This window comes from Methylobacterium sp. AC832, from assembly GCF_979256025.1.
In genome coordinates this window covers 279,997-388,737 of sequence record NZ_CEEDMV010000003.1, presented here as the reverse complement: position 1 = coordinate 388,737, position 108,741 = coordinate 279,997, and the positions used below count along the sequence as shown (strand labels likewise).

General features: G+C 64.6%; 124 protein-coding genes and 1 tRNA gene (1 of these 125 only partly in view). 76 read left to right on the top strand and 49 right to left on the bottom strand.

Annotated features, from left to right (window positions below):
* A protein-coding gene (locus tag AC0IXR_RS13455) for a methyl-accepting chemotaxis protein (RefSeq protein ID WP_471761083.1) crosses the window boundary here: on the top strand, positions 1-1,022 show its 3' portion. 655 nt of this gene lie to the left of the window's left edge; the window shows 1,022 of its 1,677 coding nt (coding positions 656-1,677); its start codon lies off the left edge, out of view; its stop codon occupies positions 1,020-1,022.
* Between the two features lie 99 nt (positions 1,023-1,121).
* Here the strand turns inward: AC0IXR_RS13455 and AC0IXR_RS13450 are convergent, their stop codons facing one another.
* Both AC0IXR_RS13450 and AC0IXR_RS13445 read right to left on the bottom strand, forming a co-directional pair.
* The gene (locus tag AC0IXR_RS13450; RefSeq protein WP_471761082.1) at positions 1,122-1,496 is read right to left on the bottom strand and encodes a hypothetical protein; all 375 of its coding nucleotides are present in this window, start codon (positions 1,494-1,496) and stop codon (positions 1,122-1,124) included.
* Between the two features lie 90 nt (positions 1,497-1,586).
* A complete protein-coding gene (locus tag AC0IXR_RS13445; protein ID WP_471761081.1) occupies positions 1,587-3,209 on the bottom strand; it encodes an ABC-F family ATP-binding cassette domain-containing protein in 1,623 nt (540 codons plus the stop codon).
* 246 nt (positions 3,210-3,455) lie between these two features.
* Here AC0IXR_RS13445 and AC0IXR_RS13440 point away from each other — a divergent pair, with 246 nt between their 5' ends.
* From AC0IXR_RS13440 to AC0IXR_RS13430, 3 genes are all read left to right on the top strand, one after another.
* On the top strand, positions 3,456-3,956 hold the full coding sequence (locus tag AC0IXR_RS13440) for a peptide deformylase (protein ID WP_471761080.1): 501 nt from the start codon (positions 3,456-3,458) through the stop codon (positions 3,954-3,956).
* On the top strand, positions 3,953-4,381 hold the full coding sequence (locus tag AC0IXR_RS13435) for a hypothetical protein (RefSeq protein WP_246747972.1): 429 nt from the start codon (positions 3,953-3,955) through the stop codon (positions 4,379-4,381). Before AC0IXR_RS13440 ends, AC0IXR_RS13435 begins: the two co-directional genes overlap by 4 nt.
* A gap of 77 nt (positions 4,382-4,458) precedes the next feature.
* Positions 4,459-4,761 carry a hypothetical protein gene (locus AC0IXR_RS13430; protein ID WP_471761079.1) on the top strand — a complete coding sequence of 101 codons (303 nt, stop codon included), beginning with the start codon at positions 4,459-4,461 and terminating at the stop codon, positions 4,759-4,761.
* A 394-nt stretch (positions 4,762-5,155) separates the two neighbouring features.
* Here AC0IXR_RS13430 and AC0IXR_RS13425 read toward each other — a convergent pair whose 3' ends face one another.
* Positions 5,156-5,365 (bottom strand): hypothetical protein, encoded by a 210-nt coding sequence (locus tag AC0IXR_RS13425; protein WP_056433825.1) that lies wholly within the window; start codon positions 5,363-5,365, stop codon positions 5,156-5,158.
* A gap of 159 nt (positions 5,366-5,524) precedes the next feature.
* Entirely contained in the window at positions 5,525-5,818 is a 294-nt protein-coding gene (locus tag AC0IXR_RS13420; protein ID WP_461227144.1) for a hypothetical protein, read from the bottom strand.
* Between the two features lie 137 nt (positions 5,819-5,955).
* Here AC0IXR_RS13420 and AC0IXR_RS13415 point away from each other — a divergent pair, with 137 nt between their 5' ends.
* Positions 5,956-6,645: an MFS transporter gene (locus AC0IXR_RS13415; RefSeq protein WP_471761078.1), complete on the top strand. Its 690-nt coding sequence runs from the start codon at positions 5,956-5,958 to the stop codon at positions 6,643-6,645.
* Between the two features lie 69 nt (positions 6,646-6,714).
* Here AC0IXR_RS13415 and AC0IXR_RS13410 read toward each other — a convergent pair whose 3' ends face one another.
* The 21 genes from AC0IXR_RS13410 to AC0IXR_RS13310 form a co-directional block, all read right to left on the bottom strand.
* A complete protein-coding gene (locus tag AC0IXR_RS13410; protein ID WP_471761077.1) occupies positions 6,715-7,191 on the bottom strand; it encodes a DUF2934 domain-containing protein in 477 nt (158 codons plus the stop codon).
* 84 nt (positions 7,192-7,275) lie between these two features.
* Positions 7,276-7,536: a hypothetical protein gene (locus tag AC0IXR_RS13405; protein WP_056433811.1), complete on the bottom strand. Its 261-nt coding sequence runs from the start codon at positions 7,534-7,536 to the stop codon at positions 7,276-7,278.
* Between the two features lie 119 nt (positions 7,537-7,655).
* Complete coding sequence (locus AC0IXR_RS13400) at positions 7,656-8,063, bottom strand: hypothetical protein (RefSeq protein ID WP_018043878.1); 408 nt, start codon at positions 8,061-8,063, stop codon at positions 7,656-7,658.
* Positions 8,060-8,461, bottom strand: coding sequence for a hypothetical protein (locus tag AC0IXR_RS13395; RefSeq protein WP_471761075.1), 402 nt, complete (start codon positions 8,459-8,461; stop codon positions 8,060-8,062). Before AC0IXR_RS13395 ends, AC0IXR_RS13400 begins: the two co-directional genes overlap by 4 nt.
* A 552-nt stretch (positions 8,462-9,013) precedes the next feature.
* Complete coding sequence (locus tag AC0IXR_RS13390; protein WP_471761074.1) at positions 9,014-10,195, bottom strand: tyrosine-type recombinase/integrase; 1,182 nt, start codon at positions 10,193-10,195, stop codon at positions 9,014-9,016.
* A gap of 205 nt (positions 10,196-10,400) precedes the next feature.
* Complete coding sequence (locus tag AC0IXR_RS13385; RefSeq protein WP_471761072.1) at positions 10,401-10,691, bottom strand: hypothetical protein; 291 nt, start codon at positions 10,689-10,691, stop codon at positions 10,401-10,403.
* Positions 10,688-11,119: an ASCH domain-containing protein gene (locus AC0IXR_RS13380; RefSeq protein ID WP_471761299.1), complete on the bottom strand. Its 432-nt coding sequence runs from the start codon at positions 11,117-11,119 to the stop codon at positions 10,688-10,690. The genes AC0IXR_RS13385 and AC0IXR_RS13380 overlap by 4 nt, the downstream gene beginning before the upstream one ends.
* The gene (locus AC0IXR_RS13375) at positions 11,119-11,943 is read right to left on the bottom strand and encodes a helix-turn-helix domain-containing protein (RefSeq protein ID WP_471761071.1); all 825 of its coding nucleotides are present in this window, start codon (positions 11,941-11,943) and stop codon (positions 11,119-11,121) included. Before AC0IXR_RS13375 ends, AC0IXR_RS13380 begins: the two co-directional genes overlap by 1 nt.
* Positions 11,940-13,247: a helicase HerA domain-containing protein gene (locus AC0IXR_RS13370; RefSeq protein ID WP_471761069.1), complete on the bottom strand. Its 1,308-nt coding sequence runs from the start codon at positions 13,245-13,247 to the stop codon at positions 11,940-11,942. The genes AC0IXR_RS13375 and AC0IXR_RS13370 overlap by 4 nt, the downstream gene beginning before the upstream one ends.
* A complete protein-coding gene (locus AC0IXR_RS13365) occupies positions 13,247-13,639 on the bottom strand; it encodes a helix-turn-helix domain-containing protein (RefSeq protein ID WP_471761067.1) in 393 nt (130 codons plus the stop codon). Before AC0IXR_RS13365 ends, AC0IXR_RS13370 begins: the two co-directional genes overlap by 1 nt.
* Before the next feature lie 35 nt (positions 13,640-13,674).
* The gene (locus AC0IXR_RS13360; RefSeq protein WP_471761066.1) at positions 13,675-14,385 is read right to left on the bottom strand and encodes an exonuclease domain-containing protein; all 711 of its coding nucleotides are present in this window, start codon (positions 14,383-14,385) and stop codon (positions 13,675-13,677) included.
* A gap of 3 nt (positions 14,386-14,388) precedes the next feature.
* Positions 14,389-15,339, bottom strand: coding sequence for a recombinase RecT (locus AC0IXR_RS13355; protein ID WP_471761064.1), 951 nt, complete (start codon positions 15,337-15,339; stop codon positions 14,389-14,391).
* On the bottom strand, positions 15,336-16,280 hold the full coding sequence (locus tag AC0IXR_RS13350) for a YqaJ viral recombinase family nuclease (protein ID WP_471761062.1): 945 nt from the start codon (positions 16,278-16,280) through the stop codon (positions 15,336-15,338). Before AC0IXR_RS13350 ends, AC0IXR_RS13355 begins: the two co-directional genes overlap by 4 nt.
* Positions 16,281-16,285: 5 nt before the next feature.
* Entirely contained in the window at positions 16,286-17,569 is a 1,284-nt protein-coding gene (locus AC0IXR_RS13345; RefSeq protein ID WP_471761061.1) for an AAA family ATPase, read from the bottom strand.
* An 8-nt stretch (positions 17,570-17,577) separates the two neighbouring features.
* The gene (locus AC0IXR_RS13340; RefSeq protein WP_471761060.1) at positions 17,578-17,889 is read right to left on the bottom strand and encodes a hypothetical protein; all 312 of its coding nucleotides are present in this window, start codon (positions 17,887-17,889) and stop codon (positions 17,578-17,580) included.
* Positions 17,886-18,026, bottom strand: coding sequence for a hypothetical protein (locus AC0IXR_RS13335; protein ID WP_471761058.1), 141 nt, complete (start codon positions 18,024-18,026; stop codon positions 17,886-17,888). The genes AC0IXR_RS13340 and AC0IXR_RS13335 overlap by 4 nt, the downstream gene beginning before the upstream one ends.
* Positions 18,023-18,250: a hypothetical protein gene (locus AC0IXR_RS13330; RefSeq protein WP_056426526.1), complete on the bottom strand. Its 228-nt coding sequence runs from the start codon at positions 18,248-18,250 to the stop codon at positions 18,023-18,025. Before AC0IXR_RS13330 ends, AC0IXR_RS13335 begins: the two co-directional genes overlap by 4 nt.
* A gap of 48 nt (positions 18,251-18,298) precedes the next feature.
* On the bottom strand, positions 18,299-18,646 hold the full coding sequence (locus AC0IXR_RS13325) for a hypothetical protein (protein WP_471761056.1): 348 nt from the start codon (positions 18,644-18,646) through the stop codon (positions 18,299-18,301).
* A complete protein-coding gene (locus AC0IXR_RS13320; RefSeq protein WP_471761054.1) occupies positions 18,646-18,948 on the bottom strand; it encodes a hypothetical protein in 303 nt (100 codons plus the stop codon). Before AC0IXR_RS13320 ends, AC0IXR_RS13325 begins: the two co-directional genes overlap by 1 nt.
* Positions 18,948-19,310, bottom strand: a complete 363-nt coding sequence (locus AC0IXR_RS13315) for a hypothetical protein (RefSeq protein WP_471761053.1) — start codon at positions 19,308-19,310, stop codon at positions 18,948-18,950. Before AC0IXR_RS13315 ends, AC0IXR_RS13320 begins: the two co-directional genes overlap by 1 nt.
* A 458-nt stretch (positions 19,311-19,768) precedes the next feature.
* Entirely contained in the window at positions 19,769-20,374 is a 606-nt protein-coding gene (locus AC0IXR_RS13310) for a LexA family transcriptional regulator (protein ID WP_471761051.1), read from the bottom strand.
* Between the two features lie 76 nt (positions 20,375-20,450).
* Here AC0IXR_RS13310 and AC0IXR_RS13305 point away from each other — a divergent pair, with 76 nt between their 5' ends.
* The gene (locus AC0IXR_RS13305) at positions 20,451-20,687 is read left to right on the top strand and encodes a hypothetical protein (RefSeq protein WP_471761049.1); all 237 of its coding nucleotides are present in this window, start codon (positions 20,451-20,453) and stop codon (positions 20,685-20,687) included.
* On the opposite strand, the gene AC0IXR_RS13300 is transcribed toward AC0IXR_RS13305, so the two are convergent.
* Positions 20,654-20,971, bottom strand: a complete 318-nt coding sequence (locus AC0IXR_RS13300) for a hypothetical protein (protein WP_471761048.1) — start codon at positions 20,969-20,971, stop codon at positions 20,654-20,656. The two genes, AC0IXR_RS13305 and AC0IXR_RS13300, sit on opposite strands and share 34 nt — an antisense overlap.
* Here AC0IXR_RS13300 and AC0IXR_RS13295 point away from each other — a divergent pair.
* The 40 genes from AC0IXR_RS13295 to AC0IXR_RS13100 all read left to right on the top strand — a co-directional run bounded on the left by AC0IXR_RS13295 (position 20,970) and on the right by AC0IXR_RS13100 (position 57,032).
* Entirely contained in the window at positions 20,970-21,149 is a 180-nt protein-coding gene (locus AC0IXR_RS13295) for a hypothetical protein (RefSeq protein WP_471761047.1), read from the top strand. The genes AC0IXR_RS13300 and AC0IXR_RS13295 overlap by 2 nt on opposite strands.
* The gene (locus AC0IXR_RS13290) at positions 21,146-21,649 is read left to right on the top strand and encodes an HNH endonuclease (RefSeq protein ID WP_471761046.1); all 504 of its coding nucleotides are present in this window, start codon (positions 21,146-21,148) and stop codon (positions 21,647-21,649) included. The genes AC0IXR_RS13295 and AC0IXR_RS13290 overlap by 4 nt, the downstream gene beginning before the upstream one ends.
* Positions 21,650-21,911: 262 nt before the next feature.
* On the top strand, positions 21,912-22,403 hold the full coding sequence (locus AC0IXR_RS13285; RefSeq protein WP_471761044.1) for a hypothetical protein: 492 nt from the start codon (positions 21,912-21,914) through the stop codon (positions 22,401-22,403).
* A 2-nt stretch (positions 22,404-22,405) separates the two neighbouring features.
* Complete coding sequence (locus AC0IXR_RS13280; protein WP_471761042.1) at positions 22,406-22,777, top strand: Gp49 family protein; 372 nt, start codon at positions 22,406-22,408, stop codon at positions 22,775-22,777.
* Between the two features lie 70 nt (positions 22,778-22,847).
* Positions 22,848-23,447, top strand: coding sequence for a hypothetical protein (locus AC0IXR_RS13275; RefSeq protein WP_471761041.1), 600 nt, complete (start codon positions 22,848-22,850; stop codon positions 23,445-23,447).
* Positions 23,448-23,462: 15 nt separating this feature from the next.
* Positions 23,463-23,954, top strand: a complete 492-nt coding sequence (locus tag AC0IXR_RS13270; protein WP_471761039.1) for a RusA family crossover junction endodeoxyribonuclease — start codon at positions 23,463-23,465, stop codon at positions 23,952-23,954.
* Positions 23,954-24,127, top strand: a complete 174-nt coding sequence (locus AC0IXR_RS13265; protein ID WP_471761037.1) for a hypothetical protein — start codon at positions 23,954-23,956, stop codon at positions 24,125-24,127. The genes AC0IXR_RS13270 and AC0IXR_RS13265 overlap by 1 nt, the downstream gene beginning before the upstream one ends.
* Positions 24,124-24,804 (top strand): hypothetical protein, encoded by a 681-nt coding sequence (locus AC0IXR_RS13260; protein WP_471761036.1) that lies wholly within the window; start codon positions 24,124-24,126, stop codon positions 24,802-24,804. The genes AC0IXR_RS13265 and AC0IXR_RS13260 overlap by 4 nt, the downstream gene beginning before the upstream one ends.
* Positions 24,805-24,809: 5 nt before the next feature.
* Positions 24,810-25,082, top strand: a complete 273-nt coding sequence (locus tag AC0IXR_RS13255) for a hypothetical protein (protein WP_471761035.1) — start codon at positions 24,810-24,812, stop codon at positions 25,080-25,082.
* Positions 25,079-26,581: a replicative DNA helicase gene (locus AC0IXR_RS13250; RefSeq protein WP_471761033.1), complete on the top strand. Its 1,503-nt coding sequence runs from the start codon at positions 25,079-25,081 to the stop codon at positions 26,579-26,581. The genes AC0IXR_RS13255 and AC0IXR_RS13250 overlap by 4 nt, the downstream gene beginning before the upstream one ends.
* A 3-nt stretch (positions 26,582-26,584) precedes the next feature.
* On the top strand, positions 26,585-27,607 hold the full coding sequence (locus AC0IXR_RS13245) for a hypothetical protein (protein WP_471761031.1): 1,023 nt from the start codon (positions 26,585-26,587) through the stop codon (positions 27,605-27,607).
* Positions 27,608-27,614: 7 nt separating this feature from the next.
* Complete coding sequence (locus AC0IXR_RS13240; protein WP_471761030.1) at positions 27,615-27,941, top strand: hypothetical protein; 327 nt, start codon at positions 27,615-27,617, stop codon at positions 27,939-27,941.
* 127 nt (positions 27,942-28,068) lie between these two features.
* Positions 28,069-28,443 carry a response regulator gene (locus tag AC0IXR_RS13235; protein ID WP_471761028.1) on the top strand — a complete coding sequence of 125 codons (375 nt, stop codon included), beginning with the start codon at positions 28,069-28,071 and terminating at the stop codon, positions 28,441-28,443.
* 117 nt (positions 28,444-28,560) lie between these two features.
* Positions 28,561-29,319 (top strand): hypothetical protein, encoded by a 759-nt coding sequence (locus AC0IXR_RS13230; protein ID WP_471761027.1) that lies wholly within the window; start codon positions 28,561-28,563, stop codon positions 29,317-29,319.
* Positions 29,320-29,417: 98 nt separating this feature from the next.
* Positions 29,418-29,972: an LPD29 domain-containing protein gene (locus AC0IXR_RS13225; protein WP_471761025.1), complete on the top strand. Its 555-nt coding sequence runs from the start codon at positions 29,418-29,420 to the stop codon at positions 29,970-29,972.
* 44 nt (positions 29,973-30,016) lie between these two features.
* Positions 30,017-30,268 (top strand): helix-turn-helix domain-containing protein, encoded by a 252-nt coding sequence (locus AC0IXR_RS13220; protein WP_471761024.1) that lies wholly within the window; start codon positions 30,017-30,019, stop codon positions 30,266-30,268.
* Positions 30,269-30,303: 35 nt separating this feature from the next.
* Positions 30,304-31,068, top strand: a complete 765-nt coding sequence (locus tag AC0IXR_RS13215) for a hypothetical protein (protein ID WP_471761023.1) — start codon at positions 30,304-30,306, stop codon at positions 31,066-31,068.
* A gap of 437 nt (positions 31,069-31,505) precedes the next feature.
* Entirely contained in the window at positions 31,506-31,793 is a 288-nt protein-coding gene (locus AC0IXR_RS13210) for a hypothetical protein (protein ID WP_471761022.1), read from the top strand.
* Between the two features lie 95 nt (positions 31,794-31,888).
* Positions 31,889-32,749, top strand: coding sequence for a recombinase family protein (locus tag AC0IXR_RS13205; RefSeq protein WP_471761021.1), 861 nt, complete (start codon positions 31,889-31,891; stop codon positions 32,747-32,749).
* 15 nt (positions 32,750-32,764) lie between these two features.
* Positions 32,765-32,947, top strand: coding sequence for a hypothetical protein (locus AC0IXR_RS13200; protein ID WP_471761019.1), 183 nt, complete (start codon positions 32,765-32,767; stop codon positions 32,945-32,947).
* 29 nt (positions 32,948-32,976) lie between these two features.
* On the top strand, positions 32,977-33,177 hold the full coding sequence (locus AC0IXR_RS13195; RefSeq protein ID WP_471761017.1) for a hypothetical protein: 201 nt from the start codon (positions 32,977-32,979) through the stop codon (positions 33,175-33,177).
* On the top strand, positions 33,174-33,404 hold the full coding sequence (locus AC0IXR_RS13190) for a hypothetical protein (RefSeq protein WP_471761016.1): 231 nt from the start codon (positions 33,174-33,176) through the stop codon (positions 33,402-33,404). The genes AC0IXR_RS13195 and AC0IXR_RS13190 overlap by 4 nt, the downstream gene beginning before the upstream one ends.
* Positions 33,401-33,646 (top strand): hypothetical protein, encoded by a 246-nt coding sequence (locus AC0IXR_RS13185; RefSeq protein WP_471761015.1) that lies wholly within the window; start codon positions 33,401-33,403, stop codon positions 33,644-33,646. The genes AC0IXR_RS13190 and AC0IXR_RS13185 overlap by 4 nt, the downstream gene beginning before the upstream one ends.
* A 112-nt stretch (positions 33,647-33,758) precedes the next feature.
* Entirely contained in the window at positions 33,759-34,211 is a 453-nt protein-coding gene (locus AC0IXR_RS13180; protein ID WP_471761013.1) for a helix-turn-helix domain-containing transcriptional regulator, read from the top strand.
* Positions 34,208-34,411, top strand: a complete 204-nt coding sequence (locus AC0IXR_RS13175) for a hypothetical protein (RefSeq protein WP_471761012.1) — start codon at positions 34,208-34,210, stop codon at positions 34,409-34,411. Before AC0IXR_RS13180 ends, AC0IXR_RS13175 begins: the two co-directional genes overlap by 4 nt.
* Before the next feature lie 4 nt (positions 34,412-34,415).
* On the top strand, positions 34,416-35,102 hold the full coding sequence (locus AC0IXR_RS13170; RefSeq protein ID WP_471761011.1) for a terminase small subunit: 687 nt from the start codon (positions 34,416-34,418) through the stop codon (positions 35,100-35,102).
* A gap of 10 nt (positions 35,103-35,112) precedes the next feature.
* Positions 35,113-36,717, top strand: coding sequence for a hypothetical protein (locus tag AC0IXR_RS13165; protein ID WP_471761010.1), 1,605 nt, complete (start codon positions 35,113-35,115; stop codon positions 36,715-36,717).
* Positions 36,717-39,035: a portal protein gene (locus AC0IXR_RS13160; protein ID WP_471761009.1), complete on the top strand. Its 2,319-nt coding sequence runs from the start codon at positions 36,717-36,719 to the stop codon at positions 39,033-39,035. Before AC0IXR_RS13165 ends, AC0IXR_RS13160 begins: the two co-directional genes overlap by 1 nt.
* Positions 39,035-39,367: a hypothetical protein gene (locus tag AC0IXR_RS13155; RefSeq protein ID WP_471761008.1), complete on the top strand. Its 333-nt coding sequence runs from the start codon at positions 39,035-39,037 to the stop codon at positions 39,365-39,367. The genes AC0IXR_RS13160 and AC0IXR_RS13155 overlap by 1 nt, the downstream gene beginning before the upstream one ends.
* Before the next feature lie 32 nt (positions 39,368-39,399).
* Complete coding sequence (locus AC0IXR_RS13150; RefSeq protein WP_471761006.1) at positions 39,400-39,996, top strand: hypothetical protein; 597 nt, start codon at positions 39,400-39,402, stop codon at positions 39,994-39,996.
* Between the two features lie 245 nt (positions 39,997-40,241).
* Positions 40,242-41,102 (top strand): hypothetical protein, encoded by an 861-nt coding sequence (locus AC0IXR_RS13145; protein WP_471761004.1) that lies wholly within the window; start codon positions 40,242-40,244, stop codon positions 41,100-41,102.
* Positions 41,103-41,137: 35 nt separating this feature from the next.
* Positions 41,138-42,373, top strand: coding sequence for a P22 phage major capsid protein family protein (locus AC0IXR_RS13140; protein WP_471761003.1), 1,236 nt, complete (start codon positions 41,138-41,140; stop codon positions 42,371-42,373).
* Positions 42,374-42,472: 99 nt separating this feature from the next.
* Complete coding sequence (locus tag AC0IXR_RS13135) at positions 42,473-43,024, top strand: hypothetical protein (protein ID WP_471761002.1); 552 nt, start codon at positions 42,473-42,475, stop codon at positions 43,022-43,024.
* 1 nt (position 43,025) lies between these two features.
* On the top strand, positions 43,026-48,668 hold the full coding sequence (locus AC0IXR_RS13130) for a hypothetical protein (RefSeq protein WP_471761001.1): 5,643 nt from the start codon (positions 43,026-43,028) through the stop codon (positions 48,666-48,668).
* Positions 48,668-50,089 (top strand): hypothetical protein, encoded by a 1,422-nt coding sequence (locus tag AC0IXR_RS13125; RefSeq protein WP_471761000.1) that lies wholly within the window; start codon positions 48,668-48,670, stop codon positions 50,087-50,089. The genes AC0IXR_RS13130 and AC0IXR_RS13125 overlap by 1 nt, the downstream gene beginning before the upstream one ends.
* Positions 50,086-50,214, top strand: coding sequence for a hypothetical protein (locus AC0IXR_RS13120; RefSeq protein ID WP_471760999.1), 129 nt, complete (start codon positions 50,086-50,088; stop codon positions 50,212-50,214). Before AC0IXR_RS13125 ends, AC0IXR_RS13120 begins: the two co-directional genes overlap by 4 nt.
* 9 nt (positions 50,215-50,223) lie before the next feature.
* Positions 50,224-50,955, top strand: a complete 732-nt coding sequence (locus AC0IXR_RS13115; RefSeq protein WP_471760998.1) for a hypothetical protein — start codon at positions 50,224-50,226, stop codon at positions 50,953-50,955.
* An 8-nt stretch (positions 50,956-50,963) separates the two neighbouring features.
* On the top strand, positions 50,964-53,204 hold the full coding sequence (locus AC0IXR_RS13110) for a hypothetical protein (protein ID WP_471760997.1): 2,241 nt from the start codon (positions 50,964-50,966) through the stop codon (positions 53,202-53,204).
* Positions 53,201-56,440, top strand: a complete 3,240-nt coding sequence (locus AC0IXR_RS13105) for a hypothetical protein (protein ID WP_471760996.1) — start codon at positions 53,201-53,203, stop codon at positions 56,438-56,440. Before AC0IXR_RS13110 ends, AC0IXR_RS13105 begins: the two co-directional genes overlap by 4 nt.
* A gap of 274 nt (positions 56,441-56,714) precedes the next feature.
* The gene (locus AC0IXR_RS13100; RefSeq protein WP_471760995.1) at positions 56,715-57,032 is read left to right on the top strand and encodes a hypothetical protein; all 318 of its coding nucleotides are present in this window, start codon (positions 56,715-56,717) and stop codon (positions 57,030-57,032) included.
* On the opposite strand, the gene AC0IXR_RS13095 is transcribed toward AC0IXR_RS13100, so the two are convergent.
* Positions 57,004-57,576 carry a hypothetical protein gene (locus AC0IXR_RS13095; RefSeq protein ID WP_471760994.1) on the bottom strand — a complete coding sequence of 191 codons (573 nt, stop codon included), beginning with the start codon at positions 57,574-57,576 and terminating at the stop codon, positions 57,004-57,006. The two genes, AC0IXR_RS13100 and AC0IXR_RS13095, sit on opposite strands and share 29 nt — an antisense overlap.
* A 275-nt stretch (positions 57,577-57,851) precedes the next feature.
* Between AC0IXR_RS13095 and AC0IXR_RS13090 the strand changes: the two genes are divergently transcribed.
* The 8 genes from AC0IXR_RS13090 (at position 57,852) to AC0IXR_RS13055 (ending at position 65,038) form a co-directional block, all read left to right on the top strand.
* Positions 57,852-59,009, top strand: a complete 1,158-nt coding sequence (locus AC0IXR_RS13090; protein ID WP_471760993.1) for a hypothetical protein — start codon at positions 57,852-57,854, stop codon at positions 59,007-59,009.
* A gap of 10 nt (positions 59,010-59,019) precedes the next feature.
* Complete coding sequence (locus AC0IXR_RS13085; RefSeq protein ID WP_471760992.1) at positions 59,020-59,406, top strand: hypothetical protein; 387 nt, start codon at positions 59,020-59,022, stop codon at positions 59,404-59,406.
* 72 nt (positions 59,407-59,478) lie between these two features.
* Positions 59,479-62,127 (top strand): hypothetical protein, encoded by a 2,649-nt coding sequence (locus AC0IXR_RS13080; RefSeq protein ID WP_471760991.1) that lies wholly within the window; start codon positions 59,479-59,481, stop codon positions 62,125-62,127.
* A gap of 21 nt (positions 62,128-62,148) precedes the next feature.
* A complete protein-coding gene (locus AC0IXR_RS13075) occupies positions 62,149-62,979 on the top strand; it encodes a hypothetical protein (protein WP_471760990.1) in 831 nt (276 codons plus the stop codon).
* An 80-nt stretch (positions 62,980-63,059) separates the two neighbouring features.
* Positions 63,060-63,926 carry a glycoside hydrolase family 19 protein gene (locus AC0IXR_RS13070; protein WP_471760989.1) on the top strand — a complete coding sequence of 289 codons (867 nt, stop codon included), beginning with the start codon at positions 63,060-63,062 and terminating at the stop codon, positions 63,924-63,926.
* Entirely contained in the window at positions 63,926-64,183 is a 258-nt protein-coding gene (locus tag AC0IXR_RS13065) for a hypothetical protein (RefSeq protein WP_471760988.1), read from the top strand. The genes AC0IXR_RS13070 and AC0IXR_RS13065 overlap by 1 nt, the downstream gene beginning before the upstream one ends.
* Positions 64,183-64,593 carry a hypothetical protein gene (locus AC0IXR_RS13060; RefSeq protein WP_471760987.1) on the top strand — a complete coding sequence of 137 codons (411 nt, stop codon included), beginning with the start codon at positions 64,183-64,185 and terminating at the stop codon, positions 64,591-64,593. The genes AC0IXR_RS13065 and AC0IXR_RS13060 overlap by 1 nt, the downstream gene beginning before the upstream one ends.
* Positions 64,594-64,678: 85 nt before the next feature.
* Positions 64,679-65,038, top strand: a complete 360-nt coding sequence (locus AC0IXR_RS13055; RefSeq protein ID WP_471760986.1) for a hypothetical protein — start codon at positions 64,679-64,681, stop codon at positions 65,036-65,038.
* Positions 65,039-65,154: 116 nt separating this feature from the next.
* Here AC0IXR_RS13055 and AC0IXR_RS13050 read toward each other — a convergent pair whose 3' ends face one another.
* Together AC0IXR_RS13050 and AC0IXR_RS13045 are read right to left on the bottom strand one after the other, a co-directional pair.
* The gene (locus AC0IXR_RS13050; protein ID WP_471760985.1) at positions 65,155-65,985 is read right to left on the bottom strand and encodes a hypothetical protein; all 831 of its coding nucleotides are present in this window, start codon (positions 65,983-65,985) and stop codon (positions 65,155-65,157) included.
* A gap of 438 nt (positions 65,986-66,423) precedes the next feature.
* A complete protein-coding gene (locus AC0IXR_RS13045) occupies positions 66,424-66,675 on the bottom strand; it encodes a hypothetical protein (protein WP_471760984.1) in 252 nt (83 codons plus the stop codon).
* 181 nt (positions 66,676-66,856) lie between these two features.
* Here AC0IXR_RS13045 and AC0IXR_RS13040 point away from each other — a divergent pair.
* The 4 genes from AC0IXR_RS13040 to AC0IXR_RS13025 all read left to right on the top strand — a co-directional run bounded on the left by AC0IXR_RS13040 (position 66,857) and on the right by AC0IXR_RS13025 (position 70,472).
* Positions 66,857-66,932, top strand: a tRNA-Ile gene (locus AC0IXR_RS13040).
* A gap of 37 nt (positions 66,933-66,969) precedes the next feature.
* On the top strand, positions 66,970-68,781 hold the full coding sequence (locus AC0IXR_RS13035) for a DUF6538 domain-containing protein (protein WP_471760983.1): 1,812 nt from the start codon (positions 66,970-66,972) through the stop codon (positions 68,779-68,781).
* Positions 68,782-69,248: 467 nt separating this feature from the next.
* Positions 69,249-69,983: a Crp/Fnr family transcriptional regulator gene (locus AC0IXR_RS13030; protein ID WP_471760982.1), complete on the top strand. Its 735-nt coding sequence runs from the start codon at positions 69,249-69,251 to the stop codon at positions 69,981-69,983.
* A 288-nt stretch (positions 69,984-70,271) separates the two neighbouring features.
* Positions 70,272-70,472 (top strand): hypothetical protein, encoded by a 201-nt coding sequence (locus AC0IXR_RS13025; RefSeq protein ID WP_471760981.1) that lies wholly within the window; start codon positions 70,272-70,274, stop codon positions 70,470-70,472.
* 12 nt (positions 70,473-70,484) lie between these two features.
* On the opposite strand, the gene AC0IXR_RS13020 is transcribed toward AC0IXR_RS13025, so the two are convergent.
* Entirely contained in the window at positions 70,485-73,217 is a 2,733-nt protein-coding gene (locus tag AC0IXR_RS13020; protein ID WP_471760980.1) for a PAS domain-containing protein, read from the bottom strand.
* Positions 73,218-73,415: 198 nt separating this feature from the next.
* Between AC0IXR_RS13020 and AC0IXR_RS13015 the strand changes: the two genes are divergently transcribed.
* Positions 73,416-73,919 (top strand): DNA polymerase ligase N-terminal domain-containing protein, encoded by a 504-nt coding sequence (locus AC0IXR_RS13015; protein ID WP_471760979.1) that lies wholly within the window; start codon positions 73,416-73,418, stop codon positions 73,917-73,919.
* A 35-nt stretch (positions 73,920-73,954) separates the two neighbouring features.
* Here the strand turns inward: AC0IXR_RS13015 and AC0IXR_RS13010 are convergent, their stop codons facing one another.
* Complete coding sequence (locus AC0IXR_RS13010) at positions 73,955-74,458, bottom strand: SRPBCC family protein (RefSeq protein WP_471760978.1); 504 nt, start codon at positions 74,456-74,458, stop codon at positions 73,955-73,957.
* Between the two features lie 663 nt (positions 74,459-75,121).
* Between AC0IXR_RS13010 and AC0IXR_RS13005 the strand changes: the two genes are divergently transcribed.
* On the top strand, positions 75,122-75,355 hold the full coding sequence (locus AC0IXR_RS13005) for a hypothetical protein (protein ID WP_471760977.1): 234 nt from the start codon (positions 75,122-75,124) through the stop codon (positions 75,353-75,355).
* Between the two features lie 1,060 nt (positions 75,356-76,415).
* On the opposite strand, the gene AC0IXR_RS13000 is transcribed toward AC0IXR_RS13005, so the two are convergent.
* On the bottom strand, positions 76,416-77,195 hold the full coding sequence (locus AC0IXR_RS13000) for a class I SAM-dependent methyltransferase (protein WP_471761298.1): 780 nt from the start codon (positions 77,193-77,195) through the stop codon (positions 76,416-76,418).
* 87 nt (positions 77,196-77,282) lie between these two features.
* On the opposite strand from AC0IXR_RS13000, the gene AC0IXR_RS12995 reads away from it, so the two are divergent.
* Positions 77,283-77,738, top strand: a complete 456-nt coding sequence (locus AC0IXR_RS12995) for an Rrf2 family transcriptional regulator (protein ID WP_471760976.1) — start codon at positions 77,283-77,285, stop codon at positions 77,736-77,738.
* Positions 77,739-77,843: 105 nt separating this feature from the next.
* Here the strand turns inward: AC0IXR_RS12995 and AC0IXR_RS12990 are convergent, their stop codons facing one another.
* The 3 genes from AC0IXR_RS12990 to AC0IXR_RS12980 all read right to left on the bottom strand — a co-directional run bounded on the left by AC0IXR_RS12990 (position 77,844) and on the right by AC0IXR_RS12980 (position 80,850).
* Entirely contained in the window at positions 77,844-78,731 is an 888-nt protein-coding gene (locus tag AC0IXR_RS12990; RefSeq protein ID WP_471760975.1) for a Crp/Fnr family transcriptional regulator, read from the bottom strand.
* Between the two features lie 490 nt (positions 78,732-79,221).
* Positions 79,222-79,644 (bottom strand): VOC family protein, encoded by a 423-nt coding sequence (locus tag AC0IXR_RS12985; protein WP_471760974.1) that lies wholly within the window; start codon positions 79,642-79,644, stop codon positions 79,222-79,224.
* A 459-nt stretch (positions 79,645-80,103) separates the two neighbouring features.
* Positions 80,104-80,850, bottom strand: a complete 747-nt coding sequence (locus AC0IXR_RS12980; RefSeq protein WP_471760973.1) for an SDR family NAD(P)-dependent oxidoreductase — start codon at positions 80,848-80,850, stop codon at positions 80,104-80,106.
* 166 nt (positions 80,851-81,016) lie between these two features.
* Here AC0IXR_RS12980 and AC0IXR_RS12975 point away from each other — a divergent pair, with 166 nt between their 5' ends.
* Positions 81,017-81,616 carry a TetR/AcrR family transcriptional regulator gene (locus tag AC0IXR_RS12975; protein ID WP_471760972.1) on the top strand — a complete coding sequence of 200 codons (600 nt, stop codon included), beginning with the start codon at positions 81,017-81,019 and terminating at the stop codon, positions 81,614-81,616.
* Positions 81,617-81,633: 17 nt separating this feature from the next.
* Here AC0IXR_RS12975 and AC0IXR_RS12970 read toward each other — a convergent pair whose 3' ends face one another.
* From AC0IXR_RS12970 to AC0IXR_RS12960, 3 genes are all read right to left on the bottom strand, one after another.
* Positions 81,634-82,605 (bottom strand): saccharopine dehydrogenase family protein, encoded by a 972-nt coding sequence (locus AC0IXR_RS12970; protein WP_471761297.1) that lies wholly within the window; start codon positions 82,603-82,605, stop codon positions 81,634-81,636.
* A 79-nt stretch (positions 82,606-82,684) separates the two neighbouring features.
* Complete coding sequence (locus AC0IXR_RS12965; RefSeq protein WP_471760971.1) at positions 82,685-83,089, bottom strand: VOC family protein; 405 nt, start codon at positions 83,087-83,089, stop codon at positions 82,685-82,687.
* Positions 83,090-83,111: 22 nt separating this feature from the next.
* The gene (locus AC0IXR_RS12960) at positions 83,112-83,858 is read right to left on the bottom strand and encodes an SDR family NAD(P)-dependent oxidoreductase (RefSeq protein WP_471760970.1); all 747 of its coding nucleotides are present in this window, start codon (positions 83,856-83,858) and stop codon (positions 83,112-83,114) included.
* A 130-nt stretch (positions 83,859-83,988) separates the two neighbouring features.
* Here AC0IXR_RS12960 and AC0IXR_RS12955 point away from each other — a divergent pair, with 130 nt between their 5' ends.
* Complete coding sequence (locus AC0IXR_RS12955) at positions 83,989-84,888, top strand: AraC family transcriptional regulator (RefSeq protein ID WP_471761296.1); 900 nt, start codon at positions 83,989-83,991, stop codon at positions 84,886-84,888.
* A 172-nt stretch (positions 84,889-85,060) separates the two neighbouring features.
* On the opposite strand, the gene AC0IXR_RS12950 is transcribed toward AC0IXR_RS12955, so the two are convergent.
* The 6 genes from AC0IXR_RS12950 to AC0IXR_RS12925 all read right to left on the bottom strand — a co-directional run bounded on the left by AC0IXR_RS12950 (position 85,061) and on the right by AC0IXR_RS12925 (position 92,641).
* On the bottom strand, positions 85,061-86,677 hold the full coding sequence (locus AC0IXR_RS12950) for an FAD-dependent oxidoreductase (protein WP_471760969.1): 1,617 nt from the start codon (positions 86,675-86,677) through the stop codon (positions 85,061-85,063).
* 151 nt (positions 86,678-86,828) lie between these two features.
* Positions 86,829-87,833: an SLAC1 anion channel family protein gene (locus AC0IXR_RS12945; protein ID WP_471761295.1), complete on the bottom strand. Its 1,005-nt coding sequence runs from the start codon at positions 87,831-87,833 to the stop codon at positions 86,829-86,831.
* Between the two features lie 63 nt (positions 87,834-87,896).
* Complete coding sequence (locus tag AC0IXR_RS12940; RefSeq protein ID WP_471760968.1) at positions 87,897-90,143, bottom strand: xanthine dehydrogenase family protein molybdopterin-binding subunit; 2,247 nt, start codon at positions 90,141-90,143, stop codon at positions 87,897-87,899.
* A 14-nt stretch (positions 90,144-90,157) separates the two neighbouring features.
* Entirely contained in the window at positions 90,158-90,604 is a 447-nt protein-coding gene (locus tag AC0IXR_RS12935) for a (2Fe-2S)-binding protein (RefSeq protein ID WP_471760967.1), read from the bottom strand.
* Positions 90,605-90,708: 104 nt separating this feature from the next.
* Complete coding sequence (locus AC0IXR_RS12930) at positions 90,709-91,656, bottom strand: GlxA family transcriptional regulator (RefSeq protein WP_056453548.1); 948 nt, start codon at positions 91,654-91,656, stop codon at positions 90,709-90,711.
* Between the two features lie 190 nt (positions 91,657-91,846).
* Positions 91,847-92,641, bottom strand: a complete 795-nt coding sequence (locus tag AC0IXR_RS12925) for an SDR family NAD(P)-dependent oxidoreductase (RefSeq protein ID WP_471760966.1) — start codon at positions 92,639-92,641, stop codon at positions 91,847-91,849.
* A 119-nt stretch (positions 92,642-92,760) separates the two neighbouring features.
* Between AC0IXR_RS12925 and AC0IXR_RS12920 the strand changes: the two genes are divergently transcribed.
* The gene (locus AC0IXR_RS12920) at positions 92,761-93,735 is read left to right on the top strand and encodes a GlxA family transcriptional regulator (RefSeq protein ID WP_471761293.1); all 975 of its coding nucleotides are present in this window, start codon (positions 92,761-92,763) and stop codon (positions 93,733-93,735) included.
* A 118-nt stretch (positions 93,736-93,853) separates the two neighbouring features.
* On the opposite strand, the gene AC0IXR_RS12915 is transcribed toward AC0IXR_RS12920, so the two are convergent.
* Both AC0IXR_RS12915 and AC0IXR_RS12910 read right to left on the bottom strand, forming a co-directional pair.
* Complete coding sequence (locus AC0IXR_RS12915) at positions 93,854-94,036, bottom strand: hypothetical protein (RefSeq protein ID WP_471760965.1); 183 nt, start codon at positions 94,034-94,036, stop codon at positions 93,854-93,856.
* A 37-nt stretch (positions 94,037-94,073) separates the two neighbouring features.
* Complete coding sequence (locus AC0IXR_RS12910; protein WP_471760964.1) at positions 94,074-94,805, bottom strand: EthD domain-containing protein; 732 nt, start codon at positions 94,803-94,805, stop codon at positions 94,074-94,076.
* A 459-nt stretch (positions 94,806-95,264) separates the two neighbouring features.
* Between AC0IXR_RS12910 and AC0IXR_RS12905 the strand changes: the two genes are divergently transcribed.
* The gene (locus tag AC0IXR_RS12905) at positions 95,265-95,774 is read left to right on the top strand and encodes a DUF1993 domain-containing protein (RefSeq protein ID WP_471760963.1); all 510 of its coding nucleotides are present in this window, start codon (positions 95,265-95,267) and stop codon (positions 95,772-95,774) included.
* Here the strand turns inward: AC0IXR_RS12905 and AC0IXR_RS12900 are convergent.
* The gene (locus AC0IXR_RS12900; RefSeq protein WP_471761292.1) at positions 95,684-96,082 is read right to left on the bottom strand and encodes an SDR family oxidoreductase; all 399 of its coding nucleotides are present in this window, start codon (positions 96,080-96,082) and stop codon (positions 95,684-95,686) included. The two genes, AC0IXR_RS12905 and AC0IXR_RS12900, sit on opposite strands and share 91 nt — an antisense overlap.
* A gap of 796 nt (positions 96,083-96,878) precedes the next feature.
* Here AC0IXR_RS12900 and AC0IXR_RS12895 point away from each other — a divergent pair.
* From AC0IXR_RS12895 to AC0IXR_RS12845, 11 genes are all read left to right on the top strand, one after another.
* A complete protein-coding gene (locus AC0IXR_RS12895; protein WP_471760962.1) occupies positions 96,879-97,250 on the top strand; it encodes a DUF971 domain-containing protein in 372 nt (123 codons plus the stop codon).
* A gap of 67 nt (positions 97,251-97,317) precedes the next feature.
* Positions 97,318-99,060, top strand: a complete 1,743-nt coding sequence (locus AC0IXR_RS12890) for a fumarate reductase/succinate dehydrogenase flavoprotein subunit (RefSeq protein ID WP_471760961.1) — start codon at positions 97,318-97,320, stop codon at positions 99,058-99,060.
* A gap of 41 nt (positions 99,061-99,101) precedes the next feature.
* Entirely contained in the window at positions 99,102-99,335 is a 234-nt protein-coding gene (locus tag AC0IXR_RS12885) for a 4Fe-4S dicluster domain-containing protein (protein ID WP_017486815.1), read from the top strand.
* Between the two features lie 46 nt (positions 99,336-99,381).
* Complete coding sequence (locus tag AC0IXR_RS12880) at positions 99,382-100,347, top strand: HEAT repeat domain-containing protein (RefSeq protein ID WP_471760960.1); 966 nt, start codon at positions 99,382-99,384, stop codon at positions 100,345-100,347.
* 266 nt (positions 100,348-100,613) lie between these two features.
* A complete protein-coding gene (locus AC0IXR_RS12875) occupies positions 100,614-101,312 on the top strand; it encodes a Crp/Fnr family transcriptional regulator (RefSeq protein ID WP_471760959.1) in 699 nt (232 codons plus the stop codon).
* A 226-nt stretch (positions 101,313-101,538) separates the two neighbouring features.
* On the top strand, positions 101,539-102,903 hold the full coding sequence (locus AC0IXR_RS12870; protein WP_471761291.1) for an ABC transporter substrate-binding protein: 1,365 nt from the start codon (positions 101,539-101,541) through the stop codon (positions 102,901-102,903).
* 4 nt (positions 102,904-102,907) lie between these two features.
* A complete protein-coding gene (locus AC0IXR_RS12865; protein ID WP_471760958.1) occupies positions 102,908-103,816 on the top strand; it encodes an ABC transporter permease in 909 nt (302 codons plus the stop codon).
* 49 nt (positions 103,817-103,865) lie between these two features.
* Positions 103,866-104,726, top strand: coding sequence for an ABC transporter ATP-binding protein (locus AC0IXR_RS12860; RefSeq protein WP_056429554.1), 861 nt, complete (start codon positions 103,866-103,868; stop codon positions 104,724-104,726).
* A gap of 38 nt (positions 104,727-104,764) precedes the next feature.
* Positions 104,765-105,103 carry a ferredoxin FdxA gene (gene fdxA / locus AC0IXR_RS12855; RefSeq protein WP_471760957.1) on the top strand — a complete coding sequence of 113 codons (339 nt, stop codon included), beginning with the start codon at positions 104,765-104,767 and terminating at the stop codon, positions 105,101-105,103.
* A gap of 27 nt (positions 105,104-105,130) precedes the next feature.
* A complete protein-coding gene (locus AC0IXR_RS12850; protein WP_471760956.1) occupies positions 105,131-105,904 on the top strand; it encodes a ferredoxin--NADP reductase in 774 nt (257 codons plus the stop codon).
* Positions 105,905-106,110: 206 nt separating this feature from the next.
* Positions 106,111-107,127 carry a YeiH family protein gene (locus tag AC0IXR_RS12845; protein WP_471760955.1) on the top strand — a complete coding sequence of 339 codons (1,017 nt, stop codon included), beginning with the start codon at positions 106,111-106,113 and terminating at the stop codon, positions 107,125-107,127.
* A 57-nt stretch (positions 107,128-107,184) separates the two neighbouring features.
* Here the strand turns inward: AC0IXR_RS12845 and AC0IXR_RS12840 are convergent, their stop codons facing one another.
* Positions 107,185-107,547, bottom strand: a complete 363-nt coding sequence (locus AC0IXR_RS12840; protein ID WP_471760954.1) for a hypothetical protein — start codon at positions 107,545-107,547, stop codon at positions 107,185-107,187.
* Positions 107,548-107,604: 57 nt separating this feature from the next.
* The gene (locus tag AC0IXR_RS12835; protein WP_471761290.1) at positions 107,605-108,675 is read right to left on the bottom strand and encodes a YeiH family protein; all 1,071 of its coding nucleotides are present in this window, start codon (positions 108,673-108,675) and stop codon (positions 107,605-107,607) included.
* Positions 108,676-108,741 lie beyond the last annotated feature (66 nt).

The following is a 108,741-nucleotide window of genomic DNA, read 5'->3' as shown; positions in this document are numbered from 1 at the left end:
AGGCCATGCGTCACATCGCCGGCGGTGACGAGACGACCGCCGTTCCGTCCATGGGCCGCCGCGACGAGATCGGCGAGATGGCCCAGGCGGTGGAAGTGTTCCGGACCAACCTGATCCGCACGCGTCAGCTCGAAGGGGACACGGTCCTCGCCCGGGCTTCCGCCGAGGAGCAGCGCCGTGCTGGAATGCGCAAGATGGCCGAGGATTTCGAGACGGCCGTCGGCGGCATCATCGGCATGGTCTCCTCCTCCGCCACCGAGCTTCAGGCCACGGCGCAGGCCATGACGGTGACGGCGACGCAGACCGCGTCGCAATCCACCACCGTGGCCGCCGCAGCCGAGGAGGCCGCCGTCAACGTGAACACCGTCGCTGCCGCTGCCGAGGAACTCGGCACGTCCGTGCAGGAAATCGGCCGACAGGTCTCGAGCTCCGCCACTCTCGCACAATCCGCCGTCACGGAGGCCGACACCACGGCCGGCCTCGTGCAGGAACTCAGCGGTGCCGTGAGCCGGATCGGGGATGTCGTGAGCCTGATCTCGACCATCGCCAGCCAGACCAACCTGCTCGCCCTCAACGCCACCATCGAGGCCGCGCGCGCCGGTGAAGCGGGCCGGGGCTTCGCGGTGGTCGCCGCCGAGGTGAAGGAACTGGCCAACCAGACGGCCCGCGCCACGGAGGAGATCTCCCAGCAGATCGGCCACATCCAGGGCGCCACCGGTCAGGCGGTCTCGGCCATCGGTTCGATCACGATGCGGATCCGGGACATCAATGCCGTGGCGACTGCCATCGCGGCGGCGGTCGAGCAGCAGAGCGCGGCGACGCAGGAGATCGTGCGCAACGTCTCGCAGGCCTCGGCCGGTACCAACGAGGTGACGAGCAACATTGCCGGCGTGGCCAGTGCTGCCGAAGAGACCGGAGCCGCCGCGAGCCAAGTGCTCGGAGCCGCTGGCGAACTCTCTCAGCAATCCGAACATCTCACCGGAGAAGTGCACCGCTTCCTCGCCACGGTGCGGGCCGCCTGACCCGATTCCACCGCGTGGACCTACAAACGGGTCGGGCTCGCGGGAGCCTGGCCCGTTCTCATGTCGACCGTCCGGGTTCACCCCCGGAGGGCGAAACCCTCACCGTCCGTCGGTTACCCTCTGTCCCGTCTCGCCGTAGCCGAGCCTGGCTCCCTGGCGGTTGACGCTTCCGAAGCGCAGGACGGCCTGTTCGAGGTAGTCGATCGCATCGATAAGGGCATCCCGCGCGGCCCCGACCGCCTCCTCGCCGTCCTCGACCGGTGTCTCGGCGAAATTGACGGCGGCGATGAGAACCCGGTCGCGTTCCTCTTCGATCCGGCGGTCGCGCTCGACATGCCCACGCACGTCGGCATCGAAGGCCTCGATCACCGCCCAGGGCAATGCGTCCTTCGACGACGATCCGTCGAAGGCGCGGGCCTTGCGCCGGGCCTGTGCCGCCGCCGCCCTGACGATGTCAGCAAGTTTGGCATCCATGGTCGGTCTCCTGGGGTGATCGGGTTCGAGGCGCTTTCGTTACCGTGCATCCCCTCGCCCCGCCCGCGGTGAGAGGGGGAAACCAGCCGCTCAGCTCCTCAGCCCCGGTGCCTCCTGGCCGGTGCGCGCGACGTATTCGGTGTAGCCGCCGCCATATTGATGGATGCCGTCGGCGGTGAGTTCGAGGACGCGGTTCGACAGGGCGGCGAGGAAGTGCCGGTCGTGGCTCACGAACAGCATCGTGCCCTCGTAGTTCGCGAGCGCCGTGATGAGCATCTCCTTGGTGCCCATGTCGAGGTGGTTGGTCGGCTCGTCGAGGACGAGGAAGTTCGGCGGGTCGAACAGCATCTTGGCCATGACCAGCCGGGCCTTCTCGCCGCCCGAGAGCACGCGGCATCGCTTCTCGACATCGTCGCCGGAGAAGCCGAAGCAGCCGGCCAGCGCCCGCAGGCTCCCCTGGCCCGCCTGCGGGAACGAGCGCTCCAGGTCCTGGAACACGGTGAGCTCGCCGTCGAGGAGGTCCATGGCGTGCTGGGCGAAGTAGCCGAGCTTGACGCTTCCCCCCACGGCGATGCTGCCGTCGTCGGGCGGGGTCGAGCCGGTCACGAGCTTGAGCAGGGTGGATTTGCCGGCACCGTTGATACCCATCACGCACCAGCGCTCCCGGCGGCGGATCGAGAAGTCGAGTCCCTCGTAGATGGTGCGGCTGCCGTAGCGTTTGTGCACGTTCTTGATGATGACGACGTCGTCGCCGGAGCGCGGCGCCGGCTGGAACTCGAACGCCACCGATTGCCGGCGCTTGGGGGGCTCCACCCGCTCGATCTTGTCGAGCTTCTTCACCCGGCTCTGCACCTGTGCGGCGTGGGAGGCCCGCGCCTTGAAGCGCTCGATGAACTTGATCTCCTTGGCGAGCATCGCCTGCTGGCGCTCGAACTGCGCCTGCTGGTGCGTCTCGTTCAGGGCCCGCTGCTGCTCGTAGAAGCCGTAGTCGCCTGAATAGGTGGTGAGTGTGCCGCCGTCGATCTCGATCACCTTGGAGACGATGCGGTTCATGAACTCGCGGTCGTGCGAGGTCATCAGCAGGGCGCCCTCGTAGTTCTTGAGGAACGCCTCGAGCCAGATCAGGCTCTCGATGTCGAGATGGTTGGACGGCTCGTCGAGGAGCATCACGTCCGGGTTCATCAGGAGGATGCGGGCCAAAGCCACGCGCATCTTCCAGCCGCCCGAGAGCTTGCCGACGTCGCCGTCCATCATCTCCGGGGAGAAGCTCAGCCCCGCCAGCACCTCGTAGGCACGACCTTCGAGGGCGTAGCCGTCGAGCTCTTCGAACCGGGCCTGGACCTCGCCGTAGCGCTCCACGAGCGCATCCATCTCGTCCATCCGGTCGGGATCGGCGAGGCCGGCTTCGATCTGCTTCAGTTCTGTGGCGACCACGCTTACCGGGCCGGCCCCGTCCATCACGGCGGAGACGACGGAGCAGCCCGACATCTCGCCGACATCCTGGCTGAAATAGCCGATGGTGATGCCCCTGTCGGTGGCGACCTGACCCTCGTCGGGCTCCTCCTCGCCGGTGATCATCCGGAACAGGGTGGTCTTGCCGGCGCCGTTCGGCCCCACGAGGCCGACCTTCTCGCCCTTCTGGAGCGCGGCGGATGCCTCGATGAAGACGATCTGCCGTCCGTTCTGCTTGCCGATTTTCTCGAGGCGGATCATGCGCGCATCGTTGTCCTGAGATCTGTCCCGCGGCCTTACGGCATGGCGCGCGGAAGCGGAAGGCGGGGCACCACGGGCACGATCCGCGAGGCACGGCTTCGCTGTCGCGGATGGGTGCCCCGGCCGAACCCGAGCCCAGATGCCGCGAGGGCCTTGCTTGGACAGCGCCGGGCCGATCGCGTATCCACGCATCGCCTCATTCAAAGGGTATTTGCCGAAGCTTCTCTGCCGAAGGTCCCCTACCCCGTGCCGGTCCAGTCGCTGATCCTCTACCCCGATCCACGGCTGCGTCTGCGCGCCGAACCGGTAAGCGTGTTCGACGAGGACCTTCGCCGCGATGCCGCGGATCTCGTCGCCGCCCTCGCCCGGGTTTCGGCCATCGGCCTCGCCGGGCCACATGTGGGGTGGTTCGCCCGCGTAGTGGCTTTGCGGCTCGAGCCCGGTACGCCGGCGACGATCTACGTCAATCCGGAGATCGTCTTCGCCTCACCCGAGACGGAGCCTCAGACCGAGGGCAGCGTCTCGATGCCGGGCGTCTCCGACATCGTGGAGCGGGCGGCGCGGATACGCCTTCGCTATGCCGATCTCGACGGGGCCTGGCATGAAATCGAATCGGAGGGGTTCGAGGCGGCCTGCCTGCAGCACGAGATCGACCAGCTCGACGGCATTTTCTGGATTGAGCGCCTGTCGCGGCTTCGTCGGGACCGTGCGGTGAAGCGCTACGCGAAGGCGAGGCGCGCAGCATGAGGCGTGGATCCCGTTCCCGCCCACTGGCGGCCTTGTTCCTCGCAGCGATAGGGGCGGCGCGCGCCGAAGCGCAGCCGGCCAAAGCTCCGACGCCCCTGCCGTCGTCGGCGGCCCTGCCCTCCGCGCCGGCGATTGGCTGCCCGTCATTGGCCAATCTGCGTCTTCTCCTGCGCCAGTCGGAAGGTGACCTCAAGAAAGCGGCCGCGACCCTGGCCGATCCGAAGGCCGACCACCTGAGTTGCAATCTTCTCGGACGTGATACGGTCAATGCCATCACGGACCATGCCGCCCTCAACGGCAACGAGTACGACTGCGTTGGCATCACCGGAACCAGCATCTGTTCCTGGACCATCGCCGGAACGGTCGTCCCGGCCGATCCGGCGCGAGCGGTCAAAAAGGCGCCGCCCCCCAAATCCAAGCGCTGACGGCGCGGCATGGCGGCGGGCGATGCCGCAGCGCGCCCTATATCGCCTCCGGTAGAGCGAAGCCGGAGATCCACACCATGAAGCTGTCGCAACGCCGGGGAATCGCTCTCCTGTCGATCATGACGGGAGTGGGCATGGCGGGAACGACCCTGGCCGGCGCCGGCTCGATGTCGGCGAGCGAGGTGGTCGCCTGCGATACCTTGGTCAACCTGCGGGTCTTGATGGGGCAGGCTCGGGCCGATCTCGGCGACCATCCCGGCTGCCGCCGAATCGCCCGCGATCGTGTCGGCGCACCGGAACACCGCGCCATGATCGGCGGCGCTCCGTTCGAATGCCTCGCGGTGAGGGACGAGCCCTCCTGCCTCTGGATCAAACCATAGGGAGTCGTGCCGGAGGGAAGCGGATATTCGGCACCTAATACCGATGCGCTTTTCCGACGAACCGCCCTACCTTAGCCGCAACGAAGGGGGGTAAACTCATGGGTGAAACTACCGGATCATGCGGTGGAGAATCGGCTGGCCGTCGAGGACGCCGCATCGCCTGCATGGTCGCTGTGGGATTGTTGGGATTGGTCTCGCAGGCTCGAGCAGAGGCCCCGATCAAGAGCCCGCAGGATGCAGCCTGCCGTAACGAGGCGCGTGCGAAGGTGTTCGTCACGCCCGATCCGGGTGGGATTGGGCTCTACGCGGTCGGCCGGCAGATCTACATGACTTGCATGGCGCGTTCCCAGCCACGCTCCGCACGTCGGCGGCGATAGGCTACGTCTGCCGACGATCAGACGCTGCGCGGTGCGCCGATACGCGCCCGCAGGCGCAGGCGCAGGTTCTCGTTGGCCGTTGCATCCGCATCGACGGCGAACATCAGCCGCAGAAGCCGGCTGATCGGGGTCGTGCCGTCTTGAACTGCGGCCTCGACCTGGTCCTGGAGCGCCATCCGCTCATAAGGACGCTGAGAATCGAAGCTCGACTGGGCCTGATGCGCCATGGTCTGCGTTCCGTCGCTCGGGATCACTTTTCCCCGGGCGGTTCGCTACGCGAAGACGTCCGCCTCCGCCAGTCCCTTTCGCCGACTATTCATAGCCGGCGGCCGGTTCTGACGCATTTGTGTCATGTGTGGCTTGCAGAGCGGTTCCAGACTGGACCCTCAGCGCGGGACAATGTGGAGACCGTCATCGGGCAAGAGGTTGCGTGCCGGCCCGCCGGTCTGCTGGCCACGGCCCTGCTGATAATAGGGCAGTTCCGGCCGGCGGTCGTTATCGCTGCCGGAATCGTATTCCCAGGCCTGGTTCCACGGCGCCCGGCCACCCACCGTGATGCCACCGGTGGAGTCGATGTCCCGCACCACCGGACGATCCCGATAGGGACCGGAACCGGCCTCGGCGGCAAAGGGAGCCGCCATCATCGTCAGGGCGAGCAAGGCGGAAAAGGCGGTCTTCATCACAGGCCTCGGAAGCACTGGCCGGGATCCGGCGCGAATCGATCACGTGATCCTATAACAGCAAAGGTTGTCGCGACGTTCCGCCCATCCCATCGCTGCGCCATGGGAAGGGCGGACCAGAACGGAGAGGATCTCCATTGGTTCTGCCCGACCTGTCCCTACGCTCTCAGCATTTCCCCGACCCAGATGCCGCGCTCGACATGGTCCGTTTCATCAGGCGTTCGGGCATCAACACGGCCTACCATCTGGGAGCCTGGGCCTGTCACCTGCGTCATCCCGGCCTGCCGCTGCTCTTCGCCACCGGGTTCCTCGTTCTCGGCGTCTTCGTCGCGACCTTCAACGACCTGACGTTCCGGCTGAGTGCCCTGCCCTACGGCCTCAACCAGGTCCAGATCAGTCTGGTCTTCGCCGTGTTCCTGTTCGGGGTGATGTCATCCTCGACCGCAGGCTCCCTGGCGGACCGGTTCGGTCGTGGTCCTATCCTCGCCTCGGGGATCCTGATCATGCCGGTGGGCATCGCCCTCACGCTGCTGCCCTCGCTTCCCGGCATGATCGTCGGCGTTGCGGCGGTCACGGTCGGGTTCTTCGTGGCGCGTTCGGTGGCGAGCGGCTGGGTCGGTCGGATGGCGACCGAGTCCAAGGGCCATGCAGCGTCCCTGTACCTTCGCGCTGACTATCTCGGTTCGAGCTGCCTTGGTTCGGCCGGCGGATGGTTCTGGACAGCCCAGGCTTGGCCGGCTGTGGCAGTGTTCAACGTAGTCCCGCTCGCGCTCGCCATGGTGGCGGCCGCGCTTTGGTGGTGGAGCGAGCGACGGCGCGCCGCCTGAATCACAAGGTACAAAAAAGAAGCCCGACGCCCGGCGAGGGGCGGCGGGCTTGAGCGGAGCCGCTTGCCGTCAATGCACGGTCGCGGCGGATTCCATCGGCGCCACGGCGCGCGGCTTCGTGGCGCGGAGCGGCTTCGTCGCCGTGGAGCTCGATGCAGTCTTGGTCGCGGCAGTTTTGGTCGAGGCGGCCTTGGGCGCCTTGGGCGCGGCCGGTGTTTTGGCAGAAGCAGCCTTGGCCGAAGACGATTTGGCGCTGGCCGTCCTGGTCTGGCGCGGCGCGGTCTCGGACGCCTGGACCACGGCCTTCTCGGCGACGGCCTTGGCGGCGGTGCTCCGCGAGGCGCGGGGTTTCAGGGTCTTGGCCGGGCTCGGTGCCAGGCTGAGATCGGCGGTCACGGGCTGAACGTAGACCGGTGCGGAAAGGCTCGCCGCGCGCAACTCGGCCTCGGCCGTCAGCCAGTGATCCTCGGCGCGGCCGAACACTCGGCCCTCGCTTTCCCAAATGTCATAGGCGCGCTCGCGCACCAGCTGCTCGAAGGGATTCATTCGCGCTCTCCTCGTGGGTGGTGGCCCCGATGGAAGCGGAGGTTGGTTAATGCTCGGTTAATGTCGCCCCGCGGCCAGGGCGTCTCAGGCTTGCGAGAGGCGTCGCGCGTTGGCGCGGACCTTTCGGCGGTATCCCGTGACCACCTTCTGCGTGGAGACCCCGGTCGCGATCATCATGGCAGCCTCGCCGGCCGCCATGATCTTCTCGCTGACCATACGCTGAGCCTCGATCTGCGCGGCCGGACCGCCCAGGGAAAGCTTCGCGAGACGAAGGCCGATCACCTGCTGCGATTCCATCGCGAGCAGGGTCGCGTCCATGCCGAGCTTCCACCACGCACCGAACATGTCAGTCCTCTCCACGCCGATGGGCGCAATGGCCGCGCTTATGCCACGCGGCTCGCCATGGTCGAAACGGGCGGCTCTGTCGAACCGACGTCACGGATGCACGATTCCGTGAGCGCGTCTCAATCGAAGGAGCGCGACTTCGCAGAGGACCCGCCGAGGCTGATCTTCTTCGGGGCCGAACCGCCGCCGAGGCTGATCTTGCGGGGCGGCGGCGGGGCGGCGGGGTTCGGAGCCGCGGGCCGTGCGGATTTCATCTGCGCCTGGCCATGGACCACCGAGCCGATCTCGCCCGCGACACGCACGAGGTCGTCCCGCTCGCAGGCTCGGGCGACAGAGAGGCCGAGCTGATGCATGTGGCTCTTGCCGTAGAGATAGACGGCAAGCTTGGCGCGAGTGGTGGGGGGGATTTCGGCGAGGATCTCGGGCAGGTCCTCGGGCTCGGCACGGTAGACCGCTCCGAGCAGGTCGAGGGAGACCGGGCAGGCGGGATCCGGCTCGGCGCCGCTGGTGGGGTGCGACTGGGTCATGGAATACCTGTCTGGCTCGTGGATGTCTGGGCGAGTGTGTGGGCCGGAGCCGTGTCGGCGGCGGGCGGTGTCGTCTGCGTCCGGACGACGGCGTCCTCCGGGCGCGGTTGAGGATTGGGCCGCGCCGGCCGCTCCGGCTGCAGACAGCCGCTGCAGACGGAGGCGATCGCGATGCGGGCGCGGCGGTCGGCTCGCTCCCACACCGCTTCACGAGCGGCCCGGGCCCGTGCCACTTCCTCCGCCGATGGCATTCCCCCGCTGGCGCCGATCTCGGCCGGAGCGGCGTCGGGAGGCCTGATTCTCAGGAGGAGCGGTTCCTGGGCCAGAACGGGCGATCCTGCAAGGGCGCAGGCGAGAGATGAAGCGGCGAGCCGGCAAGCGAGGATCGTGCGGCCCATCGGCTCCTCAATCGGATCGGCAGACCCCTGGTCCGTCGGGGAACGATCGTCGGCCTAGGGTTAACATGACCTTAACGCGAAGACGACCTTGCCCCATGGGAGTCTCCATTCTCATCCAACACCGCTGTGCCCCGCCTTCGACCCCACAGCCCGAATCTCATCGCTGCGCATATGTCGGAGGGCCTGCCGGTCGCCGAGGGATGAATCTCGACCAGCGACGGTCGGCGTCTGGAGCTTCGCTGACAGGACGACAAAAGCCGATCCGGCTCTACACCACCCGTCAATATCTGAACCGTCCGGCATAAACAGGCTGCCCGGAACGGATACCGCACGCCTCGATCGCGCAATGACGGGAGAGGGCCAACCAGCGAAAATCCGTGATCTTCGGACTCCCCACGGCTGGACGAAGCCCCCTCTTTCCTTTTACGGGATAGGCGTGGGGCCTGTAGCTCAATGGTTAGAGCCGACCGCTCATAACGTCCGGCTTTGCTTAAAAAGCCAATGAAATCAACGACGGTCGGCTACGAATATACTGCAACGTTCGCGTTCGGTTCACGCTAATCTGTAGCGTTCCTGTAGCGCACCCGCTTTGCGCCCTGCCCCGCCCATCGCAGAGACGGCCTCGCCCATGTGGTCCGGGTGATGGTGAGCGTAGTGGCGGCGCAGGACCTCCTCACCCATCCCCGAGAAGCCTGCGGCCTCATAGGTCGGGACGCCGCACTGCATCATGTGCGTGATCGCCGAATGGCGCAGGGTATGCGGGCTCACGCCCTCGCCCAACCCGGCCAGCTCGACGGCATTCGCGAACCCGACCTTCACGCGTTCGATCGGCTTGCCGCGCCATTCCACGACGTAGCCCGAGGCGTCGGGGCCGGCGAGGCGCTGCCACCGGCGGAGATGCGCCAGGATACCCTTCGGCAGGCGGACGGGCGGCTGGCGCTTGTTCGTCGCCTGGGCGCCCTCGCGCAGCCGGTAGAAGATCCCGGCGTCCAGATCGAGATAGGAGCGGCCGGCGGCGGCATGCCAACTCGCCGTCAGTGCTGCCCCCGGTCGGCTTCCGGTCGTGTAGGCAAGCAGGACGAAGCGCGCGAGATGGCGCATCGTGTGGCGCCCCTTCGTGGTGTTGCCGGTCTTCCGCTTACCGTCGGCGTCGATGCGATCACCCTCCCGGGCACGCCACATCGTCCAGACCAAGTGTGCGATCTCGGAGCGCGAGAGCCAGCGCTCGCGGGCGTCCCCGCGCTTCGGGAGCGCCACCTTCACGATCTCGCGGTGGTAGCCTTCGCGGTGGTGATGACCGATGGCGGCCGACAGGTCCTGAAGATCCCGACGGGCACCGCCTGGTGATCCCCTCGACGCGGTATAGGCTCGGCAGGTCGCTCCCGTGACCTCGGCGAGCGAGCGATTCCCCCACCATTCATTCAGCCGCGCGATGCGGCGGGCGATCCGGGCGACGTCGGGGTGAGGCTTCACGACGTCGGCGGTGTAGATACTCAGGACGTCGGCGATCTTGATGGAAGAGAGACCACGTTCCGTGCGCGCCGGCCTGTGGGACGCGCGGAGGTAATCGGCGAGGGCTTGATGAGCCCCTGCAACATCGTCTGGAGCGCATCCTGTGGCGTGCACTTTGGCGCCGTCTCGGATGACCCATTTCGAGGGTCGGGTGACGCGGCCGGTGGCGTCGCAGCGATCGGGGACGAGGTAGAGTCGAGCGCCTTTGGCTGGACGTGGCATTGGCGTTTCATGTCCTCGATGGCGCGGAGCGTCGTCCAATCCTTCCCCGCAATTCGCATGATCGCAAGCCGACCGCGAGCAGCTTCTCGGCGCAGGCCGGAAACCGTCATGCCTCCGCTCGGGAAGGCGATCTCTGCCGCTGCGGCGAGCCGGAGCGGCGTGTGTTCGGTGATCCCGCTGGCGCGGGCGGCGCTTGGAAGCGTGCTCAATCCGCCCTCCCCTCTGCGATGCTCGGCACCCTCTTCACCCGGTATCCGGTGATCTGCTCGGCCCAAGCAATGGCACCTTCAAGCGTCGACCCTGGCCCACGCCGGACACTCTCGCCTTCCGGCGTGATCGCGTTGGCGTACCAGGGACCGTTGTCGGAAAATGCCTCCACGGTGGCGACGGCACCGCCGCCGACGTAGAGAGCGTCACGCATCGTGTGCCCTTCGGCTTGCGGCCAGGGGTGCCAGCCGTCAGGCTTCGGGTCAGTGTCCGCGCTCATGCCCGTCATGCTGCGGCTCCGATGTCGAGCGCGTCGGCCGGGGCGAGCGGCGTCCAACGGATCACCACGCCCTCGAACACAAGGACATTGCCCCCCTCGGGCGGATGCTCGCTCCACCAGAAAGCTGCCATGTCGGGGATGTCCCGGAAGCCATCCGCGCGCGCGAAATTGTCCATCGCGGCGCTGCTCACGAGATACCCGTCGCCGACCTGGATCAGTTCGGCTGCACCGCGCTTCGAGAAGACCAGCCGCACGGGCTGGATATCAATGCAGGGTACCCGCGCGATGAGCCGGCAATGCTTGGTCCGCATCCCGGTGTAGAGCTGCAGCTCCTCGCCCGGCCGCGCGTGGCGCTTCCGGTCGGCGCGGATCGTCTGCGCCTTGGTGCCTGCCAGGATCGGCGGGCCGAACTGCTTCTTGAAGCTGTAGGCGACCATCACGCGGCCTTCCCTGCGATCAGGTCGACGAAGGCGAACTTGTCGACCTTGCGGATGTCGATGCGGTCCAGGTTGTCGAGAACGAACCGGCGAAGGTCGGCAGGCTCGATGGCCCACACGTCGCCGCCCTGCTGGGACAACCGCTTCGACCCGCGGCGCCCAGCCTTGATGTCGCCGGCGATGCACCACGCCGTGATCGTCTTGTTGTCGACACCGAGGATGTCTGCAGCTGCTCGCGCCGAAAGCGTCTCGTGCGTCCGGCGGGAGATCTCCAACCGCTTAGCGCGGACAACGATGGCTGTGGCGGTGCGATGGAATCCGTGCTCGCGAAACATGCGAGCGGCCATCTCCGGGTTATGGAGCGGCACCTTCCGCATGAGCGCGTTCTCCGCCTCAGTCCACGGCGGCTCTTTCCGGTGAGGATTGGTCAGACCGAGCTTTGTCGCGCGCTTCGAGAGCCACCAGCGCGGCACGTCGAGCTCGAGCGCGAGGTTATCGACGGCGCCCCGACCTTTCAGGTTCGGCCAGGCCTGCTTGATCCGCTCGTCCATCTCGGGACCGTAGGCGTGCGTCTGACGCTCGGCCGTCATCTTCTCCGAACCGATGCCGAGGCGGCGTGCGGCTTGGTGGACCCCAGAGGCTGTCCGGCCGGGCAGGCGCATCAGGCAGCCGGCGACGCCGCCGGTCGGGTAGTGATCCCGAACGACCTGGTCCTCGGCGTCCGTCCAGAAGCGGGGGTGGCGCTTGCCGGGGACGTATGGGGTCGAAAGCCGAGGCTCGCTCGCTCGGCCCTTCTTGAAGGATACGGGGGTGAGCGTGTTCACTGGCGCAGCTCCTTCGCGAGGTTTCTCTCGACGCGGACGGCACGGCTGGCGCCCTCCCCGCTGAACTCGAGCACCCCCTGAACATCCAGGAGGGCCAGGCCGGCGGTGAGTTCGGCAGCCGGCACTTCCAGGAAGGCGGCGAGCTCGACGACGGTGGCGCCTTCCGGAGCGAGGGGCAGAAGCGCTCCCCATGCCTTGCCGGCGACAGCGAAGGCAGGATCCCGGATGAAGGCCCGAACAGCCCGAAGGCCCGGTGAGATCGCGGCGGCCGCGCGGGTTTCAGCATCGGCCGCCGAGACGCCGGCCAGGTGCTCGAGATCCAGGAGCCGAGCAGCTGCATTGGCATCGAGCGGTGCGGGCGCTGCGAGCGTCGGGGCGGCGCCACGGTGCTGCGTCTGCACTGGCCCGACATGCGTCACGGCTGGGCTGCGGGAGAACGCCGAACCGACCGCCACGAACTCGCCGGGCTTGAGCATAGGGAGCCGGTCGAAGGCTCGACGGGCATCCCATCCGATGGTCTCGGCCGCACGCCTGATGTCGAGATCCAGGGTGTTCAGGCCGATGAGGTAATTGTGGGCCTCGGAGATGACCGATTTCGACAGTCGGTTGAGGCGCTGGGTCGCCAGGATGCCGGCGAGCCCGCGCTTGCGGCCTCGGCTCATAAGGTCCGTAACGGCTGCGATCGAAGCATTGCGCACCGACGCCGGCGCCGACGAGTGACCGCCGAACGGCGCGAATAGGTGCGCCTCGTCGACGGCGACGATCGTCGAGTTCCAGTGCTCCGGCGGGCTGTCGATCAACGCACCGAACAGCGCCGCGATTGCGATCATCTGGCCCTCGCGATCGAGGTCCGAGAAGTCGACGAGGATCGAGAGACGGTGCTCCCTGACCTTATGCGCCAGGGTGGCGAGTGCCGCCGCATCGAGGCGGTGCGCTTCCACGCGAAGATGCCCGTAGGCCTCCGCGAGGCTGCTGAACTCGCCCTCCGGATCGATGACGACCTGCTGAACCTTCCCGGCGGTCTGCTCCAGCAACCGGCGCAGCGTCCATGACTTGCCGGAGCCGGACGCGCCCTGAACGAGGAGACGCCCCTCGATGAGGGCCTGCAAGTCGATGCCGACGTTACCGCCGGAGTCGGCGGTGCCGAGGACGATGTCACCGGTAGGCATCGGGGGTAGCGCAGGGATGGCGATCTTCGCCGCCGGCGCGACTAGGCGCAAGGCAGCTTCCTCTCCACGGCGATCCGCCAGGATCTTGCGGGCATGCATTTCGGCATGGGTTCGGGGTTCGTGGGCGGTCAACATCACGCGTTGCCCTCAACCGGGCCGACGCTCATCCGCACGGCGGTGCGCACGATGGCGAGGACGTTCCTGCGCAGTTCGGCATCCTGGATCGACGCGTAGGCGTGGAGCAGATCCACGGCCCCGGTCTCGGCGAGGAAGCCGAACACCTCGCTCTGGCCCTCTGTCTCGTCCTCGCCGAACAAGGCCGAGACCGGCACCTCCAGGACCTGGGCGACCTGCTGCAGGCGACCGCCGCTGACCCGGTTCGCGCCCTTCTCGTATTTCTGGACCTGCTGGAACGTGACGCCGATGGCCTGGCCGAGTTCGGTCTGCGACAGGCCCTTGGCCTTGCGCAGAGTGGTGATGCGCAGGCCGACGGTGCGGTCGATGTCGGTGGTGGATTTCGTGTTCATGCGGCGGTCTCCTGATGCGAGATGCGAGGGGGGGGTCAGCGCTTCGCTCGTTCGGCCAGGTGGTGCCGAACCGTGAAGGCGACGTCCTCGTCCATCTGCTGACCAGAGGCCCAGCGCAGGTAATCGGACGGCACGTCGGCCCACGGCGTGCCGCGGTGCTTGCCGAAGTTGCACTTCGGGAGGAGCGCTGGCCGCGATGAGATGTCGACCAGATCGTCGAGCGACGTCACCTTGAGCATCTCGCGCAGGATGAAGGCGGTCACGTAGGCGTCCGGCCCGGCACGGTGCGCCGGATCAGCCCGATGGCGAGCGAGGCCCTCGGGGTTGAGCCAGTACCGCAGCGTCCCGTTGTTGTGCGCCGGAGCGTCGGGCCAGATGCGTAGCGCGCATTTGTACGTGCAGATCCAATCGGCTTCGCCCGTAACCTCTGGGGTAAGCCACTGGCGCTCGAACTTGGCGTTATGGGCGACGAGCACCAGGCGCTCCGCCTGCATCCGCTCTTCGTCGAAGAAGGTGCTCAGCGCTGCTTCCTCGAAGACCGGGGCGCTGACCACGTCGGCATCGACGATGTGATGCACAGCGGACGTCTCGGGCGGGATCGGATGGCCGGGATCGACGAGCAGACTGCCGGGCATGCCGACGAACCAGCCCTCCCCGTCCTTCACGAGGTCGCAGAACCCGATCTCGCAGATGCCAGCGGGCGGCTCGAAGCCGGTGGTTTCTAGATCGACGACACGGATCAGCATGGCTCAGTCCTCCTTCTCGGACTGCGCCCGGCCGGCGGTCTGGCCCGCCTCAAAGTTGGCGAGGCGCACGGGGTCGTTCTTGATGTCGGCCGTCAGGCCCTTGCGGAGCCCCTGGATTCCGCCCTCGTAACCGAGCTTGTAATCGCGGCTCTCTGGGTCGATTTCCGGCTCGCGCTCGACATCGTCGTGCTCGACGGTGCGATCCTCGTCTTCACTCGCCTCGGCTGCATCCGTGGCCACCGACACGAAGTCGTCGACGGCTTCCACCACCGGCTTCGGCCCAGCTGCCAGCGCGTCCAGCCGAGCATTGATGCCCTTCGCAGGGCTGGCGTCGCGGGGGCCGGACGCAAGGGCCGGAACATCCTCGATCTCATCCTTGGCGTAGACGCCGAGGAGCACGTCAGGGAAATGCCGACGGCAGAGAGCACGGCCAGAGTAATAGAACAGCTGCTGATCAGGGTCGGTCTTCCACAGCGGCGAGTTCTTCGGCAGGATCAGGCCGAACTCGGGTGAGGTGTAATCGACCGACTCATCCGAGCCGTCGTTCAGCGTCGCGGTGACGGTGCACTTCCGCTTGGCGCCCTCTCCCTCGTACCTGACCTTGAAGCGGCCCTTGATCGGCGCGCGCTGCAGGATGACGGCTTGCACGAGCTGGGACTCGTAGGCGAGCCGGTCGTTCACGCTGTAGCTCTTGTTCGCCACGGCGTAGGGCGACATCCGCCATTCGACGGCCTGGAGCGTCACCGCCATGCAGGCCCCGGGATTGGCGCGCAGATGCTTCGGGATCGCGATGCCGCCTACGGACATCATCTTCGCGAACTCCATGATCTGCGCCATGCTGACGAACGACAGACCGCCTGCTTGATCGGAGACGGCGAGCGCGTTGGCTGCCGTCGTGTCGATGCGCTCCGCTATGCGACGCTCGGTGTCGGTAAGTGCGAGGGCGTTGCTCATGCTGCTTTGGCCTTCTTCTGGGCGCGGATGCGCAGGACGGGGAAAATGCTGGCCTTGACCGTGAATTCGGACCGGCGCTGCATCGTCCGGGTGATCTCGCGGCCGTCGCCGAGACGAGCGAGCGTGGCGCCGGCGAGCTTTTCGACGATCTCGGCCTTGATCTCGTCGAGGCGTTCTTTGTCGATCTTCATGCGGGCCTTGATCCCCTCCTGTTCGTCGAGGATCGCAGGCAGGCGGTTGTCGGCGGACAGATCGAGCGCCTCGACCTGATCGTCCGGCGGCCACAGCGCACCGATGGTGTCGCCATCGCGGGCATAGTCGGCTGCCGGGGCCTCGCCGGTTTCGACCCGATGCCAGAATGCCGCCGATTCCTGGACGAGCCGGTCCCAAATCCCAGCGTGAAGCGGGATGTCGATGACGTGTAGATCGAGGCCGTGACCGACCACGAGGAGGGCGACACAGGCCCACGATGCGCCGGTGAGCCGCGCCTCGACGATGGCTTGCACAGCGATCCAGATCGGCAGGTTTACCGTGCCGTCCTCGTCCTTCCATTTCTTGCGGAAGATGAGGTCGGACGTTGTCTTGACCTGCACGATGCCTCGGCCGGGGCGATCAGGATCGGTGGCGTAGGCATCAGGGGTGCACCCGATCCGAACGGACGGCGCCCGGAGGTAGGTCTGATCGCCAGCCTCGACGGTCCAGGTCGGGCGCTCCTCCGCGAGGATGGCAAGAGCGTCGTCTTCGAGGAGACGGCCGCGTCGCATTGCCGGGGACTCGGTCGGGTCCTCCGAAAGCAGCCCGCTTTTCAGCGCCCACAGCTCGAAGGCCGTGGTGTACTCGTGAACGCCGAGGATGGCGCCCGCGACGGACGCGGTGACGTCCTGCTGCCGGGCTGCGAGCCAAGCCTCGCGGGTGGTGAAGGGGATGCGGTCGATCTGCATGGCGATCACTCCGCAGCCGCGAGGAGACCGCCAGCGACGGCGCCGTCCTCGATGACGATGGCGGCCGACCGGCCGGACTGAACGACCTCGATCCAGACCTGATAGTCGGCGGCGGCTGCCATCTCCGCGAGGATCCGCATGGCGTCCTCGTCGAGGAGCGATCCATCCTGGACGCGGATCACGCGCAGCTTCGGGTTCATCGCGATGGCGATTGCCACCGACGTCCGTAGCTGCTCGGCGCTCGACGCCTGGTCGAACGGGATGCCGTCGAGCAGGATCTCGTCTTCACCGAATCCGATGCCGGGCACGGGCATCTCGGCCTTGGCGATAGCCTCGCGACGCTGCGCGGTGCGGTCCTCGATTGCCTTGGTGAGGGCGGCGGCCTGGGCCTCGACGTCCTTCGCCTGCGCCTCGATGCGATCCCGCTGCTCGCGCTGGGCGACGAGGGCGTTCACGCGACCGGCGTCGGCGATGCGCTGGCGCAGATCCAGGGTGTCGATGGGCTCGGGAAGCGGCTCGGCCTCAGCGAGCTGACGACGCTTCCCGGCGGCGATGGACTCCACCTCGACGGCTTGGTCGTATAGGGCCTGGGCCTGCGCCCGAAGATCGGCGCCGCGAGCCTCCATGCGCTCCGTTTCGGCGATGAACGACTCTCGGTTCGCCCGCCGGCGCTCCACCAGGGCGTTGTGCTCGCCCGCCTGCTGCATCTCGGCGACGAGGGCCGCGTCGTCGATCCGCTCCAACGGGGCGTCCTCCGGCAGGGTGATGCCGGCGGCCTGCGAGCGCAGGGTGCGCGCCTCGCGGTTCACCTCGGTGCGCGTGGTGAAATCGGCCTTGTTCGCCTTGTCGATCGCGTCGAAATCGACACCGGGGACGAAGCGCTTCAACGCCTCGAGCTGTTCCTTCCCGTCCATGCGGGTGAAGGCCAGCGGGTCGAACGACAGGGCGCCGAGGAGGCTGTCGAGCATCCGCTGTGGCGAGGGATAGCGGGCTCCGTCCGCGCTCTCGACAAGGATCTTCGTGGGGAAGGTGCCGTCGTCCTGGCGCTTGAACGTGCGGGTCACCTTGATCTCGCCGAGGTCCAGGCGGATGCGAGCCTCGTTCTCGCCCTTACGGATCGGCACGGCCTGAATGTGCGACGTACCCGCGAGGGCCCACCAGATCGCGTCGAGGACGCTGGACTTGCCCTGGCCGTTGCGGCCGGTGATCTCGACGATGTTGCCGTCGGGCGTGATGGAGACGGCTTTCAGCCGCTTCACGTTCTCGGCCTGGAGTTGAAGGATCTTCATGGCGGGGCTCATTCAGCGGCGTCAGGGAAGGAATCGGGCAGGGACACCCGGGCGATGAAGGCGGCCGAGCTCTCGTGCACGGCCTCCTCGTGCTGAAGGGCGCTGTCGTCCGCGCCGCAAAGGGCGTTCACGACGAAGGCGATGACGGCGGCGAGGTCGTGGTCCGCTCTGGCGTTGCCGGTCGGGATCACGTGAAGGACGATGCGGCCATCGGCATCGATGACGTCGCGTCCGCTCCGGGTGAGCGTCGCCCATGGCGTCCGACTGCCGAGCTGTGCGAGGGCGGCTGCGGCCTTGGCCTGTGCGGATGAGCGCTTCATCGGGGGCAATCCATCCAGTCGCGGAGGCGGAAGAAGCCCCGGCCGGCGTGGTATTCGAGGCGTTCGCCCAGGGCTGCGATGAGCCAGAGAGTGACGGTCGGGACGAAGCCGACCGCGAGGCGGAGGGCGCGGCTCATGACCAGTTCGCCCCCAGCCAGACTGACCCGACGCCGGCCGCGCCCATGAGCAACAGACCGAAGATCATCAGGGTGAGCGCCGTGGCGTCCGTCTTGCCGTCGTGGCGAAGGCCACGCTTCACGGCCCGGCGCATGTCGGCGAAGAGGATCGGCATGAAGGCGACCGCGACGGTGGTCACGATGCCCGCGATACCAAGAGCGGTGAGGATGGGTGCGGCCGACATGGCGGGCCTTGCGAGGTTCGAGGGCGGAAGGGTGCGGGCGAGCGCCGGTCAGGCGGCTTCGCGCAGAGCGGGAGCGGGGGATTTCGCAGCGGCCTCGAGGGCGTCAGCGAGGGCGCGGAACTGCGCGACAAGCTCGGGCAAATCATGCCGGCGGACGGCATCAGCGGAGGCCGTCGCTACCTTCGGAAGCTGACGCTGAATGCGGGTCACGGCGCTCTGCGCCGACATCTGAGCGTGCCGAGCGTGCTCTAGGGCTGCGAAGACCATGCCGAGGGAAATGCCCTCATCCCGGGCGTCGAAACCTGCGTTGAAGACGTCCTGCGAGGTGTAGGTCTCGCGGTCGACGATGACGCCGGAGATGCCGGTATCGGCGAGGGTGCGGGGAGCGGCCGACATCACAGCCCCTCCGCTTTCGCGAGGGCGGCGCGGGCATCCTGAACCCAGACGGGATGCCGGTTCTTGTACCGTCGCTGACGATGAGCCCAATACTCGAGGGCCAGCTTCAGCGCTGAGACCATATCCCCATGCGAGGAAGCGGCACGGGCAACCCCGGCAGCGAGGGCGTCCGAACCTTCGCCGTCGAACATGATCGTAATGTCGCCAGCGTAGATGATCGCGCTGTCGGTGACGGGCGTGCCGTCGAAGCGCTCGGCTGAACCGAGCTCCAAATTCGTAAGGGAGACGGCGGGCCCAGCCATCACGCGGCCTCGCGCAGTTCAACGACCGCCGGGGCGATCGGGCCGACGTAGACCAGCTCTTTCCAGACCTGCCCGGCGTACTCGACGTCGACCTGCTCGTAGACGTGCGTCGGCTCGTTCGTGACGGCGTAGAAGGCCCGGTTGTGGGCGATCTCGTTCCGCAGCGTCTTCATGGCGACGCGCAGCCGCTTCAGGCGATCCGGAAGCCCGGTGATGCGACCAGCGCGCAGGGCGTCGGCGAGGTCGCGGTCATAGGCGCGGCGATGGGCGCGGGCCTGGCGCAGGACGATCCGGAAAACGATCGTGCCATCCTGGTGAAGGTTCTGCGGATGGCTGTCGCGAAGTGGAGTGTGGCGGGTCACGTTGTGGCTCCATCACCGTGGGGCGATGTCCAGATACTACGCATGATGCGTAATTGGTGTCAACGCATAATGCGTAGCGCCATTTTACAGAGCGTGGAGCGTCAACTTATCCACAGCCGGAACAGGCGAATGGGGATAAGCAAAGTTTGTTCTTGTTCCGTTCTCATGAAGGTTGCACCCTGGCGTAGAAGCAGAGTCACGCCGAGGTTTGTAATGGCACAGGTTCAGTATTTCGCTGTCCAGCCCTTCGTTAAAACCACAAAGGGACGTATTGCCGCCGCACCGGTCAGGAGTTGCCATAGTCCGGAAGCAGCCAAAAGGCTGGCAGAACGGCTTGTCAACGAGAACCGGGCCGTCGGCGCCCTCGCGTATGCTAGGGATGGAAATGACGGAGACAACGATTTCGAGAACCCGACATTCCTCGCTAGAATTGGCGAAGTGCCAGAGGTCGATGACTATTAGCGAGGTTTGATCCACGTCACTTTTGCGGACCAATCCACCTCTTCGTTTCTAATAGGCTCGTAGCCGCTAGACATAAGATCGAATGTGCCGGGGTCTCTACCCCGGTACACTTTCTTCACGTAGACCCGTTCATCACTTAACCAGACGATGCAAAGTTCGCCGACGTAATCATCCGGCACGCCCGCAACCCGCTCGTCATAGTAGATCAGCCACTGATCCTCGGCGATTCCGGGCATGGAATCACCGCGTACTCGCGCCGCTACGGTGTTGGGCGATGATCCCGGAGGCTTCGGAGCCCGGTCATTGCTCCCCTGCGACTCGCCCTCGAAGTTCACGCGCCCGCCTGCTCCGACGTCACCGACGATAGGAACGGTGTCGACGTCGACGCCTAATGCGGTCTGGCCCCCCTCGAGGATCCACTCCCAACGCTCTTTGAAGGCAGCCGCGTAGCGCTTCGCGCTCTCTCTGCCTGGAGTGCGATCCCCGTTCTCGTGACCGAGATAGGTCGAAACCGTCCAGCCATAGGCTCGTGCGGCATCGGTCGCCGTGGCGAACCCTGCGCGCTTGCGGAGAAACTGAAGGCGTTCTGCGGGCGTATCCATCCGCGCAGCTACGCACAACGTGTTACGCAATGTGCGTTGACAGTCGCTACGCATTAGGCGTAGCGTCTCGCTTGCCATGAAATCAGTTCGCGAAATCATCGACGCTCTAGGTGGTCCGACCGAGTTCGGGCGCATCTGCGGCTTCTCCAAACACCCCGGTGCCCGGGGCAGCGACATGCGTCAGCGCTCGTCGATCCCGGTGGCCTATTGGCCCCGCATCGTCGAAGCCGCAAAGGCGCGGGAAGTCGCGATCGACAATGACGTGCTGGTGCGTGCGCATCAGCCCGCCGCCTCCGAAGCGAGCGCCGCGTGATGGCTGCGCCCTGCCTCCACTGCAGAATCCGTGACCTGATCGAGGAGCACGTTCTCTCGCACCCCGAAGCTGTGGTCGGTGGCGTGCCGGTGACCGATCTGTCCACGATCGCGCGCGCTGTCGGTTCCGTGCTCGGCGAACTGGCTGCTCGTGCCCCGGCTGCGCACCGGCCCGGCATCGTGTGCGAGGCCCTGCAGGCGGCGTGCGATGAGGGCGGACTGTCCGCACGCTTCGTCACCACTGGTGCTGCTGCCTCGTCCCCGTCGCAGGGGCTGCACTGACATGGCGTCGCTCGTCCTCACCATCTGCGGGGCGGTCTTCACCATCGACGCGGTGATGATCGCCAGCCTGTCCAGCAACCGCGTGAGCGGTGATCCTGCCGCCATGCGCACAGGCGCGGCGTTCGCGGGCGTGTTCCTCGCGGCCGGGGCCGTGTGCCTCATCGCGGCGAGGTTCGCATGAGCGTCGCCATTCCTTTGGGCAAGGGCTTGGTCGCTCTCGTCAGCGATGAGGATGCCAGCGTTGTTGGCCAGATCTCCTGGCGCCCCATGCCGCGTTCCGACGGAGCTGCCTTCTACGCCGTTCGCGCCTACTCGGCCGGCTCCGGAGCAGGGCGGCGGTGCATTACCGAGTTCATGCATCGCCGCATCATGCAGGCGGGCAAGGGCCAGATCGTTGATCACATCAACGGCGATACCCTCGACAATCGACGGGAGAACCTTCGCCTCTGTTCCGCGGCCGGCAATGCACAGAACCGACGGAAAAAGGTCAATGGCTTGCAGCGGTTCAAGGGCGTCTATTCTAGGAAATCTTCTTGGTACGCGCACATCAAGGTCGCAGGTAAAAACAAGCATATCGGTTCCTTCACCTCCGATATTGATGCAGCGATGGCCTACGACCGGGCTGCATTGCTTCATTTCGGCGATTTCGCTCGCCTGAATTTCCCGGAGGCTCATCAATGATGGCCTCCCACTTCCATCGCGCCCGTCGAGCCGTTCGCTTGGCTCCGGTGCGTGAGCGCGCCGTCCGGCCCCTGACTCGGACCCCGGACGGCGCGTCCTCTTCCTTTCCTCACGGTCGGCTCCTGCTCCCCAGCCGCTCCGACCGTGTGCGTGTGCTGCGTAACCCGTCCAACCTCCTGCACTCATCTATCCCCCTTGCTGCGCTCATCTTGAAGCACAGGGGATTTGCGGAATGCTGGCAAAATCACGGGAGGCGCGTCGCATGATGACCGCCGAGGAAGAACTTGCGTTTGTCCGGCCACACGCCGTTCGGGCCATCGAGGCCCTGCGCGGCCGGGGTCACTCCCAGATGCATGCCTACGAGGCACTCGCCAGCCTCATCGGCAAGTCGCCGACGTGGGTCCGCGGCGTCATCGGCCGAGACCCCAACATCGGTGTTCGCCTGCGCGACGCCATCAACCTGACCCGAGCCTACGACCGGCTCTGCAAGCGCATCGAGGCCGCGGCTGACGCCGAAGAAGCCCGCATCGCAACCCTGACGGAGGAACTCCATGCGGCTCTTTCAGCACGCGGACAGGTGGCACCGTCGGCGCAGCGAGAGGCTGTCGGTCGAACGGCAGCTTCGCGAGGTCCAGGACGCGCGGCCCCAACCGCACTGGTCCGCTCGCATGTGGCGACGAATCCGCGAGCGCGTTCGCGGGCTGCTCTGGACGTGAACGACCTGCCGCTGTGGCGGGCAATCGAGGGAGAGTGAGCATGTCGATCGACGAGCAAAACACCGAAGCCGCAATCCAGGCGAAGGGCCTCAACGCGCCGCGCCTGTCACCGCAGGACATCGACGACACGATCGTCGGCGCCGACTTCTACGTCTTCCCGGGCTCGACGCTGACCATCTGCGCCCTGAAGCTGCGGAACGGCTTCATCGTCACCGGGGAGAGCGCTGCGGCGAGCCCCGAGAACTTCGACGCTGAGATCGGTCGCCAGATCGCTCAGAGGAATGCCCGCGAGAAGATCTGGCCGCTCGAAGGCTACCTGCTCCGCGAGCGCTTGGCCGCCGCTGCCGAGCCGCCTCGTGTCCCGCGTCTCGGCGCGCAGGACACCCGCTCGCGCGGTGAGCCGCGCCCGTAGGCCTTCCCCCGAATCCTCCCCTTCGCGGTCGTCCGCCGCGTCGCTCCCTCCCCGAACCTGAGAGGTCACCATGGCCAGGAAACCGAAGGGCGCGACGCCCAGGATCATCAAGACGACGGCAGCCCAGCTGCAGGATGCGATCCGCGACGCGGCCGGCGCATCCCAGCGCGCTGCGAACGCGAACTCGAACAAGTCGACGGCGCTCTCGGATTACTGCGCGCAGAGCGGACTGCCGGCGAAATCGGTGAAGCTCATCCTCGACTGCCACAAGATGGAGGACGTGAAGCGGAAAGACTTCGTCCTCGGCTTCCTGATGGCTCACCAGATGATGGGCTGGGGTGAGCAGAGCGACTTGTTCGACGACGTCGGCAAGATGATCGCGGACGCTGCCACCGCAGCTGAAGCCGACGAGAAGTCCCGCAAGGGCCAGGCGCAGGGCTCGCCCGGCCTGCCGCTCGAGGAGGCCGAGCGCGAGTTCACGAAGGCCAATGCGAAGGCCAGTGCAAAACGCGACGCCAAGGCGACCACGCCCAGCGAAGCCATGCGCGACAGCACGGCCGCCGGCGACGCCTTCTTGAAGGAGCAGACGGCGAAGGGCCCACGCAACGCCCTCCCCGGTGCCCCAGCGCTCGGCAATGGGCCGCAGCGTCAGACCGCGTCCGCCGAGTAGGACCGCAGCACCGCCATGTCCGATCAGATCGTCATCACTCTTCCCGGTGACCCGCGGGGCAAAGGCCGGCATCGCGCCCGCGTCGTTGCTCCGCGCGGCGGAAAGAAGCCGTTCGTCCAGGAATACCCGGACCCGGAAACGGCTCGCTACGAAGCTGCCCTGAAGGCGGCCGCTGTCGACGAGATGGTCGGACGCTTGCCGCTGGTCGGCCCCCTGGTGGTGGTCGTCTATGCGTTCATGCCGATTCCCACGAGCTGGTCGCAGGCTAAGAAGCGGCAGGCGCGTAACGGTGTCATCCGCCCGGTCGTGAAGCCCGATTGGGACAACATCGGGAAGGTCTGCGACGCGCTGAACGAGGTCGTGTGGGGCGATGATTCCACCGTTGTCGATGGCAGCGTCCGGAAATTCTACTCGGACAAGCCTGAGCTGGTGATCACCGTCCAGCCTTGGGTTCCGGCGATCGCTGCCATCGGCGCCTCTGCTCCTGCTTTGGACGAGGCCGCCTGATGTGGCTCATCGTCTCCTGCAGCAACGGATGGGTGCGCGTGTTCGGCTCGCGCGACCCTGCCTTCCTCGACGTCCGCTACCTCATTGCCGGCGCGATGGTGACCAGCGAGCTGACCGCTCGCCCGGCCTACCGCGAGATGATCGACACCCTCGATTGGGGGGCGATCCTTTGAACGCACCGTCTGCTCGCGGACTATTCCGCGCCACCGGCAAGAAACCAAAGCCCGTCCATATTCGCGACCTGCTGACCGGCGAAATCGTCCTGGTCGACGCATTAGCCCGCGAGACGGATGACTTCTATCCGACGCCTCCGGAGCCGACACGCGCAATCCTGTCGGCCGAGGTCGCGCGGTTGCGGACCTTCGAATCCGTGTGGGAGCCCGCGGCCGGCGACGGCGCGATGGTCCGCGAGATGAAGGCGATCGGCCTTCACGTCATCGCGTCCGATCTCATCGACCGTGGGTGTGGAGCGGAGCTTCGGTCGTTTTACGATTTCGCGAAGGCCCCATCCCGCGCCATCCTGACGAATCCGCCTTTCTCAGAATGCAGCTGGGGCAACGGACGCGCTCGGTGGCTCTACCACGCGCTGAACACCCTCGACGTCGAGTACATGGCCCTGATGCTGAACTGGGGTTTCCCTGGAGCCGGCGGTCTCGGGCCGTTCTGGGCGAAGCACCCGCCCGCCCGCGTCTACCTCATGAGGTGGAAGATCGACTTCACCGGTCAGGGGGCGCCACCCATGCTGAACGCATGGTTCGTCTGGGACCGTGCGCATCGCGGAGAAACGGTCCTCCGGATGCTTGATCGCGCTGACGCCCGGCAAGCCTCTCTCTTCGGCTCGGCGGAGTAGGCGCGATGGCTCGGTACAACATCCTGCAGCCGACCTCGCCCGTGCCGGTCTCGCGGCTGGCTGCCGTCGTCGGCGAGGCCGCGAAGCGCTGGTGGGACCTCTACACCCGCACCCGCGGCGACGATCAGTACAAGTGGTTCGACTGCGACCTCGCCCTTGCTGAAGCTGCACTGCTGCTCAACGACCTCGCCGAGATCGAGAAGGCGAAAGGCGAGGGCTACGTGAAGGAGATGCTCCGGCGCGAGCTCGCTCCTCTCGACCAGAGGGCCTCGGCATGAACGAGCCCCTCGACCGCGACGGCTTCGGCAATAATGTCGTGCCGCTCGAAGAGTACCGCGGCGATTACGGTCGGTCGCCTGCCGCCCCGGCCGCCGTCGCGCCCATCGCCAGCGTCGAGTCCGAGGCCGGGCTTATCGGCTGCATCATGCAGGCGCCGCACGTCTTCCCGCTGGTTCAGCACCTGGTCGCGCCCGAGCACTTCTTCGAGGAGGCGCACCGGGCCATCTGGCAGGTCATGGGCGACCTGGTGGCCGCCGGCGATACGCCGAACGGCATCAAGGTGAAGGCGGCGCTCGGCGCGACGAACCTTGCCTTCGATCTCGGTGGCCAGAACGTGCTGTCCTACCTCGGCCGGCTCGTCGTCCTGGCATGCACGCCCGTCTCGGCACCGGAATACGCGCGGACGATCCAGCAATACTGGCAGCTGCGCGAACTGGCTGCGATCACGAACAAGGCGGCCGACGGTACTGGCTTCGTGCCGGGCCCGCACCTCGAACGGGTCTATGCCCGTGTCGACCAGATCCGTGCGTCCTTCGTCGACCGCAAGGTGATGTCGGTCTCGGCGGACCAGGCCGGAGACGAGCTGATCGCGGACATCACCGCCGACCTGCAGGGCCATGGGCGGGCGGTGCCTCACACCCGCGTCGAGGCCTTCGACAAGGAAATCGGCGGCGGTCCTCAACCCTCGACGCTGATCACGGTCGCGGCTCGTACTGCCATGGGGAAATCCATCTTCGGGGTGGAGCAGGCCAGCGCGATCGGCCGCCAGGGGCATCTCGCGATCTACCATTCTCTCGAGATGACCCGGAAGCAGATCCAGGCCCGCCGCACGTCGAGCTGGCTCTTCGATCGCGGGACGAAGCTCGCCTATGAGCAGATCATGCGTCGGCGCGGCCTGTCTCCGAGCGAGGCCGATCATGTGGCCGATGCGGTCTACGAGATGCGCGGCGAGCACTTTCACATCGAGGACGGTGGCGGGCGCACCATCGGCGACATCGCCGCCGCCTCCGACCGCCTGGCGAACTCGTATGCCCGCAAGGGCGTGCCGCTGGGCATGGTGGTGATCGACCACGCGCACATCGTTCGCCCGTCGCGCGCCTACAATCGCGAGGATGAGGGACTGAAGGAGGTCGCCGACGGCGCCCTCTCCCTGGCCAAGCATCTCGACGTGCCGGTCCTACTGCTCGCGCAGTGCAACCGGAACACCGAGGGGAAGTCCGTCGAGGACCGCCGGCCCAGCCTCGCGGACATCCGCGGCGCCGGTGCGTTCGAGGAGAACTCGGACGCCGTCGCGTTCCTCTACCGGCCCGCCTACTACATCGAGCGGTCAGGCAAGTACCGGGAACAGAATCCCGAAGCGCTCGCCGAGCATGCGGGCTGCCGGCACCTCCTCGAAATCATCATCGACAAGAACCGGATCGGTCGCGCGAACCACATCGTGCGCGCCTGGATCGACCCGGCTCTGAACGCGATCCGCAACCTTCAGCCTGGGGCCTGAGTCATGCCGAGAATCCGCAGCATCCATCCGGGCATCTTCACCGATGAGGCCTTCATGACGGCCTCGATGCAGGCCCGCGTTCTGATCATGGGCCTTTGGTGTGAGGCGCACGACGACGGGGTTTTCGAGTGGAAGCCCCTCACGCTGAAGGTCCGGCTTATGCCGGCGGACAACGTCGATGTGGCCGCCTTGCTCGACGAGTTGAAGCGTCTCAACTTCATTCGGCCGTTCGAGGCGAAGGGCAAGACCTTCGGCGTGATCAGGAATTTCCAGAAGTATCAGCGCCCCAAAAAGCCGAACCGGTCCGGAGTTTTTCCCGATGAACTGCTCGGTTACGCACGCGGGGACGGAACAGGTTCCGCAATGGTTGAGGACGAGTTCGGTACCGGTGGGGAACCAGTACCCCCCGGAGAGGAGGATGGAGGAGGAGGGGGAATAGGAGAGGAGGATGGAGGAGGTACGGGTGCGCAGACGCGCAGCCCGGGCACGGTCCAGGCTTCGGCTTCGCCGGTCCAGAAGGGCACCGACGAGATCGGCCCATGGTTGCGCAGCCTCGTTGGGACTGAACCCGTCGTCCAGGACCTGCGCACCCAGCCGATCGAGGAGCTACTCGACGAGGGGTTGACCCGCGACGATGTCGAGGCCGGCATCGCGGCAGCCATGGCGGATCCGGGATTCCGGCCCCGCAGCTGGAAATCCCTGGTTGGCTGGATTCGCCGGTCGGCGAAGGATCGGCTCGAAGCAGCTCCGAAGCAGGTCCGCACCGTGTCGGGCATCCAGCGGAAGCCCACCACCGTGACGCCGGAAATGATCCGGGCCCAACAGGTCCACCTCGCCTCGGAGCACTTCCGCGGCCACTGGTCGGACGCTTGGCCGAACCACTGCCGGCCGGGCCATCCCGACTGTACGACGCCCGACGAAGTGATCGAGGACGCTCGGATCGCGGTCCAGATGGAATCGCTGCCCAACCCCAACATCGCCCGCGAAATGGGCTTTGCCCCGGACCGTTTTTCTAGGTTCCAGTAGGAGATCCATGCTCGCACGTCCCGAAGGCCCAGATCCGCCCCGGCAGTACCCCACGACCCTCGTCCGCCTCTGGCTCGTCGCCGCCTGGGCGGGGCACAGCGAGGCGGACGCACAGGCCGGCCCGAAGCCCGGCGACATCCGGGTCCAGCGCTGGCCCGAGGTCCACGTCGCCGACTGGCGGATGAAGGCGCAGCTGAAGGCCTGGCTGAATGCGCAGGTCGGACGCGAGCCTAGCTTCCGGGAGGCCTGCCGGATCAACGGCTGGAACCGGGACAGCGCCACGCGGGGCGTCGACATGGCGGTCGAGCTGATCTCGATCGGGTTGAGCAGGTAGGCAGCGCTGGGATGTTGTTAGGTACGATTTCGGACAATAAAGAGCAGGCTTGCTACATTCTAACTTGGGTGAATGCCAGAGGATAGCGAACGTGTAGCCTAGACTTTCCTCCCGCAGTGAATATGCTATGTTAAATTATATTGATGCTCTTCGTGGTTGTCGCGTGCTTATAGTTGAAGATAACTATTTGATCGCAATGGACATGGTGCGGAACTTAAATGATGTAGGAGTTGAGGTCGTCGGGCCGTCCCCGGATGTAAAAACGGCGCTTACACTTATCGCATCCGAGATAATAGATGCCGCAGTGCTTGACGTCTCGTTAGGTGATGAGAAGGTCTACGAGGTTGCGGATAAGCTCAGTGAGCGAGGCGTACCATACGTATTCGCTACTGCTGAGTCGCATGTCGAGGATCGGTCGGATTACCGATCGAGACCGAAGCTCGAGAAGCCGGTCTTCGAAACAGAGCTCTTTCAGGCTGTGGCAGATCTCGTGCGTCAATAATCAGGCGCCCCTTCATTCCGACCATACCGGGGCAGCGTTCGGGTGATCGAAATAATTCGCACCCCGTAGCGCGGCGTTCACGCAATGTTTCTCCCATTGACATTCGTGCCAAGGCAAATGGACGGAAGAAATCAGGCCCGGCAATACGGATCGGACCTGCACAGGGGCACCACCGTGACCGCGTCGGCCAAGCAGTCGTCCAGCACCACCCGTAAGACCGCGACCCGCGTGGCGCCGTCGACGCGGCGCAACAAGAACATCCGCCTCGCCCCGATTACCGCTCGGGACGTCGAGGTCGTCGAGGGCAAGGGCACGTTCCGCGATCCCTACGACGCCAGCACCTTCGTGACGACCACCGTCAACCGCCGCGTCGACGTCCTCGCCGCCGAACGCTCCGCCGGCCGCATCACGGAAGCGCAGTTCCAGGTCGGCCGCATGCTGCAGGCCATGTGGGAGAAGCAGCTCGGCGTCCGGTCCGGCGGCACCTGGGACAGCACGATGTCCAGCACCGGCCCCGGCTCGCAGGTCGTCTCCCACGCCTTCACCATCGAAGACATCCGGATGCTCAGCCGCATCGAGACCGCGAAGGCGGTCAAGGCTATGAACGAGCGCGCTGCCCGCGTGATCGGTGACAGCGGTGTGCGATTCCTCCGCGCCATCCTCGCCGAGGGGCAAAGCTTCTCCGGCTACGTCATCGCTCGCGGGCGTGCTCCCAGCGAGAAGGCCTCCACCGACATCGCCAAGCGGTTCCGCTGGCTCCTCGACGAGCTGACCGAGGCGCAGCATACCGCGCACGGGCCTGCCGCGAAGATGCCGAACGATGAATACTCGGACCGGGCGCGAAACCTCACAACCCCGCCTGCCGCTTCTAAATAATGTAGGCCCATTGGGCCTATTATCTGTTGACGCATAGGCCCAATGGGCCTATAACAGACCCATCGCAAGGCCGATGTCGGCCGGTGATGGAGAGACAGATGACCGCCACAGCCCTTCCCGCTTCGATCGCCAACCTCACCCAGACCCGCCTCTACGTCTCCTGCGCCGAAACGGCGAAGATGATCCGCAAGGCCCTCAAGCAGGCCTTCCCGGAAATCAAGTTCTCCGTCCGCAGCTCCACCTATGCCGGCGGCGCCTCCATCCGCGTCGGCTGGGTCGATGGCCCCCGCACTGCGCAGGTCGAGGCGATCGCCGGCCGGTTCGCCGGCGCCTCCTTCGACGGGATGCAGGACCTCAAGTCCTCGAACACCCACACCGTCGACGGCCAGATCGTCCGCTTCGGCTCCGATTATGTCTTCTGCGAGCGCGAATGCAGTGACGCCGCCCGCGCGAACCTGATCCAGGTCCTGGAAGGCCTCACCGTCGACGAGCGCGAGAGCCTCGTCTGCTCGCTCCGCCTCCAAGCCTTCGATCGCGGCTCCGACGATCTGCGCTCGCTGGCCCGGTCCATCTTCCACGCCCTGCCCCGGCCCGAGTTCGAAGGGCGCCGCTCGGCGCTGGTCGACAGCATCAACAACATCACCGCCGACTGAACGGGAGGGGCTTCGGCCCCTCTCACCATTTTCGAGGAGACGACATGACCAACGAACCGACCGAACGCAGCACCGCCGATGCCATGTCGCCGGATGAATATCGGACCACCCTCGAGGCGCTCGCCCTGACGCAGGCCGGAGCGGCTCGGCTCCTCGGCGTCGACGGCAGGACTTCCAGGAAGTGGGCCGCCGGCGATCGCGAGGTGCCGCCGACCGCCGCGCGATTCCTTCGGTTCCTGCTCGCGGCGAAGATCAGCCCGGACGAGGTGATGAAGGCGCTTTCCTCGCGCACCTGATAAACAAGATAGTTTGACCGGTAAGGAATGTTGGAATGGTAGATTTACTGGATCGCGGGTTGAGTGCAGCTTATCGTGCTGGGGGGCCGACTTGGGTTTTAATCGGTTTGGCGCTCATAGTTATGGGTTGGGTAGTGCAGATCATAATCAATCGACGCGTTTCAAGTGACTACGAGATTAAGCTTGAGGCATTCAGGTCCGGTCAAACTAAAGAAATCGAGGCATGGAAAGCTGAACAGTCAAAAGCAATTGAGGGCTTAAAACACGATTTCGCAAAAAAGATTGATCGCGACCAAAAGTACAATCAGCACGAATACAGCGTTTTGCCGGAAGCGTGGAGAAAGCTTAGCGATGCATTTTATGCAACAATGCGAGCATCTGTTGGGCCAGTAAATGCATACTTCTTGAACATGAGAACTGAGCAGCAAATCGAAGCCGTAATGCTTAGCCGCGGCTATAGCGGCTCAGAGATTCTCCAAATAGTTAATTCCACTGATAAAGATGAGCTATTTAATACGTTTGAGCGAATAAAAATCTACAACGAGGCAAATGCCAAAAACAATATATACGTAAACCATAAGCAACACTTCAGCATATTTATCGACGGGGAGCTTCGAAAGAAATTTGCCGAGGTTGACGATCTTATGGCGCACGCAATGGGAGAAATTGAGATGAATCTCCACGCGGAGCCAAGAGATAAAACCAGAGATGCGATAAGGCTGCTTCGTGATCACGGGCGGAGGCTGATGGGGGAGCTTGAAGGCGCGATCCAGCGTCGCCTCTCAAGTTCCGACGACTGATTGGCATCGATACCTCACGAAGGGCAGGTTGACCCGACGGGCAATCCGTTGCAGAAACGCACGGTCACGAGACGCACGCCCGCAGCCGCAAGGCCCGCGGGCGTTCTCGTTTCCAGACCCTCATCCCCCTGGCTTAGGCCCACTGCTCTCGTCGCACGGGCGTGGATTACCGAAGCCACCTTTGCGAGACGGGCCACCGCCGGGCGACGCCGGCGGAAGGGCACATGCCGGGGCCGACCACGCGGCCCGGCGGAAGTCGCTGTACGTGGAGAGGCCGGCCATAGTGGTTCCGGGTTGAAACGGAACCGATCGCCTCTCCAGGGCGACGAGCGCGGTGGAAGGCCGCGTACCTTCATTCCAGTCCGGCGAACCGGCTCAACAGCTTAGGCGTTGAGGCCGAAGACGTGCGCGGACAAATCTGCCATGATCGGAACCCGATGACGACGGATCGCGAGCAAGCCGAGCGGGTCGCCGACCTTCTCCGCCAAGCCGACCGCCTCCGGGTTCCGGGGCATCGGCACACCGTCGAGACGTCGCTCTGTCAGATCGACGAGCTGCGCGCCGGCCTTCGCCGCCTCTACCGTGATCTGACCGGGACCGATGTGCCACGCGAGACCGCTCCGCGCCGTCCGGTTCTCGGCTCTTTCCAGGCCGGGGCCCTGCCCGGCTCCCGTACCGTCGTCGCGTTTCGCGGCCGGGCTAAACGGGTTGCGGCGAGCGCCTGAAACGTCGGAATTCCGAATTACCAAGACAATTCGGAATTTATATCATCCGTAGCCGGATGCAGCGGAAATAAGCGAGCAATTAGAGGACCTTGGCTATGCTGTCGGGGTCCAAACGCACGTCTCGCATCAAGGCCAGAATAAAAACCCAGGAGGCCGCGAAGGCGGTCCTCTCCACCAAGGCGGTCGCCTATCTCCGGGTTTCGACGGACGAGCAAGCCACCAACGGCTTCGGCCTCGAAACGCAGGAACGCGCCCTTCGCGCCTTCGCTGAGAGCCAGGCTTACGAGCTTGTGGAGCTCATCACCGACGGCGGCGTGTCTGGCGCGACGAAGCCGACTGAACGCCCCGGCTTCAGTCGCGTGGTCGAGCTCGCCGAGGCCGGGGCCTTCTCCATCCTGCTGGTCTACAAGTTCGACCGGCTCGCCCGCGAAATTCGGTACGCGGTCACCACCGTGGCCGAGCTCGCCGAGCAGCATGACATCGGCATCCGGTCGGTCACCGAGCCGATCGACACGGCCACGCCGATGGGCCGCACGGTGTTCGCGATCCTTGCCGGCATGGCTGAGAGCGAGCGCTTCACGATCCGGGACCGGACCGCCGGCGGCAAGCTGTCCAAGGCGGGGCGGGGCGGGTTCGCCGGGGGGCGTGTCCCCTACGGCTACGAGGCGGACCGCGAGGGCGGCCTCCGGATCGTTCCGGAGCAAGCTGCGGTGGTCCGGAGGATCTTCCGGGAGCGCGGACCGTCCCATCGGACGAAGCGCACCCTTCAGGCGATAGCGGACGGCTTGAACGCCGACGGCATCGCATCACCCACGGGCAAAACCTGGAACGCCGGTGGCGTCGGGTACCTGCTCGACAATCCGAAATATCGCGGCGCGGTCGAATACCTGTTCTCCTGGACAGGGACCGAACAGCACGTCCTCCAGCCGGGCGCACACGCCGCGATCATTGGCTGATCGAAGGTCCCCAACATGAACGTATTCGTCGCCGCTCACCTCCTCCAGGTGGGCCGTAACGCCCTGCTCGCCGGTCGGGTCTGGGAAGCTTTCGTGCGCCGCGCCGAAGGCAAGCCGCCCCGCGTTCTGCGCCGTCTGCATCGCCTGAACGCCGAGAGCGCGACGCGCCGCGTCCTCGGCCTCAAGGGTCATCGCTGACTGCCGCCCTCCAGCATCCGGATCCGCCGATGAGCCCGCGCGCCTTCCTGCTTTGGCTCGACGGGTTCGCCCTCGAGGTCGTGGGCGGTCACCCGACCGCCGCGCAGTCCGTCGAGGTCCTGGCGATGCTCGTGACCGTCGAGCGCGAAGCGAAGACCTGGCTGCAGATCACCTTCACCCCCGGCGGCGCGGTGCGCACCGACGAGTATCCCATGAGGACCGACGCATGACGCCGAACCCTGCCGCTCTCGTCGACCAGGTCGTCGAGCAGCTCGGGCCCATGGTGGGCGAGACCAGCGCCAGCCTTCACGACGCGGCCGATGCCTTCGACGTCTACGCGGGGCACGCCCCCAGCGCGATGCACGAGCGCCTCGCCACCGTCATCGCCAGCGAATGCCGCACCGCTGCCGAGAGTTACGAGGTGCGGCGCGCCTTCCTTCAGGGGTTCCGCCTGTGACCGAAGCTCAACACGCCCGTCTGCCGGGCATTCTGCGCGAGATCGTCGACTGCGATCGGCGCATCGCGGATTCGCGCCGTCGCCTCGCCTCCATGGCGGTGGTGCCGTTCTCGGAAGCCAAGCCCTTCCGCACCCTCCGTAGCCTCCAGCGCGAGCTACGCGACCGGGCCCGCGGTCTCTACGGGAGCCGCCCCCTGCGCGGCGACAACGGCCCCGGCCGTCCGACTGCGGTAGCCGCCTGATGCCCCGTCTCTGCGCCCTGCTCGTGCTCGCCGGCCTCGCGCTCTCCGCGATGCGTCCGCGTCCGCCCGCCCCGACTGCCTGGGGCTATCCGATCTCGCGCACGGTGCACTGATGAGCGTTGTCTCGCTCCGCCCATATTCCTCGCTCGACTATCTCGACACGCCGGAGCTGCGAGCCGAGTATCTGGCTGCAGCTGCCGAGGACGGCGATCCGGGCGTGATTGGGTGTGCGCGTGCCGTGCTCGGCAACGTCGCCGCCCCCTCGCCGCCGCCGGTCAACGACCTGTGGCGCATCCCGGCCATCCTCGCGATCGTCGGCGCCATCGTGCTGTGGGTGCATCTGTTCATCCCGCAGCCGGCGCATGCCGAGACCATCGGCTACCGCATCGAGGCCGAGGCTTGCCGCGGTACGGTCTGCCGTCCGCTCACCGCCTCCCCGCGCGTCTGGGGCGGCCTCTACGCCTGCCAGGGCCGCGCCGCGAACATTGCGCGCTTCGGCCTGCCCGGTGATCCCCGCGAGATCCGCGCCCGCTGCACCGCCATCGACGGGATGCCGAGCGCATGACCGGATTCCTCGCTGTCGTCCTCGTCTGTGCCGCTGGTGTCGCCGGCTCGGACTGCTCGCGCGACAACGCCCTCGACATGGTCGTCCAGCCCGTCGCGCAGGTCACGGAATGCGCGCAGGTCGGCCCGGTGCTGGCCACGCATCTGAGCCTGGGCCCGGGCGAGTTTCACAAGGTCGCTTGCGAGCGGCGGAAGGGTTGAACCTGTGTCGCTGACGGATAAGCAACGCCGCTTCGTCGAGGAATACCTCGTCGACTTGAACGCGACGCAGGCTGCGATCCGTGCTGGCTACAGCGAAGATACGGCCGCGCAGACGGGCTGGGAGAACCTGAGAAAACCTGAGATCGCAGCCGCGGTTGATCTGGCGCAGGCCGAGCGTTCTCAGCGTACTGCGATCACCGCTGACCAGGTCCTGACCGAGCTCTGGCGGATCGCCTCGACCGATGCGAACTCGCTCGTTGAGCATCGCCGCGGCTGCTGCCGGTACTGCTGGGGGGAAGGCTTCCGTTTCCAGCGGACGCCGCGCGAACTCGAGCGCGCTGAAGCCGAGCACGCCAAGGCGAACGAAGAGGCCGTGAAGAAGGGCAAGGAGACGACCTTCTTCGATTCCGAGGGTGGGATGGGGTTCAACGCGACCCGCGATCCGAACCCGGAATGTCCGGAATGCTTCGGCGAGGGCGAGGGGCGCGCGGTCTTCAAGGATAGCGCTCGGGCGTCGGCTTCGGCCCGCTCGCTTTATGCCGGCGTGAAGGTCACGAAAGACGGCATGGAGATGAAGCTCCACTCCAAGGATAAGGCGCTCGAGCTCGTCGGCCGTCACCTCGGGATGTGGAAGGACAAGGTCGAAGTGACGTCTCGGAGCTTCGAGGATTCGCTCGCCGAGCTGGAATAGGGCGGTGGCGATGTCGGAAGCGTCGAGGGAGCCGCTCACGGACCGTCAGCGCGCGGTCATGCAGCGCTTGAAGGATGATTTCGAGCACTATGCCCCGCGGTGCATGAAGATCCGCACCAAGTCGGGCAAGGTCGTGCCGTTCACGTTGAACCGCGCCCAGCTCTACATTCACGCGAAGCTGGAAGAGCAGCGACGCGAGACGGGCAAGATCCGAGCGCTGGTACTGAAGGGCCGGCAACAGGGATGCTCGACCTACATCGGCGCCCGGTACTACTGGCGCACGACGCATAGTCGAGGCGTTCGGACCTACATCCTGACCCACGAACAGAAAGCCACCGAGGCACTGTTCGAGATGGTCAACCGGTACCACGAGCACTGCCCGCCGCTGGTCAAGCCGTCGACGAGCGCGGCCAACGCGAAGGAGCTGCTCTTCGATCGCCTCGACAGCGGCTACAAGGTCGGTACCGCCGGCTCGAAGGGGTCGGGCCGCGGTAACACCCTGCAGCTCTTCCACGGCTCGGAGGTCGCGTTCTGGCCCTTCGCCAACACCCACGCATCGGGTGTCATGCAGGCAATCGCGGATGAGCCTGGGACCGAGGTCATCCTCGAAAGCACGGCGCACGGCGTCGGCAACTATTACCACCAGATGTGGCGCAAGGCCGAGCGTGGGGAGAGCGAGTTCATCGCGATCTTCGTGCCCTGGTTCTGGCAGGAGGAGTACCGGAAGGCTCCGCCCGCCGACTTCACGCTGAACCCAGACCCCGACGACCAGGGCGAGTCCGAGGTCGATTACGCCGAAGCCTACGGGCTCGATGCCGCACAGATGTACTGGCGTCGCCTGCGCATCGCGGATCTCGGCGAGTCCCTGTTCCGGCAGGAATACCCCGCGACGGCGGCCGAGGCTTTCCAGATGGCGAATACCAACGGGCTGATCAGCGCCAAGCTGGTTATGGCCGCCCGCAAACGCACCGTGGAGCCTTCGGGCCCGCTCGTGTTCGGGTACGATCCCGCGCACCAGGGCGGCGACCGCCACGCGCTGGCCAAGCGGCGCGGCCGCAAGGTCCTGTGGGCCGGCGGCAAGCCCGGCCTCTCCATCCCGGAGAGCGCGAATTACCTCGCCGGCGAGATCGATCGCGACAACCCGGTGAAGGCCTTCATCGACGTGACGGGCGGTTACGGCGCCGGCGTCTATGACATCCTCGTCGAGCGCGGCTATGGCCCGGGCGGGCGCAACATCGTCGTTCCGGTGAACTTCGGCGGCTCGCCTCTCCAGCCGAAGCGCTACTCGCCCACGAATGGCGAGGAGCTGCCCGGTCCGCTGAACCGGCGCGCCGAGATCTGGATGAACTCCCTCGAATGGCTCGAGGACGTCGCCGGCGTCGACATCCCGGACGAGGACGAGCTCCAGGCCGACGCCTGCTCGACGGGCTACGGTCACAACTCGCGCCACCAGCTCCAGCTTTGGTCGAAGGAGAAGATGCGCGGCATGGGCATCCCCTCGCCTGACCTGTGGGATGCCGTCGCGCTGACCTTCGCCGAGCCCGTGATCGACGCCGAGCCTCTGAAGCTGAAGATCCCCGCCCGTCGTGGCGGCGGCGGATGGATGGGTAACTGATGGCCAAGCAGCCCAAGCGCACGAGCAAGCCTGCCGCCGAGAAGGCGGAGAAGGGCAAGGCCGCGTCGACCGTACACGAGATCGCCATGAAGCGGTGGCGTCGTGCGGACGAGGCGGACCGCGAGAACCGCTCGGCGTCATACGAGGACATCGAGTTCGTCGAGATCCCCGGCGCGCAGTGGACGCAGGCGGCCAAGGATTCGCGCGAGGGCCGGCCCTGCCTCGAGTTCGACCGCCTCGGCACCACCATCGCGCAGATCACGGGCGACATCCGTCAGATGCGCCCGGCCATCAAGGTCGTGCCGGTGGACAGCCGCGGCGACCCGAAGACGGCCGATACGATCGCCGGCCTGGTGCGCTACGTAGAGAACCGTAGCGATGCCCCCGCAGCATACTTTTCGGCCGCAGATCAGCAGGTTTCCGCCGGAATCGGCCACTGGAAGGTGATGACGGAATACGGCTCGGACAGCACGTTTGAGCAGGAGATCCGCATCGCTCCGATTCCCGACGGGTTCGGCGTGCGCTGGGACCCGGACGCGGTGCTGCCGACTCGTGAGGACGCGAAGTTCTGCTTCGTGCCCGTGGATATGTCCCGTGACATCTACGAGGAGACGTATCCCGACCATCCGGCCGCCGAGATCGGTGATGAGGACCTGACCGGGCGCGGGCTCGCCGAGTGGTCCACGAACGATGCTGTGCGCGTCGCCGAGTATTGGGTGAAGACCCCGATCAAGAAGACCCTGGCCCTGATGCCGGACGGTGAGATCCTCGACCTGACCGACACCGCCGATGAGGACCACGCCGAGAAGCTAGCGATGGCGGAGGCCACCGGCGCCCGCATCGAGAAGCGCGACGGCCACAAGATCGAGCGCTACATCGTCAGCGGTACGGATGTGCTCGAAGGGCCGACGCCCTGGCCCGGCCGGTTCATCCCGGTGGTGCCCGTGCTCGGCATTGAGACGACGATCGGCAAGAAGCGCGTCCGCCGCGGCATCATCCGCAAGGCCAAGGATGCGCAGCGCGCCTACAACTATGCTCGCTCGACCCAGACCGAAGTGGTGGCGCTACAGCCCAAGGCGCCGTTCACCGGTACCGTCGAGATGTTCAAGGGCTACGAGCACGTCTGGCAGACGGCCAACACCGAGAACCATCCCTTCCTGCCGTTCAACCTCGACCCGCGCGCGCCGAACGCCGCTCCCCAGCGCGTCCCGCCTCCGGTTGCCAGCGCCGGCCTTGCCGAGCTGACGCGTGACGCCGCCGAGGACATGAAGGCGATCACCGGCATCTATGACGCCTCGCTCGGCGCTCGCTCGAACGAGACGTCAGGCAAGGCGATCCGGGCCCGCCAGCAAGAGGGCGACGTCGGGTCGTTCGTCTACATCGTCAATTTCAGCCGTGCGATCCGCCACACGGGCGCGATCGTCTGCGATCTGATCCCGCACATCTACGACACGAACCGCACGCTCCGCATCGTGGGCGAGGACGGCAAGGTCGACCGCGTCGAAATCAACAAGCCTGAGGGTATGTCACTCGACGACCAGCCCGAGGCGGTGCGCAACGACGTTACGGTTGGTGCTTATGACGTCGCGATGGAGATGGGCGCGTCCTACACGACCCGCCGTGAGGCCGCGCTCGATGGCATGATCTCGCTTGTCCAGGCGGCGCCCGAGATCGCCCCGATGGTCATCGACCTGATGGCGAAGGCGCAGGATTGGCCGATGGCCGACAAGGTCGCCGAGCGCATCCGCACGATGCTGCCGCCGGCGATCCAGGCGAAGGAGGCGCAGGAAGCCGGTGAGCCTCCGCCCGCTGCGATGCCGCCCTCGCCTCAGGAGCAGGCCGCCATGCAGGCGCAGGAACGCCAGGCGCAGCTTGCCGAGGCACAGCACGAGCTCGACGGCGCCAAGCTCCAGGTGGAGCACCAGAAGCTGCAGGCCGAGATGGCGAAGATCCAGGCCGAGGTGGAAAAGGCGCAGCTCGACCATGAGGCGCGCATGGCCGAGGCCGCACGTCCTCCCGAGCCTGTCGCCGGCGCCACGCCCTCCGCTCCCGTCGAGGATCCGCGCATCGACGCGATGGCCTCCGCTCTCCAGCAGCTCGGCGACATGGTCACGATGCTGATGGAGGAGATGACGCCTCCGGAGGCCGGCCCGCCCGACGACGGGATGGGCGATCCCATGGAGCAGGGCGGCCCGCCGCCGCTCGACATGATGCAGCCGGGCGAGATGCCCGCTGAACTGACCGGGGCGCCACAGGGCGCCCTTTCTTTTGACCCGAGCGCGTTGGGCGAGCCCGCGGCTCCGATGATGGTGTCGTGATGGAACGAGCGTTTCGAGCGGTCCCGAATGGGACGATCCGCCTTCAGGCGAACACGGTGGCGGGCGCGGCGCCACTCTTGACGGGATTCCCGCTCGGTAGTGGGGGGCAGGTGCGGATCTGGAACCGCGGTGCCGTCGCTGTGTCCCTCGAGTTCGGCGCCGGCGCTGGCATGGCGCTGCCAGTCGCGCCGACGGGCGCGAGCCCGGGCGCGCAGAGCATTCCGCCCGGTGCCGTCGAGGTCCAGACCCTCGAACGGAATCAGCGGCATGTGGCTGTGCTCGTCGCGAGCGGCGCACCGGACATCGAGTTCACTGTCGGCGACGGTATCTGACCTCGCACCGCACGAGATGACACGAGGCTTCCATGATCAAATCTCTCGGCGGCGCTACTGGCGCCCAGAACGGGGGGCACCCCGGCTACGTCCCCGGCCGGTTCTACACTCCGTTCGGTCAGGGCCCGCCTGCAGCTGGCGTCGCTGCTACTGCCAACAGCATGACGCTCGGGTTCGGCTCCCTCGAGCGTCCAGTCACGATTGCCAAGCTCGGCGCGCGCGTCACGACACTTTTCGCCGGCGGTCTTTTTCAGTTAGGCATCTACAAGCACAACGCTGACACGGCGAAGCCCGGCCTTCTGGTCGCCAACACGGTGTCCGGTTCGACCGACGCCATCGCGCTGGTGGATGCCGCCCTCGTCTCGCAAGCAACGCTGGAAGCGGGCGACTACTGGTTCGCCTTGCAGCTCGACAACACCACAGCAGTCCTGATGGCGCAGGGGCCGGCGGCATCCAACCATACCTCCCGAATTGGTAGTGCGACGGGCGCCATCGGCAGCGCCATCGGCTCCCAGCCGGCGGGGTATTCTCGGCCGGCGACGTTTGGCGTGTGGCCTACTGATATCGGTGCCCTCAGCTTTACCGAGATCTCGACACGCGTCCCGCTGATACAGTTCCAAGTCGCCTAGCGGACCGTCGCCAACCCTCTTGACCCGACGGGCAATCTCCGCGCATTAGCTATCCGTCGCGAGACGCGCGAGCCCAGCCGGGCCCCGTCCGCTTTTCACACCCCTTTTGATCGACGCGCCGCCGCCTCATCCGGCCGAATAAGCGCGTCCACTCCCCTTCACGCAGGCCAGCGATCCGCGCAGGCCGCGATGATGCCCCAACCCGTCCCGCTCGCGCGTGGCGGGTTTTTCTATGGACGACACACATGGACGAGGACCTGATCGTGCTTGGCGGGCCAGCGGAAACGCAGGCTGCGGGCGCAGAGACCTCGGAAGCGGCGGACGCTTCCATTCCCGGCCAGCCGGCCGAGGGTGACACTACCGCCGCAACGCCAGGGACAGACCCGGCCGAACCCGCCGCCCCCGCTCCGAAGGCTGATGCCGACGACGAGGGTGCCGAGGAGAAGCCCAAGAAGCGTTCGGGGATCACCCGGATGCAGGATCGCATCGCCCGCCTCGAGGCTGAGCTTGCCGCGACCCGCAGTGCGCCGACGGGCGACAGTGGTGACCGGAAGGCAGCTATCGAGAAGGAAATCGGTGCGGCTCCGAAGGAGGCCGACTTCGAGGATTACGTGTCCTACGAGGACGCCAAGGCGGACTATCGCATCCGCAAGGCCCTCGCCGAGCAGCGTGTCACCGAGCGCGAGGCGCAGTCCTCGACCCGACAGGCGCAGGCCCGTGAAGCGGCCGTCGAGGCTTTCCAGGACCGGATGGACGAGGCTCGCGAGAAGATCGCGGATTTCGACACCGTCGTGAAGAGTGCCGCGAGCCGTGAGGTGAAGCCGCACGTTCAGGACCTCGTCGTCGACAGCGAGAAGGGCGGTCTCCTCGCCTATTACCTCGCTAAGAACCCCGCCGAGCTGACGAAGCTCAACGGGATGAGCCCGATCCAGGCCGCCAAGGCTGTGGGTGCGCTCGAACATCGCCTGACCCTGGCGAAACCCAACCGAACCCCGTCTGCCCCCGCCCCCGCCAAGCCAGTCACCGGTGCGGCCGCGACCGGCCCGGACCCGTCGAAGATGTCCTTCGCCGAGTACGAAAAATGGCGCGCGGGCAAGCGCGGCTGACCCCTCTCAGTACGATCACAAGGAACCTCTGAGCTATGGCCAACACCACGCCCCTCGTCCCCGCCGTCATCGCCAAAGAGGCGCTGATGCAGCTGAAGAACAACCTCGTCTTCGGCAAGCTGGCTCACCGCCAGTACAAGAAGGAGTTCGCCAAGGTCGGTGACACCGTCACCATCCGCAAGCCGGTGAAGTTCGTCACCGTCGACGGCGCCGTCCGCCAGAACCAGGACGTCGAGGAGGGCAGCACCTCCATCAAGATCGACCAGCGCAAGCACGTCTCCTGGAACTTCAACACCCAGGACCTGACGCTCTCGATCGACGAGTACTCGGAGCGCTACATCAAGCCCGCCATGATCACCCTGGCGCAGACCGTCGACACCTATGGTGCCGCGCTCTACCGCAAGGTCTGGAACGTCGTTGGCACTCCGGGCACCACGCCCTCGAACTATGCCTCGATGGGCGCCGTTGCCCAGCGCATGACCGAGATGGCCGTGCCGAAGCAGGACCGCCGCGCCGTCCTCACCTCCGAGGCGTTCCACAAGATCGCCGGCACCCTCACCACCCTGAACATGCCGCAGCAGGCGGCCGATGCATGGGCCACCGGTGAGATCGGCAACCTCGCGGGCGTGAACACCCACGAGTCGGTGAACCTGCGCAGCCACCAGGTCGGCACCAAGGCGGGCACCCCGCTCATCAACGGTTCCGGTCAGGCGTCGGCCTACCGCGACGTGATGAAGACCGGTGTCCAGCAGCTGTCGGTGAAGGGCTTCGACGCCTCGGCCGCCAACGTCCTGCGCGAAGGTGACGTGTTCACCATCGCCGGTGTGTTCGCCGTGAACCCGGTCCCGGGCGAGGGCGGTTCGGGCAAGACGACCCTGCCCTACCTCCAGCAGTTCGTGGTCCGCTCCGGCGTGAGCGCCGACGTTTCCGGCAACGCCAGCGTCACCATCTCGCCCGCGATCATCGTGTCGGGTCCCTACCAGACCGTGTCGGCCGCTCCGGTCCACAACGCCGCCATTACCGTCATTGGCGCGGCCAACCAGGTGTTCCCCCAGAACCTCTGCTTCCACAAGAATGCACTGGCCATGGTGACCGTGCCCCTGGAAATGCCCGATGGCGTCGCCTGGAAGGCTCAGGAGAGCGCCGAGGGTCTCTCGATCCGCCTCCTGAAGGATTACGACATCACCAACGACGTCGAGATCGTCCGCGCCGACATCCTGTTCGGCTGGGAGGCGATCTACCCGGACCTCGCCGTCCGCCTCGCCGGCTGATCCAGCCCCTACCACCGCTAAGACGAAAGGGCGCCCTCGTGGCGCCCTTCGTCGTTCCGGGGCCGCGCGTCCCTCTCCGATCCAGACGAAGGGCCCACGATGGACCAGACCAATTCGACCTGGGGCTACAAGCCCGACGGGTCCGCCGAGATTTTCAACCTCGCCCCGGGCGAGGCTCTGCCGGATGGCTGGGAAGCCTCGCCGGCCTGCATCGTCGACCAGGGCCTCGCCACGGCTGAGGCGCTGACCGCACGCGCCGAGGGGCGCCAGTACAGTGACGCTGTGATCGATGCCGTGTCGGGCTTTCGCGTCGACCGTGCGGACCTCGATGTGCCGGCTATGTCCATCGACCTCGCCAATGCGCTTGCCGAGATCGATCGCCTGACCGGCATCATCACCGCCGGCACCGAAGAGAACCAGCGTCTCGTGGGCGAAATCGAGGATGCCGAGTCCGGCCTCGAGGCCGCTGCTGGCGAGATCGTCTCGCTGAAGGAGCTGCTGGCCAAGGCGCAGGAGGATGGCGGGTTTGCCGTCGCCGAGCGCGACGAGCTGAACGGGAAGCTCGAAGCCATGGCCGCCGATCTGGCCGCCGTGCGCAGCGACCTCGACGCCGCTACCGCCCCGAAGCCCGCTGCCAAGGCTGGGAAGTAACATGGCCCGCACGCGTCAGGATCTGATCGAGCTCGTACTCCAGAACCTGGGCGTGCTGGCGGCTGGCCAGTCGGCTGCGGCGGAGGACCGCCAGACGGTCAACGCCCGGATCGACCCGAAGCTGTCCGAACTCGCACGTCGAGAGGTGTTCGTCGGCCTCAACGCCGATTCCCTCGACGATGCGGTGTTCCTCTACGTTGCGGACATCATCACCTTCGCCTGCTCGACCCCGTTCGGGATCTCGGGGACGAAGCGGACCGAGCTGGCGCAGGTCGCATCCGAAGCCGAGGCCATGCTTAAGAGCATGGCGCGGCAGTTCTCGACCACGGCCGCCACGGACGCCTTCGACATTGTGCAGCATGTCCTGGAGACGCTCGGCGTCGTCTCCCCCGGGCAGTCGCCGTCGGCGCAGGATCGGGGCGTCGTCAACGCCCGCGTCGCGCCCATGCTCGCGGATCTCCGCGCGCGCGAGATCACGACCTTCCTGACCTTGGCGCAGGCCGACGCGGCGATGCTCCCGCATCTGGCCACCATCCTGGTCGCACGCTGCGCTCCCACCTTCGGAGCTGATGCGGCGGCACAGGCTGCGTTGGGTCAGGCCGCCGGCGGCGCCGAGCAGGCGTTGAACAGCCTGGTCCGGCAGTTTGACACGGGCGTCGCCACCGGCGGGACATTCGACCTCGTCCAGGTCACACTGGAAAACCTCGGCGCCGTCGCGGTCGGTCGCACCGCCTCGGACAAGGATCGGAGCATCATCACCGGCCGCGTCGGTGCGGTCCTGGCCGACCTGCGCAACCGCGAGGTGATCTCGATCGCGTCTGCGGCCGACGCCGATGCCTCGACCCTGCTGCAGCTCTCCGTCATCCTGACGTCGGCCTGCGCTATGGCGTGGGGTCTGCCCGCCGACGTGCGCAAGGCCCTGAAGGAGGAAGCCCTTCTCGCCGAGGCCGCGCTCCACCGTCAGACCCGCCAACTCGATAGCGGTGCCGGCACCAGCGGGACCTTCGACCTCACGCAATCCGTCCTCGAGATGCTGGGTGTGCTCTCGGCCGGTCAGACCGCATCGCTGAAAGATCGGGCGGTGGTCACTGCTCGGGTCGCCGTCCTCCTGGCTGATCTGCGTAAGCGCGAGGTCATCAATCTCGTCTCGGTCGACACGGCGGACGACTCGACAAAACTTCACCTCGCCGCGCTCCTGGCGGCACGCTGCGCCCGCTTGTTCGCCATCCCCGAGGCCATGCTGCAGGGGCTGAAGGCGGAAGCCGTCGATGCAGAGGCTGCACTTCGCGCTCTCACTCGCCAGCTCGATACAGGCTCGGCGGTGTCCGGCACGCTCGATCCCATCCAGGTCGTGCTGGAGCGCTTGCGCGTCGTTGAGGCGGGTCAGACCGCGAGCGCTGCGGATCGCTCTGTCGTGTCCGCCCGTGTCGCCTCGATGCTGGATGATCTCCGCCTACGCGAGATCGTGTCCATCGCCTCCCTTGGCGCTGCACCGCCCGCAACGCTCCCGCATGTCATCACGATCCTGACGGCGACCTGCGCGGATGCGTTCAGGATCCCGGCCGATGTCTCCACGCTGCTGGCGGCCGCGGCTGGTCGGGCCGAAGCGTCGCTGAAGGCAATGGCGCGGCAGCTCGACACGGGCGTTGCGACGGTTGGGACGTTCGATCCAATCCAGTCCGTTCTTGAAACCCTTGGGGTGGTCGTTGGCGGTCAGACCGGTTCCGCGAAGGATCGATCCGTTGTCCTAGCGCGCGTGCCGGTCACTCTGGCCGACCTTCGCCAGCGTGAGGTAATCAGCCTTGCGTCGCTCGAGACGGCGGACGCAGGGACCCTGCCCCATCTGGCAATCATCCTGGCGTCCCGGTGTGCGAGGCAGTTCGGCGCCAACGACGTCACGATCGCCGCGCTGAAGGCGGACTCGATCGACGCCGAGGCAAGTTTGCGCCGTATCGCCCGTCAGCTCGATGTCGGGGTCGGGACTGGAGCTGACTTCGACCTCGTGCAGACCGTCTTGGAGCTGTCCGGCGTCGTTGCCGGCGGCCAGACGGGCAGCGACAAGGATCGCACCGTCGTCGAGGCCCGTATCCCGGTGCTACTCGCTGAGCTGCGTCGTCGTGAGGTCATCTCACTCTCCTCGATCGACGCCGCCGATGAGGGCACCCTCCTCTCTCTCGCGACGCTGCTCGCCAGCAAATGCGCAGCCCTGCTCGGTGCCCCGGATGCTGTCGTCCAGAGCCTGAAGGGCGAGTGTCAGGCGGCCGAAACCGCTCTTCGTCGGATCGCGCGCCAGGTTGATACCGGATCAGCCGTGTCGGGCGCCTTCGACGTCGTGCAGTCGGTACTCGAGACGCTACAGGTCGTCGAAGCGGGCCAGACCAGCTCCGCGAACGATCGGGCCGTGGTGTCAGCTCGGATCGCACCGGTTCTAGCCGATCTGAAACAGCGCGAAATCATCGAGATTCCTTCCATCGCGTCCGCGGACGCTGCGATGCAGCTCCATGTGGCGGCGATCTTAGCGCTGGCCTGCGCCGTGCCGTTCGGCGTACCGGCGGACCCCTTCCGCGAGTCCGCTGCCCGTGCTGAAGCGTCGCTCCGCGCCATGAGCCGCCAGTTCGATGGCGGTGTCGCGACGTCGGGTACCTTCGATGTCGTTCAGGCTGTTCTTGAGAACCTGAACGTGGTGGCGGCGGGCTATTCGGGTTCGGCGAAGGATCGTGCCGTCGTGTCGGCGCGCATTGCCCCGACGCTCGCGGATCTTCGTCTCCGCGAGATCGTGAACATTGCCTCGATCGACGCAGCTGATGATGCCGCTCTGATCCACATCGCGGCCATCCTGTCGTCGGTCTGTTCACAGTCCTTCGGCGTCGAGGTCGAAACCCGCACGCGGCTGGCTGGCGAGGCCGAGCGTGCCGAAGTGGCTCTCAAAGCTCTCTCCCGACAGTTCGACGTCGGCACAGCCACCGACGGCACCTTCGATCTTGTCCAGTCCGTGCTTGAGATGCTCGGCGTGGTCGCTGCGGGTCAAACCGCGACGGAGAAGGATCGCAGCGTCATTTCGGCTCGGATCCCGACTGTCCTGGCTGATCTGCGGCTTCGCGAAATCATCACTATCCCGACCGTCGCCTCGGCCGATGCCGCGACGATGCTGCCGCTGACCAACATCCTGGCTGCGCGCTGTGCCCCGCTGTTCGGCATCGCCGAGCCTATGCTCACTGGCCTGAGGGGCGAAGAGCAGCGCGCTGAGGCCAGCCTCCGCCTGATCGGTCGGCAACTCGACACCGGCGCAGCGACCAGCGGCACTTTCGACCTGGTGCAAACGGTGCTGGAGAACCTTGGCGTCGTGGCGCCTGGTTACACCGCGTCGGCGAAAGATCGCTCTGTCGTCACCGCTCGGATCGCTCCTGTGTTGGCCGGTTTGCGCCAGCGTGAGGTGATCGCGTTCGCCAGCCTCGATGTGGTGGACGCAGCCGCCCTGCTCCCGCTTTCGACGATCGTTTCCGCCGCCTGCGGTAGCTCCTTTCCGATCGATGCTCAGACACAGACCCGGCTTGATGCGGCAGCTCAACGCGCCGAGGCCGAGTTAAGCGCGATCGCCCGTCAGCTCGACACTGGTTTGGCCACGGCCGGAACCTTCGATCCGGTTCAGTCTGTCCTCGAGACCCTTGGTGTCGTCGTCGGCGGGCAGACTGGCTCTGCTAAGGACCGGTCCGTCGTCCTGGCCCGTGTGCCAGTCACCCTCGCTGATCTCCGCCAGCGCGAAGTGATCAACCTCGCGTCGCTCGAAGCGGCAGACGCGGGGACCTTGCCCCATCTGTCTATGATCCTGGCCTCCCGTTGTGCCCGGCAGTTCGGGGCGAGTGACGTCACGATCGCAGCCCTGAAAGCTGACGCCCTCGATGCCGAGGCAAGCCTTCGCAGGATTGCACGCCAGCTCGATGCCGGTGTGGGTACCGGGGCAGCCTTCGACGTTGTTCAGGTCGCCCTCGAAAGCCTCGGGATCGTCGAGGCCGGGCAGTCCGCCAGCGCCAAGGATCGCGCGACGGTCACCTCGCGCATCTCTCCGATGCTCGATGATCTGCGCCTGCGCCACGTTGTCGATATCGCCTCCCTCGATGTCGCGGTGCCGGGGGCGCTCCCGCATCTCGCCTCGACCTTGGCCGCCTGGTGCGCCGGTCATTTCAGCATCCCGGAGGCAAAGCGCGACGCGGTTCAGGCGGCGGGGCTGCGCTCCGAAACTGCCCTGCATGCCATCGTTCGCCAGATCGATGATGGAAGCGCCACGTCCGGGGATTTCGACCTCGTCCAGACTGTCCTGGAACTGTGCGGCGTCGTCGCTGGTGGCCAGACGGGCAGCGACAAGGATCGCACCGTCGTCGAGGCCAGGATCCCGGTGCTACTCGCCGAGTTGCGCCGCCGCGAGGTCATCTCGATTGCCTCGATCTCGGTAGCGGACTCGGGCACCCTCCTCCCGCTCTCGACCCTGCTCGCCGCTCGCTGCGCTCCTCTTCTGGGTGCCTCCGACGCGGTGATCCAGGGCCTGAAGGCCGAACGGCAGGAAGCCGAAACGGCCCTTCGCCGCATCGCGCGTCAGGTTGATACTGGCACGGCGGTGTCGGGCACCTTCGACATCGTGCAGTCGGTGCTTGAGACGCTACAGATCGTCGAAGCCGGCCAGACCGGCTCCACGAATGACCGCGCCGTGGTCTCGGCCCGCGTGGCATCGGTCCTGGCAGACCTGAAGCAACGCGAAATCATCGCAATCCCGGCTATTGGGTCAGCGGATGCGGCCATGCAGCTGCACGTGGCCGCGATCCTGGCACTTGCCTGTGCTGTGCCATTCGGCGTGCCAGCGGATCCGTTCCGCGAGCCCGCCGCCCGTGCCGAGGCGGCCCTGCGCGGGATGAGCCGTCAGTTTGACGGCGGTGTCGCCACCTCCGGCACCTTCGACGTGGTCCAGGCCGTGCTGGAAAGCCTCGGTGTGGTCGTCGCCGGCTACACCGGTTCGGCTAAGGACAGGGCGGTCGTCTCCGCTCGCATCGCTCCGACCCTTGCGGATCTCCGCTTGCGCGAGATCGTCAGCATCGCCTCGATCGCGGCGGCCGACGACGCGACGCTGATCCATTTGGCCACGATCCTGACGTCTGCGTGCTCGCAGGCCTTCGGGATCGGCGTCGAGACCCGCACTCTCCTCGCCGGCGAGGCCAAGCGCGCCGAAGCTGCTCTGAAGGCGCTGGCTCGTCAGCTGGACGTTGGAACCGCGACCTCGTCCGTGTTCGATGCGGTTCAGGTCACCCTGGAGATGCTCGGCATCGTTTCGGCGGGACAGACCGCTTCCGATAAGGATCGGTCCGTCATCACCGCCCGAGTCCAGCCGAAGCTACTTGAGCTCTACAGCCGCGATATCTGCGGCGTGACAGACATCTCGCTTCTCGCCCCTGAGCTGCAGAGCGCGTTCGCACAGTGCTTGGCGGCCGACTGCGCCCTCTCCTTCTCCGAGATAGAGCCGGCCCGCGTCGCGATGCTGGCGGCCATGGTGCCGGCGGCCGAGCAGCGCCTGAGGTACGCCTCCTTCCTCTATGACGCCCGGCCGCCGCTCCGCACGGAAGCGTTCTGGGGCCGTCGCTGTGGGTACGCCGTCTGATGGCCGCGATCGCGTTCCCCACCTCGTCCCGCCCCGGCCTCTCGGCCGAGGAGGGCTCCGGACGGCTCATCAACGCCTTCGTCGAGCAGCTCGGCGACGGCAGCCGGGGTCCGGTCTCGATCCGCCGCGTTCCGGGCCTCGCCCGCTTCGCCGATACCGGCCTGCGCGGTCCGCGCGGTATGCGCACGCTGGGCGACACGCTCCTCGCGGCCTACCGGGACAAGCTGGTCCAGATCCGCGCCGACGGCTCGGTGGTGCCGCTCGGCGACCTGCCTGGATCGCAGCGCATCACCATCGCCCGTAACAACCGGGCGCCAGTGCCTCAGACCGTGTGTGTCACCGAGTATGGCACCTATACCCTGACATCGAACGGCATCCCGACGCCGCTTGCGATTCCTGGCTCCTTCCCGGCGCCGAACTCAGTCGAGTTCCTGCTCGGCTGGTTCTTCTTCACCGGCGGCGATGGCCGCTGCTACGCGTCTGGCCTGAACGACACGACGTTCAACACCCTCGATTACACGACCGAACAGGCCCGCCCGGGCGGCCTGATGCGCGCGATCGCGTTCCGGTCGGAGCTGTTCCTCTTCGGGCCTCAGGAGATCGGCGTCTATGGCGGGCCCGCAAACGCCAACGGATTCCCGCTTTCGCGCCTCACCGGTATCCCCCGCGGCCTGATCGGGCCTTGGGCGGTCGCTGGGCACGAAGAGGGCTGGTCGAACGAGCTCATCTGGGCGAGCGACGACGGCGTCGTCTATCAGCTCTCGGGATACGCCCCGAAGCGCATCTCGAACCACGACGTTGAGCGCGACCTTGCCGCTGCCGCGAAGATCGACGCCTCCGCGATCGAGGCCTCCGTTCATCTCGTCGCTGGTCACGCCTTCTGGGCGATCTCGATGCCGGGTCGGACGTGGGTCTATGACCTGACCACCGAGCAATGGCACGAGCGCGCCAGCCATGCGGAATCGCGCTGGCGGGCGACGCAGTCAGTGAAGGCTTTCGGGCGCTGGCTCCTCGGCGATCGCCGCGGCACCGGGCTCCTCGAGGTCCGCGAGGACGTGTTCCAGGAAGACGGTGCTCCCCTGCGCTTCCGGGTCGAATCCCGTCCTGGCGTGGAGTTCCCCGCACGTCTCGCCATCCCCCGCGCCGACTTCGACTTCGTGGTCGGACGCGGTCGCGACGGCGGCGGCGACACGGTGGAGACGCCGGAGGTCTTGGTGTCGTGGTCCGATGACGGCGGCGCGGTCTGGTCCAGCCCGCTCGTCCGCTCCCTCGGTCGGCAGGGTGAGACCCGTGCCCGCGTGAACCTGCTGCGTACCGGCCTCACCGGCGTCCAGGGCCGCACCTGGCGCATCGATGTCAGCGACCCAGTCTATGTCGCGCTGCTCGGCGGCGCGATGGCGGTGGAGACCCGCACCGAATGAGCAAGCCGACCATCCCGAACGCCTCGACGCTCGCGCTGTCACCCGAGTGGTTCCGCTTCCTCGCGGGCCTCCTCGCCTACGCCGCCGAGCTCGAAGCCCGCATCGCCGCGCTCGAAGCGCGATAGGAGGCCGTCATGGCATCGATCTTTTCAGGCCGCGCCGGACGCCTCGCCGCGATTGCGCAGGAAGCGGCCCTCGCCAGGGGGCAGGACCAGGCCAACGGCGCCCTTGATACCGCCTACGGCCAGGCCTCGGATGCCTATGGTCAAGCCGGCAACATCTTCGGTGGCCTTGCTGACAGTTACGGCGCCGGCTCGAAACTGTACCAGGACGCGTTGGGCGTGAACGGTCAGGAAGGCGCTGGCGCCGCGCGCTCCGCCTTCACGTCATCCCCCGGTTACAGCTTCAACCTCGATCAGGGCATGCAGGCGCTCCAGCGCACGCGCGCCGCGTCCGGTACGCTCGCCTCGGGCAACGCCGATACCGATGCGATGAAGTTCTCGCAGGGGCTCGCCTCGCAGGACTGGAGCAACTGGCTACAGAACCTCAGCGGCCTCGACACGAAGCGCTACGGCGCCACCACGGGCGAGGCCGGCACGTTCGGCCAGCTCGGTAGCGCGGCCCTCGGCGTCGGCCAGGCCAAGGCCGGCATCGCGAGCCAGACCGCGCAGGGGATCGGCCAGGCGCAGGCCGCTGGCCAGATGGCCGGCCAACAGGCCGCCGCCAATCGCTTCCAGGCGATGATGGGCGGACTGAACCTCGTCGCCAACGGGGTCGGCTCGCTTGCGGGCAATCCGAGCGCGCTGGGCAACATGGGCAAGAACATCAGCTCGATCTTTTCCGGGTTCGGTGGGGGTGCACAGTGAGCGGCGGCATGAACATCTATGGAATGATCGCTGGTCTCGGCGACACGTTCTCGAACTCCTACGACGCCTCTCGCAAGCGTGTGCAGGACGAGGAGGCCGGTGAACACTTCGGCAAGCTGATGGGGCTCCAGAGCACGCCCGCGTCGGCCCCGGCTATCACCATGGGCACGCTCGGCCAGACGGCACCCGCGACGCCTGCGACCCCGACCTTCACCGCCTCCAGCGGCTCGATCGGCGATTACTTGAAGACGACGCGCGCTGTGGAATCGGGCGGCAACGACCTCGCCGCCAATCCGAACAGCACCGCAAAGGGCCGGTACCAGTTCACCGACTCGACTTGGCGCAGCGTGGCGAAGGCGCATCCCGAGCTAGCTTTGCAGCCAGGCGGGTGGCGTGATCCTGCCCAGCAAGAAAAGGCGATGCAGGCCTTCACAGGCGACAACGCGAAGATCCTGTCTGGCTCCGGCATCCCGATCAATCCGGGCAACCTCTACGTTGCCCACTTCCTCGGCGCCGGCGGCGCTCAGAAGTTCATTCCCGGCGCGATGAACAGCCCGGACGCGCCCGCGACCGCCTTCGTGAGCCCCGGTGCCGCGCGCGCGAACCGTTCGATCTTCTTCAATCGCGACGGCTCGCCGAAGACGGCCGGCGAGGTCTATGCCGAGCGCACTGGCCGCTTCGCCAGCCGCGAGCCCGTGGCGACCCCGGCCCTGCCCGCTGGCGGTGCGGTCCCGGGCGTTCCGAGCATGATGTCGGCTGGCGCGCCCGCGACGATGCCGGCCGGTCCAGCTCGTCCGACCGGCGCCCGCGTTCCGGCATTCCTCGGCTCAAGGGCCGACGGTGGCTTCGACCCGAACGCGATCCAGACAGCGCCGACCGCCGTGGCATCCACGCAGGCTTCCCCGGAAGCCGATATGCCGGTCGCAGGCGGACAGGCTGCGCAGTTTCAGATCCCCGGTCAGCCCGCTCCGGCGGCTGCACCTGCTGCCGCGCCGGTGGCGCAGGGTTTCGGCGGCATGGGCGGTGGCACGTCTCGCATCTCGCCGGAGCAGGCCGAGATCCTGAAACAGGCTTGGAAGAACCCGAACACGCGCGCCATGGCGACGTCGGTCTATCAGTCAATCATGCAGGGTAAGGACAGCCCCTGGACGCTCCAGGACGTCAACGGTCAGTCCTCGTGGGTGAACAAGCAGACGCAGGCGATCGTCCCCGTGGGGCAGGCCAAGCGCCAGACCGCGACTGTCGGGAACAGTGTCGTCGACCTTGCTACGGGCCAGCCGATCTACTCGGCACCGGAGAAAGAGGACAAGTTCACGTACCAGTCGATGCCCGGCGTCGGCATGGTCGCCCTGCATCCGTCCGATCCCAGCAAGTCGCGCGTCATCATCGCTGGCCAACAGCCGCGTCCGTTCACGGCGGATGAGCGCCAGGCCTGGAACGTGCCGCAGGACTCGTCCGTCGGCATGGGTGCCGACGGAAAGCCGTTCACTATCGGCGGTGCAAAAACCGAGGTGAAGATCGACAATAAGGGCGCCGGAAAGTTCGCTGAGAAGGCGAACGAGATCCAGGCCAAGCGCTACGGCGAAATGGTCGACGCTGCCGACCGCGCTGTTCCGCTCCGCGCAGACATCGACACGCTGGCAAATCTCGGCGCCCAGATCGGCACGGGGAAGTTCACCGAGGCGCGGGCCGGTTTGGCGCAGTACGCCAAGGCGGCCGGGCTCGATTCCGTCGCGGACGGTCTCGTGGGCGGCAAGCTCGGAGAGATCGAGGCCTACAGCTCCCTTGTCGACAAGCTGACGCCGCAGATGCGCGTTCCGGGCTCCGGTGCCACCTCGGACAGGGAGGGCGCCTCGTTCAAGAACTCGCTGACGTCCCTGCTGAAGACCCCCGAGGGTAACGCCATCATTGCGGACACCTTCCGGGGCCTCGCCGACTATCAGGCGCAGGTCGGTGATCTCGCGGGCAAGGCCCTTCGTGGCGAGATCAGCCAGTCTGAAGCGGATCAGGCGATCAAGACGCTCCCAAGCCCGTACCAGCGACTAAAGGAGTATCAGGCGGCCGCGAAGACGAAGGAACCGGAGGCCGAGATGAAGCCGGTCCAGGGCGGCCGTCCCCCGCAGGGCTACACTGGCGGCAGCTATGTCGACCGTGCGAAGAAAACCCTCGCTGCCCGCCCGGACCTGAAGCCTCAGCTGCAGAAAATGCTGAGCGACGCCGGCATCGACCCGAAGAGGCTTGATCAGTGAGCGATCCTTTTGACGAGTTGCTCGCCGCGAACCCTGCGCCTGCGAAGGTGGAGGGGCCCGTTGCACAGGCCGGGAAGGCCTCGGACCCGTTCGAGGCGCTGCTCGCGGCCAACCCAGCGCCGGAAGCGCCGCCGTCGACACTCGCCCGCGTCGGGGCCGCAGCAAAGGGCCTTGGCCGCTCGCTCGAGACCGGTGTCGATCGCGGCGTGGCGGGTCTCGTCGGCCTGCCGAATGCTGTGCTCGGGCTGGCGGACAGCATGCTGGTGGGGCCGGCGGCCAAGGCCATCGTGCGCGCCACGGGGCGCACTCCAACAAGCGATCTACCCGGCGGTACACGCCCCTCGATCGCTGATGGATTCCCCACGCAGGAAACCGTGTTGTCAGGGATGCAGGCGGGGAAAGAGGTCTACAAGCCTCAGTCTACTGCCGAGGAATATGCCCAGACCGTGGGCGAGTTTCTCCCTGGTTCGTTCGGTCCCTCTGCGATCGCGAAGGGCGGCGCCGAGGTCGGCAAGCAGATCGCGAAATTCGCCGTTGCGCCCGCGCTGGCCAGCGAGACCGCTGGACAGGCCACGAAGGGCACCGCACTGGAGCCGTGGGCTCGCGGCGGCGCTGCATTGGCGACTGGCCTTGGCGCTGGCGCCGTCGGGCGGCGCAGCTCGGCGGAGCGCATCTTCGACCGCGCTGCTGGCACGCTGAAGCCCGACGAGGTCACCCAGATCCAGTCGCTCGTGACGGATGCCTCCGCTCGCGGCGTGCCGCTGTCATGGCCGGAGGCGGTGCAACAGGTCGTCGGTCCGAACCGGCTCGGTGACGTAATGCGCGTCGTCGAGGGCGAGGGCGGCATGGCCGATTTCTTTGCCAGGCGACCGGGGCAGATCAGGGCCGCCGGCGGTGAGGCTCTCGATGCCGTTGCACCTGCCGTCGCCTCCTCTGCGCGCGTCGGCGAAGCGGTTCAATCCGCCGCGAGGTCGGCCGTCGCCGGCACGCCGGAGGGGCAGGCCGTCATCCGCGCGACCCAGGGCGCCGGTCCTCGGGTGACGCAGGATCAGGCCGGGCAGGTCATTCAGCGCGAGATGCGGTCCGTCGCAGATCAGCGCGAAGCCGCCCGCTCGACGCAGGCCGCTACCGATTACACCGCGGCTCGGAACGCCCCAGAGAACGTCGGCATCGAGCGCACCATCGAGGTGGAGCGGGCGGGCGAGCCGATCGTCACGCAGCCGGCTTTCTCACGCCCACAGTTTGAGGCAGGTGCGCCCCGCCCTGCCGAGGCGTTTGAGCGACCTGGTGCGATCACGGACGATCCGAACGGAGTCAGCCTCGCCCGCTTCATCGCCAAGAACGGCGGTCTGCGCCTGGATGGCGATGCGGCAGCGACGGATCTCCACCGCTTCATGGTGCCCGGCGTTGGCAAGGTCGCGCGTCCGGACGGCAAGGGCCTCGACAACTTCTGGCGCGAGCGCCTCATCGAGGAGGGTTACTTCCGCCCCGATGCTGATGGCGGCATGGCCCGTGACATCTCCTCCGAGCTGCTGCGCAAGCTGCAGAACGAGCAGCGCGGGGTGCCGTCTTACCCGCTCGACAGTGCCGGCCGTCCGAAGGGCCGCGCCGCCGGCGGACAGGCGGCGGACGAATATGCGAACGCCCGGTCGCTGGCCGAAAGCCGCTTCGACGAGGATCTCGCCCGCGTCGAGGTCGACCCGAAGGGCATTCACCCGGACATCCGCGAGCGCGTCGTCGGCGCGCTTATGCGCGGGGAGGAGACGGACCCGCTTGCCGCCTACGAGCGCACCGTCGGCGCGATGAAGGGCCCGCTCGACCCGTATATGAAGTCGACTACCGTCACCGAGACGATTCCCGACGTGCGGTTCGGCCAGGTGAACCCACAGGCGGCTCTCGACGCCATCGACACGCAGATGCGCTCCGCAAAGGGCGACGTGCGCGGCGCCCTCACTCAGGCCCGTAAGGACCTGTTCGGCCCTGGCGGCGAGACCGATCTCAGCGTCGAGGGATTGCTCCACGCTCGCGAGCGCCTGGATCAGGCCATATCGTCGGCACGGGAGGTCGGCGACGCCACGAAGGTCCGCGACCTGCAGATTGCACGCTCGACGCTCGACGGGCAGCTGAAGACAGTGCCGGAGGTGGCGACGGCCGACGCGAACTTCGCCGCGAACTCGAAGCCGCTCGAGCCGTTCTCAGGCAACGCTCCGCTCGGACGTGTCGTCCAGCAAGATCCGCTGACGAAGCGCATGGCCACGCCCGCCGAGCAGGTGCCGAGCAACCTTCAGGGCGCAACTGCGGCCCGCGAGTTCCTGGCGAATGCCACCCCGGAGGCGCGGCGCGCTTTCCAGGACCGGGAGGTGACCCGCATCCTGGATCAGGTGTCCGGCGGCGAAGGTGGTGCGTCCGCCTCTCGCTTGTCCGCCGCCATGCGCCAGAACGAGGACATCCTCGCGCAGTTGCCGGAAGCCCGTTCGCGCCTGCAGCGCCTTGCCGCCGCATATCGCGGTCGCGAGGCCGTGGAGCGCTCGCCCCTGGGCAGGATCGCCGAGCGCCCGGACGCGAAGGCTGCAATCAAGGTCCTCTTCCCCGACGAGGTCCTCGAAGGGTCGGCGCAGGACATCACGAAGGCGGTTCAGGGCCTCGTTCGGAGTGATCAGAAAGCAGCTCGCGAGCTCGTCCGCATTTATCTCGGGACTGAGTTCACGAAGGCGACGACGCGTCTACAGTCGGGGCCGAACCAGGCTGGCGGTGCGAAGTTCGCGAAGGTGGTCCGGGGGAATCCCCTCGAAGCCGAGAACCTGTCGGCGGTGCTCCGCGCGCTTCCCGGTGGCGAAACCCTCAACGCCGGCTTCTCGCGCTTCCTCGACATCATGGAGGCGACCGGCCAGCGTCAGGGCATCGGTTCGAAGACGACCTTCAACACTGCTCTGCGCGAGGAGTTAAAGGATGGTGGCCTTAAGCGCGAGCTCGCCGGCGCGGCTGCGACCGGCGGGTTCAAGCTGCCGACTCGCATCATGAACGCGTTCGACAACTGGCAGGCGGGAAAGAACGTCGAGGAGCTGTCGCGGCTATTCACGACCCCGGAGGGTGGTCGGCGGCTGGCGCAGCTCGCCGACGCCAAGCCGGGGGCCTCGACCATTGCCCTGCTCAACCGCATCGTCACCCTCGCGACGCACGGAGGGCAGTCCGGAACGGCGGAGGCCCTTCGCCTTCCGAGCCGCCCAATCCCATAGGTTCACGGCCACGGCAGTAACGAAAGCCACGATCAGCACCCAGCCGAGGACGGCGACGAGCACGCCCGCGGGAGTAATCGGCCGGGGTGCGTCTGGGCCCAAAAGACTGAGCCACAGGCCGCCACAGACCGCAGCGGCTTGAGCGATCATCCATAGCGGGCGGGAGAGGCTGCGAGGCATGCCGAGACGATAGCAGGCGGCCCCGTCGCGGAATAGGCGGGGCTGTGATACGCTCTGTCTATCGCACTTCAGAGCGTCATTCGGGAAGACTATCGTGGGCACCGTGCACATTTGGTCCGAGGTTACCTCCGAGCAGGCGGACCGTAATTTCTTCCTTATGAAGGCGCTTGAGCATACGACCGATGTCGGTCAGGCGATCGCCGACGCTGAGCGTATGCGAGCATATGTCGAGAACGGCATGGACCCGGAGCGGACGAGGCAGCACGGCCCTGCCTCCAGCGACTGGGAGAAGCTCGTTGAGAGCGGCATCGACATGTTGCACGATTTTGATCTTGAAAGGCACTCTGCGACTAAAACAATCACAGAGTTCTTGCAAAAATCATTTAAGGTTTGGCTAGAACAAAAGTCGTGACTACTGGTCGACTGCCCATTCGAGAATTGAGAATTTCCGCGCAATCCAAAACTAATCCAGCGGCAGATTCAACGTCATTCAATAACTGCTGAAGATCGGTTGCCTCGAGTACGGTTTCGGCGTCCCATCCGTTTTTTGCTGCTGGTATGCCGTCGTCAGCGCGCTTGTTTAGCGTGCCGTTCGTGAACTTTAATTCAGCGTGAAGATATCCCCATCTACCATGTATTGCAACGTTTCTGCGTTCTTGGATATTATTAAGAATTGTAAAAGTATTCATCCAAATTTTTTGATCGTTCTCATCAAAGTGAAGCCTTGCAAGCTTTCTAAGAACCTTAATCTTTGCTGCGAATTGCTGCCTGTTAGTGAGTGCGGAATACACTTTCCAATTCGAAATTCCGGACAAATTTATTATAAAAAAATCAAGTGTGCCGTCTATAGCAGATAAAGTAGCTGTAATTTTTCCAAGAACTGCAAATTGCTCCTCGCTCAACGGCGAGAAAAAGTTGAGACCGTAGCCTATACGGGTCGTATTACTTGACGTCATTTTACTGCCTCTAGTCATGATTCGCATTTGAATGATTGCAAGGCATTTTTTGAATCACAACTGATGGCTCTGATTTTCGCACGTTCCACACATCACAGTTTTATCCAGCCCACTTGACCCGACGGGCGAAACACCCGAAACAGCCACCGTCGAGAGACGTGCGCGAGAACTCCGCCGCCCGACCACGGCCCCGCCTCACCGCGGGGCTTTTTCATTCCAGCACCTTCGATGCCGGCCGCTCATCAGGGCGGCCGTTTGCATGTCAGGAGCCCCGCATGCCGGCTTGGCCGCGTTCACGCACTCAGGTGCTCGACGGCTCCGGCCGGCCGTACCTCGACCTGAAGGCGAACTTCTTCAAAGGCGGCACGACCACGCCGCTCGTCGCCTACTCGAACCCTGGACTGACGCAGGCGCACCAACAGCCGGTCGTGGCCGATGCGAACGGGCGATTCCCTCGGGTCTACCTGCCGGACGGCCTCTACGCGGAACAGATCCTCGGCACGAACGGCATCGAGCTTTGGTACGACGACGGCCTCGGCGTAGCCGTCCCGGTCGTGGACCCGGTCAACCCGACGCCCACGCCGGATGCGGCCTCTTACTTCGGCACTGGCGACACGAAGTGGCGCATTGACGGGGCCATCCTGCCGGGCTGGGTCCGGATGAACGGCAACTCGATCGGGAACGCCAGCTCCGGAGCATCGGAACGAGCCAACGCCGATACGTCCGCCCTGTTCGCATATATTTACAACAACTTCGGTGACCAGTTCGCGCCAGTGATCGGCGGGCGTGGGACGAGCGGTGCAGCGGCAGATTTCGCCGCCGGTAAATCGATCATCGTTCCCAGCATGCAAGGGCGGCTCGCGGCCGGCCTCGATGACATGGGCGCTTCGCAAAGCCGGGTGATGCAGACCATCGTTGCGATGGCCCTCACGGCGGGATCGAACATCGCCAACGTGAGCGACGCAACTCGGATCGCGCTCGGCATGTTCGTCTACGCTGCCGGGGTCTCTAACGGGACGCAGGTCGTTGGCATCGCCGGCAACACGCTTACGCTTTCCAGCAATGCAGCGCCCAACTCGACAGGCACGGTGACGGCCCGGCTCGGGTTCCTCAACGCCCAGCAAATTGGCGAGATCGGCGGAGATTTCCTCACCTTCCTCAATACCTCGAACCTGCCCGTCGCAATGCCCGGCGGCACGGCGGTCTACGATGCCCCCGCCGATACCGACAAGACGTACTCGGCCTTGGCGAGCTTGGACTATGGCGACGGTGGTACAACGGTGAAGGTGGACGGCATTTGGCGGAACGTGGCGGACACCGTCACCGATCAGCCTCCTATCAATCTCACCGTTTCGATCTCGAACCCGAATGGTGGACGGCCCGCGAGCAACCTGCCCCCGGTGCGCCTCGGCACCTTCTACATGAAGCTGTGAGGGCGGACCGATGGCCTTCCTGAACAGCCTCGGCACCGTCTCCCGCGGCGGGCAGTGGCGACTTCGACGCGTCTTCCGCTCTGCCTGCGCTGACGGTCGCCTCGACCTATCCGATGACGGTCTGATCGACTTCTCATCGGCCTCCGCGCTGGTGATGACGGTGATTGCACGTCCCTCAAGCGGGAACTTCTGCACGACCTTCCACGACTTTACGCCGGTCCTGACGGCAAGCCTCGCCGATGGCTCCCTGTTCGTCTCGAACCCCGGCATCGTCGAGGCGCTGTTCTCGGCGCCGATGATGAGCCGGGTCCGCCCCGGCCTCTACGATGTCCGTCTCGTCGTCACGATCGGTCCGGAGACGGCCGAGATCCTGAACGAGCCCGTCGAAATTCGCTGACCTGAGCGACTGTCTGAACCCGTTCCGCCCGCCCTCACCCGGCGGGCTTTTTCATGCCCGGAGCGCATCCGCATGCTCGGCTCATCTGCCCTGCCCACCTTTCCGATCAATGTCGTGCCCGGCCAGGGTATCGACGTCTCCCGCAGGAACGGAAGGTTTCGGTTCGACCTGAACGACGGGACGGTCCGCACGGGCGGGTCCGGTTCACTCTTCACCGCCGCGACCTCACTCGGTGACGCGACCCTGAAGTATGGCCTCGGCCTGGTCCTTCTGGCTGACCGCAATTTCAGGGGTGCTCCACGGCTCAAGGTCGATGACAACGCTGCGAAGCCATGGCTCGACGTCGCCGGCCAGCCGCTCACCCGCGTCCGGGAAGGTTGGCTCTACCGGCTGACCTTTGATCCGGATCTGGACGCCTTCCGTTCAGACTCGCCGATCCTTTTCGGGAACGACGATCTTGCGCATGCCCCTGCCGAAACGCTGAAGGGCAACAAGGGCGAGGGCAATGCCGACCTATCGACGGTTGAGGTGCGATCCCTCTTGGCTGTCGACCGCCTGCCCAACAAAACCGAAGACGAGATGGTCGCGGAGGGGGCGATCTCCGAAGCTCTGGCGGACAAGGCAACCGCTGCCGAGGTGTCATCGCTCGCCGACGTGGTTGCGACCAAGGTAAACGACGACGACGTCTCCCGGATTATTGGTCCCATCGCCGCCCGAACTGTAACGGCGGAAACCACCATCCTCGAGATCAGCGACCAGGTGAGCGCCCTGCTCGCCGCGCAGGGTGGCGGCTTCATCGGCGCAAAGACCTGGGCTGAGCTTGCGACCCTGACAAGCACGGTCGTCGGTGCGCTCGCGGAAGTCCCGGAAAGCGATACCGGCACGCACACCGATCCGGTCACGGGCGCTATCAACACGCCGAACTCGGGCATCTTCTCCTGGTCTCAGACCCCGCCGGGCTGGGGGCGACTGCGCCCGAACGAGATTGCCGCCCTGAAGGCTGAGGTGGCTCGCATTGAGGAAGCCGCCCTCGGCCTCGCGCTCCTCAGTGAGTCCTATGCCGATGGCGAATTGGCTGCAGACGGCAAAACGCTCCTCGTCGGCTATCGTTACGACGGCACCGTCGACGTTGCCGACACCTATTCGATTTTGGACGATCGGTACCGCTACGCCGAGACGTCCGCTGACGGCACGGTCATGTGGGGCGTCGGCCACGACGGGGTGTTCACCGCCACTGAAACGTTGCCCTTCCTGAACTCGGAATGGCTCTACGCCGACCTTTGCGAAGACGGCACCTCCGTCTTCCGTGGCATCCGCTTCGACGGCTCGTCCTACCCCGGCAGCGCGGGCAGCGGCAGCCAGGTCACGGCCTGGACGAATGGCGCAGAAGTCGCGGTCCTCAAGAATGGCCGCCGCGTCCCTCTGACTTTCGGCACGCCTCCGGGCACCGTCAACGTCAGTCCGACCGCGACCGCAACTAAGGCCACCTATCTCGTCGACAACGGGCTGACGGTGACGGTCTACGAAGAGGATCTGACCTGCACCACGTCGCTGATCCCAACCGTCACCCGTCTGTTCCACATCATCGGAATCGGCCAGTCCAACCGCGACGGCGTCGGCTCGCCGGCAACCCACAAGGGGCCCGTCAATCCCGGCCGCGCGGTCATGTTCAACGCGGGTGACAAGGTTCGCGGCCCTCTCGCGACCGACCTCGCTGAGACCCCGCTTAACCGCGACCACATTCAGACGATCGTGGACGCCTATGAAATTGCTTCTTCCGAAAGCCCTTCGATGGGGTTCGTGTGGGGGATCACTCAGCCGGGTCGGCTCGCCGCCACGGACGGCGCGCTGATTTCCAGCCACGCCATGGGCGGCCAGCCTTTCTCCGCCATTCGCAAGGGCGGCACACGGCCGAATATCTGGGCCAACATGCTGGTGGCGCAGAAGCGCGCCCGGATCATGGCTGCGGTCAACGGGCTCCCCTACGTGCCGTTCGTCCACCTCACTCATGGTGAGGCTGACCGTTCAGCCCTGGCCGGCGTGTACGGCGCCAACATGCTGACGCTGTGGGATGACTGCCTCGCCGGCTTCGGGGTGCCCACCAAGATCGTCATGAGCCAGATGGGCGCGTTCACCGCCTATGGCTTGACTACGTCGGAAGTCCCTCTCGACCAGCTTAGCGTGGCGCTGCTGTATCCGGAGAAGTTCGGGTGCTCCGGGCCGCAATATACGCTTCAGCGGAACGTCGACGACGGCATTCACATCGTCAAGCAGTCCCGCCAGGGGAGCTACGACGCTCGCACGGCCGACCGCATGCTGAAGGGCCTCGATGCCCGGCCGCTACATGCCACCGGGTTCGTTAAGAGCAGCGCCACCGTCTACCGCCTGCCGATGTACGTCCCGGTTGGTGCTCTGACCTTGGACACGACGACCGTCAGCGACCCTGGCAACTACGGCATCTCGTGGAACCAGACCGGCGGCACAGCCCGCACGATCTCCTCCGTCGCTATCAGCGGCAATGACATCGTCGTCACCCTTTCCGGCGATCCGGGCGCCTTCACCGCCGCTCACATCGGCATCGCCCTCTACGGCGCTGTCGATGCCCATGCCGGCCCCACGACGGGCGCCAGGAGCTGTTTCCGCGACGAGGCCACAGACCTCGATATCGATGGCGTCCCGATGCCGAATTGGGCCTGCCACCAGCGCATCACCGTCCTCTGATCACATAGGGAAACCCTGAAAATGCCCGTCGGCCGTTTCAAAATCCATCGTGGCGTGACCGCTCCGATTGCAGGGGGCGCATTGCCCCAAATCATCGTCGACCCCGTCGATAGCGCTCTGCTCAGCATCGTCGATGCTCAGGGTGTCCCCCTGCTGCGCTACGACGTTCGTCCCACCGAGCTGGCTCCGTCGCCGTCCACCACCCTCACCGGCAAAGACCGGGTCTCCGGTAAGACGATCGTCCAGACCCGCACGGCTGGTTCCATCACGCCTTCGGACGCACGCTTCAATGGACAGCCCGTCATCGAGTTCGGGGCGGGCTCTGGGGCCAGCGCCAACTTTTCGTCAGACCTTCGCATCGACGCTCCGCCGACTGCGTCCTTCACCGGATTTGTCGTCGCGGCCATTGCGCCTTCCCTTAAGGCCACGCCGACCACCGCGCATCTCGTGTCCCTGACCAGGGGGTCCAGTATCTTTGCTTATCTGCGGTTGCTCAGCACTGGTAACATCCTCTTTGGCAACTCGGTCTCTCCCGCGCAGTCTGCCTCGATCCAGGTGGCCAACGTTCCCGCTGCCGACGTCCCCTTCGTGGTTGCCTACTCGTACAACCGCACGACCAACAAGGTGAGAATCTACCTCAACGGCGTGTTCGTCACCGAAGGTACCGCGACCACGGCCCCTATCGAGACCGACGCCGCCGTGAAGATCGGGATCGGCGGTGTTGCTGGGCAGTCCACGGGCCTGGGTTGGGTAGGCCCTATCGGTCGCATGCCAATGTTCGAGACCGAGCTGTCCGCCGCACAGGTGGCAACGGTCTCAGCCGCCCTGAAGCTCAAGTTCGCCATCCCGTAGATCAGCTGACGCGACCCGCACCCATCCGTCCGTCCGCCGCCTCTGGGCGGTTTTTTTATGCCCGCCTCCTGGAGTTCTACATGACCTCGTCCACCGACGCGGGTGCTTTCGCACGCCTGGACCGCGATCGCTTCTTCGCATCGATCCGATCGCTGTTCGGCTCGTTCACGCAGAACCAGGTCGACGGGCTGAACCGCCTGCTCGACGCGTTCCTGCTGCACGCGCTCCTGCTCGATCGCCGGCATCTCGCCTACATCCTGGCGACGAGCTTCCATGAGACGGGCCGGCGCATGATGCCGGTCCGCGAGGGGTTCGCCACCTCGGATGCCGCCGCCCGCAAGGCGGTGGCCAGCCTTTACGCCAAGGGGAAGATCAGCCGGAACTATGCCCTGCCGAACTCGCGGGGCCTGTCCTTCTACGGTCGCGGCGATGTGCAGCTCACGCACGAGGCGAACTACGCTGCGATGGGTAAGCTGCTCGGCATCGATCTGGTCGGGAATCCTGACCTCGCGCTCGATCCAGCCACCTCGGCACAGATCCTCATCGAGGGCGTGACACGCGGCGTGTCGATCAAGGGCGACTTCACCGGCAAGGCGCTCGAAGACTACATTGCCGGTGACCGCTGCGATTACGTTGGGGCCCGCCGCACCGTGAACGGCACGGACAAGGCCGCTATGATCGCAGGCTATGCCGTGCGCTTCGAGGCGGCCCTCGTCGCCGGCGGGATGCCGCTGACTGCCGCCCGCCTGCCGAATGCGCTGGGCGTGCCCGTCCCCGCCGTTGTGTCAAATGGAATGGCATCCAGCGCAACGAAACAGCCCGTTGTGTCAAATAAACCGGCCGTTCCCGCATCAAAACCGGCCAATCCTGCAACCGCGGCGCCCGCTCCCGCCCCGCTCGGTTTCTGGGCCCGGCTGCACGCCGCTCTCTCGCGAAAGGCAGCCTGATGCCTCGTCGCCGATTCCGCACGCGTGTGCGCGCTTGGCTGTCCAAGCTGAAGGGCTGGCGGGTCTACCTCGCCGCCCTCGTCCTGGCGCTGCCCGAGATCCTCGACGGTCTCGGCGTCGTCGACTTCGCCGCCTACCTGCCGCCGGCGGTCGCCGCGCGCGTCGGGCTCGGACTGGCTGTCGGCCGCCTGGTGCTCGCGCCCTACCTGCGCACCCTCGCCGCCGCGAAGGCGCCGCCCGCCGGAGATCTGCGCTGATGTGGAGCTTCCTCGCCAAGCTGCTGCTCGGTCTGCCGGGCCTCGCCGACGGCCTGTTCGGCTACCTCAACAAGCGGTCGGACAGTACGGTCCTGGTCAATGGCCAGAACGTCGCCGCCGACGTCTCGGTCGGACAGGCGCAGCTTGCTGCCTATGTCGAGGAGCGAAAGGTGATCGCGGCCGAGCGCGCTGCGCAGCACCTCTCGCCCTGGACGGCCTGGATGATCCCGACGGCGTTCGGGCTCTGCATGATCCACTTCGGCGCGATCGTCCTCGACTCGACCTTCCTGTTCAACTGGCGCGTGGCGAAGCTGCCGACGCCCTACGATCAGATGGAATGGTCGATCGTCATGGCGGTGATCGGTGTCGCCGGCATCGCTGGGGCCGTCCGCAAGGTCTTCTCGAAGTAGCACCCCTCCCCTGAGGAGGGGGAGGGTCACTGATCCAGCGCGACCGGAACACCGGCGCGCCACCGCGCCCGTGGGGGCTTGCATCATGGACACCTCGTTCCTCTCGGGCGGCCCGATCACTTGGGCCACCCTCTTCGCGTTCGCAGCCTTCGTGGTTGGACTGCTGAAGGCGGTCGACTGGATCGCCGGGAAGCTCAAGATGCGAGAGAAGGAAGCCGTCAGTCCGCTGGTGCTCGACCTCGCGTCAGTGAAGCTCAACGTCGAACGTCAGGGCGACGCACTGAACGCCTTCAAGGTCGAAGTCGCGCAGAAATACGTGACCGGCGACGTCATCACCCGCCTCGAGGGTCGGATCGACGGCATGGTGTCCTCGGTACGGGAAGAGATGCGCGCGACGCGCTCCGAGCTGCTCGATGCGGTGCTCCACGGGCGGCCGCAGCGGTAGCCGTCCCCGCTATCCACCGTCGTCCACCGTGCGCCCCGGAGCTTCGGCTCCGGGATTTCCGGCGTTAGTGCCAAGCAATTTTGAGTTAATGCAATCTCTTAGCCTCGGCAAACGTTTCAGTCAAATCCAAATATTTTCTTAATTTCCTTGACCTGCTTTCTGTACTCAGCCGAATGACTGTATCCCTTTGAAAGATTCATGTTTCTGATGAATAGATTCAATATTTTACTCCTATCTATATCCCCACCTTGCTCACTTATGGTCATTTCTTTGAATAAATTTCCTGAATCATAGTGTTCTCGCACTGCGTCGTTTGCATCGACGCCCTCATGAGCCCCGCCAATGAGGTTGCGCAGTTCCGGAGAGAGGTCTTCTTTTTTAAAGGTGATGGAGTGGCTTAAATGCCCAAGGTTGCTGGAAACTCCAGGGTAGTAACTCCATAATACAATAAGATTTAGAAACTGAAATTTTTCTACATGTATGTTATAATACCTAGCCCTTGGTATAACCAAGGGCTCATCCGCTCCTGTAACAAAAACACTATAATAAAGTATGAATGATTTGTTATTGTAGCTATCGAGCGTAATTTCAGTTTCTGTTTCTCGGCTCCGGGCAATGTATTTGGGAAAATTCAGATCTAAGCATCTGCGCGAAAACAGATGCGCTCCTCGATTTGCTAGCTTAATTCCTCGGGTAAAATGATATCTTGGAAATTCGAACTCGCCGCTGTGCAATTGAATTTCATGCGTTATGCAGTTTACTTCAGGCATTGCAGGCGACAAATGGACGGAGTACTTTTGTTGCTTTAATGGCTTGTCAATGACGACATTGATTCCAATACGAACATTTTCTGATGAATCAAAAATTCCGTCGGCGTGCTTGAAAAAGATAAGTAAATCTCCGCATTTTCGCTGTTCGACAGAAAAGACCTCCCGCGGAACGTTCATTACCGAAAAGCAAAATCGGACTCTCGGGTGGTTTGGCATGTGAATAGCTTCGCTTCCAATGGCGCGCAACTCTTCGGCCCAGCAAGGATGCCGAAGGTTGAATTTGATCTCGTAAGAGAATATACTTGATCAGTGATGCAGCGGCGGGGAAAGCGGACCCGCAGGGGAAGGGCGATCCTGTAGGCTCATATCGCAGACCCGAGGCACGGCACACGAGACCCGAAGTCTGCCAAATATCGGACACGAGCCTATTGAGCCGGGGTAGCGACCGGCCTGCATCAACGATACGAAGCCGCGGTAAGCAAAATCCGTGGCCGCTGGACAAAAACGCGGACGTTCAGACATAGTATCGGCACCATCAAGTGAGTCGCATCGCTGATGGTGAATAGGTTGCGCTGTTTCTACAAGCGACGGCCTAAAATTTAAGCCCGGCCGCCGTCATGGCGTGCCGGGCTTTTTCACGTCCAGGTCTATCCGGCGAGGCCAGTCTGGGCGGGTGGTGATCTCCTTGCCGCCACACGCTGAACAGCGCAGGCGCAGGGCGATGTCGGGGATGAAGAGATTGTCCGGCATGTCGCCGAACGGGATCGTCGCCTCGTGGCCGCACATGCAGGACGCCTCGACGCCCGTCACACCGTTCGCCTTGGCGTTGGCGATGTCCATCGGCTTCAGCTCGGTGCCGTCGCGCATGTAGGATCGGCGAGGATTTCGGCGGGGCGGCATCGTGCGAAGGTAGCCGAGGACGGCGAAAGGCGCTTGCCGAAATCGGCACCTGCGGTTACCTCAGAGAAGGGTTTCTGTAGCGGTTTCTGTAGCCAGCCGGCGCCGGCCGTGACAGTATCCCCACTAAGCCGTTGCAATGAAACGGTTTGGGCCTGTAGCTCAATGGTTAGAGCCGACCGCTCATAACGGTCTGGTTGCAGGTTCGAGTCCTGCCGGGCCCACCACTTGCCTTCTAAGTGCCTGTGGTGGCACAAGATACTGATGGAAAACAGCTTCTCAGATGCGACTGTGACACACGACTGTGACACATCGAGCGGTGAACCTGTGGCCCACCACCCCAATCTCACGACCCGCGAAGGCACGTACTATCTCCGCATGCGGGTGCCGGTGGATATCGCCCGTGACGTCGGGCGGTCACATCTCGTTCGCAGCCTTCGGACGAAGGATCGGCGCGTCGCGCTTACCCGGTTTCGCATCGAGCAAGCGCGGCTGGAACGAGAGTGGGAGACCGTGAGGCGGCAGCGCTCAGAAATCGCTCATACGCGGCAGCTTCTCGCATACGGCCGCCTAGAGAGGCTGGCACCGCGCGAAATCGAAGACCTTGCCATCCGGTGGTTCGAAGAAGCCGTGCAACAAGTTGCACGCTCGCCCGAAGAGAGAGACGAGCTGCGTTTTGTGGATTGGGAGACGGTCCTGGCCGATGCGCGGGCAGAGGGCCAAATCCTCGAAAGTCCTCGGCCGGACGATTACCTCGAAGCGGTACGGGCGACGACAGATCAAATTCTACTGCGCGCTGGCATGCCTCCGGAGCCGCACGGTCCTGGAAAGCTGCGCCGTTCGGTGCGCCGGCCGAACGTCGACTGGAACGGTGATCCCTACCGCCGACTGGCAAGCGTGGTGCGGCGCGCCATGCTCGCGCTCAACGCCCGACAAGTGGCCGCCCTCGCGGGCAGCACCGGTAGCAAAGGCGATCCACTCTTCGACGGCACGCCGCGACCTGATGCGCAGCCGAAACGGACGCTGGACGATCTCATCCGCGCTTTCGAAAGCGACCCCGGTCGGGGCGCGCGTACCGGGAAGACGAATGCGGACTATGGGATGGTCTTCCGCGCCCTCCGAGAGTTGGTTGGTACGGACATGGACGTTACAGGGCTCTCGCGCGACCACGCTAAGCAGGTTCGTGACCTGTTCCGGGCGCTACCACCGAATGCGACGAAGCGGTTCCCCACCTTTTCGCTGGCCCACGCTGCCGAGACTGCAAAGCGTGAAGGGCTGGCTCCGCTCAACACCCAGACCGTGAACTCCCACATCACGAAGATGGCAACGCTCTTCAATTGGGCCGTCCGGGAGGAGTGGTTGAGCAAGAACCCCGCCGCTGGGCTAACGATTGAGGAAGCCCCCCAGGCGAAGCGGGAGCCGTTCTCGCTTCAACAAATGCGGGCCATTTTCAACGCACCGCTCTACACCGGATGCACTGACGACGAGATAGGCTACGCCAAGGTTGGTCCTCTCCGCCCACGCCGTGCGCGATTTTGGGTGCCAATCCTGAGCCTGTTCCATGGGCTTCGGCTGAATGAGTGCTGCCAGCTTGTACCGGATGACATTGCGGAGCGCGACGGCGTAGCGGTGATCCTAGTTCGGGCCGCCGAAGCCTCACAGCGGGTTAAGAGCAAGGCGGGAACCCGCATCGTCCCGCTACACCCTGAAATCCTCGCCATGGGGTTTCTCGACTTCGTAGCGGACGCTCGAAAAGCGTCCCAAGGTAGGCTGTTCCCAGAGTTGAGCGCGGATAGCCGTGGATACTTCTCCGACGCATTTCAGAAATGGTTCGCTCGCTTTTTGAAGAGTTGCGGCGCAGCGAAAGCCTCGACCACTTTTCACTCCTTCCGACACGGCTGGGCCGACCGGCTCCGTGAGGCTGGCGTTCCGGAAGACCGGCGACGGGCTCTCGGCGGATGGGCTGATACCGGAGTAGATGCCGGCTACGGACGAGGCTTCCCGACGAAAATGCTCGCCGACGACATTGCAAGCGTCAAATTCCCAGGACTTTCTCTCGAACACTTAAGGATCTGAGCGGCTAGTGGTCCAATTCTAACAATTGGTATCATCCGCTCCCGAACCTTGTCAGACCCTGGGAAGGTCTGCTTCCCGGTTGCTTGGTGGGCGGCGACCCAAGACCGGTTGGGTGGATTGCCGTCAGTCCGCTTTGAGTCAGCGATCCATGGAAGCGGACATCGTCGGTGAGCCTGCTATCGACCCCTTACAGACCCTCGGAAGGTCTGCTTGCAGACTCTTGGTGAGGCAGTGTTTCAAGCCTGGATCGGGTTATATTATTGCCAGTCTGCGTTCGGACGAAAAACTTAGCTGAGCAGCCATTCGCCTTTTATCGCAGTTCCACGTCGCCCTTAAGCGTTACTAACGTATGATGGTACGCATGGACAGTTACTGCGTTATGTTGAAAAAATCGTCAGCCGTTCCGACACAGGTGCTGATGCCTGGGAGAGCCGCGCGCTTCCGCCTGCAATGCAAGGCGAAGCCACATGGCCTCGATGTCTTCCCAGTTCTTACAGCCGATGATCACCAAGCTGGAGAGCATCTCCCCCCTCACGGAGGAGGAGCGCCAAGCCGTCGAGAGCTTGCCCGTCAAGGTTCAAGCCCTCAAGGCGGATCTCGACATTATTCGCGATGGCGATACGGCCAAGCAGTGCTGTCTCATCCTCGATGGCTGGGCCTTCCGCTACAAGTTTTTAAGCGAGGGTAAGCGCCAGATCTTCTCGTTCCACATCCCCGGTGACATCCCAGATTTGCAGAGCCTGCACATCCCACGGATGGATCACAGCCTCGCCACGATGACGGATGCTACCGTGGCCTTTATCCCTCACGAGGCAATGAGGGATCTCACCTACCGCTTCCCACGCCTCGCCGCCGTGCTCTGGCGCGACACGCTGGTGGATGCAGGGATCTTCCGTGGGTGGATGGCGTGCATGGGCCGGCGTTCGGCCTATGAGCATCTCGCCCACCTCTTCTGCGAACTGTACCTAAAGCAGGAAGCCGTGGGCTTGGCGAGCGAGCATCGCTGCTCTTTGCCGATGACGCAGACTGACCTCGGGGACGCCACCGGCCTCTCGAATGTGCACATCAACCGCACGCTGCAAGAGATGCGGGCTAACGGGCTCATTACCCTCCGTAGCGACACGCTGGTCATTCAGGCCTGGGATGAACTTGTGCGCGCTGCCGAGTTTGATGAGACCTACCTACACCTGAGAAAACGATGAGCCTGCATCTCTCCTGCCGCTGCAAGTCATACGACGCTGGCGGTAATCCCTCAGATCCATACACCCATCCCTTCGCAGGTAGAGGTAGCACCTCAGTGGCCGACCATCAGCCCCGCCCAGCCATGGTGGGGTCTTTTGCCTCTGCCTTGCAGCGGGACTTGGATGTCACTCACGCACATCTTAACTCATGATAGGAACTTAACGCTCTCAGCACACCTTGATAATCTTGGTATCAGCTTCTTCAGCCCGTTGAACTGATCGACCAGACAGCATCGCTAGGGCGTTCATATGTCGGACGCCGAAGGCGAGGATCCTATGCCTTTTCTCCAGAATCAGTTGCTCTACTCATCAACCGCAAACGCAACCGAGCGAAATCTCGGTCAGAAGCTGCGCGCTATGTATGATGCCCTGCCGACCGAGCCGCCATCCGAGGAGCTTGGTGACCTGTTGCGTCGCCTCGATGAATCGCTCGGAAGCCAGGCCGAGTAGCCTGTCTCGCCTCTAGTGGACCTGAGGCGTATCCTCGGCCTTCAAGCCGCTTAGCGGCGCGTCGATCGTGCAGATGACGCCCGTTATCGGGTAGGACAGGTCCACCTCGCCGCCAAAGCTCCCAGCTAGTCCGCGGCCGATCAGCCGGGACCCGAAGCCCGTCCGTGTCGGTGGAACGACTGGGGGGCCACCTTCTTCCGACCACTGCAAGGTACAGCGGGACTCGTCCTCTTCTTGGCGAATTTCCCAGACCAGCGAGACTTTGCCCTGGGCCGTCGAAAGCGCGCCGTACTTGGCCGCGTTGGTAGCGAGCTCGTGCAGGATCAGCGACAGCGACATCGCCGCTTTGGACCCAACGGTTAGGACCGGCCCATCCAGGACGAAGCGGCCCGGGTTGTCTTGATGGGTCCGCAGGGCGCTCTCGATCAGCGTCCGGATCGGCGCAGCCCCGAGCTCACCGCCAAGAAGTAGATCGTGTGAGTTGCCAAGCGCGATGAGGCGCCCTGCCAGAACATCTCTGGCGGTGTTGACGTCGGTCGCTGTCCGCATGGTCTGTGTGGCGATGGCCTGCACCATCGCCAGCATGTTCTTCATGCGATGACCAAGTTCGAGGTTCAGCGTCTTCTGCCGGTCCTCCGCCTCGATCCGTGCCAGCGCCGCGCGGGTCCGGTCCGCGATGTTGTTGGCGAAGCTGATCTCCTCGGGTTTCCAGGCGTATGGCTGGGCCTTGAGCGCGAACAGCATGGCCACGAACCGGCCGTGCTCCATGATCGGGAGGTTCAGCAGAGAGCGCACATGGATGGCCGCGAGGGTATCTGCATCATCCGCCGTACGGGGATCACCGGCGACATCGTCGATGACCACGGCTCGCCCGACTTTCAGGTTGTCGATGTAGGTGCCGTAATCGCGGAACCCGTGCACGCCCCCGAGGCTCGGTATCCCCGGAGTGGTCCAGCCTTCTCCGACGGCGATGGTTTCCCTGTCGTGGTCCACTGCGCCGTAACCGCCATGGGAAAGCCCGAGCGTACGGCCCAGGATCTCGGCCGCCATCCGCGCGATCTCAACCCGGTCGTTCATATTGCGAAGTCGGTCGCCCAGTTCGGCAAGTGCAGCTCGCCGTGCCTCGGCCTGCTTGCGTTCCGAGACGTCGATGAACATCGCCGCAAAGCGCTGCTCCGTCTCGCGGTAGGCGCGGACCTCGAAGATGCGGCCGAGCTCCGGCACTGAAATCTCGAAGACCTCCGGGATACCCGTGTCGACAACCCGACCGTAGGTTTGGATGGGCCAATCGGGAAGGCTCGGAATGACTTCGCGGACGGTGCGTCCCACGGTCTCCACGGGTAGCCCGGATTGCGAGGCAAAGGCTGGGTTGATCTCCACGAAGCGGTAGTCGGTCGCCCGTCCTTCCTCATTGCGTATGATCTCGCCGCTGAAGAACCCCTCCTGCATGCCCTCGAACAGGCCGCGCCAGCGCTTCTCGCTCTCGGCGACTTGCAACTCGGAAGCCCGTTGCGCGGTCACATCCCGCGAGACCACGAGCAAGCGTTCCGGTTGGCCATCAGCTCCGCGAATGGGCGTGATCTGAACATCCCACCATTTCAACGTGCCCCTGAGCGTGGGCGCCGGTCCCTGAAAGTGTCCTGTGCCGCCAGCCAGAGCCGTCCAAAAGGCAGCCATGGCGTCCGCATGGGCTTGGCCCTGCCAGAAGGCGGTCCACTCGCGCCCCCTGAACTGATCGAAGTCGTCGGCCTCCATGACACCGAGGCCGCCTTCGTTCATGAAGATCAGCCTGCCGTTGGGATCGAGCACCTTGATGCAGTCGGCCGAAGACGACAGCACGCTGCGCATGAAGGCGGCGTCCGCCTGTTCCTTGGCCGCGGCGTTCCGCTGGGCCGTACGGTCGCGCAGGACCTTAATGAAGCCCTCATGCCGGCCGTCCTCGTCGCGGAGAGGCATCATCTCGCCGTTGGCCCAGAACCGGCTACCGTCCTTGCGCACGTGCCAGCGCTCGTCCGCCCCGCGCCCATGCAACAGGGCGGCACCCATTTCCTTCTCGGGGATGCCCTCCGCCACGTCCTCCTCGGTGAAGAACACGTGGGCCGGCTTGCCGCACATCTCCGCCTCGTCCCAGCCGAGGATCTGTTCGGCACCGGGGGACCAACTCGTCACCGTGCCATCGAGGTTCATGGAGACGATGGCGTAGTCGATGGCGCTCTCCAGGATCGCCTTGTTGCGCCGGTCGCTCTCACGGCGTTGCCGGAGGGAGCGGCGTAGCTCCAGGGTGGTCACGACCTGATGCGCCAACGTGCGCAGCACGAACGCTTGGGAAGCCGTCAGCTTGTTCGGTTTGGTGTCGAGGACGCAGAGCGCCCCGAGGGAGACGCCATCCGAGGTGCGGAGGGGGGCACCGGCATAGAAGCGAGCCCGCGGTCCACCAGTCACCAAGGGATTGCCCGAGGTGCGGGGGTCCTTCGTCAGGTCCTCGATCTCGAACACGTCGTCCTGCTGCACCGTATGGGTGCAGATCGACTGCGACAGCGGCGTCTCGCTCCGCCCGAAACCGGTCTCCGCCTTGAACCACTGGCGGTCGTTGTCGCGGTCGAGAAGCGAGATCAGCGAGACGGGCATGCCGCAGACCTCGGACGCCACCTTCACGATGTCATCGAACTCGGCCTCGGCCGGCGTATCGAGGATGGCGTAGGTGGCCAACTCGGCCTGATTCCCCGCGGGAGGGCGTTCGCTCATGTGGTCTATAATCGTTCTCTTTGGCTGTTAGGCACTCTCTGGCCTTAAACGCCTAAGCTGACAATGGAATTTGATACCTCCTCATGCGAATGCAGCTTTTTCGGCTCCCACGTCTGAAGCAAATGAACCGCCCGGATTGGCAACTGAGCCGGCGTATTGCCTATTCCTATCCTTCCACGACCCAAGGAGTAGCCATCAATGTCTGCCCCCCTGTCTTTCTACGTGCAGAAACATGCAGCAAGCCGACTTCACTACGACTTCCGGCTGGAACTGGATGGCGTGCTGAAAAGCTGGGCCGTGACCCGTGGGCCGAGTCTGGTAGCTGGCGAACGTCGCCTCGCTGTTCAGGTCGAGGATCATCAACTCGGCTACGGAAGCTTCGAGGGAGTCATTGGCGAGGGCAGCTATGGAGCCGGTACGGTGCTGCTCTGGGACCGCGGCATCTGGGAACCTGAGGGCGATCCGAACCAGGCGCTGAGCGTCGGCTCTCTTTCGTTCACCCTGCAGGGAAGCAAGCTGATGGGTCGTTGGCGGCTGCGCCGGATGAAACCCCGTTCGCGCGATCGGCATGTCTCGTGGCTGCTCATCAAGGCGGACGACGCAGCAGCATGCGGACCGAATGTTCCAGATATTTTAGAGCAGGAACCGCGATCGGTAGCCTCGGGTCGCACGATCGAGGAGATTGCCGCCTCGGCACTTTGAGAGTTCTAGCTGAGAGCGTGTCGAAGGACGCGAGGCTACCGGCTCGCCTCCTTCGCGATGCCGGCTAAACCCTGTTCGTAGACGCCTTCGATGTCGGCCATCGCCTCCGCATCGGTCATCCCGGCTGCATCGAAGGTAGCGGTCCAGACCACGGTCGACCCACTGCCATTGGGATGCACGGCGATCGTCGCGTTGTAGGCCTTCACGGGTAGCGGCCCTCCGACGTAGGCGTAGCTGTAGCTCATCGCCTTTTCGTCCCGGCTCGTCTCGACCTCGACAATGGTCCCCAGGTTGCCGGCTGCGACGAGACTCCGGGTCGCGACCGCCCTGCCTTCGTCGCTGTCGTCGTTCGATAGGGTGCAGCTTTCGACCATCGGATGCCATTTCTCAATGGCGCAAAAGTCACCCATGAGTGCCCAGACTGCGGCAGGTGGCGTTTGGATCTCGATGCTGCGGGAGACCTCCAGCGCGAAGCCAGGACCAATCTGTGCGGTCAGGGCTGCCAGGAACCCGATCAGCCCGACAACTGCTTGCTTCATTCCGTGCCTACGCCCCCATGAAGCGACAAACCTCGGCCGTCCGGCGTGTAAGCTGCGGTGCCTAGTTCATGGAACGGTAGGGAGAAGCCAGCACGACCCGGATTTTACGAGCGGGAGCCGCATCGGAGGTAGCCACCTGCTGCGACGACTGCGTGGCTGCAAGGGTTGAGGCGGGGATCGTGATGGAGTTGGCGCCCGAGTAAACCGTAACCTGCCGATCCTCAGCCGAAGCGGGAACGAGCGAAGCGAATACGGTGGCAACAGTGAGAGATAGAACCAGAGAAATCTTCATGACGGCGGCCCGAGACAGAGCGAAATAGTGCATCTCTAATGGTCAAGCTACGTCCCTGTTCCAAAAATAATGGTCTGCCTGTCAGCGGAACCTTTCTAAAGCCAGTTCTGCGACGTGAATCCATCGGCTGTTAGCGAATGGGGACGCAGCGCGACCTCCTCCCAGCAGTTTTTGAAACTTCCCGAAAGCCGTCTCCGTAAAGGGTGGCATGTGCCCATTCTCAGGGTAAAGGCGCGATGGCATTGCCTCGACGCTCTCGTAGTTATGCGCGCTGCGTTCAGACGCGGAATTATCTATTTATTACAGGAACTTACGGGATGATTTTCTACTTTTATGAAGATCCCTAACACGGTTCTTCTAGGAGACGGAAAATGAGAAAGACCACCCTCGCGCTTGCCGCTATGACCCTTCTTGGTGGGCTCGCACTTGGTGCAGGCTCCGCATCAGCTGCTCCCATGACTGCCAACGGCCTTCAGTCTGAAACCGGCGTCACCCAGGTCCGCATGATGCGGAGTGAGCGGATGATGATGAAGAAGCGCATGATGCGGAAGCAGATGATGAAGCGCCGCATGATGAAAAGCCGGATGATGAACCGCGGTATGTGATCCTACGGGAAGCTCGGAATAGGGCTTCCCACCCTCCCCTAGCAGCGATGCGGGGTGGGAGGGGTTCGTCCGCTCACCCCCTCACTGTGCGACGAAACGGCCTGAGACCTTCTACGTGCGGCCGTCCTGATGATCGAAGCCTTGGAGCTTTGTATGGCCCACGTTTGTACCTCGATCTTAGTAGCCTGCCTCATGGTAGGCAGTCTCTCCTCGGTGAATGCAGCCACGAAGAAGGTCCGAGTTCCAGACCAGTATGACGGTTCATGGAGCATTGTGGCGTCAACCGCCGAAGGGCCCTGTTCAGCGACAAAGACCTACCAGGTTCGGATCAAAAACAGCGATGCCTCAGTCCCAGGAGAGGATATCGATGTCGACGGCGGTGTATCGGCTGCCGGAGCTGTGCAAGCTACGATCACGCAGGGCTCGAACAGAGTGCCGATCTCGGGCAAGCTCACCCGTCAGGGCAACGGCAGCGGGACGTGGCGCACAAGCGGTGGCCTGATCGAATGCAGCGGTAGCTGGATGGCTCAGCGCACAGGGTAAGGTCGTTTCCTCGTCAACGGGATCCTGTTTCTTTCCAGGGCCATAGCGTGACGGGCGCCTCTGACGCGTCACCCTTGGACGTATCAAACTCACCCCACCGTCACACACCCATAAGGCCCGCAGAACAGGTCGCCCATGGCCTTCCTTCGGAACAGGGTTCGCCATCGCCTCCGCTGATGCTATGGCTGATCGTGGATCATGTGGCTGGATGAGAATGGAGGGGCTACCGTTAGGCAATCCCTTTCTCAGTCCGCAAAACAACCGTTTTTCCGACGCCGAACTTCTGCAGGCTTCGGCCCTATCGTATCGTGAACCGGACCGGCGGGTGTCGACCCATTGCGGAAGGTGGGAACGGCCGCTTGCAGTCTGTTCGGTAAGGCAGCGGGCTACGGCCGAAACGGGTGAATGTCTGCCGGTCTGCTTCTGGAACGCGGTTCGCCAAATCAGACATACGCCCGAACGACTGATCCCGCGCAGTCTCACTCTTCGGTGCACCGCTTCTTGCACGGCATGGCTTCTACCGCTGTGCCACTGCGATCAGTGCTGTCGAGGGGATGGGCAGCACCGATCGATCGCCCGCCATTCGTCGCACCTCTGAGATCACCGCAGCCTTGTCCGCATCGTTCAAATCGGCCCAATCCGGCGAGATGCCGAATACCGTGTCCGGGTCGTCGAGCATGACGATGTCTAATTCGTAATCGAAGACCACCTGCTCGATCCGGCAATCGCGATACCCGGCAGCGACCAGTTCACGAGTGAACCCCTCGGGATCGCCCAGCGCCTTTACTCCTTCAGGCATCGCCCTGGTCTCGCGTTCGGGAAATAGCTTGCGGCGGATCTGCCCCAGCAACAGGAACGTCGCCGCCCCCTGTTCCTGCCAAGTCGCGACGACACCTCGGCCGCCGGGCCGGGTAACCCGCGCCATTTCGGCAAGCCCCTCTCGCCAATCGGGGAACATGATCACGCCGAAGATCGAGAACACGGCATCGAAGCTCCCGTTAGGCAGAGCTAGGGCTTGTCCGTCCATCACCTTCGCGTCGACATTGGACAATCCCGCTGCCGTGATCCGAGCGACCATGGCGGGCGAGAAATCGATCGCGAGAACCTGTGCACCCGTCCGTGCCGCGGCGAGCGTCAGCGCACCCGTTCCCGCTGCGACATCGAGGACACGGCTTCGAGCGTTCAAGGGCACCTGAGCGAGAGCTGCTTCGGCAAAGCGGGCGGTGAACGGATGGGCAGTCGTCTCGTAGTGGAGGGCGATCTTGTCCCACCGGTCTGGGTTCTCAAAATCTCGCATCGGCATAGCTCCTTCAATCGCGTAACTTATAAAGTATCGTGACTTTTTGCGGTTGCCAATCTCAATGCAGCCGCCGAGGATCGCGCCGTGCGCAACGACAGCCGCCTTTCCCGAACGCTTCACGTGCTTCTTCACATGGCGCGTCACGAAGGACCTATGACGTCCGAAGCCATCGGGCGAATGCTTGGAACAAACCCCGTTGTCGTCCGCCGGACGATGGCAGGGCTGCGAAATGCCGGTTACGTGAGGTCGGAAAAAGGGCACGGCGGTGGATGGAGCATCGCCGCAGATCTGGACGCGGTTTCGTTGCTTGATGTCCATCGTGCGGTCGGCGGCCCTCGGGTCTTCGCGATCGGCAGCGATCGGTCAAACCCCGATTGCGCCGTCGAGAAGGCCGTCAACGAGGCGATTGAGGATACGTTGCGCGAAGCCGAAGCGTTGCTGATCGCGCGGCTAGGTTCGGTCAGCCTTGCCCAACTGGCGCGCGGTTTCGATGCACGGTGTCACGTTGGGAAGCTCACGACTGCTTTAGGATGCGAGTGATCCCACTTCCGTCGACCGTATCGGGTCGACACTCGCCGGTCCGCTTCACGAAGCGGTAGGGCTGACGCCGACAGACACTCGGTGCCGGAAATACCGTCGGTTTATCTAAGGCGAAGCGTCGCTCGGTTTTTGGAGAGGGTTATGGAAGCGGGACTTCGAGCGTTTAAGCCGAACCGACGTGAAACCGCCGCTCTGGAAGGCGAATCGGTTGTCTGGTTCGGCACTACTCAAGCGCAACGGCAGATCGTCGGACGCAAAGCCGTTTCTACCTTCTCGCAGGTACAGGTAGCTGGCGTCGAACTCGGCTAGAGCTTTCAGGCCCGCCCAGTCCAGGATGCTCAGACGACGGTTCTTCCATTCGATCAGCCGTCTGCGCCGGAGTTCCTGCAGCGTTCGATTGACGTGCACGTTTGATATGCCGGTGAGGTCCGCCAGATCAGCTTGTTTCAGAGGCAGCTCATAGCTCTGTCCACGAGCCCACCCGACCGTCTGATAGCGAAGATACAATTCGCAGAGGAGATGCGCCAAGCGCTCAATAGACGTGCGGCCTCCGACGTTTAGTAGCCATTCGTGTAGCATCGCCTCATCCACAAGGGCGCTCATGCGCAGACCGTAAGCGATGTTCTGATGCTGCTGTAATTGCTCTATTGTTTCAGGGGTCAGCCATACGACGCGGCAGGCGGAGAACGTGCCAATGGAGTGGTTCATCCTGCATAGCAGAGGAGCATTGAGATTGCCCAGGTCACCTGGGATGAGGAGCGCTGTGATTTGGCGCCGCCCATTCTTCCGCTGCTTGTAGCGATAGGCCGAGCCTTCCAGGATCAGAAAAGCGCCGGGCGGTTCCTCGCCTTCCTCTATGAGCGCTTTTCGCGGCTCGACATTCCGGCTGGATGTACCAATCTCCTGCAAGAGCGTTCGCTCGACATCGGAGAGGCGAACGAAGCTTTCGATTTTGTGGACCAAAGGGTTCAGCGGACGGGTGCCAAACGGCATTGTCGTCTCCTTCGGATACGCAAAGCCTCTTATGGCTTCAGATTTCCGTGACCGAATGAACGACACATTTGTAAGTGAGTCAAATCAATACAGAGTACCGATTCCCAAAAATGAATCTGGCGTACTTGCATCCTCAAGTTGCGGCCTGTGGTGCTTATCAGAGGTGTACGATCCAACATAAAACTGAATTGACACCTTACATGATCCACAACGAGACTGTACTGCCTCTGTTGCATTGCAAACGATCTGGCATACTCAGCCCACGTGCGTGCACGCAGCTTTCATAATGGCATTACCCGCGATGGCGGGCCTTTGAGTACAGCGTAAGTTGGCCTTAACGGCAACGTTGTGGCGATAGCAGCTGATTCTGCGTGACGGAAAAACGGTCATTTTGACGACAGACCGAGGGCTAAGGAACGTGACTAGGATAGGTCACTCGTCTGCTTCTGCCGTCCTAATCATGAAGCGGACCTGCCCCGGTCGTATCCCATCAACAGGACTGACAAATCGCTTCGATGTTGTTTCCATCAGGGTCAAAAACAAAGGCAGCGTAGTAGTTCGGGTGGTAACGTTCGCGAATACCGGGAGCGCCGTTATCAGTCCCTCCGGCCGCGAGTGCACTATGGTAAAAAGCATCCACAACGTCTCGGCCGGTTGTCGCAAGTGCAAGGTGGATAGGCGTACCTGGCGCCTCTCCATCATGGAACCAGATACTGGGATATCCGTCCCGTCCTATGCCGTACCGTACGCCACCCGTGCGTGATTGCTCGGGACCCACACGGATGACGACGGCCATGCCAAATGGGCGGAGCGCTCCTTCGTAGAAGCGCCGCGACCGCTCTGCGTCCGCAACTGCGAACTCGATATGATCCAGGATTGCGCCGCCGGTCGAACTGATCTCCCCATTCATCATCGCTTGCACTCCGTGTTGGAAACTAAAATCAGGATCTGCGGTCGCGGGCGCCCATCCGGACCGACAGACCCGCTTGGGCAAGCCCCTTCGAAATGGCGAGCCCGAGGCCCTTGTTCGCGTCGGTCACCGGCGCCTATCGTTTGACCGTTATGACAGCATCACCTTGCGGTAGCTTCGGCCGGGGCAGCCACATGGTTGCTGACGTCGCCGAACAGACGGCCCTCGACTTCGCGCAACACGAAGCGCCATGTGCCGTCGTGACGCTCGAAGCTGTCGATGTACCGTCCGGTTACGATGGGCTGCAGCGGAAGACCCGGCAGGCTTGGTGCACGATCGCCGCACGGTGCCATCGGTGTCGCCGGCACGGGCGGTAAAGGGCCGACGGCACACCACACGATGATCGCATGGGGGCGAGCGCGATCACGGTTGCTCGATTGTGATGGGACAGAGTGCGGTCGATTAGACCTGCGAGGCGCCGCCATCGGCGAACAGTTCCGTGCCGTTGACGTAGCTGGCGGCGTCGCTGGCGAGGAACGCCACCGCACGTCCGATCTCCTCCGGCTCGCCGATGCGTCCGAGCGTGCTGCGCTCCGCAAGGAACGAGAGGGCGGCATCCGCCTCCTCGGGGCTTGCGAAGATCCCCTTCAGCGAAGGGGTGTTCACCGGCCCGGGGCTGAGGAGATTGATGCGGATGCCGCTTCCCTTGATGTCGAGCACCCAGCTTCGCACCAGGGCGCGTAGGGCAGCCTTGGTCGCCCCGTAGACGCTCAGGCCGGGGCCGGGCTGGATGGACGCCGTCGAGCCGACGATGACGACCGAGCCGCCGGGCGGCATGAGCGGCAGGGCATGCTGGACGGTGAAGAGGACGCCCTTCACATTCGTGTCGAACATGCGGTCGTAGGCCGCTTCAGTGATTGAGCCGAGAGACTCGATCTCACCGCCTCCGGCGTTGGCGACGAGGACATCGAGGCGGCCATGCTCGTCGCGCACTCGCGAGAAGAGTGTCTCGATCACATCAGGCTTGGAAACATCAGCCCGAAGCGCCGAGGCGTTGCCCCCCAGCGTGGCGACGGCGTCATCAAGTGGCTGCTGGCGACGTCCTGTGATCACCACGCGAGCGCCCAAGCTCGCAAGTTCCTTCGCGATTGCCAGCCCCAAACCCGAGGAGCCACCCGTCACCATCGCGACCTTGCCTTCGAACGACATGCTTCAAACCCTTTTGCGGCACTTCCGAACGGCGCCTGTGTAGTGATCGCTACATAGACGGATGGACGAAGGCAAGCCCTTATTTAGCGGTCGCTACATAGCGAAGGACCAGAGCCTTGCGATTATATAGCGGTCGCTATATGTGGGGCTTGGAGGTGCATGCGGAATGGAAGCGTCACAGCGAAAGCGGCGGCCAGCCTTCGACCGCGAGGAGGGCGTTGCCAAGGCCCAAGCCCTCTTCCACGCACGGGGCTACGATGCCGTAAGCATCGCAGACCTGACCCGTGAACTCGGGATCAACCCGCCCAGTCTCTACGCCGCCTATGGCAGCAAGGCGGAGCTGTTCGAGCGTGCAATGCAGCGGCATGCCGAGAACAGCGCGCTGCCGCTGGCGCGCATCCTGTTGCCCGAGCGGCCGCCAGCCGAGGCCTTGACCGCGCTGCTCGTTGCCGCCGCCCGCCAGTATGGCGGCGATCCGTGCCTCAGGGGCTGCATGATCACCGAGGGCATGCGCGCAGACGACGAGACTGCTCGACGAGCGGCGGAATCGCTGGGACAAGCCGGCTCGGACGCCATCCATACCTACATCGCGTCCAAGCATCCGACCCGCGCGCGGCAGGTCACCGATTACGTGCTCGTGACGCTGCGAGGCCTTTCCTCGTTTGCCTGCATCGGCCTGTCGCAGAAGCGCCTGGTCGAAACCGCACGCATCGCGGGCCGCGCCCTGGAGGGGGAGTTCCAGGAGCACTCAGTGGCGTCCGAATAGGATCGCACGCCACCGCTTCATAGGTCGACGATGCACGTATCCGCGATGGTCTCGGCAAAGCCTGGACCGAATATCAGGGCCGGTGTCTGGAAGCCGGGTTTATGGTCTCCGGACAGGACCCGCCGGGCAGCCTCGACCGCCGCCAGCGGCGTGTAGGAGTAGCCGTTCAGCGTCTCGATGACCGAGCGGCGGACGCTACCTGCGATGCCGGTGACCTCGGCTACGGCCCGGGCTCGATTGGCGTCGCGCTCCTCTGCGCTGGGACCGTCAGGCAAGAGGGAGAGGTCGCCAACCGGGAAGGCATCCCCGGCGACATGCACGAACATCTCGATGTTCGGGATACCCGTCGAACGCCAAGCCGTAACCAGGTCCCCGAAGGAGAGTGGTGCGCACGCGACCTCTCCCACGCCGAAGTCGAAGAAGACCGGCCGGCTGTCCGTCTTTGCAACCAGAGCGCCCCCGGCACGGGCCAACAGGCCCCCACCGATGATCTCGCCGGCACTGATGGCCGAACCGCGGGACATCGAGCCCGCCACCTGCAGGGCGATCCGCAGCCGCCGCGGGGCTTCGACGCGACGCGCCACATGGGCCGCCAGGCAATCGGTCGGCACGACGTCCCAACCGACCCCCGGGAGGAGCATGACCCCTGCCGCCGCGGCTGCGTCGGACAACCTCTCGGCCAAGCGGTAGACATTGATCTCGGCCGTGATGTCCAGGTAGTGGACGCCGGCCTCGATGCAGGCTCGCATTAGCGGCTCCGCCGTCCTTGCGAAGGGACCCGCACAGTTCAACAGGACCGATGTGCCGGCGATGTGCTTCCGCAATGCCTGGGCGTCATCGAGACCGAAAGTGCGGTGCGCGATGCCGAGCCGAGCGGACGCCGCGTTCAACTTTGGACCATCCCGGCCAGCGATCACGAATTTGATGCCGGCGGTTTGGGCGCGCTCCGCCACCAGCCCACCGGTGTAACCGGTCGCACCGTAGATCATCAGATTGTTCATATGCTTGGACGCGTCCCTGCGAGCCTCGTAGCTCGGCGATGCTGGGTGTTTACAACGGAAGGGGTGATCAGGGCCGGGCGTGCTGCCAGCTCTTGTAGACGAACTCCAGGCTATAGCCGTCCGGATCAAGCACCCCGCCGGCATAGTAGCGGGGGTCGTAGTAGAGACGAGCGCCCGGCGCACCGTTGTCGGCAGCGCCTGCCGCGATGGCGGCGGCGTAGGCGTCATCGACTTGCGTCTGCGAGGCTGCAATGATGCCGACATGTGCTGCACGGCCCTCGACGGTGCCAGGGCGCAGCCAAAGGAACATGCGGCCCTTACGACCGAACCCCCTCAGGTCGGGGTGCCCCGGAGGGCCGTCCTGTCCGTCGTAATCGGCGCGGTCCGTGATCCCTAGGGGGGCAAGTGCCGCCAGGTAGAAGGCTGTCGAGCGGTCGAGGTCGCTGACGGACAAGAAGACGTGATCGAGCATCGGTACTTCCTCGCCTGTCCGGTTAGATGCTGTAGCCGCCCGAGACCTCGACCGACTGCGCGTTAATCCAGGCGCTGTCGTCGGAGATCAGGGCAGCGATGACGCGACCGACGTCGTCGGGCTCCCCGACCCGGCCGAGCGCGGTCTGCGAAGCCAGCAACGCTTCGAACTCGCCGTTGAGCCCGCCGCCGAGCTCGGTCCGGATCGCGCCAGGGGAGATGGCGTTGGCGCGGATGCCCCTGGGCCCGAACTCCTTGGCCATGTAGCGGGTGAGTACCTCCAGGCCGCCCTTGAAGGCCGCATAGGGCGCCACGCCTGTCGTGGCGACGCGGGTGGTGGCGCTCGTCAGGTTCACGACCTGGCCTCCCTGCGCGATCATGGGCAAGAGGACCTGGGTAAGGAAGAACGGTCCCTTGAGATGGACGGCAAAGAGGCTGTCGAACTCCGCCTCGGTGACGCTTGGGATCGGGCTGTAGAGACCGAAGCCCGCGTTGTTGACGAGCGCGTCGAAATCGGTCCGCCCCCATACGGATTGCAGGGAGCTCTGAACCGCCTCGCGGAACGCGTTGAACGTGTTGGTCTCGCCCACGTCCAGGCGCAGCGCTACAGCCTTGCCGCCGATGGACTCGATCCGCCTGACAGTGGCTTCGGCCGCCTCGGGATTGTCCTTGTAGGTGAGGATCACGCCCATGCCACGCCGTGTGCAATGGACGGCAGCGCTTGCCCCGATGCCGCGGCTTCCTCCGGTGATGATGACGATCTTGCTCATGGATCCCGCTTCCTGGTGTGAGCAGAAGCTATCCCAGGGCTCGGGCGGCCGGCTCGCCCGATCCTGCCGCTATCTTGCCTATTCCTGCTTTTCGATTGTCGCGGACGGGCAATCCGTCGATGGTATGTCGATGGAAGAGCAACTCCACGAACTTCGTGCCTTGGTCGCCCGTGCGCAGAACCGGAGAACAGAGACCGGCATCCCGCGCGTGGCGATGGTGCGGGGCAAGGTTCCCGAGCACGATCTCGCCGCCGTCTACGACCCGATGGTCAACCTGATCCTTCAGGGGACCAAGACGATGACGGTCGGCGAACGCACGCTGCACTACGATCCGGCGACGTACTTCGTCATGTCGGTCGATCTGCCGGCTGCCGGCAACGTCATGGCCACCCCTTCCGGCGCCCCCTACATGGCGGTCAGCCTAACCCTCGACCCGACACTCATTGCGAACCTGCTCGCCGACCTCGCGCGCACGCCTCAGAGGCCCACGCTGGAGGTAGCATTCTCGATCGCAGCGGTGACGCCGGAGCTACTGGATGCCTGGCTGCGCATGCTGCGGCTCATGGATCGCCCCGCAGACATCCCCGCCTTGGCCCCAGCCTACGAGCGCGAGATCCTGTATCGTGTCCTTCAGGGGTCCTTAGGGTGGATGCTGCGTGACATTGCGACCCCCGACACAACGTTGGCGAGGATCAACATCGCCATCCAATGGATACGCGAGCACTTCGCCGAGGCGCTGAGGGTCGAGACGCTCGCGGACATGGCAGCGATGAGCCCATCGGCGTTCCATCGCCACTTCAAGGCTGCGACGGCCCTGAGCCCCATCCAATTCCAGAAGCGCATCCGCCTGCTTCAGGCCCGCACACGCCTCGTCTCAGGCGGCGACAGCGCGACGGCGACAGCGTTCGATGTGGGGTATGAAAGCGCGACGCAGTTCAGCCGGGAGTACGCGCGCTTCTTCGGTCTACCCCCTACCCGGGACCTCGTCAGGGTCCGCGAGGAGATGGGCGGTGTTCGCCGCGCCTCCTGACGACCCTGGAACGAACGACTGCTTCGGGGAGCAGCGCAAGCTGTCGTGAACGGCAAGGTTGGGTCGGGACCCGTCAGTCCGCTCTACGATCGGGTCGGGTGGATTTTTGCCAGTCGCTTTCGGATGAAGTATCCGCAAAACCGACGTTCACTAACGGGTGAAAGCAAGGCGATCACGCGTTGACGTAGTCCCAAACCTTGGAGATGACGACCGATCCCTCGCCCACCGAGGATGCGACGCGCTTGACCGAGTTGGCGCGCACATCGCCGACCGCGAAGAGGCCGGGCTGCGACGTCGCGTAGGGCGAGGTCTCGCCGATCGCCTCCCCGGTCAGCACGAACCCGTGGGCATCGAGCTTGGCGAGGCCGGAAAGCCAGCCGGTGTTGGGCGCGGCACCCACCATCACGAACAGGGCGCAGGTCGAGACCGTGCGCAGGGTGCCGTCGGCGACGTTGCGGATCGTCACCGCTTCGAGGTGATCCGCACCCTGCAGGGCGGTCACCTCGGCGCCGTATTCGATCGTGATCGCGGGCTCCGCCTCCAGGCGGTTGGACAGGTAGCTCGACATCGAGGTGGCGAGGGACCGTCCGCGCACAAGGAGGCGCACGTGGCCCGCCGAGCGGCTGAGGAACATCGCCGCCTGACCGGCCGAGTTGCCGCCGCCGATGATGATCGTCTCGGTGTTCCTGCAGTAGCGCGCCTCGATTTCCGTCGCGGCGTAATAGATGCCTGCGCCCTCGAAGGCTTCGAGGCGGTCGATCGGCAATCGCCGGTACTGCACGCCCGTCGCGGCGATGACCGCGCGCCCGCGAACCCGCTGGTCGTTGTCGAAGGTCGCGCAGAAGGCGTCGTCTTCGAGCCGCTCCAGCTTCACCACCCGGCGCGGCATCGCGAACCGCGTCCCGAACTTCATCGCCTGGACCTCGCCGCGCCAGACGAGGTCGGCCCCGGAGATGCCGGTCGGGAAGCCCATGTAGTTCTCGATGCGGCTGGACGTGCCGGCCTGGCCGCCGATCGCGAGATCCTCGATTACCAGGGCGCGCAGCCCCTCCGCCCCGGCATAGACGCCGGCCGCCACGCCGGCGGGGCCGCCGCCGACGATGAGCACGTCGAAGGCCTCGTCGTCGACGAGGTTGTAGTTCAGCCCGAGCAGCTGCGCGACCTTGTCCGGGGTCGGGTCCGTCACCACGACGTCCCGGCCGAAGATCACGGCCGGCCGAGCGGAGGAGATCGCGCAGCTCTTCGCGATGGCCCCCGCCTCCGGGGTGCCGAGCGCGTAGGATCGATAGGGGAAGCGGTTGCGGCTCGCGAATTCCGCGATCCGCCGGACGGCCCGGTCGTCATCCTCGCCGATGAGGACCAGCGTGCCGTCGCGCGAATCGAGCTGCCGCCGCCGCCGTGCCGCCAGCACCGTGATGACGATGTCCGACATTTCGGGAATCTCGGACATCAGCCGCAGCATGTCTGCCCGCGGCACCTCGATGACGCAGGTCTCGGTGACCGCCCGCATGGGCATCGACCAGGTGCCGCCGTTCAGGATCGAGATTTCGCCCATGAACTGCGTCGGCCCGAGGGTGGACGGAAGGTGGCGCTCGTCGGTGAACGGGTTCACCACTTCGACCTCGCCGGCGATGACGTAGACGAAGCGGTCGGCCGGTTCGCCGGCGCGGGCGAGGAACGTCCCGGCCGGGTAAAGCCGCTGGGTACCGGCGGCTCGGAGCGCAGCGACATGCGCGGCGGCCAGGGGTACGCGCTGCATTTCGTTCAGGTCGCGGCCGATGGTTTCCATGTCTTTCCCCCATCGTACGATCAGAAGCAGCATCGATCGCGCGTCTTAGTCAAGCAGGCGCGCGGTCTTGCAACGGGTACCACACTGGTCCGCCTGCGCACCGGCGCTCGAACAGTCTTCTCCGCGTTCGCCGGCCGACGGAGTACGTGGACTAACCGGCGAGTTGACGGAGTTCGCCCCGGGCAATGCCGACGAGCGTGCGCATCGCGAGGCCGACGACGATCACCGTGGCAAGGCCGAGCAACAGCAGCGCCAGCGCATCCGCGGCGATTGCCTGAGCATGCCCCGCATAACGTGACGCTGCTACCGCCATGGCGGCGATGGGGAAGCTTACAGCCCACCACGAGATCCGGAACGGGCAGCACCGCAGTAGATCGCGCAGGCGGCCTAAAAGCACGGCAAAGACGAACAGGGCGATGAGGAAAAGTGCTTCTGCGAAGGCGTCGACCCGACCGAACGTCGCCACATAGCTAGAGAAACCGACCGCGAAGGGGGCCACGAGGATCATCAGGGTCGGCCGCTGGGCTGGGACCAGGGGCTCCTCGAACACGAGCCGGGCAAAAACCAGGGTGAAGAGGGGAACCGCAAAGAACAACCCGATGCTCAATGAGAACATCATCAGGGTCTGGGTGTGCGGCAGTCCGAGCGCCGGCCCCGCCAGTGGCACGTCGAGAAGGCCGACCACCGGCACGATCCAGGCCGGTGTTGCGTGGGCAAGCTGATGTCGGCTGCCCATCCAGCGGCTGACGATCAGAAAGGCGAATAGGATCATCCCGCCGGCGCCGAGCATCCAGGCCGCCGCCGCCAGGAACGGGCTGAGTGGCTGGAGCACGAAGGGCAGCAGGAGCAGGCTGATGAGCACTGTCCCGAAGAGGTTCCCGGCGATCGGGTGCCGGAACTCACTCTGGACGCTCGTCCATGCGGTCACCGCCTTGGCGAAGTAAGCCAGGGCTAGGAGGCCGAATACGGCGAGCGCGCTCCAGCCGATCCCATCGCCGATGACCGCAGGCAGACCATACCGGGCGCTTGCCAGCCGCCACCCGATGCTGAGCCCCATCAGTCCCATCACGGAACCGAACAAGCTTACCGGCAGGTAATCGAATAGGGGTTTGCGCGCCGCGGAGGCAAGCCGCAGATTGTCCGCGGCAACAGGCATCGTCATCGCCGCGCTTTCTCTATGCAGGCACCCGGGGGGACATCCGAAGCGAGGCAATCGGGATCAGGCACCGGACAGCTGGGTCTTTGCGAGTGGCAGGCTGCGGATGCGCTGCCCCGTCAGCGTCGCAACGGCGTTGACCACGGCCGGGGGTACGCCAGGCAGCCCCGGTTCACCAATTCCCCCCATCGGCGCCCCGCTCTCAACGATGGCGACGTGCACGCGCGGCATGCGCTCGCGGTCGAGGATAGGATAGGCATCGAAGTTGCGCGCCTGACGCTGCCCGTCCTCGTAGACGACCTGCTCCAGGAGCGTCGAAGAGAGCCCGAGGGCGGCTGCGCCCTCCACCTGCCGCTTGACGATCGCGGGGTTGACCACACTGCCCGGATCTATGGCGATCCAGAGGTCATGCACCCGCGCCTCGCCGTCCTTCAGCGAGACTTCGGCAATGGTCGCCGTCTCGGAACCGAAGGGCGAGGCCATGGAGACGCCGCGCGCCCGACGCGTGCCATCGGCTGCCTGGAACGTCCCGCCTTTCCAGCCACCGGCCAAATCGGCGACGGCCCGAAGCAGGGTTCGGTGGCGCGGACTGTCCCTCAGAAGCGCCATGCGGAGCGCAAACGGGTCCTTGGCTCCGGCGGCCGCGATCTCGTCAAGGAAGCTCTCGTAGAAGAAGTCGTTCATCGAATGTCCGACAGAGCGCCAGAAGGCGATCGTGACCGGGTGCGGCACCTTCACGTAATCGAGGCGCCGGTTTGGGATGGCGTAGGGTTTCTTGTCGAGACCTTCCACGACAGACGAATCCACCGGCGACTTAAACAGAGCACCAAACCAGCGCCCGATGGGGCCTTCGCCCACTGCCGTCGTCTGCATGGCGACTGGCATTCCGTCGCTCCCGAGAGCTGCACGGAATCGCGCGAAGCTCAAGGGACGCACCGCATCCATGCCGAACTCCTCCTCGCGCGACCACAGCACCCGGACCGGTCGTCCGGTCGCCTTCGCGAGGAGGATTGCCTGTGGGAACGGGTTGGCGGGTCCGTAGTAGAAGTGGCGTCCGAAGAAGCCGCCGAGCATTGGCGAATGGATGCGTACCTGCGCCGGCTGAACTCCCGCGGTGCCGGCCGCCACCTGTTGGAACAGTTCCGGCATCTGATTGGGCAGCCAGAGGTCGAGACTACCATCCGCCTCGAACCGGGCGATGGCCGAGGGGGGCTCAAGCTGGGCATGCGCGAGGTAGGGCGCATCGTATTCCGCCTCGATGACCTTCGCCGCCGTTGCGAAGGCGCCCGCGACGTCGCCCTCCTGCTCGGCGGCGATGCCGGGCTCCGTCGTGGATTTCAGGGCTGCGAGCATCGCAGCCGACGAGAAGGATTTAGAGACCGTGGCGATCCCGTCCTGAGCAGGGCTCGTCCAGGTTACTTGCAGTGCCTCCGCGCCCTTACGCGCCCGCCACCAGGAATCCGCCACGACCGCCACCGCGCCGGGCAGGAGATGCACCGAGTCAACCCCAGGCATCGCACGGATGTCCACCTCGTTGGCAATGGTCTCGGGCTCCGTGCCGAGATGCGGAGCGTGCTGGATCGCCGCGTGGAGCATCCCGTCGAGGCGAATGTCGATCGCGTAGACCGCCCGGCCGGTGGATTTGTCCCGCATGTCGAGCCGCGCGACCGGCTTTCCGATCCATCGAAAGCTCTTGGGGTCCTTCAGCGGCACGTCGTCCCGTGGCTGGAGGACGAGCGCGTCGGAGGCGAGTTCGCCGTAGCCGAGCGACCGGCCGGAGGCGGCGTGAATCACCCGGCCATCATCGGTGGTGAGCTGACCCTGCGGGACGCCGAGCTTGGCCGCGGCGGAGCGCAGCATCATTTCGCGGGCCGTGGCGCCCAGGCGCCGCATAGCCGCATAGCTGGAACGGGTCGAGAAGCTGCCCCCCGTCATGCGCAGGCCGTTGACGACGGCGTAATCGGGGCCGGGCGGCGCGCATTCGACGGCAAAGCGCGCCGGGTCGAGGTCGAACTCCTCTCCGATGGTCTGAGCAAGGCCGGTATTGATGCCCTGGCCTCCCTCCACAAACGGGCTCAGCAGGCGCACCGTGCCGTCGGACCGCATCTCCAGGAAGGCCGCGACCCGCGTGCCGGGCTTGGGCGCTATGGCGGCCGCGCCCTCGGGTCGCTCCCCGGCGCCGACTGAGTTGGAACCAAGGTTGACGCCGAGCACAAGGGCGCCGGTGGCGGCACCGAGGAAGTTTCGCCGCGACAGGTTGCGGATGGGCTCGCGGCCGGCGGTCGGCGAGGAGGGCGTGAGGTCGTTCATGATACCGTCTCCCCTCAAGCCGCGGCCTGCCGCACGGCGGCGGCAATAGCGTTGTAGGTGCCGCAGCGGCAGAGATTGGTCATCGCCGAGGCGATGTCGTCGTCAGTCGGCTTCGGTGTTCCCTTCAGAAGGCCGGTCGCCGCCATGACCTGGCCGGACTGGCAGTAGCCGCATTGCGGCACCTCGATGCCGATCCAGGCCGCGACGACTCTGGCGCCCACTGGATCCCGCTCGATTGCCTCAATGGTGGTGACGCTCTGCGTCCCAACGCTCTCAAGGGGGATCTGACAGGAGCGCGTCGCTTGTCCGTCGAGGAGGACCGTACAGGCGCCGCACTGTCCGATGCCGCAGCCATACTTGGTGCCGCTCAGCCCAAGGCCGTCGCGCAGGACGAAAAGGAGCGGCGTGTCGGGTTCGGCCTCGACAGCATATGGCCGGCCATTGACCGTCAGATTCACCATGGCCGCGTTACTCCGAAAGGTTTGCCCCGCACTGCATTATGGATAAGTCTGGCCGATGCAGTCGCAAACGTCATAAACGCAGCGTTTTCGGACATGCAGCTGCTTCACGCGGCGTGCCTGTCTCGCAACAGTCCCTGCCGGATCTCCTGTGGGGTCAGCCCGTAGATCCGCAGGAATGCGCGGCGCATCCGCTCCCTGTCGGCGAATCCGGTTTCCATGGCGACCACATCGAGAGAGTGCCGGCTCCGCACCAGCAGCACGCGGGCGGCATCGGCACGCAGGCGCTCGATCACCTTGGCCGGCGACAGGCTGAACTCCGCCTGGACCGCCCGGTTGAACTGCCGGGGCGAGAGGTGGGCGGCATCGGCGAGGCGGGCCACGCTGAGCGGTTCCCGCAGATGGCCGCGCGCGAACGCGAAGGCCCGCTGGATCCGATCGGATTTCGGCTCCAAGTCCAGGAGGTTGGAGGCCTGCGGCTGACCGCCGGAGCGGCGGCGATCGAGGAGCAATCGGCGGGCGACCTCGCGGGCCGCCCCCGGCCCGAGGTCGTCTTCGACCAGCGCCAGGGCCATGTCGATGGAGGCCGTCATGCCGGCCGAAGTCCAGATCGCCCCGTCCCGAACGTAGAGCTGGTCGGTTTCCACCTGCAGGTCGGGAAAGCGCGCCGCCAGTTCCGCGTTGTCGCGCCAATGGGCCGTGACCCGACGGCCCGCGAGAAGGCCCGCCTCCGCCAGCACGAAGCTGCCCCGGCAGAAGGATGCGACTCGCCGCGCCTGCCCGGCGACCCGGCGCACGAACGCAAGGAGGACCGGAGAGCCCGCCCCCGCGCCCGTGGAGGCTCCGACGATGAGCGTGTCGAACGCCGTCTCGCCGGGCGGCTCGGTCAACACGGTAAAGCCCGCATTCGTCTGAACCGGACCGCCCGCTTCAGAGATGAGGTGCAGATCGTAGACGGGTTCGCCAGCAACGTTGTTCGCGACCTGGAACACCGCCATGGCCGAGAGCGACATCAGCTTCAGCTCGGGGATCGCTAGAACGCCGATGGTCAGCACGGACTTCTCCCAGCCTCGAGTTTCACAGAAGTATTCAGCGAGATTAACAGATTTCGCAGACGCAGTCCTCGGTTCGCGACAGAGACCAGCTTCGCGACAAAGATCTCGGTAGCCCCGTGCTGGCGGGCCGACTTGAACCTGCTGCGCTCGGAGCCGCGATGTCCAAGTCGGCCATTCGGCGTAAGCCGGCTCAACCGGCCTGATACCGGTCGGCCACCACGGCGCTCGACAGGTGTGGCAGCATCGCTTGGCGAGCGGCCTCCCAGGTCTCCCATTCGGCCCCCTCCATCAGCGACGGAACAGTGGCGAACTCGCCCCGGTCGAGGCCGACTAGCGCCGCGTCCACGAGATCGGCCGCAGTCATGACCCACCCCTCGGGAAGGTTGCTGGCCGGAAGCCCGGCGATATCCCAGAACTCCGTGCCGGTCGCCCCAGGCAGGACGACCTGCACGGCCACCCCGGTGCCGGCGAGTTCCTTGTGCAATGAGTGACTGAAGGCGAGGACGAAGGACTTTGTGCCGCCGTAAACGCCGTTGAGTACCTCCGGGCCAATGGCGACGATCGAGGCGATGTTGATGATCGTGCCGCTGCCGCGCGCTGTGAAACGTGGGACGGCCGCGTAAGTCAGGCGCGTCGGGGCAGTGACGTTGATCGCAATCATCTGCTCCATCTCGTCCACCGAGGCGGATGCCAAGGGTGCGGCGCTGCCGAAGCCGGCATTGTTGACCAAATGGGTGATGCTTGCATCGGTCTTCAGGATCGCTTCGACTTCGCGGAGTCCCTCGGCGCCCGCCAGATCAGCCGCGACGGCTCGGACTGTGACGCCGTGGCGACCCGACAGTGTTTCGGCGACCGCATCGAGCCTTGCCCTGTTTCGTGCCACCAGGATGAGATCGTGGCCGCGCGCAGCGAAGCGGTCGGCGTAGACCGCACCGATGCCCGAGGAGGCTCCGGTGATGAGCACGGTTCCGGGCTTGTTACTCATGGTCCTGGTCCTTCGACATGCGCCGCTGGCTGTTTGCCACATCGCGACACTAGGACTCGACTGTGATGTCTCAAATGACGTAAAAGCGTCAATTCAGGACATGCACGATGGAGGTCTCGATGCCAGAGGTCGGCTTCATTCTGGACGACGGGTTCCAGGTCATGGGACTGGCCGCGCTATCGGCCTTCGAGTTCACTAACGTGGAGCTCGGATACGAGGCCTACAGCCTGACGGTGATGTCCGAGTGTGGGGGAACGATCCAGTCTTCGCTCGGCATCCGGATCGAGACAGTTCCGCTCACCGTCATACCGGATACCTTGATGGTCGTCGGCGAGTTGCTTCCCCGCCCCCTCACGCCTGCCCTACGCGGCTATATCGCCGAGGCGGGCCAGATGTCCCGACGCGTCGCAGGACTGTGCACTGGGGCATTCGCGCTGGCCGAGGCAGGATTGCTCGACGGCCGTACCGCGACCACGCACTGGGCCCATGCCCGGGACTTGCAGGCCCGGTTTCCCCGCGTCCGCGTCGATGACGACCGTATCTTCGTCTCCGACGGACACATCTGGACATCCGCCGGGATGAGTGCGGCCATCGACCTGACTCTCGCCCTGATCGAAGACGATCACGGCGCGGATCTGTCGCGGATGGTGGCGCGCAACCTCGTCGTCTACCACCGCCGCCCGGGCGGCCAGTCCCAGTTCTCTGCGCTCTTAGAATTGGAGCCCCGCTCCGACCGCGTCCGCCGCGCACTCGTTTACGCCCGAGAGCATCTGGCCAATCCGCTGACCGTCGAGGAGCTCGCTGACGCCGCGAGTGTAAGTCCCCGACAGTTCAGCCGGATCTTTCGCGAGGAGACCGGACAGTCCCCGGCAAAGGCCGTAGAGCGCCTCCGCCTGGAGGCCGCGCAACGCATGCTTGAAGACGGACGCCATGCGATGGATGTCGTTGCCCGCGACACCGGCTTTGCCGATCGCAATCGGATGCGGCGGGCTTTTCTGCGCATGTTCGGTCAAACGCCGCAGAGCTTGCGTCGCCGCACGCGCGTCATGGCGCCGTCCGATACACGCTTGCGGGCAACCATAACAGCGGAATGAGCGGCCGAGTTGGGTCGACATCTGCCGGCCTCGTATACGGCCGACATGGGGAGAGAGCAGCCGCTCTCTCAGTGAATCTGATTCAGTCATAACCTTATGGGCTACCCGGCCTTGATCGTCAGCGACCCAGGAGCTTGCCGGTGTGCAGTAGGTGGCGGACATCCTCAGCAACCTGGTTCCGGGCACCGAGCTTCTCGATGAGCTGGGCTGGACGGCTGCCCCGCAAACCGGCAAGCGTCAGCTTCTTGTCGCGGACATACGTATAGACCCCGCTCACGGCGAACGGGGAGGCATGGGCCACGTCCCGGCCTAGGCCCTCGGCGGCCTGGATGAAGGCATCAGATGCGTAAAAGATGCTCCGATCCAGCGGCGAGGCGAACGCGATGTCGATGACGGCGAGGAGGCGGCGTTCGGCAGGGACCTCGTGCCCCACGTTGGGCGCCGGGGGGGGCCGGGTCGGCATTGTCGTAGGGCTCAGGAAGGTGAAGGCGGACCCGCAGCACCGGCTCCTCGGCAACGAGCGCCCGGGCGAGACGGCCAACGCGGTCTCCGAACGCTACAGCATCGTCGTGGGCGGCGCCGAGATGAAGGTGGATGCGGTCGAGACCGTCGGTGGCGTTCGGGGAGGGTTCGGCGACCCGGTCAACCAACGTGGTCGACCCGTTCGGCAGCGCGTAGGCGACGGTGGCGGCGAACATGTTCTGCTCGTCCGCGAAAAGGATCGGGCATGCCTCGTTGAACGCGGCCTGATCCTCGGCGGAGTGGAAGCCGATCTCGACGCCGCCATCCAGTTCGTAGTCCGGGAAGGGCTTGATACCCTCCATCTCGGGCCAGAGGCGGGCGTCCTGCTCGCGCGCGAGGTGGGTCTGCACGTACCAGCCGAGCCCGGGGATCCGCGAGCACAGGGGGCCGTGAACGTCCCGCCAGTAGGCAGCGAACAGCTCATGCGGCACCTTCGAATGTCGAAGAACCGTCGTGTAGGAGTTGATAGCGATGGCGGCGTCGCGATCGGAATAGTCGACGCAAGTCGTGAGCTTGGGCAAGGTCATGTCCTGGGTGAGCGGCAACACGCGGGACGTGGCGTCGTGCGATCTCAGGGGATGACGCGCGAAACGTGCCACCGGGTGCAATGTGACGTTTTGTGACAAAGGACTTTTTCACGTTGTCGGGCCGGCCGGCCTTCGTACTTTCGGGGCATGAGCGAAGGCCCGACCATCTTAATCGTCGAGGATGACCACGCCGTCGACCGGCACGCAATCACCGCCCTGTGGCCCGAGAGCCGCCGGGGAAACCCGCACGTAAAGGCGTTCCTGGGGTTCCTCGGAGAAATCTTCCCGACGCCCACGCCTTGGGACGTGACCGTGGCCAATCGTGCGGCCGAAACCTCATCGGGGACGTGAGGCGCCGGTGCCGAACCGCACGGGGGCGAAGGCGTACCGCCCCTGGACGACTGGTTTTGTGTCCGGCGCCCAGCAATCCCATTGCCCTGATCGGGATACCCGGCCTAGCTGGCTGCCATGAGCACCAGCATGCACGACGTCAGCGTTCCGATCTTCGTCAACGGACTGCGCAACATGAGCGCCTGGCTCGACAAGGCGGCGTCCGAAAAGCCGGAGGCCGAGCTTCTCGCCGGACGCCTCGCGGCCGACATGCGGGCCTTGCCGGCCCAATATCAGATGGCCTCCGACAGTGCGAAGAACGCGGTGGCTCGGCTCGCCGGCATCGAAGCGCCTTCCATGCCGGACACCGAGGCCAGCTTCGCCCAACTCAAAGAGCGTTGCGCCAGGACGATCAGCTTCGTCGTAAGCGTCGATCCGGCCGCGCTAGCATCGAGCGCCAAGCGCGAGGTGGTGCTCAACTTTCCCAACAACACCGGCTATCGCTTTACGGGACAAGCCTACCTGACCGGTTTTGCGTTGCCGAACTTCTTTTTCCACGTCACGACCGCCTACGCGATCCTTCGGGCAGCGGGCGTGGCCCTCAGCAAGCCGGATTTCCTCCGCCACCTCGGGCCGCCCACCTTCGGACCCGACCAGTAGGCTACAAATGGGGGGACGGTCGAAATGACCGCCCCTGGGAAATGACGCCGATCAGAGGACGGGCATCCTGCCCGCCACGGTGACCAGAGACCTGGGGTATTGCTGCTCTTGTCCAACGCTAGCATCAGGTAGGCTGAGGCAAGCTCGGCCGGCTGGCCCGGGCGTCCGAACGGCACCTTCCAACCGAGCGACTTCACCGAGTCCTGGTCTATCCCGGAGGGGATGAAGGGCGTCCAGATCGGCCCCGGCAGGACGCCGTTCACGCGGGTGCCATTCTCGGACAGCAACTGGGCGAGGCCCAGCACCATGTTGCTCGAGGCGCCCTTCGTGGCGCTGTAGGCGAGCGGCAACGGCATCGGATGTTTCGACTGCGATCTAAACGTCTGCTTTAGAGCTAAGCTCCGTTTGGGTTCTACAGCAAGGTTGGGTCGGAGGCGGAACGTCCGCTTCAGGGCGAAGGGTCAGGGTCCGCTCCCCACCCGTTCCAGTCGCCCTGTTCTGTTTTACCAAGAGCCCGAGAGCAGACGTTGGCAGGGCCAGCTATGGGGCAGGAGTCATAAAAAGAGGTGCTTCAACGGCCTCTCGTCCGGTTCGGCTTTCCAGACCGGTGATGCAGCGTCCGATCCGACAAAAGCGACCTATTTACTTGATGTGATTCCCAAGTGCTCGCGTTGAGCGAGGAGTAACTGTGTGACTAAATCTTGCTGATTGTCGCACAAATAAATTACATGGCTATAATAATTACAAGCATTTTATTTCACCACACCGACATGCTGTAAATCATATGGGGCATAATATTATGGATAAATATTAAAATCATACTTATAAGCATTTTGTTTTTGGGTAGTGACTCCTGTTCATAAGGGGTGACCGCATTGTCGCTGCTGGGGCGCGCTATTGTCTATTGATGGATTAATGATGGGGTGCATTGAGGTGCCATCGATGACTGGCTTGTACCCCCTCCGATCTAAAAGTCCCGCAGGGTACACGCTTCTACCTTGTAGAATTCTTTCGGCCGCTTTCGGCAACTAATTGCTCGCTGGCATCCGCCTCGCCGGGTCTAATCCGTCTGCATTCTGGCACCAGTAGATAACGGACATGCCGATGAGACTGCCCGAACAGCCGCCATTTGATCCGGAAGCGATCCCGACCGATGCCGTGGTCTCCCGCGGTGGTCGCGATATGCGCCTTGTCTGGCCCAATGGCGAGGAAGCTGTACTGCAGGCGGAGACGTTGCGGCTGCGCTGCCGCTGCGCCTGGTGTACGCGGGACCGACTACAGGGCAATTTTCCTATATCCTTCGAGACTGTCGCCGTTACCAAAATCGACCCGATGGGCGGATATGCGGTTAACCTCGGGTTCTCCGACGGACACGCGCGTGGAATCTTCCCGTGGGTCTATCTCCGAGACCTAGCTCGCGAGGCCGCAGAGCCGCAAATCGGCACGGCCGATGACCGGACGCCTCAGGCTGCCTGATCGCTGACCCGTCTTTCCTTTCCCGAGCGCGCGGTCTGCATCTGCGCCCGACATACGAGTGCACATCATGAGCGTCACCAGCCCCAAGGTCGAAATCATCGAAACCGATCTACTCGTCATCGGCGGCGGCACGGGCGGCCCTATGGCCGCGATCAAGGCCAAGGAGGCCGATCCGAAGCTGCGGGTGCTGCTGATGGAGAAGGCAAATGTTAAGCGCTCAGGCGCAATTAGCATGGGCATGGACGGGCTAAACAACGCAGTCGTGCCGGGTTATGCCACGCCCGAGCAATACGTGAAGGAAATCACCGTCGCCAATGACGGCATCGTCAATCAAAAGGCGGTGATGGCCTACGCTCAAGGCTCCTTCCCGATGATCCAGTATCTCGACAAGCTTGGGGTCAAGTTCGAGAAGGATGGCTCGGGCGAATACAACATGCGCAAGGTCCACCATATGGGGACCTACGTGCTGCCCATGCCAGAGGGGCACAACGTCAAAAAGGTGCTTTATAGGCAGCTGCGCCGCCTCCAGGTCGCGGTCACCAATCGCTACATGGCGACCCGGCTGCTGAAGGGGCCGGACGGCCGCATTGCGGGGGCGATCGGCGTCAACACACGCACCTCCGAATTCCTCGTGATCAAGGCCAAGGCGGTGGTGCTGGCCTGCGGTGCTGCCGGGCGGCTCGGCCTGCCCGCTTCCGGTTATCTGTTCGGCACCTACGAGAACGCGGCCAATTGCGGCGACGGCTATGCGATGGCCTACCACGCCGGTGCGCAGCTCGCGAACCTCGAATGCTACCAGATCAACCCGCTCATCAAGGATTACAACGGCCCGTCCTGCGCCTACGTTACCGGCCCGTTCGGCGGCTTCACAGCCAACAACAAAGGCGAGCGCTTCATCGAGTGCGACTACTGGTCGGGCCAGATGATGCTCGAATTTTGGCGGGAACTGCAGGGCGGCAACGGCCCGGTCTTCCTCAAGATGGACCACCTGCGCGAAGAGACAATCTCGGAAATTGAAACGATCCTGCACTCGAACGAGCGCCCCTCGCGAGGCCGCTTCCACGAGCGCCGCGGCACCAACTACCGTCAGCGTGCCGTCGAGATGCACATCTCGGAGATCGGCTTCTGCTCCGGCCACTCCGCCTCGGGCGTTTGGGTCGACGAGTATGCTCGTACCACCATTCCCGGCCTCTACGCCGTGGGCGACATGGCGGCCGTACCGCATAACTACATGCTCGGCGCCTTCGTGAATGGCGGCATCGCCGGCGCGGATGCGGCAGCCTATTGCGCCTCAACGACCCTTGCCAATTACGACGAGAGCGACTTCCTAACCGAGCAGGAGCGAGTGCTGGCCCCGACACGACGCGAGGACGGCATCACCCCGAACGAGATGGAGTTCAAGACCCGGCGCTTCGTGAACGACTATCTCGAGCCGCCGAAGGTCACGGCCAAAATGGAGCTCGGCCAGCGCCGGTTTGCGGAGATCCGCGAGGATCTTGGCCACCTCGTTGCTCGCGACCCGCACGAACTGCTGCGGGCTTTGGAGACACAGACCATTCTTGATTGCGCCGACATGGCAGCACACGCTTCTCTGTACCGCACCGAGAGCCGCTGGGGCTTCTACCACCTGCGCGTCGACCACCCCGAAACCGACCCGAACTGGGCCTGCCATACGGTCTTGTTCAAGGACGAGTACGGCCGCATGGCGAGTGCCAAGCGCGAAGTTGACCCCTTCATCGTTCCCGTCGCGGACGAAGAGATGAGCGCCTACCATCAACTCCGCATCAAGACGCCAGTCGCCGCCGAGTAGCGCGCCGCGACGGCCCTTTTCCAAGAGACACGGAGACCTCCATGCCCATTATCACACAAGCCAAGAGCGCAGCAGTCGTTATCGACGACGAGAAGTGCATCGCGGAGAAGGGGTGTCGCGTATGTGTCGACGTCTGCCCGCTCGACATCCTCGCGATCGATGAAACGCGACAGAAAGCTTATATGAAGTACGATGAGTGCTGGTACTGCATGCCATGCGAAGTCGATTGCCCAACGAATGCTGTGAAGGTCAATATTCCCTACTTACTCCGCTGAGCATTGGCCCCGGCCAGACCACCACGTTGTGATCGAAGAGGTCAAAATGAGCCCCGTAATCGAAACCTTCGACGATGATCTGGAGGATCTCGCCGAGCGCGCAGCCAGCCCCGATGCCGGCATTCGCCGTGTAGCGATGATGGAACTCGCTGAGGCCGTCGGATCCGAGGCTAAGGTCCTTTTACTTAAGGGGCTCGGCGACGACGATGCGACGGTCCGCGCCGCCGCCGCCAAGGCGCTTGACGAACATGACGGTCCCGATGTGGTCGAGGGCCTGGTGGCTTCGCTCGAGGATGCGGACGAGGACGTGCGCCGCACTGCAGCCGAGACCCTCTCCGAGAAAAAGGAGCCGACCTGTGGACCGCTGCTCATCGAGCGGGCAGAGCACAGCGATCCCTTCGTTCAGGCTGCAGCCCTCCGGGCGCTCCGGGAGTTAATTATCCCGGATGCTCTCTCCGCCGCGCTGAAAGCCCTATGCAGCGGCTCACCCGAAGTGCGCCGCGAAGGGCTCGGGGTGATTGGCTATCTCAAGGCCGAGGAGGCGCTGCCAGCCCTGCTCGCGACGGCACGCGACAGCGATGCGAGTGTGCGCCGCGCCACGATGGCGGCTCTCGTCTTCCTGCGTTCGGGTGGGCCCGGCGTCTCGACGCTTCTAGCCGGCCTGCAGGATGAGAACTGGCAGGTGCGAGAGGAGGCCGCCGTTTCCATCGCGAAGAGCCGGCTTCCTGAGGCCGTCGAGCCTCTGATCGCAGCTATGGCTGATCAAGTATGGCAGGTGAAGACCAAGGCGGCCAATGCCCTTGGGCGGATCAAGTCGACTGCGGCCATAGACGTGCTCGGCCGGGCCCTTGATTCGGACATCAGTAACCTGCGCAAGGAATCTGCTGCGGCTCTCGGCGAGATCGCCCATCCAGAGGCACTTAGCTTTCTCGAACGCGCGTCCGAGGACCCCGATCCGGACGTTCGCAAGTTGATCCGCTGGGCCATCGGCCGATGTCGGGCTGAGGTTTGAACGCCCACCTCAGCCCTTGTCGCCGACGAAGCGGCGCAGGACCTTCAAGGTCCTGCGCCGCTTCTTTGTGGACATTGGCTGCCTGTCTCGAGTCTCGCACTCTTTGGGTAGCGGACTGCTTCGTAGTTTAGAGCTGGTATAGGCTTTGCTGCATCGCCCTTCGTCACCTGCGAGGTTCAGCGATGCAGCCCACCCCCGTTCGGACGGAGACGGCCCATTTCTCTTCGGGCCTTTCGCTACTGACATCCTCCAGAGGCCCGAACCCCATGGAGGCGTTTCCGCAGCCAGCCGGCCCTCGACCGCTGCTCCATGGGCTGAGCGAACTCGAGCGTAACCTAGTGCTTGAGCAGGGTCGTCGCCGGGTCCTTTACCGTGGTGCGACGCTTTTCACCCAGGAGGCGCCGAACGACGGCATCTGGCTGATCGAGACCGGACGTATCCGCGTGTTCTACGCCGCGCCGACCGGGCGCGAGATCACCCTAGCCTATTGGTATCCCGGGAATTTTGTCGGCGGGCCCGAGGTGTTTGGAACAGGTACCCATAGCTGGTCGGGGGTGGCTGCGAGCAACTCGACTGTTCTCCATCTTCCAGGCGCGGCGCTTCGCCAACTGGTGACGAAGATCCCTGCACTGGCTTTCGGGATCATCGACGGCCTCACCTTCAAGGGCCGCTGCTATTCGGCGCTCGCTCAAATGCTCGGCACGCGATCCATCACGGATCGTCTCGCCTTCCTGCTGATGCACCTCTCAGGGCTCTACGGCGTAGAGGAGGAAGGCGGCATCTTGATTGCCGCCGATTTCACCCATGCCGATCTCGCGCACATGGTCGGCGCCACCCGCCAATGGGTCACGATCAGCCTCAAGCGGTTGACGGAGCAGGGCATCGTCTCCACCCGCCGCTCCCAGATCCTGATTCAGCGTCCCGATGTCCTTGCGCGTATGCCGGGAGTCAGGAAAGACGCTTAATTAGAATGCTTCTCGCTCAAATTTCCATCACGTCAGCGGCGGGCCAAACTTTTTGGGCAACTAATCAACTCGACATTGGTCTCTCCATTTGATCGCGATCCATCAAGCGCCCGATCATGCCCTGGATGTCGAGACGGCATTTCAGAGAACGGAGCGCATGATGACGTCGACTTGGGTTGGACGAAGTGCGGTCTCTGCAATTGCGCTGCTCGCGGCAGCCAGTGCGATGCTCGCAACCCCCGCCTGTGCCGAGACCGCTCTGACGGTCGGCATCGGCACGCAGGATACCACGACGAACACCGCCACCGTCGGCGTCATAATCCGACAGCTCAAGCTACTCGAGAAGCACCTACCGAAGACCGGCAAGTATGCCGGCGTCAAGATTAGCCTCGACTGGCAGAATTTCACCTCCGGGCCGCCGGTCACCAACGGCATGATGGCCGGCAAGCTGCAGTTCGGAGCGATGGGCGACTACCCGCTCATCGTGAACGGCTACACCTTCAAGAACAACCCAGATAGCCAGTCCGAACTCATCGCTGTCGCAGCCTACAATCTTTACGGCTCCGGCAACGGTATCGTCGTCAACAAGGAGACCGACGCGTTCTCCTTCGATGACCTGAAGGGGAAAGTCGTCAGCGTCCCATTCGGCTCAGCTGCGCACGGTATGGTGCTCAAGGCGTTACAGGACAAAGGTTATCCGCAGACTTGGTTCCGTCTGGTCAACCAGAGTCCCGAAGTCGGCTCGACCAACCTGCAGGAGAAGAAGATCGACGCACACGCCGATTTCGTCCCGTTCGCCGAATTGCTGCCGTTCCGGGGTTTTGCCCGCAAGGTCTTCGACGGCGTCGAGACCAATCTGCCGACTTGGCACGGCGTCGTGGTCCGCACCGACTTCGCCAAGCAATATCCTGAAATCGTCGATGCTTATCTGAGAGCGATCCTTGATGCACAGGCCTGGGTGAAGGCCGACCCGAAGCGCGCGGCCGAGCAGATCTCGGCCTGGACCGGTACGGATAAGGAGGTCGTCTACATCTTCCTCGGTCCGGGCGGGATCATGACGATCGATCCGACCATCAAGCCGCAACTGGTCGAGGCGGCCAAGGAAGACGTGAAGGTCCTGCAGAAGCTCGACCGCGTGAAGGAGTTCGACGTTACGTCTTGGGTAAACGACAAGCCGCTGCGTAAGGTCTTTGCCGACAGCGGGCTCGACTACGGGAAGCAGGTCGTTAGCACCTCGAATTACGAGGTTTCGGGCGAAGACGGCTTCTGCAAAAGACCCGTTTCCGATCCGCGGAAGGCCGGCGAAATCTGGGTCAAGGGCGGCAATATCTATCCCTACTCAAGTGCAGCTTGCACGCTGGGCGCTCTCAATGATCTCAAGGCCAAGGGCAAGGAGATCAACGTCGCCTACGTCTTCGATACATCGCGCGGTATCAAGCTTTTCGCCAAGGAGGCGTTCTATGCGGTCGGTGGCAAGGGAGAAATTTCCCCCTACCTGCTTAAGCGGGATGCCGAGGCTGCGGCTGAGAAATCTGGGGCGAAGGTGATGCCCTACGACGAGGCCATCAAGGCCGCTGTGTCGGGAGGTTGATCCCATGGAAGCCGCACTTCGCCAACTCTCCGAGACCGTGCCAGCGTTGACGCCTCCCGCCGAGGCACCCGCCAAAGCCAAAGCTGGACTGGCGCCCCTCCCAGCGGTCCCCACGGATCGCGTGGCACGCTGGCTCCGGCTTCATCGTAAACAGATGCGGGCAATGGCGCTCGGTTTCGTGTCGATCGCCATCTTCGTAGCAATCTGGCAGCTTCTGACTGTCAACCGTGCGACGTTCTACGTCCGTTTCACCAACGTCCCGAGCCCTGCCGACGTGCTGGACCGTGCAATCCTTGCGTTCCACAATCCCATATTTGGCGACCATATCTGGATGAGCTGCCGGAGGATTGTCTACGGCTTCACGCTGGCCAGTGCACTCGCGATTCCCCTCGGTCTGCTGATGGGCCGTTTCCAGATCCTTCGCGAGATCGTGTTTCCGATCTGCGAGTTCACGCGGCCGATCCCGGCTATCGCCTGGGTACCGATGGCGATCATGCTGTGGCCGACGAACGAGGAATCGATCGTCTTCATCACTTTCCTCGGGTCATTCTTCCCGATCCTAATCAACACCCTCCAGGGTATGGCAACTGTCGATCCGGTGCTGGTGCGAGCCGCGCGCTGCCTTGGTGCTCGGGAGGCCTCGGTCTTCCGCGAGGTCTACCTTCCGGCCTCGCTCCCGCAGATTTTCACCGGCCTGACGATCGGGATGGGCGTCGCCTGGGTCTCGCTCATCGCCGCCGAAATGATCTCTGGCCAATTCGGCATCGGTTACTTTACCTGGGAGGCATACTCCCTGGTCCAGTATTCCGACATCGCACTTGGGATGATTACGATCGGCGTCCTCGGTCTCGGATCGAGCTTCGCGATCCGTGTGCTCGGCCGCATCGTGATGCCCGGGGGGACGGCCCGCTAAGGCCGACTCCAACTCGACCTCCTGTTTCACTGGACAAAGGGGACATGCCATGGCCGGAACGGCTCGAGGCCTGATCGAGGTCCACGACTTCTGTCTGCGCTACGAGACCATGGAGGGCGCCGTCGATGCGGTCTCCGACGTCTCTCTCAACGTCCAGCCCGGCGAGTTCGTCTCGATTGTCGGTCCATCCGGGTGCGGGAAGTCAACTCTTCTGAACGCGCTTGCTGGCTTTCTGACGCCATCGGGCGGAACCGTGACCGTGGATGGCGAGGCGATCTCCGGCCCTAGCGCGGATCGGGGGATGATCTTCCAACAATACTCGCTGTTCCCTTGGAAGACCGTCCGCGAGAATGTCGAGTTCGGCCTTAAGATGAAGGGCGTTTCCCGCAGCGAGCGCGAGCGCCGGGCCCGCACGTTGCTTGGTCTCGCAGGTCTCACCCCGTTCGAGAACCACTATCCCGATCGCCTGTCCGGCGGCATGAAGCAGCGCGTCGGCATCGTGCGGGCGCTGGCCACCGGACCGCGCATCCTGCTCTTGGACGAGCCGTTCGGGGCGCTTGACGCGCAGACTAGGCTGATCATGCAGCAGATCCTCACCAACATGTGGCAGCGGTTAAAGATTTCAGTCCTTTTCGTGACGCACGACATCGACGAAGCGATCTTCCTGTCGGACCGCATCTACGTGATGACGGCCCGTCCCGGCGGCATCAAGGCCGAGGTTGCCGTGCCGTTGCCGAGGCCGCGCGAACCCTCAATGACCCTGTCATCGGAATTTCTGGGCCTGCGCCGAGGGCTGATGTCGCTTATCCGCGAGGAAAGCATCCGTGCCATGGGCGGTGAAGTTAGCCTCGATTCGCTAAAGGGGCTTGCGATCAGTCTGGAAGGACAGGATCTCTCGGCTGTTCTCTAATCGCGCCAGCATTCTGAAGAATCCAGCAAGGTTTTGTAATGACCTATGTCGTCACCGACAACTGTATCCGCTGCAAATACACTGACTGCGTCGAGGTTTGTCCGGTCGATTGCTTCTATGTCGGTGATGCCATGCTTGTGATTAATCCCGACGAGTGCATCGATTGCGGTGTCTGCGAGCCGGAATGTCCCGCCGAGGCGATCAAAGCCGATACCGAGCCGGCCCTTAACGGTTGGCTTGCCCTCAACGCAAAGTATTCCGCTATTTGGCCGAATATCAGTGAAAAGCTCGACCCGCTCGCCGACGCAGCTGAGTGGGACGGACGTAGCGGCAAGCTCGAAGTCGTCTTCGGCGTCTCCGACCCGGCAGCCGCATGATTTCGTTTAGACGCCGCAGGTGATGTCATGAGCAAGTATCTCGAAGAACGGGTTCTCAACGTCCATCACTGGACCGACACGCTGTTCTCCTTCCGCACCACCCGTGACCCCGCGTTCCGCTTCCGCAACGGCGAGTTCGTGATGATGGGAATCGAAGTCGAGGGCCGCCCGCTGCTGCGCGCCTACAGCGTGGTCTCGGCCAATTACGAGGAAGAGCTCGAGTTCTTCTCGATCAAGGTCGAGAACGGCCCGCTCACCTCCCGGCTGCAGCACCTCAAGGTCGGGGACCCGATCATCGTCGGCAAGAAGCCCACCGGGACGCTGGTGCTCGACAATTTGATGCCGGGCAAGAACCTCTATCTCCTCGGCACCGGCACCGGCCTCGCGCCGTTCATGTCGATCATCAAGGACCCGGAGACCTACGAGCGCTTCGAGAAGGTCGTTCTCGTCCATGGTTGCCGACAGGTCTCGGAACTCGCCTATGGCGAGACGATCACGCAGGACCTGCCCAACCACGAGTTCCTCGGCGAGGTCATCTCCGCCGGCCTGATCTATTACCCCACGGTCACCCGCGAGCCCTTCCGCAACCGCGGCCGGATCACCGACCTGATGACCTCCGGCAAGCTGTTCGAGGATATCGGCCTGCCGCCGATGTCGGTGGAGAACGACCGGTTCATGCTGTGCGGCTCGCCGGACATGATCCGTGACACTCGCGAGATGCTGACCAGCGGCGGTTACGTGGAAGGCAACCATGGTGAGGCCGGCCACTACGTCATCGAGAAGGCCTTCGTCGAGAAGTGAGCCTTCGTTTCAACGACCCGGAAATAGATGCCCTACTCAAGGAAACGTGCCGATTGCTCGAACAGAGTGCGTACGAGCAGCGTCCGGAGATCGTCCACGCCGGTGCAACTGGGCCCGTTGATCCACTCGCGCCGAGCCCGCGAGACCGTCGCGCCAGAAAGAGGCAGAGTGTCATCCGAGCCTGCTGGGTATGGGTCGTCTCGCGCATGCTGGGCATCGCATTTTGCACTGGTCTCGCATTCATCTCGTTCCAGCTTGTCGAACTCGAGCGAGGTGTCTTCGGTCAGCCCTATCTCGACGCTTTGATTATCGCGATTCTGGTTGGGGCAGCGATACGAACCGCTTGGCATCCCGCCTCCGGCTTCCAGCCGGGCATCCAGTTCAGTGCAAAGCCTCTTCTCGAATTCGCCGTAGCGCTTCTCGGCGCCTCTGTGAGCATCGGCGAGATTGTTGCAACGGGACCGCTTTTGGTGACCGGGATCATTGCCGTAGTCGTAATCTCGATCGGTGCGGGATTGTGGATCTGCAAAGCGCTTCGTGTCCCGATCCGGATGGCGATCCTGATCGCTTGCGGCAACGCGATCTGTGGAAACTCAGCCATCGTGGCGCTCGCACCCGTGATTGGAGCAGACGAACAGGACGTCGCCGCCTCGATCGCCTATACTGCACTTCTCGGGGTGCTCCTGGTGGTCGCGCTTCCCTGGTTCGGTCCACCGCTGAACCTCAGCCAGCACCAGTACGGCGTTTTTGCTGGCCTGACCGTGTACGCGGTTCCGCAGGTCATTGCTGCAACCTCGCCGGTAGGACTCGTTAGCACGCAGGTCGGCACTTTGGTGAAGCTAGTACGAGTGCTGATGCTCGGGCCCATGGTAATGGCCTTCACGATATTAGCACCCCGGCTGGTCGGCGGCAGTGCCAATAGGTCGGCCCCACCTGTCCAGCACACGCGCTTCGCTCTCTCCAAGCTGGCGCCCTGGTTCATTCTCGGATTTCTAACCCTCGCCGCTTTGCGGTCCCTCGAACTTATCCCGTCTTCGCTTGCGACGCCGATCTCTGACTTAGCCGCCACGCTGACCGTCGTCTCCATGGGAGCACTTGGCCTCGGGGTGGATTTGCGGGCGGTCATACGTGTCGGACGGCAAATCGCATTGGCGGTATCGGCATCCTTGGCCGTGCTCATCCTAATCAGCTTCGCCCTGATCGCGATGATGCCAAATAGCTGACGCCGCTCTCGCCCGAGCATTGGTTGACCGCCGTGATCTCGACGAGGTCGAGCCTTTTCAGGTCGGCGAGGGTGAACGACAGGTGTGTGTGTTGACCTTGCCCTTGATCTCGAGGCGGTACATTTCGAGATCGATCTCGCTGGGCAGGCCGGCGAGGTGATAGCGCACGAAGAAGGCGTCGTTGGACGTGATCGGACCCTCGTCGAACATCGAGAACGGCGTCTCGAGTTGCGGCGGCCGGCTCGTCATCTGGATGAGTGGGCGTTTACCCGGATACTTCACGAGGGCGCGCTCGCTATTGCCGAACGGCAACGTGACGTCGTCGGTGCCCGCCCCTTTGGCAGAGCGCCCTCCGAGTTGTCCCGCCGGGGCGAGAACGGCGGCGCTGGCTCCGCGCAGGACGTAGCGTCGATGCAACATGGCTTCCTCCATCGTTTTCGGCCCTGTTTCGGCGGTCATGTCTGTCGAAATTTGCCCTCAGCCGAGCCGAAGTAGGTGGATCAGTCCGAGGCTGATTAGCAGAAGCAGCACGAGCGACAGCGTCACGGCTGCCGTGACGCGACCGCCGACGCGCCCGATCACGCGCACGTCGACGCCGAGCCCGAGGGCGGCCATCGAGACGACGGTGAGGTAGCCGGCGATCTTCGTGATCGGCCCAAGCGCGACGTCTGGCACCAGGCCGAGCGAGCGGCAGGCCGCGAGGATGAGGAAGCCGAGGATGAACCACGGCACTAGCTTGAGCGGATCGAACGTGCGGGACTTAGCCGGATCGCCCTGGGTGCCGCCGAAGCGCGGGGCGAGAAGCGAGAGGCCGACGACGATCGGGCCGAGCATGAGCACACGTACGAGCTTGACCAGCGTGCCGATCTGAGTCGCGACGAGACCGGCTGGGACGGTGGCCGCAAGGACCTGCGGTACTGCGTAGACGGTGAGGCCGGCGAGGATTCCATACTGGCTCGCGCCCAGCCCCAGTAGCGGGATCAGGAGCGGCAAGCCCAGCACCATCAGAACGCCCAGGATCGCGGTGAAGGAGATCGAGGACGCGATGTCGTCGCTGCTCGCTCCGATCACCGGGGCCACTGCCGCGATCGCAGAGTTTCCGCAGATCGAGTTGCCGCAGGCGATGAGGATCGACATCCGCACGGCGAGGCCAAGCATACGGCTGATCGCGAAGCTCGCGGCGATCGTCACAATCACCGTCGCGACGATCGCGGCGAGTAGAAGCGGGCCGGAGGCGACGATCGCCGCAAAGCTGATCGAGGCGCCGAGCAACATCACCGCGACTTCGAGCAATTGCTTTGCACTGAAAGCGATGCCGGAGCGCCAGAGGGGGCTCGGCTGCCAGAACGTCCGGATCGCCATGCCTAGCAGGATCGCGATGACGAGGGCCTCGATATAGGGGTGCTCGAAGGCGCCCTCCTCCAGATGCTGCAGGCCGAGCGAGGCGAGGGTCACCGTGATGCAGAGCGCGATGCCCGGTGCCAAGGCCGTGAAGCGCCCCATGATCGGATGCGGCGATTTCGGCGTCACGAAACGATTATCCTGCAGCATTGTCACCCCTCGGCGCCGAGCCACGGCGCCGTTCTTCCTATGTCTTCATAGCAATTATTTGCT

Excerpts from the sequence above, each read along its gene's own strand:
- AC0IXR_RS13175 (WP_471761012.1), top strand. The coding sequence starts at position 34,208 with ATGACCGGATTCCTCGCTGTCGTCCTCGTCTGTGCCGCTGGTGTCGCC.
- AC0IXR_RS13420 (WP_461227144.1), bottom strand. The coding sequence starts at position 5,818 with ATGAAGACCGCCTTTTCCGCCTTGCTCGCCCTGACGATGATGGCGGCT.
- AC0IXR_RS13275 (WP_471761041.1), top strand. The coding sequence starts at position 22,848 with ATGGCCAGGAAACCGAAGGGCGCGACGCCCAGGATCATCAAGACGACG.
- AC0IXR_RS13395 (WP_471761075.1), bottom strand. The coding sequence starts at position 8,461 with ATGGGCCGCACGATCCTCGCTTGCCGGCTCGCCGCTTCATCTCTCGCC.
- AC0IXR_RS12920 (WP_471761293.1), top strand. The coding sequence starts at position 92,761 with ATGCCAGAGGTCGGCTTCATTCTGGACGACGGGTTCCAGGTCATGGGA.
- AC0IXR_RS13060 (WP_471760987.1), top strand. The coding sequence starts at position 64,183 with ATGTGGAGCTTCCTCGCCAAGCTGCTGCTCGGTCTGCCGGGCCTCGCC.
- AC0IXR_RS13140 (WP_471761003.1), top strand. The coding sequence starts at position 41,138 with ATGGCCAACACCACGCCCCTCGTCCCCGCCGTCATCGCCAAAGAGGCG.
- AC0IXR_RS13350 (WP_471761062.1), bottom strand. The coding sequence starts at position 16,280 with ATGCAGATCGACCGCATCCCCTTCACCACCCGCGAGGCTTGGCTCGCA.
- AC0IXR_RS13285 (WP_471761044.1), top strand. The coding sequence starts at position 21,912 with ATGATGACCGCCGAGGAAGAACTTGCGTTTGTCCGGCCACACGCCGTT.
- AC0IXR_RS13030 (WP_471760982.1), top strand. The coding sequence starts at position 69,249 with ATGGCCTCGATGTCTTCCCAGTTCTTACAGCCGATGATCACCAAGCTG.
- AC0IXR_RS13215 (WP_471761023.1), top strand. The coding sequence starts at position 30,304 with ATGGTAGATTTACTGGATCGCGGGTTGAGTGCAGCTTATCGTGCTGGG.
- AC0IXR_RS13195 (WP_471761017.1), top strand. The coding sequence starts at position 32,977 with ATGAGCCCGCGCGCCTTCCTGCTTTGGCTCGACGGGTTCGCCCTCGAG.
- AC0IXR_RS12955 (WP_471761296.1), top strand. The coding sequence starts at position 83,989 with ATGGAAGAGCAACTCCACGAACTTCGTGCCTTGGTCGCCCGTGCGCAG.
- AC0IXR_RS13080 (WP_471760991.1), top strand. The coding sequence starts at position 59,479 with ATGCTCGGCTCATCTGCCCTGCCCACCTTTCCGATCAATGTCGTGCCC.
- AC0IXR_RS13330 (WP_056426526.1), bottom strand. The coding sequence starts at position 18,250 with ATGTCGGCCGCACCCATCCTCACCGCTCTTGGTATCGCGGGCATCGTG.
- AC0IXR_RS13180 (WP_471761013.1), top strand. The coding sequence starts at position 33,759 with ATGAGCGTTGTCTCGCTCCGCCCATATTCCTCGCTCGACTATCTCGAC.
- AC0IXR_RS12840 (WP_471760954.1), bottom strand. The coding sequence starts at position 107,547 with ATGTTGCATCGACGCTACGTCCTGCGCGGAGCCAGCGCCGCCGTTCTC.
- AC0IXR_RS13065 (WP_471760988.1), top strand. The coding sequence starts at position 63,926 with ATGCCTCGTCGCCGATTCCGCACGCGTGTGCGCGCTTGGCTGTCCAAG.
- AC0IXR_RS13430 (WP_471761079.1), top strand. The coding sequence starts at position 4,459 with ATGAAGCTGTCGCAACGCCGGGGAATCGCTCTCCTGTCGATCATGACG.
- AC0IXR_RS13020 (WP_471760980.1), bottom strand. The coding sequence starts at position 73,217 with ATGAGCGAACGCCCTCCCGCGGGGAATCAGGCCGAGTTGGCCACCTAC.
- AC0IXR_RS12885 (WP_017486815.1), top strand. The coding sequence starts at position 99,102 with ATGCCCATTATCACACAAGCCAAGAGCGCAGCAGTCGTTATCGACGAC.
- AC0IXR_RS12945 (WP_471761295.1), bottom strand. The coding sequence starts at position 87,833 with ATGCCTGTTGCCGCGGACAATCTGCGGCTTGCCTCCGCGGCGCGCAAA.
- AC0IXR_RS13070 (WP_471760989.1), top strand. The coding sequence starts at position 63,060 with ATGACCTCGTCCACCGACGCGGGTGCTTTCGCACGCCTGGACCGCGAT.
- fdxA (WP_471760957.1), top strand. The coding sequence starts at position 104,765 with ATGACCTATGTCGTCACCGACAACTGTATCCGCTGCAAATACACTGAC.
- AC0IXR_RS12905 (WP_471760963.1), top strand. The coding sequence starts at position 95,265 with ATGCACGACGTCAGCGTTCCGATCTTCGTCAACGGACTGCGCAACATG.
- AC0IXR_RS12865 (WP_471760958.1), top strand. The coding sequence starts at position 102,908 with ATGGAAGCCGCACTTCGCCAACTCTCCGAGACCGTGCCAGCGTTGACG.
- AC0IXR_RS12860 (WP_056429554.1), top strand. The coding sequence starts at position 103,866 with ATGGCCGGAACGGCTCGAGGCCTGATCGAGGTCCACGACTTCTGTCTG.
- AC0IXR_RS13435 (WP_246747972.1), top strand. The coding sequence starts at position 3,953 with ATGAGGCGTGGATCCCGTTCCCGCCCACTGGCGGCCTTGTTCCTCGCA.
- AC0IXR_RS13010 (WP_471760978.1), bottom strand. The coding sequence starts at position 74,458 with ATGAAGCAAGCAGTTGTCGGGCTGATCGGGTTCCTGGCAGCCCTGACC.
- AC0IXR_RS13290 (WP_471761046.1), top strand. The coding sequence starts at position 21,146 with ATGAGCGTCGCCATTCCTTTGGGCAAGGGCTTGGTCGCTCTCGTCAGC.
- AC0IXR_RS13340 (WP_471761060.1), bottom strand. The coding sequence starts at position 17,889 with ATGAAGCGCTCATCCGCACAGGCCAAGGCCGCAGCCGCCCTCGCACAG.
- AC0IXR_RS13190 (WP_471761016.1), top strand. The coding sequence starts at position 33,174 with ATGACGCCGAACCCTGCCGCTCTCGTCGACCAGGTCGTCGAGCAGCTC.
- AC0IXR_RS12975 (WP_471760972.1), top strand. The coding sequence starts at position 81,017 with ATGGAAGCGTCACAGCGAAAGCGGCGGCCAGCCTTCGACCGCGAGGAG.
- AC0IXR_RS13295 (WP_471761047.1), top strand. The coding sequence starts at position 20,970 with ATGGCGTCGCTCGTCCTCACCATCTGCGGGGCGGTCTTCACCATCGAC.
- AC0IXR_RS13165 (WP_471761010.1), top strand. The coding sequence starts at position 35,113 with ATGTCGGAAGCGTCGAGGGAGCCGCTCACGGACCGTCAGCGCGCGGTC.
- AC0IXR_RS13160 (WP_471761009.1), top strand. The coding sequence starts at position 36,717 with ATGGCCAAGCAGCCCAAGCGCACGAGCAAGCCTGCCGCCGAGAAGGCG.
- AC0IXR_RS12990 (WP_471760975.1), bottom strand. The coding sequence starts at position 78,731 with ATGCCGTTTGGCACCCGTCCGCTGAACCCTTTGGTCCACAAAATCGAA.
- AC0IXR_RS13125 (WP_471761000.1), top strand. The coding sequence starts at position 48,668 with ATGGCCGCGATCGCGTTCCCCACCTCGTCCCGCCCCGGCCTCTCGGCC.
- AC0IXR_RS12965 (WP_471760971.1), bottom strand. The coding sequence starts at position 83,089 with ATGCTCGATCACGTCTTCTTGTCCGTCAGCGACCTCGACCGCTCGACA.
- AC0IXR_RS13325 (WP_471761056.1), bottom strand. The coding sequence starts at position 18,646 with ATGTCGGCCGCTCCCCGCACCCTCGCCGATACCGGCATCTCCGGCGTC.
- AC0IXR_RS13115 (WP_471760998.1), top strand. The coding sequence starts at position 50,224 with ATGGCATCGATCTTTTCAGGCCGCGCCGGACGCCTCGCCGCGATTGCG.
- AC0IXR_RS13345 (WP_471761061.1), bottom strand. The coding sequence starts at position 17,569 with ATGAAGATCCTTCAACTCCAGGCCGAGAACGTGAAGCGGCTGAAAGCC.
- AC0IXR_RS13365 (WP_471761067.1), bottom strand. The coding sequence starts at position 13,639 with ATGAACACGAAATCCACCACCGACATCGACCGCACCGTCGGCCTGCGC.
- AC0IXR_RS13380 (WP_471761299.1), bottom strand. The coding sequence starts at position 11,119 with ATGGTCGCCTACAGCTTCAAGAAGCAGTTCGGCCCGCCGATCCTGGCA.
- AC0IXR_RS12890 (WP_471760961.1), top strand. The coding sequence starts at position 97,318 with ATGAGCGTCACCAGCCCCAAGGTCGAAATCATCGAAACCGATCTACTC.
- AC0IXR_RS12970 (WP_471761297.1), bottom strand. The coding sequence starts at position 82,605 with ATGATCTACGGTGCGACCGGTTACACCGGTGGGCTGGTGGCGGAGCGC.
- AC0IXR_RS13255 (WP_471761035.1), top strand. The coding sequence starts at position 24,810 with ATGGCTCGGTACAACATCCTGCAGCCGACCTCGCCCGTGCCGGTCTCG.
- AC0IXR_RS13445 (WP_471761081.1), bottom strand. The coding sequence starts at position 3,209 with ATGATCCGCCTCGAGAAAATCGGCAAGCAGAACGGACGGCAGATCGTC.
- AC0IXR_RS12895 (WP_471760962.1), top strand. The coding sequence starts at position 96,879 with ATGAGACTGCCCGAACAGCCGCCATTTGATCCGGAAGCGATCCCGACC.
- AC0IXR_RS13205 (WP_471761021.1), top strand. The coding sequence starts at position 31,889 with ATGCTGTCGGGGTCCAAACGCACGTCTCGCATCAAGGCCAGAATAAAA.
- AC0IXR_RS13005 (WP_471760977.1), top strand. The coding sequence starts at position 75,122 with ATGAGAAAGACCACCCTCGCGCTTGCCGCTATGACCCTTCTTGGTGGG.
- AC0IXR_RS13015 (WP_471760979.1), top strand. The coding sequence starts at position 73,416 with ATGTCTGCCCCCCTGTCTTTCTACGTGCAGAAACATGCAGCAAGCCGA.
- AC0IXR_RS13370 (WP_471761069.1), bottom strand. The coding sequence starts at position 13,247 with ATGTTGACCGCCCACGAACCCCGAACCCATGCCGAAATGCATGCCCGC.
- AC0IXR_RS12935 (WP_471760967.1), bottom strand. The coding sequence starts at position 90,604 with ATGGTGAATCTGACGGTCAATGGCCGGCCATATGCTGTCGAGGCCGAA.
- AC0IXR_RS13095 (WP_471760994.1), bottom strand. The coding sequence starts at position 57,576 with ATGACGTCAAGTAATACGACCCGTATAGGCTACGGTCTCAACTTTTTC.
- AC0IXR_RS13025 (WP_471760981.1), top strand. The coding sequence starts at position 70,272 with ATGTCGGACGCCGAAGGCGAGGATCCTATGCCTTTTCTCCAGAATCAG.
- AC0IXR_RS12870 (WP_471761291.1), top strand. The coding sequence starts at position 101,539 with ATGCTCGCAACCCCCGCCTGTGCCGAGACCGCTCTGACGGTCGGCATC.
- AC0IXR_RS13390 (WP_471761074.1), bottom strand. The coding sequence starts at position 10,195 with ATGCCACGTCCAGCCAAAGGCGCTCGACTCTACCTCGTCCCCGATCGC.
- AC0IXR_RS13355 (WP_471761064.1), bottom strand. The coding sequence starts at position 15,339 with ATGAGCAACGCCCTCGCACTTACCGACACCGAGCGTCGCATAGCGGAG.
- AC0IXR_RS13150 (WP_471761006.1), top strand. The coding sequence starts at position 39,400 with ATGATCAAATCTCTCGGCGGCGCTACTGGCGCCCAGAACGGGGGGCAC.
- AC0IXR_RS13410 (WP_471761077.1), bottom strand. The coding sequence starts at position 7,191 with ATGAATCCCTTCGAGCAGCTGGTGCGCGAGCGCGCCTATGACATTTGG.
- AC0IXR_RS13035 (WP_471760983.1), top strand. The coding sequence starts at position 66,970 with ATGGAAAACAGCTTCTCAGATGCGACTGTGACACACGACTGTGACACA.
- AC0IXR_RS13200 (WP_471761019.1), top strand. The coding sequence starts at position 32,765 with ATGAACGTATTCGTCGCCGCTCACCTCCTCCAGGTGGGCCGTAACGCC.
- AC0IXR_RS13225 (WP_471761025.1), top strand. The coding sequence starts at position 29,418 with ATGACCGCCACAGCCCTTCCCGCTTCGATCGCCAACCTCACCCAGACC.
- AC0IXR_RS13050 (WP_471760985.1), bottom strand. The coding sequence starts at position 65,985 with ATGAACGTTCCGCGGGAGGTCTTTTCTGTCGAACAGCGAAAATGCGGA.
- AC0IXR_RS13310 (WP_471761051.1), bottom strand. The coding sequence starts at position 20,374 with ATGGATACGCCCGCAGAACGCCTTCAGTTTCTCCGCAAGCGCGCAGGG.
- AC0IXR_RS12925 (WP_471760966.1), bottom strand. The coding sequence starts at position 92,641 with ATGAGTAACAAGCCCGGAACCGTGCTCATCACCGGAGCCTCCTCGGGC.
- AC0IXR_RS12880 (WP_471760960.1), top strand. The coding sequence starts at position 99,382 with ATGAGCCCCGTAATCGAAACCTTCGACGATGATCTGGAGGATCTCGCC.
- AC0IXR_RS13145 (WP_471761004.1), top strand. The coding sequence starts at position 40,242 with ATGGACGAGGACCTGATCGTGCTTGGCGGGCCAGCGGAAACGCAGGCT.
- AC0IXR_RS13075 (WP_471760990.1), top strand. The coding sequence starts at position 62,149 with ATGCCCGTCGGCCGTTTCAAAATCCATCGTGGCGTGACCGCTCCGATT.
- AC0IXR_RS13450 (WP_471761082.1), bottom strand. The coding sequence starts at position 1,496 with ATGGATGCCAAACTTGCTGACATCGTCAGGGCGGCGGCGGCACAGGCC.
- AC0IXR_RS13245 (WP_471761031.1), top strand. The coding sequence starts at position 26,585 with ATGCCGAGAATCCGCAGCATCCATCCGGGCATCTTCACCGATGAGGCC.
- AC0IXR_RS12850 (WP_471760956.1), top strand. The coding sequence starts at position 105,131 with ATGAGCAAGTATCTCGAAGAACGGGTTCTCAACGTCCATCACTGGACC.
- AC0IXR_RS13425 (WP_056433825.1), bottom strand. The coding sequence starts at position 5,365 with ATGGCGCATCAGGCCCAGTCGAGCTTCGATTCTCAGCGTCCTTATGAG.
- AC0IXR_RS13360 (WP_471761066.1), bottom strand. The coding sequence starts at position 14,385 with ATGCTGATCCGTGTCGTCGATCTAGAAACCACCGGCTTCGAGCCGCCC.
- AC0IXR_RS12875 (WP_471760959.1), top strand. The coding sequence starts at position 100,614 with ATGGAGGCGTTTCCGCAGCCAGCCGGCCCTCGACCGCTGCTCCATGGG.
- AC0IXR_RS13335 (WP_471761058.1), bottom strand. The coding sequence starts at position 18,026 with ATGAGCCGCGCCCTCCGCCTCGCGGTCGGCTTCGTCCCGACCGTCACT.
- AC0IXR_RS13045 (WP_471760984.1), bottom strand. The coding sequence starts at position 66,675 with ATGCGCGACGGCACCGAGCTGAAGCCGATGGACATCGCCAACGCCAAG.
- AC0IXR_RS13110 (WP_471760997.1), top strand. The coding sequence starts at position 50,964 with ATGAACATCTATGGAATGATCGCTGGTCTCGGCGACACGTTCTCGAAC.
- AC0IXR_RS13235 (WP_471761028.1), top strand. The coding sequence starts at position 28,069 with ATGTTAAATTATATTGATGCTCTTCGTGGTTGTCGCGTGCTTATAGTT.
- AC0IXR_RS13385 (WP_471761072.1), bottom strand. The coding sequence starts at position 10,691 with ATGACGGGCATGAGCGCGGACACTGACCCGAAGCCTGACGGCTGGCAC.
- AC0IXR_RS13400 (WP_018043878.1), bottom strand. The coding sequence starts at position 8,063 with ATGACCCAGTCGCACCCCACCAGCGGCGCCGAGCCGGATCCCGCCTGC.
- AC0IXR_RS13055 (WP_471760986.1), top strand. The coding sequence starts at position 64,679 with ATGGACACCTCGTTCCTCTCGGGCGGCCCGATCACTTGGGCCACCCTC.
- AC0IXR_RS13130 (WP_471761001.1), top strand. The coding sequence starts at position 43,026 with ATGGCCCGCACGCGTCAGGATCTGATCGAGCTCGTACTCCAGAACCTG.
- AC0IXR_RS13265 (WP_471761037.1), top strand. The coding sequence starts at position 23,954 with ATGTGGCTCATCGTCTCCTGCAGCAACGGATGGGTGCGCGTGTTCGGC.
- AC0IXR_RS13230 (WP_471761027.1), top strand. The coding sequence starts at position 28,561 with ATGGACGGAAGAAATCAGGCCCGGCAATACGGATCGGACCTGCACAGG.
- AC0IXR_RS13305 (WP_471761049.1), top strand. The coding sequence starts at position 20,451 with ATGAAATCAGTTCGCGAAATCATCGACGCTCTAGGTGGTCCGACCGAG.
- AC0IXR_RS13155 (WP_471761008.1), top strand. The coding sequence starts at position 39,035 with ATGGAACGAGCGTTTCGAGCGGTCCCGAATGGGACGATCCGCCTTCAG.
- AC0IXR_RS13250 (WP_471761033.1), top strand. The coding sequence starts at position 25,079 with ATGAACGAGCCCCTCGACCGCGACGGCTTCGGCAATAATGTCGTGCCG.
- AC0IXR_RS13135 (WP_471761002.1), top strand. The coding sequence starts at position 42,473 with ATGGACCAGACCAATTCGACCTGGGGCTACAAGCCCGACGGGTCCGCC.
- AC0IXR_RS13090 (WP_471760993.1), top strand. The coding sequence starts at position 57,852 with ATGCCGGCTTGGCCGCGTTCACGCACTCAGGTGCTCGACGGCTCCGGC.
- AC0IXR_RS13280 (WP_471761042.1), top strand. The coding sequence starts at position 22,406 with ATGTCGATCGACGAGCAAAACACCGAAGCCGCAATCCAGGCGAAGGGC.
- AC0IXR_RS13320 (WP_471761054.1), bottom strand. The coding sequence starts at position 18,948 with ATGGCTGGGCCCGCCGTCTCCCTTACGAATTTGGAGCTCGGTTCAGCC.
- AC0IXR_RS13000 (WP_471761298.1), bottom strand. The coding sequence starts at position 77,195 with ATGCGAGATTTTGAGAACCCAGACCGGTGGGACAAGATCGCCCTCCAC.
- AC0IXR_RS12960 (WP_471760970.1), bottom strand. The coding sequence starts at position 83,858 with ATGAGCAAGATCGTCATCATCACCGGAGGAAGCCGCGGCATCGGGGCA.
- AC0IXR_RS13300 (WP_471761048.1), bottom strand. The coding sequence starts at position 20,971 with ATGTCAGTGCAGCCCCTGCGACGGGGACGAGGCAGCAGCACCAGTGGT.
- AC0IXR_RS12900 (WP_471761292.1), bottom strand. The coding sequence starts at position 96,082 with ATGGTGCTGGGCCTCGCCCAGTTGCTGTCCGAGAATGGCACCCGCGTG.
- AC0IXR_RS12980 (WP_471760973.1), bottom strand. The coding sequence starts at position 80,850 with ATGTCGTTCGAAGGCAAGGTCGCGATGGTGACGGGTGGCTCCTCGGGT.
- AC0IXR_RS13120 (WP_471760999.1), top strand. The coding sequence starts at position 50,086 with ATGAGCAAGCCGACCATCCCGAACGCCTCGACGCTCGCGCTGTCACCC.
- AC0IXR_RS13210 (WP_471761022.1), top strand. The coding sequence starts at position 31,506 with ATGACGACGGATCGCGAGCAAGCCGAGCGGGTCGCCGACCTTCTCCGC.
- AC0IXR_RS12845 (WP_471760955.1), top strand. The coding sequence starts at position 106,111 with ATGCTGGGCATCGCATTTTGCACTGGTCTCGCATTCATCTCGTTCCAG.
- AC0IXR_RS13270 (WP_471761039.1), top strand. The coding sequence starts at position 23,463 with ATGTCCGATCAGATCGTCATCACTCTTCCCGGTGACCCGCGGGGCAAA.
- AC0IXR_RS12985 (WP_471760974.1), bottom strand. The coding sequence starts at position 79,644 with ATGATGAATGGGGAGATCAGTTCGACCGGCGGCGCAATCCTGGATCAT.
- AC0IXR_RS13240 (WP_471761030.1), top strand. The coding sequence starts at position 27,615 with ATGCTCGCACGTCCCGAAGGCCCAGATCCGCCCCGGCAGTACCCCACG.
- AC0IXR_RS12950 (WP_471760969.1), bottom strand. The coding sequence starts at position 86,677 with ATGGAAACCATCGGCCGCGACCTGAACGAAATGCAGCGCGTACCCCTG.
- AC0IXR_RS13220 (WP_471761024.1), top strand. The coding sequence starts at position 30,017 with ATGACCAACGAACCGACCGAACGCAGCACCGCCGATGCCATGTCGCCG.
- AC0IXR_RS12940 (WP_471760968.1), bottom strand. The coding sequence starts at position 90,143 with ATGAACGACCTCACGCCCTCCTCGCCGACCGCCGGCCGCGAGCCCATC.
- AC0IXR_RS13405 (WP_056433811.1), bottom strand. The coding sequence starts at position 7,536 with ATGTTCGGTGCGTGGTGGAAGCTCGGCATGGACGCGACCCTGCTCGCG.
- AC0IXR_RS13085 (WP_471760992.1), top strand. The coding sequence starts at position 59,020 with ATGGCCTTCCTGAACAGCCTCGGCACCGTCTCCCGCGGCGGGCAGTGG.